Source organism: Brevibacillus halotolerans, assembly GCF_026891775.1.
Lineage (GTDB): Bacteria > Bacillota > Bacilli > Brevibacillales > Brevibacillaceae > Brevibacillus_B > Brevibacillus_B halotolerans.
The window spans coordinates 57,672-150,600 of sequence record NZ_JAPTNK010000013.1; the positions used below are offsets into that span (position 1 = coordinate 57,672).

Below are 92,929 nucleotides of genomic sequence, written 5' to 3' on the forward strand. Positions count from 1 at the left end.
TCTTCTAGTACCTTTACTGGAATCAATGAGGCCTGAAACACAGATGTATGTAAATAGGCTAGATTGTTTTCGATGAAAATCCCTCCATCTATCTTCCTTTTTATCCTAGCAGAGGGCCATTATTTCTACAAGCGAAGGAAAGAATGGATAAGAGATGAAAGGGGCATGTGCCGGCCCCTTCCCCTCTCCTATATTGGTGAGTGTACAAACCTGAGTAATGTTTTTTGGTTTTCTTATGGAGGTATGAAACATTGTAGAATCATGTAGAGGTGGGCGCAGATAAAAAAGAGCGTAATCGAATTCAGGTTTGCCGGTGAAAGAGCTTCTTATATTTTAGCAGCAGCCGCAAGAAATGATGACCAGTAGGATGAACAGCACTAAAATGAAGCTGAAATTATCACCGAAGAAATTTCCGCAGTAAGATGTACTCATGAAAGAATTCCTCCTTAAAGGTTATATGTTTGAAGGTGTCGCTACACGGTTGCTAGTTATCGCAGCAGCTGCAGCTTATGATTACCAGCAGAATGAACAACACTAGAATGAAGCTAAAACTTCCGCCTCCCCAGTTACCGCAAAACGATGTACTCATCTGGCAATTCCTCCTTCGCTTTGTTATTCTACAGTCTATACATATCTGTCTATCTGGTGTGGGCTTATGCCTAAGGGAAGCAAAATTTGGGCAGCAGACTACAAAAAAATAAAAGATTGGCAGATAATCCATTGACGCCAATAATATCTGAATGTTAAGATACCTGTATTCAAAAGACGAACAAAACGTCATATGGACATTTAACTAAATATGATTTCTCTTATCTAGAGAGGCGGAGGGACTGGCCCGAAGATGCCTCGGCAACCGATAGATCAGGTGCCAATTCCAGCAGGGCTGTTTGCCTTGAAAGATAAGAGGGGATAAGTTCCTACTTAACGAACATTAGTAATCCTCTTCTTGCTTTCAGGCAGGAAGGGGATTTTTTTATTTGCCAAGTCTAATGGAGATTACGGAGGGGTATGGGAGATGAACAAACCAACATTGCAAGAGCAGCTAGCACGAAAAATATTGATACTCGATGGTGCAATGGGAACGATGCTACAGCAGGCTAATCTCACAGCGGACGATTTTGGCGGTGAGGAATATGAAGGCTGCAACGAACTATTGAATGTAACAAGACCAGATGTCATCCGGCATATTCATGCTACCTATTTTGAAGCAGGTGCTGACATTGTGGAAACAAACACATTTGGAGCAACTGATGTTGTTTTGGCTGAGTATGACATAGCAGATCGAGATTATGAACTTAATCTGGCAGCTGCACGTATTGCTAAAGAAGTAGCAGATGAATTTAGCACGGAGTCGTGGCCACGTTATGTAGCAGGCTCTATGGGGCCCACTACGAAAACCCTTTCGTTAACAGGGGGCGTTACATTTGAGCAATTAATTCATGCGTACTATCGTCAGACTAAAGCATTGATGGAAGGTGGGGTAGATTTATTACTGGTGGAAACCTCACAGGACACATTGAACGTAAAAGCTGGGGGTATTGGCATACGTCAGGCATTTCAGGAGCTTGGCTATGAGCTGCCTATCATGATTTCTGGAACAATCGAACCGATGGGCACGACTCTGGCAGGCCAAAACATCGAGGCTTTTTATGTATCGATTGAACATCTCAAACCGATCACGATTGGTCTGAATTGCGCGACAGGTCCGGAGTTCATGCGTGACCATTTACGAACCTTATCTGATCTGGCCTTGTGTGGAATCAGTTGTTATCCTAATGCAGGTTTACCTGATGAGAATGGTCACTATCACGAGTCACCGCAGGGGTTAGCGATGAAAATGAAAGCATTTGCGGAAAAGGGATGGCTTAACGTAGCGGGTGGTTGTTGTGGTACCACACCCGAGCATATTCGAGCGCTACACGAAGCATTGCAAGGGATTACACCACGAGAAAATAAAAAGTCTCATGCAACTGCTGTATCAGGCATTGAGGTGCTCTATGTTGAGGACGACAATCGCCCCATTTTTGTAGGGGAACGTACCAACGTTATTGGATCTAAGAAGTTCCGTGACTTGATTGCTGCTGGTCAATTCGAGGAAGGATCAGACATAGCACGGGCACAGGTAAAACGAGGAGCCGCTGTTATAGATATTTGTTTAGCAGACCCTGACCGTGATGAGTACGAGGATATGGAGAAATTTCTTCCATACGTAAGCAGAAAGGTAAAAGCACCGTTGATGATCGATTCCACGGATAAAAAGGTAGTGGAGCTGGGCTTGAAATATTCTCAGGGGAAGGCAATCATTAATTCGATTAATCTAGAAGATGGACTAGATCGTTTTGAAGAGGTTGTACCACTGATTCATAAATATGGAGCGGCTGTGGTTGTCGGGACCATTGATGAAACGGGAATGGCAATCACTCGTGAACGCAAGCTGGAGGTAGCTAAACGTTCCTACGATTTGTTGGTAAATCAGTTTGGAATTAATCCGCAGGACATTATTTTTGATGCTCTTGTATTTCCGGTAGGAACAGGCGATGAGCAATACATTGGTTCAGCACAGGAAACGATAGAAGGTATCCGCCTTATTAAACAACATTTTCCATTATGTAAACAAATTCTGGGTGTGAGCAATGTTTCCTTTGGATTACCCCCGGCAGGTCGTGAGGTTTTAAATGCGGTCTTTTTATATCACACAACAGTAGCCGGGCTTGATTACGCGATTGTTAACACCGAAAAGATAGAACGTTATGCTTCGATTTCTGAAGAGGAACGCAAGCTGGCAGAGGACTTGTTATTTCATACAAACGATGAAACCTTAGCAACGTTTACTGATTTTTATCGGCAGAAAAAGAAAGAGGTTGTAAAAGAGGTATCCAATCTAACGTTAGAAGAACGTTTAGCTAATTATGTGGTGGAAGGCTCGAAGGACGGATTAATCCCAGATTTAACCCTCGCTTTGGAAAAATATGTTCCGCTTGATATTATTAATGGTCCCCTTATGAAAGGGATGGAAGAGGTTGGTCGCCTGTTTAACGGGAACCAATTGATTGTAGCAGAAGTGCTACAGAGTGCAGAGGTCATGAAGGCGTCAGTTGCCTTTTTGGAACCGCATATGGAAAAGTCTGAATCAACCGTAAAAGGAAAAATCTTGTTAGCTACGGTTAAAGGGGATGTCCACGATATCGGTAAAAACCTAGTGGAGATCATTTTATCCAATAATGGCTATGAGGTAATTAATTTAGGGATTAAAGTTGCACCAGAGCAGTTGATTGCTGCGTGTCATCAGGAAAAACCAGATGCCATTGGGCTTTCAGGTTTATTAGTAAAATCAGCGCAGCAGATGGTGATTACCGCTCAGGATTTGCGAAGCTCTGGCATTGATGTACCGCTGATGGTTGGAGGAGCGGCTCTCACGCGTAAATTTACGACAAATCGAATTGCTCCTGAATATGAAGGCATCGTTTTATTCGCAAAAGATGCGATGGATGGCCTGAACCTAGCTAATAAATTGCATGATCCGCAAGCTCGACTGAAGCTGGTAGAGGAATTACAAGCGCAAGCGACAGTCAACCAGGCTCAAATAGAAGAAAAAGCTAGCGAATCAGTTGTTATTCCACAGCCGGAAATGATTCGCTCTGCGACAAGCATTACAACACCGGTCTATGTTGCACCTGATTTGGAGCGCCATGTCTTGCGCAACTATCCGATTAACCATCTGCGTCCTTACGTTAATTTACGCATGCTGCTTGGAAAGCATCTTGGTATCAAGGGCAACGTCGATAAATTAATCGAATCAGGTGACAAGAAAGCGACCGAATTATATGAAATCGTAGATGATTTGCTAAATGAAGCGATCCGTAGTCAGATTTTGCAGGCGAATGGAATGTATCAATTCTTTCCGGCTCAATCTTTTGGCAATGACATCCTGATCTATGATCCAAACGATCATACAAAGCTGTTAGAACGTTTTACTTTCCCGCGTCAACCGCAAGCTCCTCATCTTTGTCTCGCTGATTTTTTACGGCCTGTGGAAACGAATGAGATGGATTACGTAGCTTTCTTGACTGTTACAGCCGGAAGGGGAGTGAGAGATTTAGCGCAGGAATGGAAAGAAAAAGGGGACTATTTACGTTCTCATGTCCTGCAAGCAGTCGCCCTAGAGCTAGCAGAAGCGTTTGCCGAACGAATTCATCATGTTATTCGCGATTCATGGGGCTTTCCAGACCCAGCAGATATGACTATGCTAGAGCGTTTTGGGGCGCGTTATCAGGGAATCCGCGTATCGTTTGGATATCCTGCTTGCCCGGATTTAGAAGATCAAGAAAAACTCTTTAAGCTGTTGTCGCCACAAGACATCGGAATTCAACTAACAGAAGGCTTCATGATGGACCCTGAAGCATCCGTGTCAGCCATGGTATTTGCTCATCCTGAAGCCCGTTATTTTAATGCGACTCCACCAGTTGGAGTGGAAGTGTGATCATAAACGACGAAAAGGGGGAGTCTCAATGGGAAAACGGGATTTGCGCGCTTATCTCACACAGCACGTACTAGTGGGTGACGGAGCGATGGCTACTCAGCTATACGAGCAGGGAGTTCCGATTGGCGTTAGTTACGAAGAGTTATGTTTAAGTAATCCACAGATAATCCGCAACGTACATACCGCTTATTATGAAGCGGGAGCACGGCTGATTGAGACGAATACATTTGGGGCTAATCGGGATAGCTTGTCCCGATATGGCCTAGAAAGTAAGGTTACGCGGATGAATCGAGCCGCGGTGACCCTTGCGAGGGAAGCGGTCGGAGATGATGCTTTCGTAGTTGGAGCGATGGGTTCAATTATTGCTGGACGTGTCCGCACTAAGCAAATTGACCAATTTAAAGACCAGTTCGAAGAGCAAGCTACTTCTCTTTTGCATGCAGGTGTAGACGGAATTTTGCTGGAAACGTTCTTGGATGTTGATGAATTATTGCTAGCGCTGGAGGTGATACGTCCTCTTACAGAGCTACCCATCATAGCCCAGCTTGCTACTTTGGAAGTAGGTACCACGCGTGATGGGCATTCGTTGACATATGCCTTCCAGCAGATTAAGGATGCAGGAGCGGACGTAATAGGACTCAATTGTCGCTTGGGACCGGCAGAGATCCTGCGTTCCTTCGAAGCTACAGTGTGTCCAGATGATGTTTTTCTCTCTGCATTCCCCAATGCAGGCCGTCTTGGCATGGCTGATGGAACCCTTTCTTACAAATCATCTCCAGACTACTTTGCGGAAAGTGCTTTGCGCTTACATGAACAGGGTGTAAGACTAATTGGGGGTTGTTGTGGTACAACGCCAGAACATACCAGAGCAATTGCAGAAAAATTGGCAGGGCGCAAACCGCTGCCACGGGTGAATCCACCCGCTCCTATTCACTCGGAGAGAATTGAGGTGCAGGCCGTCCAAAAACGTCTTCAGCCAAGTATTATCGAAGAAGTAAAGCACCATCCTACGATTATCGTTGAATTCGATCCGCCTAAGGATCTGCATACGGAAGATTTCTTACAGGGCTGTTGTGCTTTACATGATGCCGGTGCGAATGCAATAACGCTAGCAGATAACTCACTAGCAACAGTTCGTATGAGCAATATGGCTTTAGGAGCCATGATGAAGCGATTAGGAATCGAGCCGCTACTTCACATTGCCTGCCGCGACCGTAATCTGATTGGACAGCAATCACATTTAATGGGTCTTCACGCACTGGGTATTGACCAGGTACTAGTTATTACGGGCGATCCTTCACGCTTTGGAGATTTGCCGGGTGCTAGTTCTGTCTATGATGTGAGCTCATTTGATTTAATCCGTATGGTAAAACAGTTAAATCAAGGCTATGCGTTTTCGGGCAAACAATTGAAGCAGCATGCTCAGTTTATTGTCGGGGCAGCATTTAATCCACATGTGCGCCACTTGGATGCAGCTGTGGCTCGTTTAGAAAAGAAGGTTGAGGCTGGAGCCGATTACATTATGACGCAGCCTGTTTATGATGCCGAGACCATTGTACAAATATATGAAGCCACGAAGCATATTCGTGTACCTATCTTTATTGGCATCATGCCGTTAACGAGCTCGCGTAATGCAGAGTTTTTGCATAACGAGGTACCTGGTATCAAGCTGTCCCCATATGCATTAGAACAAATGAAGCTATTTACAGGTGAAGCCGCTCGTCAGGAAGGGAATCGTATGGCAAAGGAACTAATCGATGCAACGCTTCAATACTTTAATGGAATATACTTGATTACCCCGTTCAATTACTACCAGATGACCGTCGAGCTGACCCAATATATCAGGCAACAAGAGCAAGTAAAAGCAGGCCTTAAAGAAGTGTCCAGCTCATAAGGAGCAGAGAGTTAATCATACCGTTCAGATAAAGGAAGACCCTTACAAGAAAACGTAGGAGGTCTTCTTCGTTATGTACCTTTTTTACGGTTTTGGACAACGGAATAAATAAGGTGAACCATAACCAAAAAAATCAGAATGCCAAGCAAAATATTTGTGGTTTGTATTGCTTTACTTATCTTACTTAATTCAGAATGAATCCCGATTAGAGCATTCCCTGTCTTACTGCTAATATCACCAATACTGTGTGCAATATCGTTAAAATATTGACGTAACGAAGAAAAATCCATTGTTTCCCCTCCAACTCAAAAAAGTAGATATTAATTGGTTAGTATTCTATATTTGGGTAGATAATCACCAATTTTTCTTCCCAAATGTGACAAAACAGAAAAGAAAGTGAAAAATTTCTCATAAAGTGACAGATATAACTTTTGCATTGAAGCCGAACCCGTTATACTACGAATGTAGAATGAAATAGAGATTTTTTGTATGTCCAAAGGGAAGGAAGTGTTAGAAGCATGCTGCATCCTGTTGCTGAACAGTTAGTTTGTTTCTATGAAATAGGGAATATTGATGATTTTCCAAAGAAAGTAGGCCGAGTGGTTTGTGTAGAAGAAACAGAGGTTGCTCTGTTTCGTTTAGATGATGATCAATTCTATGCAGTGGCTAATCGCAATCCACATCCTAGGGGAGGCACATTAGTAGACGGAATCGTTTCTGATCTATTTTTGTATGACCCTTTGTACGACTGGAAAATTTCGCTGGTTGATGGAACCGTACAAGCTCCTGATCGAGGCCAAGTAGAAGTATACCCTGTAGTGGTCGAAGGAAAAACGGTGAAACTAGGCTTGCCTGCTTGCGATAACTTTTTATCTTAACATACACGTGCCTAACACCTAAGGAGTTGGAGACCTTGTATACTGATACTCTGGAAATAATGGCTAAGAACGCAGTAAAGAAAAAAGAGATGCTGGATAAAAGCATAGCCCGCTATTTACTACACGCAGCACTGGCAGGCTGTTATGTAGGGATTGGAATCGTATTAATCTTAACGGTAGGTGAGCCGTTGCTACAAGCGGGTTCCCCTCTTACGATGACATTGATGGGCGTGTCGTTTGGGATTGCTTTAACCTTGGTCATTTTTGCTGGTTCTGATTTGTTTACTGGTAATAATATGTATTTCACCATAGGTGCCTTAAGCGGGGCGACTAAATGGAAGGATGCAGGGAAGAACTGGGTATGGTGCTGGATTGGTAACCTACTCGGTGCAACTGTTTTCTGTCTGATTATTGTAGGTTCGGGTGTGTTTAGTCATGCTTCAAGCGACCATATGCTCTTTTATCTAGCAGCCAAAAAAATGAACTTACCAACTGTGCAATTATTTTTCAGAGGAATTCTTTGTAACTGGTTAGTCTGCTTGTCTATTTGGACAGCGACCCGGGCAAAGGAGGATACAGCGAAACTAATTTTGATTTTCTGGATGTTGTTTGCCTTTATTACCTCTGGCTATGAGCATAGTGTAGCCAACATGACAGTGCTAACGCTGGCGCTAATGCTTCCTCACCCAGAAACCATTACCATTGCGGGCTGGGTTCATAATCTGAGCATTGTTACACTAGGTAATATTGTCGGAGGAGCATTATTTGTAGGCACCATGTACTGGTTGGTATCGCCTATCAAAACCAAATATACAAAAGGCAAACAACAGGAAGAACGTAAAGAAATGAAGCAGGTAGCCTCAACAGATAGCGCTAACCTGCAAGCGAAATAATATATACTTCATTCGGGTAAGAAAGGTCTGTTCCTCGGCACGTGGGAGCGGGCCTTTTGTATGTTTAATAAGCATCCCGTCATAGTAAGAAGATATGTGAAGAGCTGACAGAATAATGAGATAACCGGCAGAACAATCTGAATTCAGCGAGTACACTTTTTTCTACTAAAAAAAACCAACCAAATGGTGTATTGTGGTACTATTACTGTTGATGGTAAAGACCATTTACATAAACAATAGAGAGAAAAAACGATTATTTTTATTAAAAAGTGGGAGAGATTTACTTGTCTAATAGCACGATAGCGTATATCAAAGTATCCATTGCCATGTCTATAATAGGGAGCTTTGTAGTAGTAAATAAATTTATTTTAGAGCAAATCCCTATTTTTTTAGCATCTGAATTAAGGCTATTGATTGCTAGCCTTATCTTACTGCCAATGTTTTACCGAAAGGAAAGAAGGCTTCCTACCTTATATAAAAAAGATGTTTTTGTTCTACTTATACAAAGCTTCGTAGGGATTTTTCTATTTAGCATCTGCTTGCTATATGGCTTGCAATATACGTCCGCTGTGGAGAGCGGGATTGTACTGAGTTGTACTCCAGCTGTAATGGGGGTCATTGCGTACGTTTTTCTTAAAGAGAAATTAGGCTTTGCCAAGATTTCAGGGATTTTGTTAACCATTTTAGGAACGGTTTCTATAAATGTATTCGGAATTATTGCTACGAATAGTATAAGCTTTAGCTCATTATTTGGGAACTTTCTCATTCTTTGTGCTGTTATAGGGGATGCTATCTTTTTTTCGTTTGGAAAACTATTATCGAAAGCTTGGTCTCCTTTAGCTATCTCAACGGCGTTAAGTATTGTAGGGGCGATTTTATTTTTACCACTAGCTATACATGATGCATTAAGCGTTGATCTTTCTGAAATATCCATAACGATTTGGCTGTTGGTTTTATACACAGCAATTGTCGTAACAATTTTGGCTGTCATTTTAATGAATCAAGGATTAAAAGTGATACCTGCTAGTGTAGCATCCGTGTTTACTGCGTTAACACCAATTACTACGATTTTATTATCGAGTTTAGTACTGAAGGAAGATATCTATTGGTATCATATTTTAGGAATGGGGTTTGTAGTATTGGGAATTATTGTCCTGACCCGAACAAAAGAAAAATCAGTAGGGATGAATGTAGTCAAAACAGACGAAGCTAAATGATAAATACGTCAATTGAGTGAATGTGTGATTTGTTCAATACCATTATAAATAGCCCCCTTATGCAGCATCTAAAACAGGATGAGCATGCAAGGAGGCTATTTTTTATATGTTTATAAGGAAATACCTTGTCTTATTTCTATAGCTGATATAAATCCTTATACTTTGTTTCTAGATAATGAACTAGATAGCTTGCATTTACTTTTTCCCCAGTAACGTGCTGCAAAAGCTCCTGAGGAGATTTCATTTTTCCGAATTGGTGGATATTCTCGCGTAACCATTGGTTAATCGGTGCAAAATCACCTGCACGTAAAAGATCGTCAAAATTAGGAAGCTGTTTTTTCATTGCATGCGTAAATTGAGCGGCATAAACATTTCCTAGGGAATATGTTGGGAAGTAGCCCATTAAGCCGCTTGACCAATGAACATCCTGTAGGACACCAAGATCATCGCTAGGTACATCGACGCCTAGGTATTCTTTCATTTTCTCGTTCCAAATTTGTGGTAGCTCTCCTACTTCAATGGTTTCATTGATTAAGCCCTTTTCGATTTCATAGCGGACCATGATATGCAAATTGTAGGTGAGTTCGTCTGATTCCGTACGGATAAAGGATGGTTCCACTAGGTTGGCTGCCCGATAGAAATCTTGTAAGGCTACATCGGCAAACTGCTCAGGGAAAGCTTGTTGCGCCGCTGGATAGAAATGCTGCCAGAAAGGTAAGCTTCGTCCTACCATGTTCTCCCAAAAACGAGACTGGGATTCATGAACGCCCATCGAAGTACCGTTACTTAGCAATAGACCATTGTAAGCCGCATTTACATTTTGCTCGTACATCCCATGACCTGCTTCATGTATACTGCTCCATAATGCATAACGGAAGTCCTGTTCGTCGTATCGGGTGGTTAGACGGACATCGGTGGAGCCGAAGTGAATGCAGAAAGGATGGGTACTCGTATCCAGGCGTCCAGCTTGGAAATCAAAGCCGATTTTTTGGAGCACGAGCTGATTAAATGCCGCTTGATCTGCTTTGGCAAAATGCTTTTCCATAAAGCTAATATTGGGGCGACGATTTGATTCATTGATGGCATGAACCAAAGGAACCGTTTTATCACGCAATAAGGTGAAAATTTGATCTAATTGTTTTACTGTCATACCAGGTTCATATTGATCCAACAGAGTATCATATTTATCTGGCTTTGCTCCCCAGTAATCAATGAATTCCAATTTCATTTTTACGATTTTTTCTAGGTAGGGACGGAATAGGGAAAAATCATTTTTTTCGCGAGCCTCTTCCCAAAGATTTTCAGCTTGGCTTGTAACAAGCACATATTCCTGATAACGGTCGGTAGGAATCTTTTTGTTTAAGTCAAAATCCTTTTTGGATTCTTCCACTAATTTTTGAGTGACCGCATCTAATTGCTTGTAGGCTTGCTCCTCAGTTAGACGTTGTAGGAAATCCTCCATTTGATCGGATGTGGAAAGCTTGAATGCTTCAGTGGATAAGGTCGAAATCACTTCAGAGCGAGCATCCATACCTTTTTTCGGTGCTTTTGTGCGAAGGTCCCAGTATAAGACGGCAGTTGCATTGTTGTACGCCTGAATTTTTTTAGAGAAAGTAATAAAATCGGCAGCTAATTGATTAATCGTACTCATAGACAGAACGCCTCCTAAAGAAAATTTTCTGATAAAAAATTTTTGTTTGAAAATTATGTATATATTGCGCGCCTACGATATCTTCGCTATACACGCTAACTGTCTCATTATTATAGCGGATTTTTGCTCTAAGTACATCTATCTTCAGCAAAAGAAAAGCAGTAATTTATTTGTTCGCTCTACATTTTGAATAACGGATGATGATATAGCCAATAAAGAAAATAGCAAGGATAGGCGCCATGATGATAGTCCAGTTCATCTCACTATTATGGCTATCTTTAGCTTGTGCGATCTCTAAAGAGCCAGCGACGACATACCTTTGTATTGGCATCCACCCACTGAGTCCTGTTATCATTTCCCCATTCTTCATCTCTGCAGCTAAATAGATTTCAGCATGGTTTGGAACAACTTTGTAACTGATAGCTTTAGGTGGTAGAGAACCGACTGAGAGCTTTTGGTCTTTGTCAGTAATCTCATTGATAAACTCAGGTTTTACTGTGATTTCATGTAAGACCAAATCTTCTTTCATTACATAAACCTTGTCTAAAGCGATCGGCTTACCAGTAGAGACAGTGTCAGCCGCAATAAATAGTTCAAAACCGTCATTACGCCAGTTTCATTTCTTCTTACTCTTGGTATGCTGGTTTAGAACAGCTTTGATCTGACAAAAGATGGACTCCAAATGGTAAAAGGCACCTTGGAAGCAGACGCACTTGTTAGTGATCAGCTACATCTAAAGCAATCCTATGTTATTCTTCAAAATAACAGGTAGTGATAGCAAGTGTGCTTCTAGTTTGGCTGATTGTTTGGAGTCAAGATATGCAGATATCAGTCCAATGCTCATTAAAGCAGCTATCAAAACAAGTCCGATCATCATTTTTATACGACCGATGATGCACACCCCCTTTGTTGTGAAAATATAGAAACCTTTTACATGAATGACGGATCATGTTGGATAAAGTTTCAGGAAAGATAGGACGTGGTTGAAGAGATTCGTGTTGATTGTAGACTTTTCTCTTTTATCGTGGCGAGTTTGTTTGTATAATCGTACTGGTAGAGAAGCGTAAGGAAGAATTTGATTGCTATAGGAGAATGAATAAATGACTCAATCACAAGTGAATTGGGAGAATGAAATTACGAGACGGCGTACATTCGCTATCATTTCCCACCCGGATGCCGGGAAAACGACAATGACTGAAAAATTATTGTATTATGGAGGCGCTATTCGAGAAGCCGGCGTGGTGAAAGGACGTAAAAATTCGAAGCATGCTACTTCCGACTGGATGGAGATTGAGAAAAAACGTGGTATCTCAGTAACCTCCTCTGCGATGGACTTTGAATATAAAGGACACCATATTAACATTTTGGATACACCTGGTCATGAAGACTTTAGTGAAGATACGTACCGTACATTGACTGCTGCTGATGCCGCGGTCATGATCATTGACGTAGCAAAAGGGGTAGAGGCGCAGACCATTAAGCTGTTTAAGGTTTGTCGGATGCGTGGGATTCCTATTTTTACCTTTATCAACAAATTGGATCGTCACGGAAAGGACCCGTTCTCTCTTTTAGAAGAACTAGAGAATGTTTTGGGAATCCGCTCTTATCCAATGAACTGGCCAATCGGTATGGGGAGCGATCTTTGCGGTGTATACGACCGAATGAAAAATCGCGTTGAGCTGTATCAGGATGGTAGCGATCACCAGGAGATATCCTCTGTTGAGGTAAGTGGACCTGATGATCCTAAAATTAAGAGCAGCGTAGGCGAGGTTTTGTACGATCAGCTTCAGGAAGAGGTTTCATTGTTAGATATCGCTGGCGATGAATACGATGAGTCGCTGATTGCGAAAGGGGAGCTAACTCCGGTATTTTTCGGTTCGGCGATCAATAACTTCGGCGTGCAAACTTTCCTAGAAAATTTCTTGCAGATGGCGCCATCACCTTCACCAAAGAAAAGTACGATCGGTGAGATTGATCCATTAAGTGGTAAATTCTCTGGTTTTATCTTTAAAATTCAGGCGAACATGAACCCAGCACATCGGGACCGTGTAGCATTTATGCGAATTTGCTCAGGTAAGTTCCAAAGAGGAATGAGTGTTCGTCACGTGCGGTTAGGCAAGGATATTAAATTGGCTCAACCCATGCAATTTATGGCGCAGGATCGCGAAATCGTTGATGAATCATTTGCTGGTGACGTGATTGGGTTATTTGACCCAGGAATTTTTCAAATTGGAGATACACTCTGTGTTGGGCCTGCATTTGAATATGAGGAAATGCCTCATTTCTCTCCAGAATTCTTTGCTAAGGTGACCGTTAAAGACGCGATGAAGCACAAGCAATTCCAAAAAGGCGTCATGCAACTGACAGAAGAAGGTACTGTGCAATTGTTTAAGACCCATCCATGGGATGAACTCATTCTTGGAGTGGTTGGTGTCTTGCAATTTGAAGTACTGGAGTATCGCTTGAAGGCAGAGTACGGCGTTGATATTGAATTACAACGCATGTCCTATCAGATTGCTCGCTGGATCGAAGGGGATAAAGAGGCGATGGATGCGGTTAAATCACGTAGCCAATCTGTTACAGATCGTTATGGTCGTCTAGTCATGCTATTTGATAGTGAATACCAATTGCGCATGGCACAGGAAAAATATCCGAAGCTTACTTTCCATGAGAGTTCACTAGGATTACAACGTGTAACGGACTAACATACAAAAGCAACTGCTAGAAGACGCAAGGGATGCAAAGACATCTTTTGCGTCTTTCTTTGTATAAAAAGGTTTTTTCATTCATGAAGCGGACAGCCACTCTCATATAGTGAAAAGAGCAGTAGCAAAGGAAGGAGTGGAAATTGTTTTGCGGAGAAAGTATGCCCTTTGGTTGCTGTTTGTCATTTTGTTTTTGGCCTCGTTCGACATGCATGCACAAATGCCCCTCTTGTCACCCTTTATTGAAGAATTAGGAGCGCCTGCGTTGCTAATTGGACTTTTGTTAAGCGCGTATTCCTTCACTAACCTGATTGGCAATTTGACAGCAGGACCTATCATTGATCGTTATAGCAAAAAAGGATTTATTAGCGCAGGCTTGATGATCTCAGGAATTCTATTAATGCTGCATGGGATTATTGATAGCTCTACGCAATTGCTCGGTATTCGTTTGACCTATGGGTATGTTATGGCTTTTGTTTCTCCAGCTTGCTTTGCAGTACTCGCCTCATCTGCGGATACGGTCGATGAGCAAAATAAAATATTTGTGCAAAAGGGGATTATTCTGACCTTTGCCTCTATTTTGTCACCAGCGGTCGGGGGATTTCTCGCAGGAAGGTTTGGATTTGCTAACTCCTTTGTCATTCTGGGGTGGGTAATGCTAATCACAGGGTTGATTGCATTGCTCTTTTTACCCAAGCATAGTGGTGATGCAAGGAGGGTGAATCCTGAGGAATATGTATTCAAGGAGGAGGTGCAGGAACAAAAGCAGGGCCACCAAAACAGCCTGAGTCAAAAGAAAACGGTAAAAGCAACGCTACAGGTGATATTCGGAAGCGTCGGGATGTATCCCGCTTTCTTTTCTGCCTTTGCTATCATGTATGCGCAAGGGACTATGATGTATGAAGTACCGCTATTAATTGCACGTCAGCATTTAGATCCTACTGTCACTGGAATGGTTTTTAGCATGATGGGAATAGGCTCATTGCTTACCTTGAGCATAGCGCAGATTCAACGTAAATCGCCTGTGGTTCGCTGCTTAATTGGCCTATCTATGTTGAGTGCCATGTTTTATGCGACAGCAATGAATTGGAATGTCTCGATTTACTGGATGATGTTTATAGTGGGGGGAGCCTTTGGTCTGTTATTTCCGGCAATGACAACCATTTTAACCTCTTATGCTCCTCGTCAGCTCTACGGAACCGCATTTAGTTTTTACTCTGCTATTATGTCTGCTGGAGCTATATTAAGTCCGATAGTGGCGGGAATATTTGATAATATCAGTCGCTCATTTTTTACTGGATTTCTCGTGCTGATGACGGCTAGTGTGTGTTGCATCCTGTTTCAGGATAAAAAGTGGCAAGCAGTCTCTCCGGTGCGGCGCTAATATGGCGCCATGACGGGGAGAATTTTCATTTTTTGAGGAGTGAATTGTCAGTACATGGTAAATCTAGTAGAGAACGAGGACAAATTAAAAACTTCTTGTGCAAATTGTTACGAAACTATTGCTAGTATGGCTTTTAGCCTCCATACTAAAACTAATTTTGTTAAGGAGGAATGTACATGTCTACAAAACGCAGCATGTGGTCATTATCAACTACTGCTCTCGTACTTATTCCAGTAGCAGTTGGTGTAAATTACATCGGTAAGCTGTTTGCTGGACTCTTAAAATTACCTCTATGGCTGGATGCTATTGGAACAGTGCTGGCTAGTTTGCTTGCGGGTCCTATTATCGGGGGATTGTCTGGACTTATTAACAACATTATTTATGGTTTAACAGTGGACCCGATTTCGTTTGTATATGCTATAACGAGTTTGTGCATGGGCTTGGTTGCAGGGGTAATGGCTTTTAAGGGCTGGATAAACAGTTGGGGTAAGGCGGCGGTTGTTGGATTAACTGTCGGGGTCACCGCTGTACTTATTTCTACACCGCTAAATGTATGGTTTTGGGGAGGACAGACAGGGAATTTATGGGGCGATATTGTGTTTGCATCTGTAATGAACAAGACACAATCCATCTGGCTTGCTTCTTTCTTAGATGAACTAGTGGTGGACGTTCCGGATAAACTTTTAACGGTTTTGGTTGCCTATGGTATATATCGGGTATTGCCAAAGAGTCTTATTCATATGTACAAAAACAAGTCAGATATTGAGTCACTGGATTAAGTTGGTAGATAAGAGGTGTAGAAACCATGAAAACATTAAGTTTATATGTTCAAAAGGATACGGTCATACACCAGATTGATCCGATTACCAAGCTGTTCTATATTGTTTTTGCTATATTGGTACCTATTATTTTACCGACTCTGTACACTGCCTTATTTGGGATGCTGGTGAGCTTCTTTATTTTATGGATTGGCAAAGTGTTCAAACGTGCTTTGGCAGTCATTAGCTTTGTTGGATTTGTGCTGATAACCATTGTGCTGATCCAAGGTTTTTTTCATGTGGAAAACCAAACAGTACTATTTCATATTGGTTCTTGGGCGTTTTATCAGGAAGGACTACTATATGCGCTGGGGATTTGTTTTCGCGCCCTAAATATTGTAGGAGCCTTTCTCATTCTTGTCCTGACGACGAAACCGTCTGATTTAATTGACTCGCTTGTCCGAAAAGGGTTGTCGCCTCGCTTCGGATATGTATTAAGCTCTGTATTTCAAATTATCCCACAAATGATGGCAACAATGGAAACGATTACAGATGCGCAGCGATCGCGAGGAATGGAGACACAAGGAGGCCTGCTGACCAGAATAAAAGCATTTGTTCCACTAATCGGTCCGGTTGTATTAAGCTCGCTCATTGATACGAAGGAACGAAGCCTAGCCATACAGGTTCGCGGATTTAATGTGGCCGGTCCTAAGACGTTCTTGCAGGAAGAAACACAATATGCACATGGAAAAATGTTACGAGTACTCATGGGAGTATGCATAGTGATTGCGATTGTTTGGAGGGTTATCGGATGAGTCACATTGAGATTAAACAGCTAAAATATCGGTACCCGATGAGCGAACAATTGGCGTTAGATGGTGTGAGCATGACAGTGCAACGTGGTGAGTTCCTTGGTGTGATTGGACAAAATCGAGCGGGTAAATCAACATTTTGCCAAGCATTAACCGGCCTAGTCCCTCATTTTTATAAAGGAGCCTACGGGGGCAGTGTGATGATTGATGGCACGGATGTGGGCAAAGCAGGAATTGACGAAACCATACGCAAGGTGGGCATTGTCTTTCAGAATCCTTTTACACAGGTGACAGGTGCTAAGCTAACGGTGTATGAAGAAATTGCGTTTGGCTTGGAACAATTGGGTGTGCCTCGTCAACAGATGATGGAGAGAATTGATCAAGTCCTCCATTTGTTAGATATCGAGGAATGCAAGGACCGAGCCCCATTTGACTTGTCAGGTGGCCAGATGCAACGCATGGCAATTGCTAGTGTTATTGCTATGCGTCCTCAGGTGATCGTGCTGGATGAACCTACGTCTCAGCTAGATCCCCAAGGCTCCGAGGAGGTTTTTCGTGCTATCCATAGCTTGAGTCAGGAAGGCATGACTGTCATATTGGCTGAACACAAAATGGAAAAGCTGGCCGAATACGCTGACCGTATTGCTTTATTTCATCAGGGAAAATTGATTGATGTGGATACACCGCCCCGCCTGTTTTCACGCGATGATTTGGCTCAGTACGATATTCAACCACCTGTCTATACCAGAGTATGTCGTGAATTAGGGCTAAAGGTACCTGGTGCCAATACATATCCTGTTACATTAGAGGAAGCACAGCGTTCGTATGAGGCATATCAGCAGCCAAATAGGCAAGGGATGGCTGAAGGACAACAAATATCAGATTCCTTGAAAACAACAATAAAGCCTATCGAGTACCATGGGCAACAAAGATCGCAGTCTAATGAGGGTGACCAGCATGATTAAACTAATGGATGTTCGGTTTGGTTATCAAAATGGCCAAGAAGTACTAAAAGGAATATCGCTTGCCTTTGACCAACGCACAACAGCTATTATTGGTCAAAATGGTGCGGGGAAAACAACGTTCGTCAAGCTGCTAAAAGGCTTATTGCAACCAACAGCGGGTGACATTCTCATTGGAGAGGTTGATACAAAAACAGCAACGGTAGCTCAGCTTGCTGGTTCAATTGGACTCGTCTTTCAAAATCCACATGATCAGATTTTTAAAAGAACGGTCGTAGACGAAGTGATGTTTGGCCCCCTACAGCTCAAGGTAGACGTGCAAACGGCAAAGCAGCGTGCCAAGGAAGCATTGCAGCTAGTAGGCTTGTGGGATCGTCATGCTGAGAATCCACATGATCTGGGACTATCGGAGAAAAAACTAATTACCATCGCATCTGTGGTTGCTATGAATACGGAGGTTGTCATTTTAGACGAGCCAACAATAGCACAGGACGATGCTGGAAAACGGCGGATTGCTGAAATTATTAGGCAGTTAAACCAGGAAGGCAAACTAGTGCTGGCTATTTTGCATGATATGGATTTTGTGGCTGCCCATTTTGAGCGAACCATTGTTTTGAACCAAGGGCAGGTACTCGTTGACGCTGACACTCGCGATGTCTTTTCCAATCGGGAGCTTTTGCAACGCGCAGGATTGGACACGCCCTATGTGACTCAACTAGGTGAAAAGTTAGGGGAAGCTGAAACCGTCCTGACAGCGGAGGAACTGATCAAAAGATGGTCAAGTAAGAGCAAGTAGTCCACGTTAGCCTATTTTGTACTGTTAACATTTATCGAAAAAGCCCATGGTTTCCATCGCTGAAGAGAAATCATGGGCTTTTCGTGTGTAAAGTCTAAAAATGAATCACAGGAAGGGATTTGAGAGAGGAACAATATAGGTTTATTCCTCAACTAAATGCCGATTTTCAAAAACCTTTATCTGACCGACGGATTGAAATCCAGATCTTTTATAGATATTGATTCCATCAGGAGAGGCTTGGAGAACACAGAGAGGAATTTTTTGTTTTTGGACCTCCATGACAAGAAAATTAAACATTGCCGATCCCAAGCCTCTTCCCCTGTATTCTGATCTTGTAGCAATATCGTAGATACCAACACTCTCTTTGGTGAAAACCAGGGAACCAATTGAAACAATCTCCTCTTTGTATGCACCAAGATAGAGCTTCATTTTTTCACTAAATAATTGTGGATAGGAGGAGAGTTGTTCATAATAAGAGCGTACCGAGGATGATTCCTGTGACGTAGGAAACAGAGAGGCAAGTACTTCGCCAAATACTCTGATATCTTCAGCAGTTGATACTTGCCTTATGACAAAGCCTTCGGGGGCCAACACAACAGGCTCTAATTGGTCTACATTTGCGAGCATGGCCACATTCATTTCGGCTTCTGCTAATCCAGTACCCTCCAGTATAGGACTCAAATCTTGGCCATCCTCCCAGTACCAAAAGGCCATGGGGAACTTTTTAGTTTGAAAGTGGCGTATATCTTTTTTTAATTCTTTTTCTTCCGATTGGTTTAGTCGATTATTCTGTAATACAATGATATTAAACGTATCTGCGGGAAGACCACAATCTACTTTGACGTAATTTTCTGCATTCTTTACCGCCATGCCAGCTACGTTATTTGCTAGAAATGAAACCTTGTCAATCAGATTAGTCAAAATTACACGCTGGTAATATGTTTGATTGATGTCCATTTTCATGTTCCTTTCATCATTAATAAGGTAAGAGCGCTCTTATATGTAAAAATGATACAATGACTGAGGAAAAATTGAAATTACTTTCACCATATCTACATCCTCCCATAATATTCTGATAATGATTTGCTTTTACAAACTACAGCGTAGGTGGAGAATCATAATTCGTTAGTGGGGGATTTTCCCCATCTTTCTGCTGCTGTTCCAGCGTTTATTTTATGCCTGACATTTATAGTAAGTTAGTCATTTCTTACCTTTTGGATAAAAAATAATCGTTATCTACAATTGTTTGTATAAGTAGACTGTGGTATCATGTTTTTTGTAAGCGATATCATTTTTGCGGCGTGTTACTAGTTAGACTAGGCATAAGCCAAATGAACGGAGCAATTCTTCCGTTTTTTTTGCCTTATGCCTTTTTTATTTTATTCGTTAATTTTTAATGCGCTTACATAACCTAGCTGTACCTATTTGACTCAATAGGTAACGTACATCGCTAAGAACTATTAGGAGGAACTACCATGATAAGACACAAAAACAAACTGATCCTTTCATTAGCGCTGGCACTCTCTGTCTCTCCTCTCACTAGCGCATTTGCTCAAGGAGAAACAACTCCTGTTGTAAAAAACGAAACAACAGCACAACGAATACAGCATCTGGTTGATTCCACAATTGACCTGTTTCGCAATAGCTCTCAAAAAGATAAATTTGCATTAATGGAAAAAAATCTGAAGGAAGCAAGCTCCTTAGACCCATTTAACATGGAGTTAAAATTCTATTTGGCCTCAACCTTGGTTTTTCAGAAGAAAGTAGAAGAGGCTGTAGGCATCTACAAGCAAATTGTTAATTTCCAGCCTAATCATTTTGAGGCAAATCTATTGTATGGTGTTTATTCGAAGGTAAATGGTGACGAGGCTACCTATCAAAAATCCATGGCTGCATTACAAAAGATTGATCCACAGCGAGCAGCAGCTTTCCAAGCGAAGCTACAAGCGGCAGATGGATATTTAAAAACGGAACTGAATACCACAGTGCCTCAAAATCTTCCTCAAAAAAATCATGCGATTATTATTTTAGGCTTTGCACTTGAAGATAATGGCTCTATGAAACAACCATTAATTGAACGTTTGCAAGCTGGATTAGCTATTGCAAAAAAATATCCTCATTCCAAAATTATCGTTACAGGTGGCTCGCCAAAAAATGGTATTACAGAAGCAGAAGCGATGAGCAAATGGTTGTTGGAAAAAGGAGTAGATCAGAATCGGATTGTATTAGAAAAGAGTGCATCTGATACAGTTGAAAACGCATTATGCACAACGGCTATTTTAGAGACCATGGAGATTACTGATGCAACCTTAGTAACAAATGCAACACATATGCGTCGAGCTCTATCTGGCTTCCAAGCATCTAGTGATCACTATGCGCGCCTAATGGGAAAAGAAAATAAACGTACCTTTACGAACATGGTATATATGGATTACGCATCTGCTGAAAAAGCAAAGCAAGTAACCAAGGATGAAAAGCTAGGGATTTACCGTGATTTATTACGCACTTCAGGAATCTGGGCATTCCCAGGCTATCAGCGTTAATAGAACAAATAAAGATGGAAAAGCCCCGTTGAATGGCGCTTTTCCTTTCTGTTTAGAAGGGGCAATATTAAGATAATAGTATTATCTATTACTTTAGAATTTATTGTAAAATTCCAGTTCTAACACATCTGGATTGTGGTATATTGTTACAACAAGAAGAGAGAGAATAGAAGAGAGGTGCAATATGGAAATTAAGGTGGATGAAAAAGGCAATTCAAAGGTTGCCATGATATCAAGCGACAGCGTCATCATTCAGAATGTAAACGATGCTTTGGATTTAATAGCAAACGTAGGATATAATGGATGCGAGAAAATGCTTTTGAGAAAAGAACACCTGACTGAGGAGTTCTTTGATTTAAAAACAGGTCTTGCAGGTGAAATTTTACAAAAGTATACAAATTATAAAATGAAGCTTGCACTGGTTGGAGAATTTGACTCCTATAACAGCAAGAGTTTGAAAGACTTTATGTACGAATGCAACAAAGGAAAACAGGTGTTTTTCAAACGAACAGAAGAGGAAGCGTTAGAAGCGTTACATGGTATAAATAAGTAAAAATAAGCGGTGTCAGATCAGTATTTTTCGTAGTCAATAATTCCATATAAATGCACAATCCAAATGTTAGCAAATCATTAGAAAAAGACCATCTAAACGTACTAGATGGTCTTTCTTTTCATTACTCATCTCCTGTCGCCACAGGGCTATCTGGATAGGAGGACCAATCGCTCCAGCTTCCTCCGTACAGCTTGGCATCGGGTCGACCGGCTCTCATAAGCGCTAGAAGATTAACGCATGCTGTTACACCCGATCCACAGTACACGATAATTTGTTCTTGCTGTAATAACTCACCGAAATGATTTTGCAGTTGTTCTTTCGTTTGTAATGTGCCGTCTGCTTGCAGGGTATATTTGTAAAAGAAACACTTAGCTCCAGGAATGTGTCCAGCCTTAGGGTCCAATGGTTCCATTTCCCCACGATAGCGCTCCGGGGCACGAGAATCCAGAAGAGGTGTAGAAGACTCTCGCTGGACCACTTCATTCTTGGTAAGAAGCATATCTGATTGGACATTAGCTGTGAAGGAACGTGGCTTTCTATGCAGGATTTCTATACTAGTCGGATAAGTAGCTCTGTTCCATGCGGCATAACCACCATCAAGTACATATACCCGCTCATGTCCAACGTAGCGTAACATCCACCACAAACGTGCTGCCATTGCCAAATCATCCCCGTCATAGGCGACAACGGTTGTATGTTGGTCAATACCAATTCGGGAAAATAAAGCTTCCATAGCGGCAATGTTCGGCAATGGATGGCGTCCACCATGCCCCTGCTCTGTTTTTTGGCCGGATAGGTCTGACTCCAAGCTGATGTAGACGGCCCCTGGAATATGCCCTGCATCGTATTCTGCACGCCCTAGATCTGGTTGTCCAAGTATAAAACGGCAGTCTAGTATTACAATTGAAGGATCATTCAGGTGTTCATAAAGCCAATCAGCTTGCACCATGGGATCTTGCAGCTTACTCTGTAACATTTCATCCCTTCCTTCCAAACAAGATCGAAATTATTGCCTTTTTTCTACTATAGCAGATTAAAAGTTGTTTCGTCTTTGAAAAGAATGATACATTGAGGATAGAGGAGCATACCTTTCCGTTTTCATGAAATACATATGATTTAAAGTAAGAAAACATTTTTGTTTTTTTAGAGATTGTCACATTCTTAGGTTAGATAGATTAACAGGTAGGAGGATACCATGATAAAAGCGCTAGTGTTTGATTTTGACGGAACCATCTTAGATACGGAATGGACATTATATCAATCATTTAAGGAAATCTATGATTCTTATGGTGTAATACTTCCTGTTGATCTATGGTCACAAGGGGTGGGGAGTGAGCTTGTATTTGACCCTTTTTCTCATTTAGAAGAGCTGATTCAAACTCCGATTGACCGAGTTGCAACAGAAGATAAATGGTTGAATCGTCACAGAGAATTGTTGCAGACAACAGATTTGCGGCCAGGTGTACGGGATTATTTAGAAGCAGCGCGTAATCTAGGGTTAAAAATTGGTCTGGCCTCTAGCTCTCCCCGTTCCTGGGTCGATCCTCATCTAAAGAAATATGGTATACGGGATTATTTTTCTTGTGTCTTAACCAAGGATGATGTGCTGCAGGTCAAACCTGACCCAGAGCTTTACACAAAAACGCTTGAGTGCCTAGGAGTAAGACCGTATGAAGCAATTGCCGTGGAGGATTCAGTCACTGGAGCGAAAGCTGCCAAAGCGGCTGGAATGTACTGTATGATTACACCACATGAGCTATCTCGTAAGCATATTTTTGCAGAGTATGATGTGCGGCTGGAATCTCTTGCGGAGAGACAGTTGGAGCAGGTGTTAGAAGATTTTAAATAACGTTCTTGTAAAGAATTGATTTTTCATATAACATACGCTATTAAAATTCCATACGAAAACCCTTCTGATCCCCAGCCATTTTTAAGACGGGATAAGCAGAAGGGTTTTAATTTGTTATCTATATCGGTGTTCATTCTGTTATTGACGTTTACCAAGGAAGACGACATCGTCATCATCTGAAATGGAATGTTCGCGAGGCTTGTTCTGAAAAGGCCCGTTTTTATGCGATACAGTACTGGAAAAAACATGAGAGCTATTGCCATTTTTCAGTCCTTGGATAAACCGACTAGCTTTCCCTGCTATAACAAGTGCCACTACGGCAATCAATACAATTGGAATCAAAGCTAACATCGCTAAAATGAGTAAAAATTTCATCTTGGTCTCCCCTTTAAGTCGGTTAGTAATATATACGAAATAGGAGCAGGGAAGTTTCAGGCTTGTAAATATTTTTGAAAAGGTGTAAAGTCAATTTCTTTTTCTTTTAAATGGGCAATCAAAAATTTATGATCACGTTTTGGCGTTGCGATGATATATCCGCGAATGATTAGCTCTGTTGTCATATGCTCAGCTTTTTCATCTAGTGCCAACTGTCCAATTTTAGCAGCAATGGTACGTCTCGCAACGGGACGGAACAACTCAGGCACAGGGCTAACCAGTTCGTTTAATAGCTGAAGGCTATTGTCATCCCACATATGACTAGTCTGATCAATAAAGTGATCTTGCCAATCTAATTCCGATTTACCATCCTGCTTAGGCATTGATTTTAGAAATTTTCGGAACATAAAATAGCCACCAATGGCAAACAGACCAACTAGCACAATAGTCCAACCGACAATAAACCAGGAAAACAATCCGTTCACAAGCTACACCTCGTTATCGTTATGCTTCTTACTATCCGTAATTTAACTATCGATCTAATATTTTCATTGTACAACAAATATTCCGTTTTTTTAAGAGGAGGAATAGGCCGAAGCTAGCCAAACTCACACCAATTACCTATACTGAATTGCCTAATCAAGGATTTTCTCTTTCCAATTCTACACGAAATGAGTAAGATAGATAGTACAATAGCTGTTGGAAAAGGGGGCTCGTGTCTATGTTTACACTTGGACAACGGGTAATTATCACAGCAGATTCCTTTGAACAATCGTTGCCAATCGGAGAACATGCCTATCTTATTGGCCGCGATCGCAACCCGGATTCGGCTTTTGACTGGTTGATTCGTGTCCCAAAATATGATCGGCATTTTCCTGTAACGGATAAAGATATTGCTTTAGAAGAGACCATTTGGGCGGAAGCAGCTGAGCGAGCGCAGCAAGAAGCTTTGCTTGACTTTGCCTTGGCTACCAAAAATGAAGCTTTGTTTCGAAAAGTGGTAGGTCTTGCTGACGAAGAGCCTGAACAAGGTGCGACAAAGGAATCACCTGAGGAATTTATTCGTAAGGTAAATATGAAAGCTTGGATATAGGTAACGATCAGAATGATTTCCTTGTAGGGCCTAATGAAAAGGCGGCTTGGGGAGATCATTTTGTATTTTCTCTGCCTTCATTGCAGGAATTGCAGGGTGATAACAAGAAATCTGTTAGAGAAGAGATCGATTTTTTAAAAACTAGGTGACGAAGCTCATATCGCCATGGAAAGAGAGGCCTTTTAGCCATGTCAGATTTTATCGAATTTCAAAATGAAGATGGACAGAGTATGCAGTTATCCCGTGAGGATTTTCAAAATACAATAATTCCGAAGTATATGGAGCTTTACTGGAATGAGAATGAAAAATTACGAGAGTTCGCGATGGAGCTGGTGCGTCAGGAATTTCCTGAGCAGGCTTCTAAAGCAGCGGATCGCTTATTGGAATTATACGGTCCCATTGAACCAGCAATGATATTCCGTTCCATTGTACATATGCAAATAGGGGAATTTCCACAGGCTCAGAAGCTATTGCACGAAACGATTGATCAATACCCAGAATCAGCTACCGCTCATCTTAATCTAGCTCGCCTGTATGCTCATGGAGGCGAGGAGCATACGGCAGGATTACTTTTGCAAAAGTCATTGCTTATTGATCCAAATCAGGACAATGCATTAGAATGGCTGACTACCTCCTTTATGGAAGCAGGTAAGAAAGAGGAGCTATATCAATATTTAACCGAGCTTGGTAATCGCGAAGGTGCATGGCGTCCGCATTATGTGTTAGCCCTAGTCGCTTTAAAGGAAGGCGACCTGTTGACGGCTATGAATATGTTTAAAGAAACGCTAGAGAAAGTAAACGGTCATGAAGAAATTGTCATGAACGTGACAGGGGAACTTGGACAGGCAGGGTACGTTTATCAGCTTATCCAGATTAGCGAGCAATATTGGAAACCAAGCTTTGAACGTCCATATGCAGGCTTTAACTATATCAATGCGCTGTTACAAACAGATGAGACAAAAAAAGCGATTGATGTCTTAAAAGAATTAGTAGAACATACGCGTGAAGAATTTAAGCCAGCGGTACAAGAATATGTGGACAAATTGCCACAGGAACTTCTGGAAGCACACCAAGCCGAAGAGAAAAATCCAGTAGCCACCAATGGAGAAACGAAGAAGTCTTGGTGGAAAATTTGGTAATTAGCAAAAGACACGTATAAAAAAGAGACAAGGCGCTATTTTCCTTTTCGGAAGATGGGGTCTTGTTTTTTGTTTGTAACGGTGTTTGAAGGATAAACAGTTTATTGACAATATCCTCTAGTAACTAGAACAAAAAGGTGATAAAATGCAAGTAAATATTTGATAATGATTATCATTTTTAATGATGGGCATATCTTTCGTGAAATGAATCTACGAATGTAGACATAAATGCTAACGAAAAGGCTACCTGTTACAACGTATACAGATATAAAACGGCACAATACCATCAGATCCAGATCAATAAACTATCGAGGAGGAACATACTCATGACAGAAGCAATGCAGACGTTGGCAACACTCATTACATCCAGAAGAACTGTACGCCAAACCGAAAACACTCCCATTCCGCTGGAGACGATCTATAAAATTTTAGAGCAGGCAGCATATGCTCCTTTTCATAGCGAAGTAGAGCCTTGGGCAGTCAAAATTGCTTCCACTGAGCAAGAAAAAAAGTTTTTTTTCCAATGTGTCTTTAATAGCTACGAACGAATTGGGATTTTTGAATCTCATACGGATGAGAAAAAGGAAAAGGTGAGAGAGTCATATCGAGAATACTTTGAAGGTACACCGATTTCCATGCTGATAGCAACAGATGTATTTGATCATGAGAAAAAGGATTTTGAAGCAGTTGGGGCTACGTGTGCCTTTATTCAAAACATCCAATTGCTATGCTGGGAGCAGAACATTGGGGCTGTATGGCGGACCAATCCTTATATTTTTGACGCAGAATTTACAAAGGAAATCGGTTTTCGTTCCAACCAAAAAATTGTAGGTTCTCTTCATTTAGGCTATCCACAGCAGGTACCGAAAGCTAAAGAACGCCGAGCATTAGATCAATGGGTATCGAGTATTCAAGTAGGGGCGAAATAAGAGGCCAGACGATAGCGATAGCAATCTCAACATTCCATGTACCACCAGCGTGTGGCGATGGAATGTTTTTTTGTAATTTGTAAAGGGAAGGTAAAAGTTTATAAGTAGATTTGCATAAGCTTGTGATTTGAAATAGGGCAGGATATACTTAATTTGTTTCCTAGGAAACAAAAAAGAAAGAGGAAGTGGATACATGATTACACAGCAAATTGTCGGGAAGCTGCAAAAGCTACTGCATCAACATGAAGAAAACCTGAAGCAAAGACGTACTGGCTTAATGAACTTGATTCGAGATTTAGACAGGCTGACAGGAGAGCTGACTTTATCTGAACTGCATGTAATCGCTTGTATAGGAAAACAGGGTCAAGTAAATGTAACAGCTATTTCACAAGAGATGGATATGACTCGTGGTGCGATTTCTAAGATTAGTACGAAGCTTTTGCAAAGAGGTTATCTAGTAAAAAAACAAAGAGCTGATAATCAAAAAGAGGTACATTTTCAGTTAACACCGATGGGTGATGAAATTTTTCGTTTACATGAGGAGCTACATGAACAGGCAGAGAGGCGAATCGAGAGGTTTTTACAAAAATACTCCAGCTCTGAACTTGCTTTTATTGATCGTTTGCTCAGCGATGCCATTGCTGAACATAAAAACAAGCAGACAGAATAGGAAATTGTGAATTGGTTAGGAGGAAAGAGAGAATGAAGACAAAAGTGATTTTGTATACATTAGCCATCAGCGCGTTAGTAGGATCGCTGTCTCAAAACATCTACACGCCGATCTTACAGCAAATGCAGGAGCAATTACATACATCACCGTACTTAATCAATCTAAGCATTTCTGTGTTCACTATCGCTCTAGCTGTCATGCAAATCGTGTATGGCCCCCTTATTGATAGTATCGGACGCAGGGCTGTGTTGCTTCCTAGCCTGCTTCTCTATGTGATAGCTTCTGTGGGATGCGCCTTTGCCGAAAGCATTTTTGGATTTTTATTCTATCGTGTATTACAAGGAATCGGAGTAGCAGGAATTCCAGTGATAGCAGCTACGGTCATTGGGGATATATTTGAAGGATCGCATAGAGCTCAAGCTATGAGCAGCTATCAGATGCTTCTGTCCCTAGCATCGGTAATCGGGCCATTATTGGGCGGGTTTATTGGAGGACAGAGTGGATTTGCGGGTATTTTCTCCTTTTTAGGTGTAACGGGTCTCGTTATGTTTCTCGCTAGCTTAGTCTTTGTACCAGAAACGAAGCCCACAAAGGGAATCGTACGAACATTTCAACTACAGGCTTATGGAAAAGTACTTGTTCACCCGATTGGGCGGCTAGTCCTGTTGCTTGGCTTTGCTCAGTTTTATTTGTTTTACAGTGTATTGGTGTTTTTACCACATGTGCTCCAGAACACATATGGGTTATCTGCTCAGCAAACAGGGCTTGCCTTTTTACCATTGTCCCTATGCTTGATGGCAGGGAGCTTTGTAAGTGGAAGATTGAAAAAGAAACAGCAGGAAAGAACTGAACAAAGATTGGTGTTCACTTGCTTTTTACATCTGATAGCGGTCGTCATTTTTACACTAACCGCAAATATTTCTATAGGATGGCTCTTGTTTAGCTTATCTTTATACGGTTTTAGTGGCGGTTATGCCATGCCAATCCAAAGTACGCTTCTAACGGAGCTCTTTGTAGCAGAGCGAGCAACAGCGATTGGCTTCTACAATTTTATTCGTTATGTCGGCATGGCGGCAGGGCCGATTATCGGTAGCTTCTTGTATCAAGGGGGACAATTTGTTTTGACATTTGGAGTAGGAGCTACGGGATTTGCGATTGTCATTTTATTTGCAAAACAGCTTTTGCAATAGCTGGTGCCGGTTAAAAGCTTTCTTACGTCAAAACAACATCATTACTTAGGAAGGGTCATCCAAGGGACGTGGGTGACTTTTTTTGTTATCTAATATCACTAAAAAACAAGAGACAGTAAGAAACAACCAATCTAGTATTACTACGAACGAACTCTGGATCGATAAGGAAACCGGTCTAAAGCTAAAGTCTATTACCAATGCAAATAACAAACAAATTTCCGAGTATATCGTAACTAAAGTTGATTTTCATCCAAAATTTCATGAAAAAGACTTTACTCTTGATTTACCTAAGAATGTCAAAATAATAGAAAACTAGGCCGAAAGAAGCCAGCGTTATATCTTCAAAGAAATACATGAAAACACATACCCATCTAATAAAAAATGACTCTGACGTTCATTCAGGGTTATTTTTTTTGCCCTAGCACTTGTAAACGTTACAGTTAGAGATGCAAAAGTAAACGATTTGATCCATTTTGATCATTGTCGTATATTGACGGAATTTGTATAATAAGCGTACCTTTTCAAACTTGGTAACTTTCAATCCAATGGTGGAAAGAGTAACGTTATCAATCTAATATTTGATTGATTAACCTGAAGATGAATTATAAATGATCAGAAAAAGCTCTTGCCAAAGCAAAAGAGCTTTTTACGCCTTGTTCGCCATAATGAGCCAAATGAAGAGCTTGTAGAAAAAGATTCATAGAGTGGGCAGGTTTGGTTAGGTTTGAGTACTGGGGATTCTATATAACTGGAAAAGGGGAGATGATCTATGTTTTTTAAGTCAGTACAAGCTAACGAGCTTACTGCATTCGTAGAGGAAAGCCGGAAATTACGCAAAATGGTTGAAATGAATGACTTTTCCACTGAGTTTCATCCGTCTACAGATAACCCAGAAGCAAAGGAATTTGCTGAAAATCTGAATGCGATTCTAAGAACGATGCAAAGCTTTAGAGAAAATGTAGCGGTTCGACTTGAATTAGTAACGGAAGCCATTGAAGTGGGCTTATGGGATATGAATGTGATAGCAGGTGATCCTGTAAATCCTCAGAATACGTTTACCTGGACGAATGAATTCCGCAAAATGCTGGGCTATCGGGATGAAACCGATTTTCCTAACGTGCTTCACAGCTGGGCATCAAAACTGCATCCAGATGATCATGACGAGGTTCTAGAAGCTTTTGAAAAGCATCTATTGGATCACTCAGGAAAGACTCCTTATGATGTGGAGTATCGTTTATTATTAAAAAACGGTGAATATCGTTGGTTCCGAGCTACTGGGGCAACGGTACGAGATGCTAATGGCGTTCCTTTACGGGTCGCAGGAGCCCTATTTGATATACACGATAAGAAAATGAAAGAACAAGAATTAGAATCCTTGGTAGAACGGTATGATCTTATCAATCGTGTTCTAGTGGAAGCTCCTTGGGATATGACCGTTGTTGAGGGCGATGTTATTAATCCCAATAATGAATTTTGGTGGTCGCCTCAATTCCGAAGAGCTCTTGGATTTAAAGATGAAACAGATTTCCCAAATGTGATGAGTAGCTGGAGTAGCAGACTTCACCCAGAGGATGAAAAACGAACATTAGAAGCCTTTGCTAATCACTTGAATGATTATAGCGGGAAAACTCCATTTGATATTGATTATCGACTACGCTTAAAAAATGGTGAATATCGTTGGTATCATGCTAGCGGTGAAACGATTCGAAGTCGCACTGGTATTCCATTGCGAGTAGCTGGGACCATACGGGATATTACCCTTGAGAAAAACAAAGAGCAGGTCGTACGTGAAATGACCTCTCAAATGAAGCATCTGTCAGACTCGATTAGCGATATGGTGAAAGGTGTTAATTCAATAACGAATCAAGCTCAGGAGCTTGCAGTTGCGCAGGATCAATCAACTGAAGCGGCCAATCAAGCGAAGGGCAGTGCAGATGAAACCAAAAATATTTCAAATTTTATTAAAGAAATTGCTGAGCAGACGAATTTGTTAGGCTTAAATGCAGCCATCGAAGCAGCACGTGCAGGTGAGCAGGGGCGAGGTTTTGGGATTGTCGCAGACGAGGTAAGAAAGCTAGCTGTACATAGTGCAAATGCTACTGTAAACATTGAAAGCAGTTTGAATGAAATGAAGGAACTCATTGAAACCATTCTATTGCATATTGGAAAAATGAGTACTCTTACACAGACACAGGCGGCCTTGACAGAGCAAGTAAACTCATCAATGGATGAGATTAATAAAATGTCACAGTCCCTAGTAGATTTTACGAAAACATTATAAGCTACTTATATCGTATTATGAAGCGTACTAGAATCTATACCGGCAAGCAGCCGGGCATCCATTAACACGGTTGTGCCCGGTTGCTTATTTTTATGCAGGTAGGATGTACGATGAACAAAGTTTTTTAATTCCGTTGCTTTAGGTATTCCTCAAGTTGAATAGATATGTACATCAACACTCCCACAAGTGCCCCAACCATCACACCGTCCAAGAAAAAGCCGATACTTCCCCCAACTAAAGCAAACGTCATTACCTTTGTACCCATCATAGTAGTATCTCCTTTTTTACTAGAGTTGAAGTTTTTATTATATCAATAGTTACAATGTTTTTTGTATACCAAAAAATCAGTTTTTCATTGGGTGAGGTGGGCTTGCCACATCTATTTCCTCTTTAGCAGAACTCAATATCTTTATTTTTATCATGATGAAGAAGAAAGCAAGCAAGGCAAATGTAATTCCGCTCCAAATGAGCTGATGTATGCCCAGTTGAGAGATAAACCAGCCACCAATAGAAGTTCCCAACGTAATTCCAAGATTGGAGAATGAGACAAATAAACTGTTGCCAAATTCAGGAGATTCCTTTGCCTCAGTCATGAGCCATGTTTGGCTGACTATTAGCCCTCCAGAATGTATGATTCCCCAAAAGAATACGACAGCCGCCATTGGAATGAAAGAAGAACCAAAATAGTAAGCAAGTACGTAAATTACTATATAGAGAAGAGGAAACGATATCACTGTCTTCCTCATGTTTTTTTGTAAGGAAGACCCGAATAAAAAATTGCCAAAAATCATAATGAGGCCAAACAGCATCAACATGAAACTAATCCATGAGCCGTTCATGTGTGTTACCTGCCCAAGATATTCAGCAAAATAGCTATATACAGTAAACATAGCTGCAAAGATGCATATCACTGTGGCGATAGTTACCCATAGTCCCGGTTTACGTAATATGCTAATCTGCTTTCCATAAGTCATCTTTTCTTTAACAGGCATGGAGGGGAGCCAAAATAAAATTCCTGCAAAAGCAATCGCGCTTACAATAGCCCCAAACAGAAAAGCGGCCTCTAACGAGAACTGCTCGGCGAGAAAAGAGGTTAAAGGTATACCAAAGGCAAATCCGACAGTTATCCCAGCAAAAACCTTTGTAATTGCATGCCCGCTTTTTTCTAAAGGGACAAGTTTGGCAGCAGTTACGAGAGCTACTGAAAAAAAGATGGGATGAAAAATAGCAGGCAGAATACGGAAAGCTAGCATCATCTCGAAGCTAGTTGTATAAGCGTAAACCATATTTGAAATCGTGAACATAAGGACTGCGGTTAACAGAATTACTTTTCGATTGATGCCAGAAGCAAGCAATGTCAGAAATGGACCTGAAATAGCAACGACTAAAGCAAAGATACTTACAAGTAGTCCAGCTTGTGAAGTTGTTATGTTAAATTTTTGTGTGATCTGAGGGAGAACCCCTACAATCCCCATTTCAGTGGTAATAATACCAAATACACCTAAAGCTAGCATCATGATAAGAAGAGGGTTAAGCTTTTTCATGTAAATAAATCTCCATTCTTATTTGTATCGGTCATTTCACATATAAAAAACTATATATCTATATATATAGATGTTAAAGGTAAAAAAGAAAAGCCTCCTTTCCTTTTATAGTTCTTGTTGGACATACTCGGCAAATTCCCGAATGGTCTTTTCGTTTCGTCGATAATACGTCCATTTTCCGATTCGTTCTGATTCCAACAACCCAGCTTTTTGCATGGTTAACAAGTAACTAGAAATGACTGATTGGGCTAAACCAGATTTTGTTTGGATATCGCCCACACATACACCAATTTGAAAACTCAGCCCTTGTTGTAAATAAGGTCTTTCATCAAAGAATTCCCCTGGATTTTTTAACCATAGTAAGATTTGTCGACGAGTCTCATTAGTCAGTGCTTTATAAATCAATGAAGGTTCCATAGAGATTATTATATCTATTTTTATAGATTTGTAAATATAAGAAGTGTGCATTGTAATTTTTTAAGATGGCTGAAAGGAAAAAGCCGCCCCGAATAGGAGCAACTTTTTGGCATTGCTATCTATTTAAACTGGCTGGTAAGCCTCTTCTCTAGGTAGCTGACACCTTGGTACATCAAAGCGGCGACGAGAGCAATGACGAAGAGAGACACCATGACCAGGGAAAAATTAAATACCTGAAAGCCATAAATAATGAGATAGCCTAAGCCTTTTTGAGCAACTAGAAATTCTCCAACAACAACACCTATCCAAGAAAGTCCGACATTTACCTTTAAGGATGAAATAATTGTTGGCATTGTGGCAGGAAATATCACCTTGGCAAACATCTGACTTTTTCTTGCACCAAAGGTCTGCATGACCTTTAGATAGTTAGGATTAACCTCGCGGAAGCCGGAATAGATCGTGATGGCGGTAATAATAATCGAAACAGAAAGGGTCGTGGCAATTATGGAGATGACTCCGGGACCTAAACCTACAATGAACAGAGGACCCAATGCTACTTTAGGCATGCTATTTGCGATAATTAAATAGGGTTCTAGCACGCGCGATAAAAATGGGGACCACCAAATCATAATAGCCAGTAAGGTACCGAGTAGAGTTCCGAGTAAGAAGCCAATGATCGTTTCAAGGACGGTTACGCTGGTATGCATCAACAAGCTCATATCAGCCATCTTTTCGATAAACAAACTCCAGATTCGGCTAGGTGAGCTAAACAATAGGACATCAATCCATTTGAAGAAAGCAGCCAATTCCCATGTGCCTAAAAAAACAAATAAGATGAGAAGCTGGGTGAGGAAAACTAACCATTTTGTACGTGTGACGCCATGTTTATACTGCTGATGAATATGATCAATGTTAATCTGCTCCATCAGAACTTCCCTCCATCTCTCTCCACACGTGGTTATACAGATCGGAGAAGCCAGTCAATTGTCGAGCTTGGAACGGCAACGCCTGACGGATTAACTCTGGTATCTTCATTTCTGAACGAATGCGTCCCGGATTTCGATCTAATATGTAGATTCGGTCTCCCATAGCTACAGCTTCTTGTAAATCATGGGTGACTAAAATAGCAGTTTTTTTGTGACGACGCAAGGTTTTGATAATAAGGTCTTCCAGCTTAAGCTTCGTCTGATGATCCAGAGCGGAGAAGGGTTCATCGAGAAGTAGGATTTCTGGTTGACAGGCAAGCGTTCGGACCAAGGCTACACGCTGTCTCATTCCGCCAGACAATTGCTGTGGAGAAGCTTTGCGAAAATGAATCAGCTCCATTTCTTCCAGTAAATGCAATGCGTATTCTTCATTTGCTTTGCTGCGGATTCCCTGCACTTCTAATCCGAGAAACACATTCTCTTCTATGGTGCGCCAGTTAAATAAATAATCCTGCTGAAGCATATAGCCAACCTTACGAGTCGTTCCTGTTAGCTGACTCCCGTCTACGTATATTTGACCTGCTGTAGGCTTTTCGAGTCCTGCTATGAGTGAAAGCAAGGTGGTTTTTCCGCAACCACTAGGGCCTACTAAACAGACGAACTCACCTTCCTCCACATGCAAGGAAATGTTGTTTACTGCCATAAATGCATTGTGTGGTGTTACGTATAGATGGGTGACATCATTTACCTCAATTTTTGCCTGGGGAGAAGGGGGCATAGGCTATTTACCTCCTATCGCCTGATTGGCAAATGTTTCATTCACTAGTTTTTCATAGGGGATTGACTGTTTCAGCTCTCCAGCAGTCTTCATAATTTCTAATAATAATTCCCAGTCAGCTTTTTTTAATAAGGGAGTGGCTGAATAGGAACCCTGCTCCTGATAACGCTGAATAGAACGAGTGAGAATATCTGCTTTTACATCAGAAAAATAGGGAGTAATTACTTTTGCCACTTCCTCGGCAGAATGAGAGTTTACCCATTGTTGCCCTTTATATATGGCGTTAGTGAATTTCTGAATATTCTTCTTGTTTTTCTGGATATAGCTTTGTTTCGTCATATAGCTGGTATAAGGAACAATACCACTTTCCTTACCAAAGGAGGCTACTACATGACCTATGCCTTCTTGTTCGAATTGAGATGCTGTTGGTTCAAAGAGTTGTACAAAATCTCCAGTACCTGAAGCGAAGGCGGAAGGGATATTTTTAAATTCAATGTTTTGAAGAACGGTAGCATGCGTTTGGGGCTCAATTTTATTTTTTTTAAGGACAAACTCGCCGACCATTTGAGGCATTCCACCCTTTCGTTGACCGAGGAATACCTTGTCTTTTACCTGATCCCACGAAAAGTGCTTTAATTTGGACCGGGCGACTAAGAATGTGCCGTCAGTTTGGGTAAGCTGGGGGAAATTACACATATAACAGGGCTAACGCATAGAATATTCAATGCGAATTTTCTTGTTTCTTCCGCGTTCTCGGTAAATAATAACTTTATCGAATAAACTATGAAGCAGCTCTTTTTTGCGAAATACGTCTGCTAAACGATACTGTTCTCTGATATTGGTCATTTTTTTAATTTTGCGATATTTTTCCTCTGGGGTTTCCTCTTCCACATCATAAGCATTGATGAGTTCTTGCAGTTCATTTTCCTTATGGTTCAAAGTGTTGATCTTTTCAAAAAGTGTTTCCTTTGGAATAGGGTTGCTGTCGTTCATGAACACATCGTACCACTTTTCTTTTTGTGTTTGGATTTTTGCTATCTCATTCCTGATTTTATCTAAATCTAATTCGACTTCCCTTTGATTTTCGACCTTCTCTACGAAATACTCTTTTGATGTAATCAATCTATCAATCTCGCCGAGGAGAGGGTCTAATATTCTCTGATCATGGGTCATGCGGTTACAGCCCAGACAACGATAATACGTCTTTTGATCGCGATGATCGTAGAACCCTTGCATATTGTGTTCTTCACAGTGCCCGCAACGTAGTATCCCTGTCAAAGGGAACTTTCCTTTCCTTGGCGATTGACCGGACTTTTTCTCCATTGTCTTTTTGGCCTTGGCGAACAATTGTTTTGAGATAATGGGAGGATGGTTATCCAGTACAATTTTATTACCCCATCGGTATACGCCTATGTACATGTCGTTCAACAGTATATCCCGAACGGAAATATGGTTCCAACGTTTTGCGATACGTGGACGAACATCCATTTCATTTAGGTGTTTAGCAATCGACCGATACCCAAAACCTTCCACGTACCATTGGTATATCTTTTCTACTGTCTTTGCTTCCTGCTCAATGATTGTACATGTAAAATCTTTATCGAAGTGATAACCAAATGGGGAGTGTCCTCCAGGTTTCTTGCCCTCATCAATCATCTGTTCAATGCCGAATTTCACACGCTCTGCTAAGTTCTCCCTTTCCCACTGTGCTAGAGCCGCAACAAGTGTAATGAATAGGCGCCCCATAGCTGTTGAGGTGTCATATACTTCAGTAGCTGATCTGAAAGCGACATCATGTTTTTCAAATAGCTGTAGTAGTAAGTAAAGATCGAGAACAGACCGAGTAAGTCGATCCAAACGGTACACTAGAACCATATCAAGGGTTCCTTTTTTGATATCCTTTAATAGACGTTGCATTTGTGGCCTTTGAATATCTTTTGCTGACCATCCTTCTTCGATATATTCCTCTACGATTTCCCAGCCTTGGCTTTTGCAAAATGCTCGGAGTCGTTCACGTTGAGCTGGGATGGAGAAGCCTTCTTTTGCTTGTTCATCTGTTGAAACACGTACATAAATCGCTACTCTTGTGATTATGACTTTTTTCATTAAACTCACTTTCTCTCCATTTTATATACTTACCCATCTCAGTTGGGTTACCGTTACGTAGACAAATCTCATCTGAGGATTCTTCGCATTGAATTTTGTCTTCGTGAATGGGTAAATTTACTGTAAATGCATTTGCCTGTTGTTCAAGTTTACCTGGATGGAAGAGGTGGTTTTGCTCAAGGAAATAATACTCTAAAACCTTTATGGAGACGATCATGACCAAGTTTATGTGCACACACGAAACGTTGCCACTCATTGTGTACGTCATCATGTATGACAATAAATCGTCGGCGTAATTTGGCTTTAATAAATCCCTCTTGTGTTTGCCCTAGGTCAGTAAAACGAATATGATTCCCAAGTACACGAGAGATTGTAAAAGGGCAATTAGTTTTGTAGCATTTGACCAAGTTGTTTCTTGTATCCTCTTTACTCTTTAATTGATATCGCTCTTGATGTCATGCTCCTAATTCTTTTAATGCTTATTCATTTTCTTTGCTTCCCAGAATAATCCTGTCAAAACATCCATGATACGCTGTCGAGCATTTTCATCTAATGGAATACCATCAAACATCAGATCACCATCTTCTTGAAGCATTTTTCTAAAATCGCGGTTATCTTTGGAAGTGGCCCAAAACGGAATTGATTCGCTCATTCCAGCATTGCCAAGCAAAAAGTCTACAGATTCATTGTGGATATCTGCTATTTTTTTATCATTTCAAGATCTGGTTGTAAGATGTCATTTTCCCAAGCGTTATATCTAGGACGTTTTACTCCTAACAAATCTGCCATTTGAGCTTGGGGTACATGTCGTTTGTTCCTTAGTTTTGTTAAGGTTTCTCCGATTTTCATAAGTGTTGTCCTCAACGAATCGTTGCATACATCTTCTACAAGGGAGATGGTGCTTATGGAAGGTGGAAGAACGAGACCGGAAATTTGGGCAATCGGTAGACGGGAACCATCAAAAGAGGCTCTTGACCGATTCATTGAGATTTACCTTGATATTCTTACAGAGAACGAGCGCAAAGGAAAAGAAGTGGCTATGAAAGCTGAGAAGGATAGTGAATCAAGCGACTCCTAAGGGGTCGTAAACATGGACAAGTTATGATAAGGAAGATAGCTGAAGACGATGATAAAAAAACGTACTCTTTGATGGCTGTAAACCCCGTATACGGAGAACGTCAATTACAGATCGCACAGGAACATTCTCGGCAGTCGATTTACACATTACGAAAGAACTCCGTAAAGAACGCGAGATGATCATAAAGCAGTTTGAAGGTTAGTCACCTACGAGTGGCTATTTTTATGTCAATAACGAATATTCTTATCATAAGTATATTGAAAAGGCAGAATTAACGGAGTATTATATATTCATAATCTTTTATGTAATTTTTTTACAATAAAGGTTAATTGTTGAAATTAGGAGGAGGATGGTCAAAATGAAAGTTGGACGTAAGTTTTTAATTTCATTAATGGGATTGTCTCTGATGTTATCAACAGGAGCGACAGGAGCATTAGCGAGTGAAAATGTAACCAACACCCCAAACCAATTTCCACCAAGTATTCATAAGTCTGAAAAAAGCGTTCTTCCAGTAGATGTTGCCCGTGAGAATTTTGTTAAAGACACACTTTACCATGCATTTTACCAAGTGGGTCAAGGAAAAAAGAATGTGGTGGTTTATAATTTAAATCAAAGATATTCTCATAATCTACAAGGCATTCAAACATCTTATACAGTGCGTTATGGTAACATTCTTTATGGAGTGTGGGTTTTCACAGATGGTGAATTCTGGAATAATGGGGATGGCGGATGGATTAACGGGGGGTATCAAGGTAGTTTTGACAGGTATGCAGGATATGTACGATTCCATAGAATAAGTTAAAATCCCGTTTGAGGAGATGGCTAGATCAAGGCAATCAGTTGACTTAATGTAAAAAGATTGAAAGCGAGCTGCTGCAAATCGGCATCATGATTAATCTTGATGTAGATGCACTGGCTCGCTTTTTATATGCTCGAAAGATGTATATAAAAGTTACAGATGCCTTGTTACAAACGAAATTGGCAGACGAGTTGAGGGTTGCTAGTGGTCAGAAAGCACAAAATAATGGTGTCTAGTGACATCAATATGGTCACTATTATGTAAGGTTATATTTGAAATTCCTTCGCATAATGATAATATAGCCATATAGCTATATGGTAATTATAAAGGAGGCATTTATTCACATGGATTTAATCCAACTTTCTTCGGCCTTAAAAGCATTAGGTGATCCAACCCGGCTTAAAATCATTGCCTTATTAAATCAAAGGGATTGTTGCGTATGTGAATTAGTCCCGATCTTCGGTATTTCTCAACCTTCGATATCTAGGCACATGAGTCGTCTAAAGAACGAGAATTTAGTAAATGAAACACGGAAAGGGCAATGGGTCTTTTACTCTTTGAATCGTTCAACTATGGAGGAGATTGGTTTGTCTCTTGCACAGCTACCAGATTGCACCTCAGATTTTGAGAAATTGAAAGAAGCTAACTTACAGATTACTTGCGATTAAACCCTCTACTAAAAAGAAAGGTAAGGGAGATGTAACAATGAGTAATATGGGGAAAAAACGTCTTTCGTTTTTAGATCGCTACCTAACACTTTGGATTTTTTTGGCTATGGGCATTGGAGTTGGTTTTGGGTTTATCTATCCACAGCTTGTAAATGAGTTAAATAGCTTACAGGTGGGAACCACATCCATTCCGCTTGCAATGGGTCTTATCTTAATGATGTACCCACCACTTGCAAAGGTACGTTATGAAGAAATGGGAAGAGTTTTTAAGGATGCTAAGGTTTTAATCCTTTCTCTTGTTCAAAACTGGATTATCGGCCCAATTTTAATGTTTGGTCTTGCCATCTTATTCCTATCAGATAAGCCAGAGTACATGGTCGGCTTAATTATGATTGGCTTGGCACGTTGTATTGCTATGGTAATTGTTTGGAATGATCTTGCCAAAGGAGATACAGAATACGCTGCTGGATTAGTGGCATTTAATTCAGTTTTTCAAATGCTTTTCTTTTCAGTGTATGCCTATTTATTTGTAACTGTCATTCCAGAATGGTTGGGGTTAGAAGGTGCAGTTGTTTCGGTCACTATGGTGGAAGTAGCGAAGACTGTCATGGTTTACCTAGGAGTTCCATTTCTTGCAGGGATGCTGACACGTTTTACTCTTGTAAAAGTAAAAGGGCGCCATTGGTATGAAAACGAGTTTATTCCTAAAATTAGTCCCATCACCCTAATTGCTTTACTCTTCACCATTATCGTGATGTTTTCCTTAAAAGGCGATGCCATTATCAGCTTACCACTCGATGTAGTTCGTATTGCAATCCCATTACTAATTTATTTTGTACTCATGTTTTTTCTTTCTTTCTTTATGGGAAAGAAAATGGGAGCAAGCTACCCAGTTACAACAACACTTGCTTTTACGGCAGGTAGTAATAACTTTGAACTTGCGATCGCTGTTGCAGTAGGAGTGTTTGGTATTCACTCCGGTGCTGCCTTTGCAGCAGTTATTGGCCCATTAGTAGAAGTACCAGTCATGATTGCACTAGTCAATGTGGCTTTCTGGTTTAAACGAATGTATTTTACTGAACAGAAAACGTAAATTATAGGAGCCTGTCGATTCGGGTAAGGATTGCAAGTGGACAGGAGCCGCAGAATAAAAAGTAAACAGTTACTAGAAACGAGAAAACGTCCGAATACAAGGGAGATTCGGACGTTTTACATAATGATTTTTTAGTTAAGATTAAAGGGACAGCTACTCTTCTTTATCCTTTTTTTTGTAAATCTTATCCAAAAGGATAGAAACAAACAAGGTTACTACGAAGCTAATTAAGTAACGAACAGGCTCTCTGATAAACCAATTATCAGCTATATTCATATCCTTTGTAATTTGCATAGTAGCATATACAGAAAAGATAATTAGAACCAACTTTAAAGTCTCTGTGTTCATTTTATCTCCTTTCTGTTTATTAAATGATAGCGTAAACGATACCTTCTACAATATAACCGCAAGTTTTTGCAACCCACCCCCAAACATATGGCTCCAGGGCTTTGGTTACAGTTTCACGTATTTCTTCTAATGGACCCAATAAAATTACGCCATTCCAAAGAGTAAGCCATTTCTCTTCAGAAAGTTTTTCTTTTAAAATATCAGGGAATTTAGAATACATCTTTTTCGGTAACTCCCTCTTCACATACCCTTTCCCAAAATATTTCATTAGCTTTGTTCCAAGAGAAACAAAACCCTGTGTTTCAAGTTGTGCAGGCTCTTTTACTACTACTCTTGGTGCAGTTTCTAAAATGTCCTTAGCAGTTTCTTGGATGATCTTATCCATTTCTTGTTGTGACATTGGAGTTTGGTAAGAAACTGATTGTGACACTTTTTCTTGAGCAAACGCGCTGGTCGCCGGAGCTATAGCAGTCCCTAGAAAACCAACCGTAGATAAAATTGCAATTCCTTTAATAAACTTTTTGTTCATCATAAAGTGTAAACTCTTTTCCTAATGTTTTCAATAAAGTGATATTTTTACATTAGCGATTTCATTTTCAAATAAAAGAAATGAATTGTCTCATATTAACATGTTGTAAACCTCCTAGAAGGTCTTTAGTGAATAGCTGAAAAGCGGCTTTTTAATTATGCCCCCTACTGGGTTTCGTAACGTTTTCCGTATAGCTTATTCATATCGACCAACTAGCGTCTAAGCTTCTGTAAATCATCTTTCGATTGGGTGTTTTCCATTTCACATTCCTTTATTTGAGTGATACAATTAATCCGAATAACAATTTTTGTTATTCACGACAGGGGCGTTCCAATTAGTTTGATGGCTAGGGGAACGTCCTTTTGAAGTGTAAACAAACCTAATTCTAATCCCTCCTTTCTTCCTCTTGTGCAATATTTTACCAACCGTATTGTTTTTTCTACAAAATAGAAAAAAGGCGAAACACTCAACAAAATTTGACAAACTATTACATAATTTGCACTTTGGTATAAATAAAAAGAACACCACTCTGTAAAAAGTGTGGTGTCCACTGGAAAAATTTCAAACGATTAATGTCCAGGGTCTTCATTATAACCTTTTGAAGCTGAATACGTTTCTGGATATGATTCCGTAAATTTATAGTACATACCGTTGGGAGAAATATGTGGCTGACATCGAGAGGAAAGTACTTAGAATTATAGGAACTATTCTGTGGGTAGACGTAGATTTCCCACTATTGATGAACTGTGCACAAAAACAGGAAGGTCACAAAGGGAATAGTAGAGGTACTAGAAGTTCTACATAAGGAAACATACATCGTATGGACAAAGGAAAAACCTGAAGAAATAGAACTTTTAGAAGCTTGGGAACGACAGGACTTATGGAAGAATAATAATTTATACAAGGACAACCAAATGACAGAAACTAGATTCGACATTCAATAGTTAAAAGAATGAAAAATACATCGTTAAGTCCCAGAGATTTATAAGGACTATACAAGGGAATTTGATCTTACCCTTTTATTACATGTTAATTTTGCGAAAAAGAGACAAGTCAGTACTATTGTGATTGAAAATAAAATAAAGAAAGATATAATGAAGACCGCCCAAATATCCTAGGACGGTCTTTTACTTATTACATACAGCAATCTATTCCTGTAAGTTCCTTGAAAACTAGTCCGCCTTCCCGCCAAACCCAAATTAACTATAATTCAAAGTGAAATGATGAGGTTCAGTTACCTGTTGTAAAGTTAACTTCAGATGAGCAAAATTAATGATCGGATCTTGCCCACCCTGTTGATCTACATAAATGCTGGTCTCGGACCCCACCAATGCGACATCAATGCCATTAGATAGCAGGGAGGTCATTGTTTTGTCGCCACCCCAAGTAGTTATGACTTCGACCTCCAAGCCCTCTTCTTTGAAAAATCCCTTTTCTAAAGCAACGTATTGTGGAGCGTAGAAAAGAGAGCGTGTAACCTCTCCTACTCGGAGCTTATTGGTATCGCTACTGGAACAGCCGGTCAAAAAGCTGAAAAGCCCTAGGCAAAGAATAATGCCTAGGATAAGGAATTGTTTCATGAGAAAACCTCCTAGGCGTTTCGTTTTACTCTAACCTATGCCAGATTGCGGTGAATGGTGAAAGTGTAAAAAATAGTAAGAGGTATGAATCATGATGCCTTTCGGAACTGTAATGGTAGAAGGTTAGATGAAATTTTGCTCCAAATATGATAAGATTGGTAAAATATGCACGTGGATTTTACATAAAGGATGGAGGTGGATAGGGCATGCAGATTGTTTTTCTTGGAACTAGCTCAGGCGCCCCTACCACTAAGCGGAATGTATCGGGTATCGGACTTCGTCTCATGGATCGAGGCGCGTGGTGGCTCATCGACTGTGGGGAAGGTACGCAACACCAAATCATGCGTTCTGTGCTGAATATTTCGCAGTTGGAAAAGATATTTATTACGCATTTGCATGGCGATCATTTATACGGATTAATTGGCATGCTTGCCAGTCGTTCTCTACGGGGGGCTGAAACAGGCGGAATTACGTTATATGGTCCAAAAGGCATTGATGAGTATGTACAAGCCATCATGCGCATTAGTCCCGTTCATTTACAGTATCCCCTAATCATTAAAGTGGTGGAGGAAGGAATTATTTACGAGGATGATACCATTGTCGTGGAAGCGGCAAAGGTGAAGCATCGCGTTCCAGCCTTTGCCTATTCGATGACAGAGAAGCCACGTCCTGGTGCGTTTAAGATTGAATTAGCAAAAGAGGCGGGTATTCCTAAAGGGCCCATGTATGCTCAGCTTAAAGCGGGGGGGACTGTTCAATTAGAGGATGGCAGGGTTTTTCATGGCAAAGACTTTGTTCACCCACCTCAGCCAGGCCTTAAGGTTGCATTTAGCGGCGATACAATACCTTGTCAGAATATGGTGCGTTTAGCCCAGGGAGCAGATATGCTCGTACACGAATCTACCTATGTTCATCAGCACCTGGAATTAGCTGAACGAAGTGGGCATTCCACAGCAAAACAAGCGGCAGAAATCGCTGTTGCAGCAGAAGCAAAAGGCTTATTGCTTACCCATTTGAGCCCACGTTATGATATTGAAGACGGACCGATTACTCTTGATGATATGCTACAGGAAGCGCAGGAGGTTTTTTTGAACACCCAGATCGCTCAGGATCTGTGTGTCTATGAGGTAAAAAGAACGCGTTTGCTGTAACGTAAATGCTTGATAAGAATTAGGTAAACCCTTGTCGCATAAATAATAGTGCTGCAAGGGTTTTTCATTTGCAAGAAGAAATAATTGAATTAAATAAATATTTTTAATTGGTAATGATTATCATTTCAGGTATAATTATCTTAGTTAAATCCTTTCAATGCATGCTGTAAAAGGAGGGAGTAAAGATGAATCTACCTATAGATTTCACGGTACAAACAAAAGCGCAGTTGCGAGAGGTAGTCGGCTCGCCGTCTGAGGCTTTACTAGAAAAAATATTACCTAGCTTAGAGGAACAAAGCCGCTACTTTATTCAGCATTCGTCCATTGTATGCGCTACAACTAAGCAAAGGAATCATTTCTTGCATGGGTCTATGTTTGGCGGGGAAAAGGGCTTTGTCCGTTTTATTGCTGAGAATAGTTTGCTTATCCCCATAAAAGAAGCTGGCGACTACATGCGTTTGATTGAAAATATCAATGCGAATCCATTCATCGGGCTGCTATTTTTTATCCAAGGAGTAAGCGAAACCCTACGAGTTAATGGCAGGGCCAGCATTGTTAAAGAGCAAGCACTTCTAACCGCCCATTTTCCAGCAGATCAGCAGCTCACAGCAGCGATCCGGGTAGATGTCGAGGAATGCTTTTTTCATTGTGCCAAAGCCTTTATTCGCTCCAAGCTGTGGGATTCTACAACCTATCTACCTAGCTATCATACAGAGATGTCTTCAGCAAGTGACTTCTTCTACCAGCACACGATTCTAAGCGAACAAATGCAATCCTTTATTACACACGCTCCTTTCATTTGTGTCGGCACCAGTCAAATGCAAGGAGGAGCTGATATATCGCCCAAGGGTGATCCGGCGGGCTTTGTACAAATACTAGATGAACGTACCATTTTGATTCCCGATCGTCCTGGTAACAAAATTTGCGATAATTTTGAGAATATACTTGTTAATCCATCTATATGTGTTCTCTTTTTTGTTCCAGGTGTAGATCATATCCTCCATGTTCAAGGCAAAGCTTCTATTGTAAAGGAAGCCAAAATATTAGAATCTCTCTCAATAGCAGGAAAACGCCCGGCGCTAGGAATATGGATAGAACTTCAACAAGTGACCTTAGCTTACTCGCAAGCAATGGTAGATGCAGGAATATGGAATCCGGCTAATCAAATAGATCGAAAGACGTTCCCAACGATGGGAGAGATGGTGATGAAACAACTAGCTCATTCAAAATTAACAAAGGGAATGAGCGCCAAGGCCTTTGATGACATGGTCAGCCAAGAGTACAAGCAGCATTTATATTAAGTGGGGATGAATCGGATAGGTGCTACTGACCGACTTTTACAATTAGGTAGCAGGAAACGAAAATTTTTAAAAGAGATGAGCTGCTACTGCCTCGGCATCATCAACTTCCAACACACGTAAGGACTTTGCAGGTGGGGCAGGGAGAGTTGAGGGTGGACGTTTTTTGCTAATCCCGAAAGGAGGAGCGATCCCTTCTAGGAGAAATCCTGATAGCATCCACTACTAATATGACAAGTCTAAAGACAGAAGATAGAGTTATCGTTGATGGCGGACAGGTGGGTGTTCGCCTTCTATATTTTAGGGCATTATAGCTTCGACGTTAAAAGTAAAATGTTTAATCCGGAGAAAAATTTATGAAATGTTACTAACACGTGCTAAAGCACGATCTATCCTAAACATTACAGAACGGATGCTACTGCTTTGAAGTAATACTAATGGTGTCATTGTTCGTTCCGGTTGGCGTTCGGCGTTGTAATCATATCGGTATGACGCGCATTCTGTAAATTTAGGATAGATACATACTTTATAAGCCAGGGGTAACATAGAGCTTACTTACATACCTCTCCCTTTATATGCTGGCTACTTTTTTGTAAAATAATGCTTTTTTCACTGATATACAATATATTTACTTTTTTAAAAATATTTAGTGAAACAGTACAGTAGAAAGAGCAAGCTAGCTTATCGATGCATCGCAAATTTTGACGTTTTGCCAATACGTTTCGGCTTAAAATTAACCAAAACGATGCTTCCAGTAATCAATAAAAGTCCAACAATCAGCTTATATGTCACCTGTTCATGTAAGAAAAGCACGCTGAACATGACGGAGATGAGTGGAATGAGAAAGGTAAAAGCGCCCACCTTACTGGCTTCGATTGTTGCGAGCAGTTGAAAATAAACTAGCCAGCCCAATGCAATGACGAAAATTGAGATAAAAAGAGTAACAATGATAAACGAGGTATTCCAAGCAATATCAGACCAGCTCTCAATGGCTGAACCTGAACCAAGCATGACGATGCCGCCAATTGTAATTTGTAGGGCCGTCATCCAAACAGAGTCGACCTGAGCTGCTGTTTTTTTCGTATAAACCGTCCCACAGGCCCAGCTAATGGCAGAGGCGATAGCGAATAGAATCCCCCATGCTGACATATTCCCAGTAAACCCATCGGTAGTTAGTGAGGCAACGCCGAAAAATCCGAGTAAAAGACCGAGAATTTTTAATCCGTACATGGATTCTCCAAGCCAAATCCAGGAAAAAACCCCGAGTAGCACAGGCTGAAGGAATACGATAGCCGAGAACAATCCGGCAGGCATGTACTGTAAGCCAATGGTTTGAAAGCCATAGTAGAGTATGATGTTCAAAGCTGAGGAAATGAGATAGATATGCCACGTTCCTTTTAAATGAAGCTGTTTTCGTTTCCATACAGCAAAGGAAATGAGAAGAAGGCCGCCGATAAATGTCCTCAAGCCAGCGAACAGCAGTGGCGGGGTATAGGTTAATGCGTATTTGGAAAGCGGCCAATTAACGCCCCACATAAGAACCAAAAATGCGAGATATAGACCTGCCTTTATACGAGATTGTTGAAGCATGTATATGTCACTCCTTGTCTTGGTGTCATTGTACATGATAAAATGATTTCTCATATAAATAAAATGAATGTTTTTTATGGGGGGCATATCATTTTTGTTATGACACATGCACAAATAGAGTTATTCGTCAAAATTGCGGATACTGGGAGCTTCACCAAAGCAGGTCTAGAACTAAATATGACGCAGCCTGCCGTCAGTCGTGCCATCTCTACACTTGAAGCGGAGCTGGATGTAACTCTTCTGATTCGGGATCGGAAAAACGGTATTATGCTTACCGATGTGGGAAAACGAATTTTAGTTTTATTTCGGGATATTTTACAGTCCTTCGAAAAAGTACACCAAGAAATTGCAAGTGAAAAAGGTCTTGAAATCGGCACGATACGTGTGGGTGCATTTCCAGTGGCGTCTGCTCACTTTTTACCCAAAATAATTAAGGTCATGGCTGAACAATATCCTCAGTTGGAGTTTGTGATCTATGAAGGAACCATCGATGAAATTAAAGAGTGGCTAGAAACCCGGGTAATCGATGTTGGTTTAATTATCCCACCGGACGATGAATTTGAAACGATACCGATATTTCGAGAGAGAATGTATGCGGTGATAAGAGATGACCATCCCCTGCAAAATCGCCCAGTTATCTCTGTCAAAGATTTGAGCAACGAGCCGTTGATTAGCTGTAAATCAGGTTACGAGCCGCCTATTGTTGACTTGTTTAATCGAGCACGAGTAGACCTGAGGATTCGATTTGTGGTCAGAAACGTCAACTCAGCGCTAAGTATGGTACAGGAGGGACTTGGAATTGCGGTGCTGTCGGAATTATCGCTTTGGGCGCTTCCGCCTAATGTTCTCAAAAAAGAACTGGAGCCAGAAGCATTTAGAGACATCCGTTTGGCAGTTCCTTCATTGAAGGAGTCTTCCAATGCCGTTCAAACGTTTATCCAAACGGCACGAAAGCTCTTTGCCTAAAGCTTTTAAAAGGGGGCTGATTGCTGTACAGATAAAGCAAAGGAGTGAGGAATACCAGCCTCACTCCTTTTATTATGCAAGATAGGGTTTAAATAAGGATTATCCATTAATGTTCAGTTTTTTTGTCGCAATAGAATCGGGTATCTTTCGCGAAAATAGTTCAAATTATAATGTTTTGAAAAATTTTTTGAAAATTTTAAGAGGGGTCTCCTTTATTTTTCGTTATATATAAATGAACAGACAAAAAGGTAAGAGCTGCGCAGCCCCTTTTTGGAATGGGAGGATAGTCAATGCAGGAAGATGAGGAGATTATAGAGCAAATCTTACAGGGCAACAAAGAAATCTATGCTCAAATTATTCATAAATATAAGGGTAAAGTGGCTTCCATCCTTACGAAAATGCTAGGTCATTCATCAAATATACAAGACATTGTTCAAGAGATTTTTATTAAGGCATACTACCATTTGCCAGAATATCAATCACAACAAAAATTTTCGGCATGGCTATATCGTATCTCCATTAATCGTGGACTAGATGAGGTACGCATGCGAAAAAGAACCCCGTTAGTTAGTGACCTAACCTTTGAAATAATGGATAGCTATACACCTGAAAAAGCCTATCTGGACAAGGAGCAAAAAGAGTTTTTGCAGCATCTTTTATTACGTGTTGACGACGAGTATCAAACCATTCTTGAGATGCACTATATTCAGGATTTAAGCTACAAAGAAATTAGTGAAAAATTATGTGTATCGATGAGTACGGTAAGAATGCGGCTTTCTTATGCTAGAAAAAAGGTAAAGGATGAATTTATTCGGATGAACAAAAGGGGGGAGTTTATTTATGAAGTGCCTGAGCCAAGAGCATCTGATAGCATACATGCACGATAAGCTTCCTGCAACGAAGAGAGAGCAACTAGAAAAACATCTGGATTATTGTAGCGATTGTCAAAAACAGCTAGAGCAATTTGTTAATGAATTGGATAGCATTGGTGATGACGGATGGATAGTCGATTCGTTTTCAGAAACGTTTGAACAAGACATCATAAATAAAATCCACCCTTATCCGGTAAGTGTGTTGAAACAATCAGTCCCACATAAGTTGTCTCCAAAAATGAATTGGAAAAAAAGGAGTATAGACATAATGAAAAAAATGACGATTACGGTAGCTGGATTGGCATTGGTTGTATCTTTAGGAACGCTTGTTTCTCCTACTTTTGCTACCTATGTAAGTGGATTGTATACCGGTCAGACAGATGCTGGTATACATGTTGTTTCGACGAAAAACAGCTTATTTTCTGACTACAAGAAAGCTGATAAAGGTCTTATACATGCTATACAAAAAGGATATTCAAAACCTTTGGATTTGTCTGTTACAGATCAAGGGCTTACTTTTGAAGTAAAAGAGGTTCTAGCCGATCCCTTGCGAATTGCCATGGTTATTGGTGTAAAGGATAGCAAGGGAAATCGTTTAGATGCAAGCGAGTTGTATGATGAAGAGGAAATTAGCTTGAAGGATAAAAAGGGAAATGTATTGAAGCCGAATCAGGAGCTTGCTAATGATCCTCTTTATAAGCAGGAATCAGATTTTTGGGCTTACAATATACATGGTGATTATATCGTGCTAGAGCGGACACTATTCGATTTTTATGGGAAAGAAAATGCTTTACCAGATGAAATGAACGTTGAACTTACTGTGAAAAAATTAGGTGAAACGAATGGGAATTGGAAAATACAGGTTCCGATTGAGATTGAAAAGGCCAAAGAGGCAACAAAAATGAAAAAGATTAACCAGGAATATACCAGTCCTCAGGGATTAAAGATTAGTTTGAAAGAGGTCGTTTTTGCTCCAAGTGGTACTCAGCTTATTATGGAGACAACAGCTAAGGGGGCAGATAAAGAGTTTACCTATGAGCTTGTTGATGAACAAGGAAAGAATATGGCTGTATGGGAAAGTCCTTACTTAAGAGGAACGCCTCCTGTTGATGAGCCTCTTTCTGAAAAGAATGGAAGCAGTAATAAAAATGTATTAGATTCTCTCACAGAGCGTATTAAATTAGCAGAAGGATCAGATAGATGGTTCCATACGTTTACCCCTACTTCAGAGAAAATGTCCTTTAGGCTTACCTCACTCTTTCTACGTGAGACAGCCAATTTTCAGGCGAAATTGAACATAGAGAAGCTACAAAAAGAACCTATAAAAGTTGAGGGGCAAGGGAATCTCTTCCGTTTTACAAAGTATAATCAAGACGAAAAAGCAGTGAAGGGGGGAAGTAGTATTGATTTTGAAGCGGTTTTCCCAAAAGATTTCATAAACGTGAGTGGATGGAAAATCAAGGATGAAACTGGGGAACGAATAAATAAGGTTTTCCACTCTGAGAAGACAACGATCACCCCAAATGGAAATGTCCAATTACAAGGGAAGCTGATATTTGATAATAAAGGCAAGCTTCCAAAAGAGCTTACCATTTCCTATGATAAAGTGTTAAAACAAAACCACAATGTACAGTGGGAAGTGCCTTTTCATCTAGAGAAATAATGCTAATCGCTACAATAAGTCATATTACCGTTATGTCAAGCTGTCCAATTTGGACGGCTTTTTTTCTTGAAGAAGCAATCTTTAGTAACCGGGTAACATTTTTTCTAAGTTCCCACTTTCGTACACTAGGCATATGGTATAGGCAAAAGCAACAAAACAAGAAGCAGGTGACCAAAAATGTACGAAGGTCTAAGAGAAAACCCGTTTTATCCTGAAGGCGATCTTGGAAAAATGTCATGGCAGCCGTATCCTCACCAGCATTTCAATTATCCTTATCCAGATAATTATCCTGACTCTTCTCCTATTACCTTTGTTTTAGTTCACGGTTCTTGGGGGGATTGCAGCTATTGGCATAATACAGTCGAGGAACTGTATCAGATGGGTAACTCAGTTTATACTCCAAATTTACCGGGACATGGTAGCGATACAAATAAAGCGGTAACTCACGAAGATTATGTTAGGTCCGTCGTTGATTTTATAGAGAAGAGAAATTTATGTAATATTGTTCTTGTCGGGCATAGCTTCGGGGGAACGGTTATTTCTAAAGTGGCAGAACAGATTCCCAAGCGGATTAGACGGTTGGTGTTTATGGACGCGTTCGTTGTACGGAATGGCTATAGTGTCGCGGACGAGATACCACCCGAGGGAAAGGCTCTCTGGGAGGAGCTTGCTCAAAAATCACCTGACAATACAATTATGCTACCTTTTCTAAATTGGCGGGAAACGTTTATGAATACAGCCGATCTTGAACTGGCTACAGAGATTTATCAAACCGTCACACCAGAACCAGCGGGGCCATTATTTCAAAAGCTGGATCTGTCGGTATTCGATAGCTTGGATATTCCCAAAAGCTACTACTACCTCACAGAGGATATAGCGGTTCCACAAGGGGAGCAGTATGGATGGCATCCACACATGTCCAACCGACTTGGATTGTTTCGGTTAATTAAATCAAAAGGGGATCATATGACATCCTTTTATACCATGCCGTCCATGATTGCAAAAAATCTGGTCAGAGCAGGTAGAGATTAATGAAAATGTAAGGTATTTTTGCTCATTACTTGATCTATTTTGCTTGGCTTATTCCAAATTGTTTTGGAGTAAGTCTTTTTTGTAAAAAAAATTTATTTTCCCTATAAGATTTTTACTTCATTTTGAATAGCAAGGATAGAAGGATTTTACGTAAAGATTTTCTCTTTACCAACGCTCCATTTAATGCCATAATGTCGCCATACAGTGTCAATAATAGACAGGAGTGAAATGAAAGAATGAAACGCATTACTTTTCAAACCCCGAATGAGCTTGCCGATTATGGACGTGAGCGCGATGTAGCAATTACTGTGGAATATCGCGATGAAAATGGAAAGCAACGTCAAGTGATCCTATCTGATGAACGTTTAGCCGAAATTGGAGAGTATTTGGCAAAACCAAATGCTATGGCGTATTTTAAAGAGGAGAAAATCTTCTATGAAGTAAATGCTGCATGGCTTCGAGCCTGATAAAAGTAGCACGTTGTATCTGAATACATACTCGATATGGCGTTTTTGTGGGTTTATAGCGCTGTTTATTTGGTTGGATGTACGTCCAACCTCAGCTTTATATTGACTGAATATTCTGTTGATAATAGAAGGCTGGGATTTAGCATTACAAGTCTTGAACACATGAAGCGGAAACCCTTTGAAAGCGAACAGAAAAAAATTAGTTTGAAAATCGGAGCGATTCTTCTCTTGCTTTCGTGAAAAAGTAGTCATAAAACCCATTTTCCCTTTGATAGAAAGGTTCAATGGGTATTTTTGTTTTTATTAGGTATTAGTGATCATGTCGTATAAAAAACGTACGAAACACATAGCTTGATACATATTTTCATACACAAAAAGCCGATCTGCTTAGCCTAAGTATAGAAATATCACCCGTGTATTTCAGTCGGTTCAAAATCCTGCTGAATACGAAACCAAATGTTTAGATCATTGATTGCACTCGCTAACTCAGCTATTTCAGAATTAAGCTCACACGAACGTTCAAAATCCTCTTCCAGATAGAGCTCCGCTTGTTTTTGGTTAATAACAGCTTCAAGAGCGATCACGCGATCTGGTATTCTAGAACGAATTTCTTCCCATTTCAACAAGATATCGGCCCTCTCAGCAGGATCGTATTCTTCCCATTCCAAATAGAAAAAGGGAATGAGAATGCCAAGCCGCTCCTCATGTTTGAATTCATAACGTACCACGTATCTGACTCCCTTCAGCAAAGCATGCTATAATTATCGTATACGAAAAAGAGCAAATAATATAGAGCTATGCTACATAAAACTGCATATATAGAAAAGCTGATGTATGCAGGACACAGTTATATGAAAGGAATATAATATGAATCAAAAATCTAGAGTCTTAATAGATGCAGATGCTTGTCCCAAAAAGGCTCTCCAGATAGCAGTCGAGCTATGTCAACTATACGGCTATGAGCTGATCACCTTCGCTAGCTATAACCATCAATTTCAGCATGATAATCATGTGGTTGTAGATGCAGGCTCACAAGCAGTGGATATTCGTTTAACGAATGAAGCGAAAGCAGGCGATATCGTGGTGACACAGGATATTGGTTTGGGCGCTATGGTAATGGGGAAGGGGGCCAGAGCCCTGACACCACATGGTAAAATTTTCACTTCAGATAACATTACATTTGATTTAGAAGTACGTAATGAAAAGGCGAGATTCCGACGTGGCGGTGGACGAACAAAAGGACCGCACGCTAGAACTCCAATGGACGACCAACATTTCCGGGAAGCACTGACGCACCTGATACAGGGGGGAGGCGAGTAGTGATGAAAAAAGACAGGATGCAAGACGCCTCACCCTTTCATAGCAGGTTTTCTCTATTGATAGCAGCTATTTTATTTATCGCTTTCTTTTGGATAACCTATCTGGTCATTGGGCTCGGTTCTCATGTGATGGATGAATGGGGCATCATGATGAGTAAGGAAGTACGCAAGCCCTACTTAACGATTATTATGCATGCTATTACCCAATTGGGAGATGTGTACATTTTAGTGATTGTGGTAGTCCTGTTTGTCACAGGCTGGTGGAAAAAGCATCGGATAGAGTCCTGGTTTTTTCTAGGAACGCTTGCTTTTGGGTTTTTAGGAAAAGAAATTCTAAAAAGAACGATTATGCGCGAGCGGCCTTTTGATGTAAATTTGATTGATCTTCCTTCCTCATGGTCCTTCCCTAGTGGGCATACGACCTTTAGTACCTTATTTTTTGGAATGGGAGCCTATTTGCTATGGAAGCATCAGCGTGGGCGTACAAACGCATGGATTTGGCCGATGATAGGCATTGCCATTCCTTTATTGGTTGGATGCAGCCGAATTTATTTAGGAGTGCATTTCTTCAGTGATGTTGTGGCAGCTTGGTTATATTCTGCGGGATGTATCATTGTATCAGCCTATTTGTATGAAAGAAGACAGGTACGAGCTCTAAATTAGGTAAGGATGAAAAAAAGAAGTGGCCAAACGAACTCTGTTGACATATAAATGGGAAGTATGGTAGGGTAAATATTAATTGTTGCATTTATCTGACTATTACTCAGTAGCTCAATGGTGGAGCAACCGGCTGTTAACCAGTAGGCTGGCGGTTCGAGTCCTGCTGAGGAGCCATGCTCCTGTAGCTCAGTCGGTAGAGCGTTTCCATAGTAAGGAAGAGGTCGCAGGTTCGATTCCTGTCGGGTGCATTCCTTTCTCCGTTATAGATTGATGAGGCGTGACCTAGCAGGGTAGCGTCTCTTTTTATTGAGAAAATTATTTTTTACAGTTTCACCGTTGCTTTTTTCTGGAAAAAAGCGAAATCTGTGTTACAATGATATGCATAAACACTTATATTGTGTTGGTATGCATCAGCCCGCAAAAGAGTTGTTACTTTTGAGAACGATACACGGCTGGAAGAGTCATTCTTCTTTAAAAAACTTCTTATATGGTGAAACCTTTTACCTGTCTGATCGTATACCTTACTTGTCAGTCGAAAAGAGAGGGGAATACATTTTATTATGAAAAGAAACAAGCTATTGATGGTCTTCATGGCATTAGCATTAATGTTTACGACCGTTGGAATAAACGCTCATGAAGTAGACGCAAAGCGCGGTGGTGGATACAAGTCTGGTTCGAAATCATTCCAACCTACACAAAGTACAACTACTCCGAAATCTAATGCAAAGCAAGATCAAAACGTAAACAGCAAAACAAACACTACTGCACCAGCAGCAAATACTGCTAGCAAAAGCGGCGGTTTCATGAAAGGCTTATTGTTTGGTGGATTGGCAGGTATGTTGTTTGGTGGTCTGTTAGGTCACCTAGGTGGTTTTGGAGCGTTTGCGGCTGCATTATTGAATATCCTGATGCTAGTAGGGATTGTCTTGCTGGTGGTTCGTCTCTTCCAGATGGTGCGAAATAATAAAAACAATAATAAATATAAGGAACAGGAAAACCGATGGAAACAATAAGACTATTAGAACAGGACCTTATTAATGCAATTTGTCTTTACATTGCTGAGAAAAGAGAGATCGAACCTAATCAGGTAAATGTCGAACTGATGTGGGATGAGGAATATGGTTATTCTGCCGAAGTGAATGCGAACGGGCGAGAGCAGGTTTTAATTGAGGCCAATATGCTAGAGGCCCTGCGCAAGTACTTGCGTGATCAGATGGAACTAGATCCATTTTCAGCTCGCATTCAGCTAGATATTGATGATGAAGAGGGCATGATCGCTCTTGTATCCTACAACGAATGATAAAAAGCCACGTGGAGCTTCTACACTCTGCGTGGCTTTTTGCGTGTGTAACTACATTTTTAGGTAGCCTATTACGACTTTTTGGCTTCTCTTGTATCATTCATAAATAAACGCCAGAAGTATAGAAAGCCCGGAGTAAGAATAGCAAATCCTACGATGTAGACAACAAACATAGCTCGAAAATTATTCGGATGTGTGAAGCCTGATTCGATCGTAACATTTGGATAAACTAAATAAGGAAGATGAGCTACACCATAGGCATAGCTGGCTAACAGGTACTGAATGATAGCAGCAATGGTAGCGAAGCGTGGGAAGCTAAGCCAGCCTTTTCGTCTAGATGTAGCATATAACGATGCGTAAGAGAGTAGGAAAAAGCCAGCAGAAGCGACGAGCCAGCCAGTCTGAGAACGCAAATTGGCATAAATCCAAGAGGCCTCGCTGGACATGGTAATTACGACCGCAATGGCCAGCACAATTGTGATAGGGCCTACAATCCGAGCATCTCTGCGATAAATTTGAAATGCTTCCCGTTCGCCAAGAACATTGGAAAAATCGGCTAGCAAAAGTGAGGAAAGAAAAAGAGTACTAGTAATCGCCAGCCCAATATACATATATTCATGTGGACTAGAAAACAGTCTGAGTAGCTGAAGCTGTTCGTAGCCGTTTTCAAGTGTAATAAAGCCGCCCTGTGTGATTGGCAATACACTGATTAATAGGGCAGGAATCAAGATACCCGTAATGCCTGAGATGATCGACATCATTTTACGATAATCCTCTACTACATGAGAAAAAACCAAGAAGGCACTTCGCAACAACAGCAAGAGCAATATTAAACTGCCAGGTATAATCAATACAGTGCCTAACGTATAGGTAGCTCCTGGGAAAAAGGTAACAAGTGCTATGACGATCAGTACGATAAAGACATTCGTTACTTCCCAAGAGGGAGAAAGATAACGATTAGCGATTTGGGTTGCTTTGGTCTGATCGCGATCCCGATAAATCATAGACCAAAAGCCCGCACCAAAGTCGATGGAAGCAGCGACCGAATAGATAAAGACGAACCCCCACAGCATGGTAACTGCAATAATGGTATCACTCATGCTTCTCCCTCCAAGCTGATGGGATGTCGGCGGAAATAATAACGGAAGACTAGGATTGTTGCGATAGCCATGAACAGATAGATTCCTAAGAATAACAGAAATAGCGCACCTAAGCCCTGTGACTGGGTAGTAGCATCTGCTGTTTTCATCACACGATATAAAATCCATGGCTGACGTCCGGTACATGCGAAAATCCAGCCAGCCTCAATACCTAGCATAGATAAAGGTCCACTTAGGACAAAAATCCACAATACCCATCGAGGATAATGAGAATGCTTGAGCCATTTTTTCCAAACAAAACCGATAAAACCAACAAAAATGAGTGCGCCACCAACCAACACCATAAAATTAAAGAGGGTATGGACAAAGAGTGGAGGCCATTCGTCCCGCGGGAAATCATTTAGCCCTACGACCACCTCATTTGGTGTATTTCCCGCTAGCACACTTAGCACCCAAGGAATTTCAAGTCCATATTTTACTTGCTGTGTCGCCTCATCCGTGATTCCTCCGATAACAAGAGGAGCATGGGACTGTGTCTCAAATAAACCCTCTGCCGCGGCCAATTTTTCTGGTTGATATTGATGCAAATGCTGAGCAGAATCATGTCCATTGATCCCTGTCAGTAAGGAAAATGTACCACCGATGACCAGCCCCATTAATAAGGCTTTTTGATGAAAGGCATATTCACGAGACGTTTTATTGACCTTCAGCATTTTATAGGCCGCGATCGATGCAATGACAAACGCACCTGTCATATAGGCGGAAACAACGACATGCCCGGCTGTAACAAAAAAGCTAGGGTTAAAAAATGCTTTCCAAGGGTCGACGTCAACCACTTCTCCATTGACCAAATGAAAGCCGGTCGGAGTCCCTTCAAAGGCGTGAACATTGGTAATGAGCACAGCGGAAGCAGTGGCCCCAATTAAAACAAGTAGTACACTTACAATTCGCATTTTGGGAGAGAGACGGTGTGCTGCATATACATAAATAGATAAAAATAAGGCTTCTAAAAAAAAGGCAAAGATTTCAATTTGAAAGGGGAGAGAGATAACCTTGCCGACGACTTCCATAAAACCGGGCCATAGTAAGGATAATTGCACACCTGAGATCGTTCCAGAGGGAATAGCGATCCCAAGTAAAATGGCCTGACCCTTGGTCCAGCGCTTTGCCATTAGGGAATAGTCGGCGTCCTTTGTGCGCTGATACAACAGCTCTGCGATTAAAATCATTAACGGCAAGCCAACGCCAAGCGAAGCAAAAATAATATGAAAGCCCATCGTCATACCAAAGGTGCTTCTGGCGATCAGAATTTGATCCATATCCCAACAACCTTTCTCCGTAACAAGTTCCTCCTTACCTTTGCATTTTTTTCCTGTTATTATGCATGAAGGTTGGAAAAAGGCTCCATTTGGCTTTCAATATTAATCCCACCATCGCTATATCTAGCGTTCTAAAATATCAAACATTCAATGTTGTAATTACTTATTAGTCCCCAATTTGCTCTTACTAGGTATAGTTATGAAAAAAGTAGGTAACAGATAAAAATAAAAAAGACCTTGTTAACAAGGTCTTTTACGATGGTTATATTGTATGGAGCGGGTGATGGGAATCGAACCCACGCGACCAGCTTGGAAGGCTGGAGTTCTACCATTGAACTACACCCGCATATATGATTGGTGCGGACAAGAGGACTTGAACCTCCACGGTGTTGCCACCACTAGAACCTGAATCTAGCGCGTCTGCCAATTCCGCCATGACCGCAAAATTAGTGCGTTTTCTAGCGTTGTGACCGCGTTTTTTTTCGACGTCCTGTAATAGATCGTTCTGGCAACCGTTAGGCTATAACGCTGGACTATCGCACTATTACGGAATAGACTCTACAAAAGCACGCCTCGCAACTGACAAAATCTATTTTAAACCAAACGGACTACACCTGTCAATATCCGAATTATTCCGAAATATCAACGCATTTTTCTAACGTGAAGGTGAGGTCAGTTGAGGACAGCTAAATGATTAAGGTCTAATCTCGTTCTTCGTGGCTGGCGTTCTTTTTTGTTCAGAAACTTTCGAATTGTACTTAATACGCTGTCACTGTAAACTATAGGAAGAGGTTTGACTATAACCATGATTTTTCAAGGCGCTATTAATTAGCGTCTTTTTTTGTGAAAATTTTGTAATTTATTGTCGGAATTTGAAGAACGTTTCATTTTTTTTATTCCACATCAAATATCGAAACGGCATGGTAAAATAATCCACAGGAGGAAGAAAGGAGGGTTGGAATTGTTTTTCTTATAACTCAAAGGGACGTTCCCTAGTCGCCATACTAACTGGAACGCCCCACCATCATGAATAACAAAAATTGTTATTCGAATTAATTGTATCACTCAAATAAAGGAATGTGAAATGGAAAATACCCAATCGAAAGATGATCTACAGAAGCTTATAGAAATCCTCCGCCAAGAACTAGAACAGTTATACTTCAAAAAAGGCTCATTTCTACACCCAACCGTACTACAACTGAGCCAACAACTAGATGAGTACATCGTAATCTTACAGAAGCATAGACGCTAGTTGGTCGATATGAATAAGCTGTACGGGAAACTTTACAAAGCCCAGTAGGGGGAATAATTATAAAGCCGTGGTTCAGCTATTCATTGAAGACCTCTTAGGAGGTTAGTATGGGGTGACTCCCATCGAGACAGTGATCATGCAAGAAGAATCAGAAAACAAAAACTAAGACAAAGTGGTTAGCACATCGTCTAGGACTGAAAAGTAAGCCAGAGATGTAGACGTTTTTCTCGAAACAAGAAATAGTAAACCTAAAAAGTCCATAAAACGAACCAAATTCCAGAAAATATGTTAATATTTTAATATTAGCTTATTAGTATCGTTGGGGAGGATAGTATGAAAAAAAAGACTCTTGCTTCATTAGCAACACTTTTTGTATTATCTGTAACAGTCTTTTCGGGGTTAGGGTTATCAGGTGTAAGTGCGAAAAAACATGAAACACCAAATGAAGATTTTGTCTACCTGAATGAGCAACCAGTTAAGACTAATGAGGTTATCTATGCAACTCCTGAAAACCAGGAAGAATTAGTAAAAAAATACGGTTTGGAAAAACCTTCTCAAACAGCTAAGTTACGATCAATACGAGTAATTGATACGCCTGCAGAAATGGAACAAAAACACGGAAATGAACACAAAAATAAAACATTAGCTCTTGGGGGATATCGTTTTGAAAAAGAGAAAACCAAAAATGTAGATGGATCAGACGAAATTGCCCGGGGTAAATATTTTTGTAACAAAAAGTCAGGTTCTTGCAAGGCAGAAATCGCTTTATCAGCAAATGAAGATGTAAGTGTAGAACTTAATGCAACATTCGGAGCAAGCTATAATGATGTAGTATCTTCAGAGTTCGGGTATTCGGTAGGAAGTACTGTAGGTGTTTCAACAACAGTAAATGTACAAAATGAATCAATACCTGCTAAAAAGACTTGGATTGTTGTGGGATACCCAGTATATAAATCTACTTTCTTCAAGCTTTACGATGACTCTATTTTTGGCTCAAGATATATTGGAAGCGGAACATTTATGGTTCCTAAAAGATCAAGTTTAGCTGTTACAGATTGGATTCAAGGTTAAACCCTAGGTTTGATTCTGAATATAAGCATTACGTAAAAAGACGTCCGAACCTAAATTCGGACGTTTGTTCTTTTATTATCATTATTTATTCCTTTTCATGAAACAAAAATTACTTATTCTGCGGCTCCTGTCCACTAGCAATCCTTACCCAATCAGAGCCCGTTCCCCAAGATATTGAGTCAGATTCTTCATTCCCATTGCATCACTAACTTTCCATTGTGTTTTGAATAACCCGCAAAGTAGCAACTTATTGATAACCACGTTATATTCGTATTGAGCGTCAGTAATTGCAAGTGTCGAATATACTTCGAGTGATTTTCGGCTTTCGTGGCCATCTGACAGATCCCCCCTATCCTCTAGCGCTTTTCGTACCATAGAGCGTGTTACTAGCAATTAACCTACTCCTTCTTATACGAAATCGAGGGCGAGATGAGTCCTATCTACTTGCAGACGTGGGATATAGCTAGGTGTCTAGCAATCGGGCTACTTGTATGCTGGCATATGTATCGAATGGAGAAAAGAATGGCAATACAAACAAAGAGAGTAGCTATCTAATGCTTGCTGATTTTTTTCCGCTGATGTCGATTTAACTCAGAAATTCGGGGTAAAAAGAGATAGAAGAGTAAACAAAAATTGAAACGAAATGGTCTCCTCATACGTATGGATATATATAATACTACCGGAGTAGGAATTCTGGTTGAAAGCGAGGGACATAAGGTGGAAGATAAAAAGAAAATTCGCCACATGTTATTCTTCACTGGTTCATTCGGGTTTGCTGTCTTCGCTATGGTTGTTGTCACCGAGATTATTCGTGTCTCCATGCACTAGTCTCATACTCAAAAAGCGAATATCGAACGTAAAAGTGACTCGGATAGAAAGAGAGGCGGCCATTTCGGCCGTCTTTTTTTTATATGAAATCTATATTTTTCGACAATATGTAATTATTTGTGGATAATTCAAAAAAGAAATCCACAAGAGTATATATACATTTATACATCTTTTGCACAATTACCCCACAGGCTATCAACAGGATTTCCACAGCACTTGTGGATATCGGAACGATTGTTCGTTTTTTTAATAGCTGATACAATACGGTATAGAATAAAAGGGAGGTGACAAGCGTGAGATACTTAAGTGATACGATGTTGATAGAAGTATATCAACGTGCAGTCGCCCTTCATCTCGATGCCGATTTTATTTTCTTGGTAGAAGCTGAAATGGCGCGTAGGAAACTCTCTTTTCAAAGTGCTTAAGTCATGTAGGTATTAGACTTACAAACATAAACTAGAAAACGGGCAAATCGAGATAGCCACCCTATGGAAGGGTGGCACTTATTTTTTGCTTATAGCAGGACTTCAAACATTGTAATGTTATGTAGGGGTTGCTTGTTTTCTTGTAGATCTTCTGGGAAATATAAAAAGACCGGTCCTTTGTCTCGAATTGGTTTACCGTCTTTTGAGAATTGAAGAATGATTTGCTTGGATTTTTCCAGAGAAACATCTACATAATCTTGTTGCTCACGGTGAATACGTAGAGTCGTGGCGTTCGGATGAGGCTTGGCATTTTCCAAAAAAGGTGCAAATTTGATTGCATAATCGCCCTCAAGCACTTTTCGTTCTTCAACCAAGCTTTTGCGTTGACTAGGAGGAGTGGCGCCTTCCTTCATTTCTTTTTCCCAATGCAGGGATGCACTACGGATATATCTATTTGTCTCTTGTAATTCTAGATGCTCCTGCTCCTTATAAGAAGACAGTTCGAATTTTCGGTCATCAAACACCCACACGCTTGGATCAATGGTGATAGGGAATTCTACAGCTCCCTTTACTACAATCACGTCTGCCATTTTGGTCTTCCTCTCTGTTAGCCTTTTCCTACTTCATTATTGTATCGCAGGATGTAGAGTGCCGCAATGAATGTGTTGGTTAGAAAAGTTTATTGGCAGCGTTTTCACAGCCGTTTAACATATTATGCACTATGAATAAAAGGTTATCCCCTTTTCAAATGACTCGTTATGACGTACTATGTATGTATGGTAAGGACGTGTCCAAACGGAGGGATAGGTTTTGACAGACGTAAAAATTCATAACGATATGGCCAATAAAGCTTTAGCGTTATTAAGAGCAGATGCGGATAAAATATATAAATTAATTGATGTTCAGATGGAGAACTTGAACATGCCACAGTGTCCTTTATACGAAGAGGTGCTTGATACACAGATGTTCGGTTTGTCGCGTGAAATCGAGTTCGCTGTTCGCCTAGGTGTAGTAGAGGAAGATGAAGGCAGGTCTATTCTAGAAAATCTTGAACACAAATTAGCCGATTTACACGAGCTCTTTAACGAAAAAAAATAAAAACTCGCTAGGAAAGCTTTCTTTCCTTAGCGAGTTTTTGTTACGTGTGGACGATCTAATCGAAGAAGAAGGCTGTACCAAGAATCAGATACACAATTAACAGCAATACTCCTTCGAACCAATTAGTTTTACCGTCTCGACAGATCGAAATCGTGATAATGGTTGATACGGCAATTGCTGTGAGCTCTGGTACAGTAAAAACGATGTTCATAGGAGACCCGAATAAGAGACTGATTAAGACCAGTGTGGGAGCTACGAACAAAGCTACTTGTAAACTAGAACCCACAGCAATTTCCACAGCTGCGCCGATACGCCCTTTTAAAGCTAGTAGGACTGCGGCACTGTGCTCCGCGGCATTTCCAATAATAGCAATGACAAAAGCACCCACAAACAGCTCTGACCAGCCAAAGGTATGTGAGACTGCTTCCACACTATGTACTAACCACTCGGATACCACAGCGACAAAGAATGTTGATAGTACCAGCATGACGATGGACACTGGCTTTGACCAAATAGCCTCGCTCTCATATTGTTCCACATCAGTGAGAAACGATTTATGTGTGACCATCGAGAAGATCAGCCACAGTACATACGCAATAATTAATAAGATCGCAATCACGATCGACAGAGTGTTAATCTTATCAAGGGATAGCTCAGACATAAAGACAGCAGGAATAAATAACGAAACCAAAGCCAACGTCATCATGGAAGCATTGTGCCCGGCTAGTTGGCTATTAAAGATTTGTTCTTTAAATTTTAAACCACCAAGCAATACGCTTAAGCCTAAAACCAATAAAAGATTTCCGATAACAGAGCCTGTGATAGACGCTTTTACCATCTCAAACAAACCTTCTCTAACTAAAAAGAACGCAATAATTAATTCCGCGGCATTGCCAAAGGTTGCGTTTAAGAATCCACCAATGCGATCCCCTGCATAATGAGCGACATTCTCCGTAGCTTTTCCTAACCAGGATGCGAGAAAGATAATGGCTAAGGAAGCTGTGATAAACCGTAATACTTCATTTTCTGTGAAATAGTGAAACCCAGCCGCCAGCGCGAAGCTTCCCCCTACCAGCAAATAAAATAGCCGCATGCTTTTCATACCATATAACCCCTCATTTCTTACCGGTTTATTTCCCACTGTTTGTTGCAGAGATGATCGAGATTCATGAGTGCATATTCCCTTTACGTTAAAGGAAAACTAAGGAAAACGTAAGGAGGTGCTTTATGTCTGCTCCCTATTGCTGTCCGGTATGCCGCACTAATCGTATGAGATTTACCATCATACGTCAACAACCCCAATATGTTCGCTTACATCCGCAAACCGGTGAGACCGTAGAAGAATTGACGCAAACGGAATTAGATGCTTTTCATCAGCCGTATAAAGGGGATGACTATCTTGTTCAATGTGGCATCTGTGGTACCATTGAAAGCGAAGAAAGGTTTGTAAAAATGGCGCAACACTCATTTGGACCAAAATGAGCACGCTGAAACATTATTATGTCTATTAAAAAGAGAGAAACCTGGTAATGATTTATACCAGGTTTTACATCTTTATACGGTTAAATCTCATGATTATCTACAAAAGATGTGTTTACCTATCCTTTTAATTTGCGGGCGACTCCAGATCCAAGCAGAGGTTGCTGTATCTGGATTAAAATAATAGGTAGCTCCTTCACTAGGGTCCCACCCCTTTAGAGCATCTTGAACTGCCTTTCGCGCTGTTTCATCTGGTGATAGATAAATTTGACCGTCAGCTACAGCTGTAAATGCACGTGGTTCAAACACAACAGCAGCCGGTGAATTAGGGAAGGATGGGCTTTTGGTACGATTTAAAATAACGGCCGCGACTGCAACCTGTCCGGTATACGGTTCACCGCGTGCTTCTCCATATACAGCTTGGGCCATAATTTGCAGATCATTAGTCGAAAAGCCATTAGAAGCCGTAATTACTTGATTTCCTTTTTCTTTTGGTTTAAAAGTCCCCATCACATAATTTTTTGTTGCATTGTACAGTCGGACTTTTGTTTTATCGTCTAGCTCCCCGGTAATAGTCATGCCAAATTCATATTGAAAAAGACGCAGAGCATTTCTTGTGCGAGGACCGAAAATAGAATCGATATCTCCTGTGTAAAAACCAATATGTTTAAGCCTCTCCTGTAGTTCTCTTACATTGGTACCTGTGCTTCCTTCCTTATAGGTAGGACCCATGGTAAATGCTTGTGTGATACTTGGAATACTACTAACCAGAAATGCAGTACACAAGATTACTCCGAAACACCAATACATAACTTTTTGCACTGTATGTATGCCTCCCTTTTGTAAAAAAGCTACGTTAGTAAACGGTAGTTCGTTTTGTAAGTGTAGTTTGTCCGATTTTCTATTGGTTTAAAAGCTGGTAAAATTTTCGAGAATAGTGCTTCAAGCCTTTGCCGAAACCCGTTATAATAAAAGAAAAACATTTTTGAAGCAGCACATGATTAGTTGGGTAAACTATGTACAACAGGCAAGTAGCGCTACATAAGGGCGGTTCACATAAGGAGGCGGTAGGGATGGATTCCGTGAAAGACCAAATCAGAGTGGCAGATCAAGTAGTTGCAGTTATTGCAGGAGTAGCGGCTCAAGAGATTGAAGAGGTAGCTGTAGGTGGTTCTACTACATTTTATGATGAGTGGACGAAGCGATTAGGTGCGAAGAATAACGCAAAAGGAATCATGGTCGAAATAGGAGACATGGGTGCTTCTATTACATTATGGGTTTCTGTTCGATACGGAACTATCATTAGCAAGACCTGCCAGCATCTACAAGAGAAAGTAAAAGAAACAGTGGAGTTTTTAACAGGATTAACGGTTTATGAAGTAAACGTACGCGTCGAGGGCCTCACGATTGAATAACGAGAACCAAGTATAGGTATAAACAGAAATAGAAAAAATCCAACGACGAATTTGTTGCTGTCGTTGGATTTTTTTATGTTTGTGAAGGGGAAAAACCTATCCTTGCATCGAGGAGCTCTGGGCATTTTTTTGTCTATTAACATCACGAGATACGCTTAGTAGGATTCCCATGCTCGTCATACAAATCAACAGGGATGATCCACCATAACTGATAAATGGCAAGGGTACACCTGTCAAAGGTATAGCACCTGTTACACCACCGATATTAATCATTGCCTGAATGCTAATCATGGTAACAATTCCTGTTCCAGCCAGCGTAGCAAAGGTATCAGTTGATCGTAAGCTGATCTGCAGTCCTCGAATGATTAACAGCAGATATAAGAGCAGGAAGATAGAGGTACCGATTAGCCCCATCTCTTCAGCAATAACGGAAAAGATAAAATCGGTATATGCCTCAGGTAGATACAGATACTTCTGCAAGCTTTTCCCGAACCCTGTACCGAAGATTCCACCTCGTGCAATAGCATAGAGGGATTGAACCATATGAAATCCTTTATCTAATGGATCATTCCAAGGATTAGTAAAAGAGGTTAATCGTGCCCAAGCATGTTGTTTTACCATGATATAAGTAGTAATAAACAGAGTAGATGGAGGGACCGTAAGCAAAAAGATATGCTTAATATTAGCTCCACCTGCTATTAAGATAACCCCAGCCGTTCCTAAAATAATGGCTGCAGTTCCTAAATCCGGCTGGGCCATAATCATCAAAAAGAAAATACCCGTAACTGTCAAAGGTGGTATTAAACCTGTTTTGAAGCTTCGGAAGGCGTCTCCCTTTTTGGCGATGAGGGCTGACAGATACAGAATTAATCCCAGCTTGGCAACCTCTGAGGTTTGTAAATTCATAAAGCCTAATTTAATCCATGATTGCGCACCGTTAGCTTTGTTCCCAAATCCAGGAATATAAACAAGTAGAAGTAAGAAAAAGCTACCGACGGCAATCAACAGGAAGTTTTTCTTATAAAAGGAGAAGGGGATGTTCATAACAAAGAACATAAGAAACAAACCCAAGATGGCAAAGATGATTTGTCTTTTTGCGAAGTACAAACCGTCACCTAGACATTGATCACAACCTTTGGATGTCAATATTCCGGTTTGAGCATAGATGTAGCTGGAGCTCATTACCATCGTAATGCCAAAGCCTACAAGTAGCACTGTTAAAAAAAGTAGGAGAAAATCTGGTACGCCCCGAGTTTTCATTGAAAAAGAAATCACCCCTAGAAATGAAACAGAGAGGTGGGTATGTCCTCTCTGCTTGTGTAAAGTATTTGAACAAACTGAACCTTCATACTGTTATGCTAATTTGTCTTTTAATCCTTGTAAAATCTGTTTTGCATTGTTGAGTACGCCATCTGGCATAGGACAGTCATAATCAATTCCATGCGGGAACAGATGCTTGCCAATGAATGGCTCGTCCAATTTTAATACAGTGTCTGGATCTTCCATTTTGCCTTCTACACAATGTGCTTGAATGCGAAGATAGTAGGTGGTGTCTCTATCCTTTAGCTTGTAATCGTAGGTTGCATGGGTATAATCCCAAGCAAAACGCGTGAAACCTAAGCTATCCATAGCAATGTCCAAGTCGGCTAGAGTTCCTTGTTGGCCGCCGATTCCCGTTTCTTTGAGAAGCATTCTGCCTTCCTCCTTCGTGATATTCACTCCCTTATGATAGTAGGTTTTTCCTGATTGTGCAATGATTATGAGACGTAAAAAATAGCTCGATTGCATGAAAGAATACCGGAGGGGGGAAACTAACCTTTGTTTAAGTACGGAAGGAGGAAGAAAAATGGCAAAAAGAACATTACGTGAAATCATGACCGAGAATCTTGCTACCGTTACATTATTAGATAATGTATATGAAGTAGCGGTGAAAATGAGAGATTGGAACGTTGGCGTTATCCCAGTTGTGAATGAGCAAAAAGATGTTATCGGAGTAATTACAGACCGTGATATCGTCATTCGTGGTCTTGCTGAAAAGCATCAAGGCTCTAGTAAGGTCGAAGAGGTTATGAGTAGAGACATCGTGCTTGGTACCCCAGAAATGACCGTGGATGCAGCAGCTAAGCTGATGGCCAAGCATCAAATTCGTCGTCTGCCAGTAGTTGATAACGGAAAATTAGTTGGCATTGTGGCGATTGGAGACATGGCAATCCGCAACATTTTACAAGATGAGGCTGGAGAAGCGTTAGCAGAGATTTCAGAAACAGCTTCACGCCATTAAAATTTAAAATGAAGAGAGCATTTGTGGGCACTCGAAAAACGAGTGTCTTTTTCTATTTTATTTTTTTGTGTCACTCCATAATATTTGGGCTTGTTTTTTTTGGACCCAATTTATCCCTTTTCGCATAGGCTGTAACGAAGAGGAAAGGAGGGTCCACATGGGTTTTTTCGATTTTGACTTCTTAAATGGAGATAACGAGGAACTGATATGGATCATCATAATCGTCGTGGTTTTATTTGTACTACTCGTTGATTGGGACTGGGAATAATGACCGGATAAAAAGGCGGCCTACCAAGATGTTGTGGGTCGTTTTTTGCTTTATAAGAATAGAAAAACTGTAGACAAGCACGTATGTTTGGTATGATGGGAAAGGTAGAAATAAACAAAAAGCATGGAGGATTTGTACATGAGAACAATGTTTGCCAAAACGAAGCATTTATTAGCCATTCTTTCCCTTGGTGTTGCCTTAGCAGTAAGTGGATGCGCCACTGACAAAGACAGCCAAGAAAACAACGAGCCTACTCCCAATGGAAAAATGAAAGTTAAAATAGAGAGAGTGGTCGATGGGGATACCTTTAAAACAACAAGAGGCGATAAGGTAAGGCTAATCGGAGTGGATACACCAGAGACGGTAAAGCCCAATACTCCTGTACAGCCATATGGAAAAGAAGCGAGTAACTATTCGAAAAGTATGTTAGAAGGCAAGGAGGTCACTCTTCAATTCGATGTTCAGCCTTTCGATAAATATCAAAGATTATTAGCTTATGTTTATTTAGAAGATGGCACATTCTATAATGAGCATCTTGTACATGAAGGATACGCTCGCATCATGACAGTTCCACCTAATGTAGCCCAAGCAGAAGTGTTCTTAAAGGCAGAACAGGATGCTAGAGAAAATAATCGAGGGCTCTGGGCATTAGATGTTTATCAGAAAGCGGACCAGGATAAGCAAATGAATACATCCTCGAAGAAGCAAAAGAATCAATCTGATAAAAAGGAAAGTAGCTCGGAAAAAGACAGCAGCAAGCAGCAAATCAAAGGAAATATTAATTCAAAGGGTGAAAAAATTTATCATGTGCCTGGTGGACGTTATTATGAGCAAACAAAACCAGAGGAGTGGTTTGATACTGAAGAAGCTGCAATAAAAGCAGGATTTAGAAAATCAAAGGAATAACATTTAGATGATTGTTTGAATATTATAATGTTATCTGATACACTACGATGTAGAGAGATCGGAAAATGAGGTGCTGCGGGATGAGGAAAAATCTGAATCATAAGCATAATGGACAAGAAAAAAACTCCAATTATTCTCACGTAGAACATCAAGATAACGAAATTGTAACGAAAACTTGCTGTGGTGAACAGGGGCAGCATTCCCATGCAGATCACCATCAGCACGAGCATTGTCAAGATGCAGGTCACTCGCATCAAGAGCATCATCACAAAAATCATAGTCACGATCACGAACATCAGAAACACACTCATCACGGCCATAATCATGCTGAACATTCACACGCTACAGGATGCTGTTCAGCCCAACATGAAATGGCGACGAATGAATTAACCAATAAACCCGCTGCACAGGTATATCATATTGAGGGCATGGATTGCGGCTCCTGCGCATTGACGTTACAGAAGCATGTGCAGAAAAGCCTGAACATGTCTGAAGTAGAAGTAAACTTTAGCACAGCTAAAATGCGCTTAGGTAAAAAAGCTAATGTTGAACAAGTTCTCCAAGCTATTACGGAAGCTGGTTACAAAGGTACATATCAAGACGGAAATGATCGCTTGGCTAGTGTTGAACCGGAAGCTTGGTGGCGAAATGAGGCGGTTTGGCGTACGGGAACAGCAGGTTTTTTTATTCTGGCAGGGCTTATACTGCATGCGTTCCAGTTAGAACTGCTGGGGAATAGTGCTTATGCTATAGCTATGGTGATTGCTGGATTAAAGCCATTAAAAGCCGCCTGGTATGCTCTAAAAAGCAAATCGGCCGATATGAATCTGCTGATGAGCTTAGCGGCAATAGGTGCAGCTTTTATTGGGGAATGGTTAGAAGGGGCAACGGTTGTTTTCTTATTTGGACTTGGGAACGCTTTGCAAACCCTATCTATCAATAAAACGCGTCAATCTATCCGCTCCTTGCTACGTTTAGCACCAAAGGAAGCGATTGTCTATAGAGGAGCCGAATGGGTTAGTATCCCAGTAAAAGATGTACTAGTTGGAGAGCGCTTGTTAATCAAAGCAGGTGAAGGAATTCCTCTTGATGGGTTTATTGTTAAAGGGATTTCAACGTTTAATCAGGCGCCGATCACTGGGGAATCCATGCCAGTTGACAAAGGCGTAGGTGACACTCTTTTTGCTGGTAGTATAAACGAAACTGACGTAGTTGAGATGGAAGTCACGAAGATCGGCTCCGATTCGACGTTAGCTCGCATCATTCATTTAGTGGAGGAAGCACAGGAGAAGAAGGCACCGACGGAGCAGTTCGTAGAGAAATTTGCTAGAATTTATACGCCCATTGTCATTGTAGTGGCCCTAGCTGTTATTATTTTGCCTCCTTTATTTACAGGAGAGTGGCAACATTGGTTTTACCGTGGCTTGGAGCTATTGGTAATCGCTTGCCCTTGCGCCTTAGTGATTTCGACTCCAGTTGCAGTAGTGTCAGCTATTGGCAGTGCGGCACGTCATGGTGTGCTGATTAAGGGTGGAGCCGCCTTGGAGATGATTGGTCATTTAAAGCAAGTGGCGTTTGATAAGACGGGTACGATCACAACTGGAAAATTACAGGTTGAAAAAATTCTTACTCTTCAGGAACGTTCAGAGACAGAAATTCTTGAAAAGGCGGCCATGATCGAGCAATCCTCACATCATCCCATTGCTACAGCTATCCTGTTGCAGGCAAGGGAAAGTGGGATTCTCCCGCAGAATTCGGATCATCATCAAACCATTGTTGGTAAGGGTGCTAGTGCTACCCTGTCAGGAATCACGTATTTGGCTGGGAATGAAAAGCTGTTTATCGAATATAATGTTGAGCTTGGCCTTTTACAAGAACAGATTAAAGAAGAGCAACAAGCTGGCAAAACGATTGTATTAGTGGGAACAACGAAAGAAATTTGGGGTGCCCTCATCATATCTGATACCATTCGCCCAACTAGCCAACAGGTGATGCAGCAATTACAAGGCATTGGCGTAAAAACCTTGTTGCTGACGGGAGATAATGCCGGAGCGGCACAGCATATGGCTCAAAAAGTGGGGATCGGACACGTACAAGCAGGATTGTTGCCAGAGGATAAGCTGGAGGCAATAAAGGTAGCGAAAAAGCGAGAAGGTGGCACGATCGCAATGGTGGGTGACGGTATTAATGATGCCCCAGCTTTAGCTACTGCTGATGTAGGTATTGCGATGGGAGGAGCAGGGACAGATACTGCGATGGAAACAGCAGGAATTGTATTGATGGCTGATGACCTAGAAAAATTACCATATGTAATTAGACTTAGCCAACAAGCGTTAGCGATTATCAAGCAAAACATATATTTCTCTCTGTTGATCAAAGCCATTGCACTACTTTTGATCATCCCAAATTGGCTCACACTGTGGATGGCCGTCATTAGCGATACAGGAGCAGCCATGATTGTTATTCTTAATAGCATGAGGCTATTGAGAAAGTAATTTTACAAGAGAATAAAATTCGCTTAACGAACTGATCAATGAAGTAGACGATTGTAGCATAAACAGGGAAAAACAGGGCACTCTAGGGCTATATTCACCAAAAAGTAAGGAGTGTCCTGTATGATCCAAAAATTGCGTGGACGTCGTTTTTACTTATTTATTTTGTTTGTAGCTATTTTAGAGCTATCCATGATGGGATTGCATTCATTGGAAGGAAAAAAGGCAACTCACAGCAATCAGACACATGTACTTGCTGAAGAAGTGAAGAAGCCCTCTCTTGTCGTGGAACACCAAGTAAAAGGCAATGATCTGGAATTAAAAATGATTGTTCAAGATTTCCGGTTCTCATTGGAAAACATGGGAAAAGAAAATAAAGACGGTGAAGGCCATGTCCATTTGTATGTAGATGGGAAGAAAATAGCCAAGATTTTTGGCCCGCAATTTACCTTAGCGGATGTGGCTCCCGGAAAACACAAAATAGAAGTGGAATTAGCCCATAACAACCATGAATCCTATGGTGTCAAACAGACCTTTGAAATCGTAATCAACTAAGCAAATGAAAAAGAGAGTCTTATGAGGCTTTCACCTACATAGGAAAAAGCTGTGGAGTCCATGAACACCATCCACAGCTTTTTCCTTTTCGCTCTGTCGTTCGTTATTATAGGTAGTTTATGGTTACGTGTTGTGCATCTTGAGGTAAGGTAATTACCGTAGTTGGGTAGGTAATTACTTGAAGCAGCATTGATTTTTGAGGTCGCTCTTCTACGACATGGATGACATAAGTTCCGTCAGTCTCTTGCTGGACCTTGTCAACCTTGATAGAATAGCCACTGGTAGGGCGCTCACCAAGCGCAATGGCTACATAGGTGAGATCATTTTCATGAATCAGTCGATAGCCACCCTGTTCTTGTATATCGGCAAGCGCCAGATCTACAGAAGTGGGGTAGGAAGTAGGAGCAGTGCTAAAATCATTCATAGATACAACTCCTTTTTGGTTAGACTGTTGAATATTGTGAGGCAAAGAGATATCCTGAGCTGTTGCAGTTGGGGTCGTGTTGATGTAGGAGATCAGGATTCCTCCCATTAGCAATAGGCCTGCTAATACATGTTTCATTCTCTATCCCTCCTATGATTTCCTCCATCTACCGTTACGAATAGAGGTGAGCTTCGTGAATTTATATAAATGTCTGGATATGTTGTCAGAACGTACAACGGAAGAGATTATCCAGGAACAGAACCGGCGATTAAATTTCAAATGCGACAAATCTTTAATGAACCGACTACAGGATGCAAGCTTCTGTCAATCATTATGGGAAGCACTCACAGAGCACGAGCGTCAAGCAGTGTCTCTTTTTTATACAAATGCGCAACAGGGATTTATACGTAAGCGTGAATTTGAGACAATTACTCAGCAAGATATTCTGTTAACAGCAGGTCTTACAAAGCTACGTCGACTAGGTATTATTTATACGGTTCGAAAAATGTGGAGCGAGATAGGCTATATGATGCCGTTCGAATTACGTAAAAATATATACGCCTTTAGTAGCCTTACACACAAAAAAGGGATAGAACCATCAGTAAAAGAGGAAGCCATCCCGCATGTATTTTCCTATTCACTTCCAGCAGGGCGCGGTATCCATATGGATATGCTTGCCTTTCTGCTGTTTTTAAGAGAACAATCGGTTTCTCTTACACAAAAAAACGGAATACCCCGGCGAATGCTCCTCAAATGGATGGATCGCATTTCTTTGAGAGATGAACATATGCGGGGGTGGTTTTCTAGTCTTTTGCCGTCTGAAGTAAAGGTAGATGATCAAACGCCCGTTTCTTTTCTCTTTGATCTATCCTTACGAATGCGGCTTGTCTATTTACAAGATAAAAGAATTTGCCTGCATCCCGCAATATTAAATGATTGGTTACGAAAGAAAAATGTGGAACAGCTTGAGGATATCAAAACAAACCTATTACGATACTATGCGCCAAAGGAGTCGTGGCAAGAAGGATTTCTATTTGAATTGCAATTGCTCGATAAAGAATGGTACAGGATAGATGAGATTCTTTCTAAGCTAACGAAGATAGGTTATAGGCTACCAGAACAGGCCCAGGAGCAATTGAAAAAGACCTGGTTACATCCTTTGCTTGGTTTTGGACTCATTCAATTAGGCGAAGATAATGAACAAAACCTGTGGATTCGCCATAATCCGTATCATCAGGATCAGGGGGATCATCAGCCTAAATGGTATTTGGATTCGACTGGTGAAGTCATGGTTCCTCCGGGTATGATGTTAGCTCAACTTTGGGAGCTAAGCCGTTTGGGAGAAATGAATGTAGCTGGGGATTTTATTACCTGCAATGTAACCTCCCAACGTGTGCAGACCTACTTATCAACAGGAGGAAGTGTTGACCAAATCCTTCAATTTTTCCACGAGCATACAGCCCATCCAGTGCCGGACTCTGTTGCTCAACTCCTCATAAAATGGTCAGAGGACGCGAAACAGCTCTCCTATGAGCAGGTGATTCGGTTTAAAACAACCAGCCCTGCATTGTTAGCTGAATTACGTGATATAGGAATTCTTGCCCCGTTTATATCGGAAGTCATTTCGCCTGTAGCTTTTTTACTTCCTGAAAGTAAATTGGGGGAATTTATCTCCTTGCTTAGGGAATGTGGGTATGAGCCGCAGTCAGGGGAAATCCGTCGTTTCCAGGCTTTAGGCTCCCATTTCGATGAGGCTCACTCGGATAACAATCTCATTCCATCAGAGATAAACCTAGATAGTGAAGGCTTTTTCCCCTTGGTAACAGCCTTTCTTGATTTCAAGGTTGAAAATGTTTTTCCTGATGTCGGTGAAGCCATCCCGGGTCTATCAGCCTTACCAAAAATGTGGACGGAACATTATCAAGGCTATCATCCAAATACGATGCGCCTGATGCTAAAACGAGCACAGGAGCTTCGATTAGAGGTACAATGCCAAACCCATCGACAAGATGAATGGACGGGCAGAGTACAGGAAGTGGAATTGGAACATGGGTACTGGCAAGTACGTATGATGTCAAAAGATAAATTTTGGAAAGAAAAAGTGGATGAGATATCACGGCTACGTATCCTGATTCCAGCATATTTATAGGAAAGCCAAGTAAAAAATGTGTGATGTTTAAATCTTTCCTGTGCCTCCATGAGGGGTTTCGTGCTAAAATAATAGTAGGTTTGCCTGTAAAGGAGGTAAAACATGATAGATATACCAAGTGAATTAGATATGGCTAGCTTGTTGTATGAGGCTGATCATTTAGCCATTATGATAAATGAATCACAAGAAGTGAATGATTATTTACAAACGAAGCAAGCTATGGAAAATGACGAGAAAGTCTTACTATATATCCAGCGCTTTGAGCGTAAAAAGCTAGACTATGAAGAAGTTCAACGTTTTGGTAAGTATCACCCAGATTTCCACAAGGTAATGGCTGAGATAAGAGAATTAAAGCAGTCTTATGAAGCGTTGCCAACTGTTCGTGAATTTAAGAAAGCAGAAGCAAGCTTAGATCAGCTATTGTATCAAGTAGGTCGTGTTATAGCTGATTCTGTATCAGAGAGCGTTAAAGTTCCTAGCAATAACCCAATTATGGAGGCAATGGCCAGCGGTTGCGGTACTGGTGGCAGCTGTGGTTGCGGTAATAAAGAAAAGAAACACGCTTAATGAAAAATACGACAGCGCTCATAAAACTACGTTTTTTGCTAAAAGACGTAGTTTGAGCCTGATTACATAGGATTGTCAGTAGAGGAAGGAGTTTTCAGGGCACGATGAGACTGAAAAGATTGGGAGTAGCTGTTTGGATTAAAAATCCTCGTGTTGCGAAGAATTTACGAAAATTCGGCACCATTCATTATGTATCCAAAAGACTCAATTACGTTGCCATGTATGTGGACGCTGAAGAAATTGAGCAAGTGATATCACAATTAGAACGGCTTCACTTTGTACTAAAGGTAGAACGTTCACATCGCCATGAAATCCCAACTGAGTATAACAATGCGAAGCCGGATAAAGCGAAGGAATTTGACTATCAATTAGAGAAAAATCAACTGATGGCTTTGGCTGAATCATTAATCAGCGATAATACATCTATCGCCAAATCGGAGCATCCGGCAGCAAAGCCTATCCCGGTTCAAAGCTAGCTAGCAGAGCTTTTGATTGTAAAACATAAAGGGGCTTTTCTCATCCAATCAGTTCGTTGTGATGGGAAAAGTCTTTTTTATTCTTCTTCATGTTGTCCTGGTGAAGGCGCGAGTAAATAAAAAAGTGAACTTTGTTTCACTTTTTTGTAATTGGGCCACGTGGTATGATAAGGAAATAAGGTTTAAGGTAAGGTAAAATATTACAGCTTTGTTTGAATGCGCTTACAATTATATGGACAAAGAGAGAGCGAGGGGACAAAGACAGGATGAAACTAGATATTAACTGCGATATGGGAGAGATGTTTGGGCGTCATCGACTTGATGAAGATATGGGAATTTTACGCTGGATTACATCGGTAAATATTGCTTGTGGCTTTCACTCTGGGGACCCGCATGTGATATGCCGTACGGTTGAAGCAGCACTGAAGCAGGGTGTAAAAATAGGAGCACATCCCGGTTACCCTGACGTTCATGGGTTTGGTCGTCGTTCCATGAATTTGTCCATGCGCGAAGTATATGAGCTGGTGTTATATCAGGTGTCTGCTTTGGAAGGAATTACAAGAGCACTGGGAGGCACATTGCATCATGTGAAGCTGCATGGAGCTCTGTACAATGAAGCAGCGGAGCGGCCAGAATTAGCAGAAGCAGTTGTTCGCGCTATTACGGATATTCGAGAGGATTTAATCTTGTACGCATTATCAGGAAGCTCGTTGGTTCAGGTCGGTCTAGAGCATGGGCTGTATGTGGCGGAGGAAGTATTTGCAGATCGAGCATACCTGCCGAATGGGCGATTAGCCCCCCGTGAATTGGAAGGAAGCATTTTAATTAGCAAGGAGGAGCAATTGCAACAGGCAAGTCAGCTCGTAAAAGAACAACGGGTACGAACGGTAGATGGCAGTGTCATTGAATTAGCCGCAGATACGCTTTGCATTCATAGAGAAAGTCCTGATTGCATACATGTTCTAAAGGAATTGCATCGTTGGGCGCAGCAAAACGAGGTTTGTCTAGAGGCGGTTGCTGTGTGTTAATTTAGAAAAGGGCGACTTAGGTCGCCTTTCTAGCCACGGGGTGATATTTCTGAAAAATAAGTTAATTCATTCTTTACGGCATACATTATTGAAAACGATGGCTCCTTTTATAGGAGGTGGAAGTAGCCCTTCGTCCCTTTTTATTCCAGATGCCCGCAATGTTACAGTGAAAACCTTTGATGGCAAAGCAGGGAATTGGCTTACTACCAAAAATCCTGTTCAATACCAAGCAGCTATTGTGCAAGGAAATGATAGCTTAGTTCCCTTAGCGTGGGGGGACCCGATGCAGGGGACGGGCTGGTATCACATGTATAAGCCGGGAGAGATTACAGGAAAGCAGATCAATGGCATGCTAGACGATGCCAAATTTCTGATCCGTATCCCAGATGATTGGAATGGAAAATTAGTGGTGGCTGGAGTACCGGCGACACGTAATGAAACATCAACCGATTTATTATTCAGTGATTATGTTCTAGGACAAGGCTACGCTTTTGCGGCTATTGATAAAGGAACTCAGGGGAAGTGTGATCCAAATGATCCGTTAGCAAAAGTGAAGAATGCACTGATAGCAAAGGACGACAGCATAGCGAAATGGCATAGGTGCTTTCGACAGGTAACAAAAGTAGCTCAGGATTACTTAACCACTCATCATCAAGAGCAGTTGATTTCCAGCAAGGACGACCGCAATCCGGCTCATGGTTTACTGACTGAACATCATCGGGTTCCTACCTATGCTATGGGGATTTCTAACGGTGGCTATGTAGTGAGGTATGCACTGGAACATGATGATCCCCAATTAACGGGAGAGCCAGCTCTATTTGATGGAGGACTAGAGCTGGAAGGGGTGATGTGGCAAGCAGAGGCTCCGAATTTGATTAGCTCGCTCACCACCGTTGTACAACATGCCTATGCTGCCATATATGGCACAGGGGACGGACAAAAGCAGGCACGCACATGCATCTATGAGGCTGGAATGCCAGTAGGCTCTGAAAAATTATGGGCATATTATGATCAGCTCTATTGGTTTGTTAGCCTAAATATTTATCGAGATAAGTTTGATCCCACCGCTCCTAATCGCTTGGCTTGGCAGGATTATCTCTACTATGATCAAACCGGCCTGCGTGACCGAAGCTATGACCATATTTTTGCTTCTTATGATTATAAAAAAAGACCTACATCGGTCAAACAAGCAGTTCAGCCAATTGCAAATACAGGCCGGATACACACGCCGCTTATTTCAGTTGCTGGAACGTGGGACGCTTTGATTTTTCCCGATCTGCATGCAAAGGCTTATGCAAAATTAATCCAGCAGGCAGGGCAAGCGAGTAAGCATCGGTTGTACATGATTGAACAAGCGAATCATGTGGACGGTCTGGTTTGGAGCAAGGTTGATCCTGAGCATGAATTACAGCCAATGCTACCTTATGCACACCAATGTTTTGATTTATTGGTCGAATGGGTGGAAAAAGGAATAAGTCCTCCAGCTAGTAAAAGCATATCAACCCCACTTTATCCAGCGCATGTAATTGATGTAGTGACTGGAGAAGAAAGGGAACCATAGGGGTGAGATGAAAAATATCAGTAACAAAGAAACGCAGCGTATTTCCTGTCCGTATGCAGGTTTATTCTGCGTTTCTTCTTATTTTTTAGAAATGATGCCACACAGTAGAAATCGACTATGTTACAATCTGTAAAGAAGTTTCTTGCATTAGCCGATTGTACCAGTAGAGGAATTATTATTCAGCTTTGGCTTGGGAAGTAGTGGGGAGAGTTCTACATGAAAGCAATACATAAGAAAAGTTTAGCAGTATGTGTAGGTTTATTGATGTGCTTTGCAGCGATGGGAGCCTACATGAAATTACCTGAGATTAAGGAGTTTTTATCCTCTTTACAATCTGATTCTTTATTTTATAACAGTACAACCTCAGTAGATCCGTTTCGTAAAGAAGAGTTGTTACCGCCAGTAGTCAAAGAACTTAATCCTTCTTATACAATTAAGGCATCTTTATTGCCTGATCAAGCAACAATAGCAGGAACGGTTACTATGACTTTTGATAATCCACAGACGGAGAAGCTCTATCTGTATTATTACGGTTATAAATGGAGCAGCAACAAAATTTCCGCCATTCGCTGGAAAGGAAAAAGTATGTCCTATAACCGGCGCGATCCTGTCCTTGTGTTGGATAACCCAGCTAAAAACGAAACACGAACACAGCTAGAAGTGGTTTTTGAAACAAAGGTTCCACGTGGGCCAACTCGCTTTGGTGTTCATCAAGGAATTTGGACCTTAACACATTGGTACCCGATGCTTGGAGCTATGGATCAGCAGAAGCGCTGGTATGAGCCTCCACAGGTCATCGGATATGGTGACCCTTACATTTATCATTATGCCGATTATGAAGTCGATATGGTCGCTCCCTCTTCATTTAATTGGGTAACTTCATGGGGAAGAGGAAAGAAATCCAGTAATGAAGGTGGCCGATCTACTTATCATTTTACAGGGAAAAAGCTACTTAATTTTACAATGGTAGGCAGTCCATTATACAAAGTTGAAACGGTCAAAATCTCCCCAAATCTAACAGTGGATATTGGGTCGACAGATGTAACTCATTTGGCAAAATTAAAGGAGATTGCTACTCAGGTTCTGCCGATTTACAGCAAATTAATGGGCGAGCTTCCTTATCCTCGAATTGGTATAGCAGAGACAGGAGATGACACAGTCTATGCTATGGAATACGCGAATATGGCTATTATCGCCAAGCATAAGGTTAACAGCAATCAGGTAGAGCATTGGTTACCGCATGAGTTAGCTCATTTGTGGTGGTACAATTCTGTTGAAAATATTGAGCCATATACAGGATGGATGGACGAAGGATTAGTGGAGGCGAGTGTTACCTTTTATTATCGGGAACGCTATGGAGAAAAAGCCGCGGCCAAAATATTAGCGGAGTATCAGGCGGAGGCGAATAGGCTGGCAAAAGCTTATCCATATGGGAAACTTTCGAATCACCTGACACAGTTTAAGGATTACTATGAATTTGATTGGACTTGGTATTCCAATGCGGCCTTACTGTTCGATAATTTACGAAAACAACTGGGGGACCAATTATTCTTTGACTTTTTAAAACGGGTGCAAAGCAATTACCAGCATAAAGTCATTGGTCCAGAGCATTTGGATCAGGCGTTAGGTCAAATCTTAGGAGCTGAGGCCCAGTATTTTGTTCCAAATGTCCACAAACAAAATCAAAAGAGCTTTATCCCAATTGCTGCGGAGTATTATGTGAATATCATTATAGGTCAAACTCATTTTTATCCAGCTACAAGGGGACGCATCCGTAATCATGTAGTTTATTTGCCCCTCCGCGAAACCTTGGAGCAGTTAGGTTTTAAGGTAACGTCGGATCAGGCCAACCGTACAATACGAGCAGAGTCAAAGCGTAACGTCATTGTTTTCCATGAAAAATCAGATCGTTATGTTTTAAATGGAATTGAACAGAAAATGCCGGTTCCTTTGTTAGAGTGGCACGCACGCAGCTTATTCCCACTTGCTTTGCTAAACGAGGGCTTAGGGTACCGAGTAACTTATCAGAAGGAAAAGCGGACGGTCACCATTCAATAATAGTGACGAGGGGAAAAACACCATGCAATCAACCAATATTATTCTCATTGGATTTATGGGAACAGGTAAATCAACAGTAGGTGAACAACTCGCACAGCGGCTACATTATGAGCGATGTGATCTAGATGAAGAAATCGCCAAAGCAACGGGGAAAACAATCCCCCAAATTTTTGCCGAGGATGGCGAAGAGATATTTAGACAGCTTGAGACGAATGTGTTACGTCAATTGGTTGACGGAAATCGTCGCGTGATAATCACGGGTGGCGGAGCGGTGTTGCGACCTGAGAACGTTCAGGTAATGCTTCAGCATGGACGAGTAGTAGCCCTTACTGCTTGCGAGCAGGAGATTATTCGCCGTGTTGAACGAGATCAGAATCGGCCACTTCTTCAAGGAAATGTGAAGGAAAAAGTACGAGAACTGCTACAAGCACGCGCAGGGGCATACGATTTTGCTCCTATTCAAATCGATACAACTGGGAAAACGATAGAAGAAATTGTCGATGAAATAACCACCGCATAACGATTTAAATTGCTCTTCTTAGGCAACACTAATGCCAAGGGAGGGATGCGCGATGTCATCGCAAGAATACGTAAAGTATATGACCAAGCGCTTTGTGCAATATTTGGAGACTCCTAAGGAAGAGCGTCGGCGACAACGTGAAGTGCCGCGCGAACCCTGGTCCTCTAAATGGTTTGGCGCAATCCCGATGTCCATCAAGCTATTATTCAAAAAATAACATCTGGGGGTTCTTATGCCAAAAGTAGCCGTAGAAAAAACATTATCCCATGTAAACTCGATGCTACGCAGTAATGGTTTTGATGTGGTTGAATTGGGAAATTGGCAACAGATGGTAGATGCTGTAGTCATTACAGGTATGGATGAAAACTTGATTGGAGATCAGTCCAAGAGTATTGCAGGAGCGCCTGTTATCAATGCAGAGGGCATGACACTGGATGAAATTTTTCATCAGGTAAATGAGCGCTGTTCTCCTGTTGATGATGGTTTTCGCTGAATAAAGGTCAAAACGGTGGTATTCTCTCACATGAAAGGAGAGAAACCACCGTTTTGCTATTTTACATGGTTTGATGAAGTGTGTACGATACTTCCCACTTGTTCAATATAAGAGTAAGGTAAGAAACGCAACCCCGAGTCCCAGACACCTATGTACGTTTCGTTATCCCAGAGGTGAACGGTTCCGATAGTAAAAGGAGCCATCACTTCTTTTTCGAACAAATCGGCAGTAATAACAATCGGTTCATTTGGTTTTTGAGTGAGCAAGTAGGTTAGCTCTTGTTTTGGCGTAGTGGGACGATTCACTCTTGCGGTTAACCAGTCAATACGGGAAAAAGGGTCCGTTTCCGTAGATAGCAACGTCCGGCTCAAAGTTAGTTGAGCCTCTTTATCTACTAATTTTTGACGAGCGATACGATGCATAACGGATGGATCAGGCTTGAGTCGAGACGGAAACTTTTCGCCGGATTTCGCATCGATATATTCATGTGTATCTGCTATCGGTATGCGCCAATACGATGTGAAGCCATCATAATATAATTCTGCTTTCTCATCTTTTGGTGCTAGCTTTTGATCAAACAATGTATATTCACCCAGTCCGTATTCCATCAAAACAAATTCAGGAGTTACTTGGTTTGCTGTCTCCTGTGACTCGGTGACAATCATATAGCCAAGGGGTTTGTCTTTTTCCTTTATCGTGACCAGCCATTCATGCGAACCAGGACCTAATGCTTGGATTTCAATGCTAGCTTGTTTCCAGGCTTTGAACTGACTATCCTTTTCTTCTAATTTTTTCATCCAAGTCTGAATGTGTTGGGTAAAAGCTGCGGTCCATGGACCTTCTTGTGCAGCATGCGCTTGAGAAGAGGGAAGCGAGAATAAGAGGAGTAGCAACAAGAATCGGCTCGCTAGTGAACGTAGTTTCATACACTGAGACACCATCCCTTCGTAGGTTACGTTACCTATTGTAACCAAATGCCATCAAAAGATTTGTTGGTTGCTGTCAGCTCTCCTCTATATTTCTTCGCTGTTGTTTTACAAATTTCTGGGCTATGTAGAATCAGGTCTAACTAAGCAACGCACCGATTAGATTGGTGGCAAATTAAATAAATAAAACAAGCCACCATTAATAAGCTTTACGTCGACACGCGGTTCATATTGCCAGCGTAATTCGCTGATACGTCGCTCTTTTTCCTCCTCGATACTACTTGCTTTCCATTCCTCTTGTTCGACTTGCTCCTTTGGTGTTTCTTGTATGCCATTTATTCGTAGAAAATCAAGAATACGTCCACCCTTTTGTAAATGATCCTGCATCGTTGCAGGGGATTGCGAGAGTGTGACAGGGATCGATTCGTCAGCGATAGGTGTCGGACGCTTCACCGAGAGCAAATGCCCCAATGGAGAAGGGGAATCCGTGTGAAGAACCGGAGTTTCGCTTGTTTCACCTTGTATATTCTTATCGATTTGACTCTTTGCCTGTGGAGTAGGGGTTATAACGGAAGGATTTGAGGCCTCTTCTAAATCGGCTTCTCCAGTAGCTTCTTCTTTAGAAGGTGTTTTTGAAGCCTTAGCCTCCTCCCGCTCTTGCTCTAGTGCCGCATGCTTGTAATATTCCTCTAAGATATCTAACTCCTCCTGAAGACGAAGGCGAGCTTGGTCAGCCCAGGAATGATCTTGATTATCTAAAAAATGGTACACTTCACTTTTAGCCATCTCAATAGCTTGGGGAATGTCCAGACGGCGATCCAATGTATAAAAATAATCAGGTATAGCAGGAGTAAGCTGTAACCGCTTGAGAAACGGGTAAAAATCCTGAACCACTCGCGCTTGATGTAGATTTATCCCGAGAGAAAGAAGGAAATCGCGTTTTTTGTCACAGATAAAAGAAACTTTTATATTTAAATGGAGCCAAGGAGTTAACGCTGTCGATCTTCGTGTCGACATACTTGCTTTTTGCAAGATACCCTTTGGAGTTTCGTACATACAAACAAAGCGTCCGTGCTTGTAGGTAGATTCAAAGATTTGCTGAAGCCGTTTTGAACCAAAATGAATATGCTCAGCCCGAAGCTCCTTTGGAATCTCCGTCTGAGGAAAATATAGGGTGAGGTGGAGTGGCTGAGGAGCGATATTCATTTTCTCCACCCAAGACCAGTAAAATGGGCGATTCCCGATATCCTTATCTACATCCTCTGGTAATTTTACAGTGACATAGTCTGGATGGTTCTCAACTACGTGTGACTGAAAGGCTGCAAAATACTTTTCTACGAATTCCCGTACTTCCGTCTGTTGCATGAGGGGGAACTTCCTTTCTCGATAAGTGATGAAGGTGTGAGAATTTCCTGTACCACCGGTTGCAAAGGTGCTTATGATTGCGGAAGGGATTGTGGGTGTTTATGCAGCTCTTTGTTTTGGCGTAGAGAGCGAAGCACACTGCCCATATTATCCATTTTTAATGCCATTTCTTTATTGGAGCGGGAATCCATAATGATTTCTACAAGACTTTGCTCCAAGGATTTTGTTAAAGCAAGACGTTCTACTATATCATCTAGCTCGCCAATAACCATTTCAAATAGATCAATTTTTTCATATAGCAGGCGAAGAATATGTTCTTCGATCGTATCGGTGGTGGATAAGTTATAGATAAAAACATCCTTTTTTTGACCGAGTCGATGAACACGTCCGATTCTTTGTTCGATGCGCATTGGATTCCAGGGCATGTCATAATTGATAACGTGATTGCAAAATTGCAGGTTAATTCCTTCCCCGCCAGCTTCAGTAGCAATGAGTACCTGTGCTCGGTTTTGAAACAAGTCCGTCATCCAATCCTTTTTACTACGCTTAAAGCCTCCCCTGAAAGGCACCGATGTAATACCGTTTTCGCTTAAATATTTTTGTAAATAGTTTTGCGTAGCACGATATTCGGTAAAGATGATCACCTTGTCATTGATTTGTTTTAATAGCTCTACGGTTTTTGTCGCTTTGGAATGCGTCTTAATTTGCTTGATCATATCGACTAAACGCATGATTTCCGCCCGTTTCGGAGAGGCCTCGGGAGCTTTTTGATGCATATGATATAACGTCATGAAGGCAGCTTCACGACTTGAGCATACCTCTCGTTGCAAGGTTAATAAAGCTAGAGCATTGACTTTTCCCGTCTCCTGCTGATATCTTTCCTTGACGAATTGAGTAACGCCATCATAAAGCGCACGCTCCTCAACAGATAACTCAATCGGGATAGATTGAACACGGCGCGGAGTAAAATGAACTCCTCCGTCACTGCGGCGATTGCGGATCATGATTTTTTTGATTTCCGTTTGCAATTTACCACTGTTCTTAGCTTGGCGTTTGCCATCTACATAGGTGGATGAGAAGGACTGCGTATGCCCTAAATGCCCAGGACGAAGTAAATTGATCAGATTATAGAGTTCATCCATCTCGTTTTGAATAGGAGTGGCAGTCAGCAGCAGACAATATTTTTTCTTAATTTCTTTCACGAACTGATAATTTTTCGTCCGTTTATTTTTTAGCTTATGTGCCTCATCAATGATTAACATATCATAATCAATATCAAGCACATGCCGACGGTGAGGGTCCCGTTTAGCAGTATCAATGGAGGCCACAACCACATCATATTGGCGCCACATGTACTCCTTCTTTTGTGGCATGGCTGGGATGCCGAATTTTTGATTAAGCTCCTTGGTCCATTGTATGACAAGGGAAGCGGGTACAAGGATCAGAATTTTTTTGGCTAATCCGCGTACCATATACTCTTTCATTATGAGTCCTGCTTCAATTGTTTTACCTAGCCCTACTTCATCGGCCAAAATAGCCCGACCCCTCATCTGATTTAGAACGCGATTAGCGGTTTCGATTTGATGAGGGAAGGGTTCTACATAAGGGAGGTATTTTAAACATTGAAGCTGATCAAAATCAGTTACTGCCAATGCCTCCTCTGCCTGTAATGCGAGCTGAAACAACTCCCATTTATTCCAAGGCCCATCCTGCTGAATTAATTCTTCCAAAGGGGCAACCCAGCTCGTATCGAAAGAAAGTGAGAAATTCGTCATACATGGTATCTCCCTTCTTACTATCTTAAAATCCCAAGGTAAATCTATTTAAAAAACGAACATTTTTATGATGTAAGCGTTTTAATGTTAATAAATAATTGCTGTTTTGCAAATTTCTGTTTTCTTCTTTCCAAAGTCATGTTAGGATAAAGGAGACAGACAGGAAGACACGTTATAGTATGCGTTTCTTCCATAGATTTTATGTACAATAACCCTTCTTTTGCGAATGAAGGTAGTAGGGAGAGACTGCGAGTATCATCTGTGCAGCGCCGAAGGAGCAAACCAGGAATGGTGAATCTCTCAGGCAAAAGAACCTCTACTGGACGCACCTCTGGAGAGAGCTTTTTTCATAGAAGCCACCAAAGGGGAAACCTACTTACCAGTAGGGTAACTCTCAGGTACCGGGACAGAGAGCTTGGAGAGCGGGCGCTTATTTGCGTTGGCTGTTACAGGTTCGCTGTCTTTTTTTGTGCTATCAAAAATGATCATGATGCAAAAAAAGATAGGAAAAGAGCAACAAGACTCTGCCGGCGCCAAGTTTCGTTTAGGTGAAAAACAAAGAGATGAAGAAAGCGAGTGGTTACATGTCAAAGCTGAAGCAAACGCCATTGTATCCGATCTATGCTACACACGGGGCCAAAACCATTGATTTTGGCGGCTGGGACCTTCCTGTTCAATTTAGTAGCATCACGCAAGAACACGAAGCGGTTCGTACAAAAGCAGGCCTATTTGATGTATCCCACATGGGTGAAGTGGAAGTAAAAGGGGAAGGTGCCCTGTATTATTTACAACGCTTGACTACGAACGATGTATCTAAACTAGAGGACGGTCAGGCTCAATATGCAGCGATGTGTTATCCAGATGGTGGTACTGTTGATGACTTAATCATTTATAAAAAACGAGATCATGATTACTTGCTAGTAATTAACGCTGGCAATATTGATAAGGATTTTGTTTGGATGCAGGAAAATCTAACAGAAAATGTCACTGTTACAAATATTTCATCCCAAATAGCACAGCTTGCGATTCAAGGTCCGCTTGCTGAAACGATTCTACAGAAAATGACGGATGTGAACCTCAAGGAGATCGGGTTCTTCCAATTTAAAGAAAACGTTTCCATTGATGGGATTACTGCGCTAGTATCGCGTAGTGGTTATACGGGAGAGGATGGCTTTGAACTGTACGTGGATCAAGCTGATGCCATTGAGCTATGGGGAAAATTATTGGTAAATGGCAAAGAGGATGGCTTGGTTCCATGCGGATTAGGTGCACGTGATACCTTACGCTTTGAAGCTAAGCTACCATTATACGGTCAAGAGCTATCCCAGAACATTACGCCAATCGAAGCGGGTATTGGTTTTGCAGTTAAAGTAGATAAAGATGTGCCAAGCATTGGACATGACGTGTTGCTGGAGCAAAAAACGAACGGGGCTTTACGCAAGCTAGTTGGATTAGAAATGATTGATCGTGGTATTCCTCGCACACATTATCCAGTATTTGTTGGTGATGAACAGATTGGAGAGGTTACTACTGGGACACAATCGCCTACTTTGAAAAAGAATGTAGGTCTGGCGTTGATTCAAACTGCTCATGCTACTATCGACAATGAGGTAGAAGTAGAGATACGTGGAAAACGCCTGCGTGCTAAAATTATCGCCACTCCATTTTATAAACGACCTAAAAAGTAAGGAATTCGAGAAGTTAAATCAGAGGGGGAACCATCCGTGACATATCGTTATCTACCAACTACGGAGCAAGATAAGAAAGAGATGCTGGAATTTCTGGGTGTTTCCAGCGTGGATGAATTGTTTTCCGATATACCTGAAGAAGTACGTTTTCCAAGAGAATTAGCAATAGACGAAGCGCTATCTGAGCCAGATCTAGTAAAATTCATGGGCGGATTAGCTTCGAAAAATGCTAACTTTACAACTCATGTAAACTTTTTAGGAGCTGGGGTGTACCAGCATTATACGCCAAGCACCGTTAACCATATGTTATTGCGTGGTGAGTTTTTTACTGCTTATACTCCGTACCAACCCGAAATCAGCCAAGGGGAGCTACAGGCAATCTTTGAGTTTCAAACAATGGTTTGTGAACTCACAGGCATGGAGGTAGCCAATTCCTCAATGTATGACGGGTATACTTCGATGGCGGAAGCAGCAATGATGGCGGCTGGTCATAAAGGGAAGCCACGTGTTATTGTCTCCAAGACAGTCCATCCAGAAACACGCGCGGTCCTTGCAACCTATGCATATGGTCAACAAGTAGAGGTAGTTGAAGTAGACTTCACCGAGGAGGGTGTCACTAATTTATCGCAGCTACAGGCTGCTTTAGAGGTGGAAACAGCCGCCGTATTGGTTCAATACCCTAACTTTTTTGGTAGCGTAGAGGATTTACGGGCAATTGAACAGCTTACTCATGAAAAAGGGGCTCTTCTTATTGTCTCCTCCAATCCAGTTGCACTTGGCTTATTAGAAGCACCAGGAAAATTAGGAGCAGACATCGTGGTCGGCGATATGCAACCGTTCGGAATTCCAGTGTCCTTTGGAGGTCCGCACTGCGGATATTTTGCTACAACTTCCAAATTAATGCGGAAAATGCCAGGCCGTATTGTGGGTCAGACCAAGGATGAGGATGGCAAACGTGGTTTTGTACTCACCCTTCAAGCACGTGAGCAGCATATTCGTCGCGAAAAAGCGACTTCTAATATTTGTTCCAATCAAGCCTTGCTAGCGCTGGCTTCTTCGATCGCGTTAACTGCACTTGGTAAACAGGGGGTGCAGGAAATGTCACAAATGAACCTGCATAAAGCCCATTATGCGAAACAGGTGCTGGACCAGCTAGACGGTGTAGAAAATGTATTTACAGCTCCATTTTTTAATGAATTTGTTATCAAGTTGCCAATAGCTGTAGCTGATGTGAATCGTAGCTTGCTACAAAAAGGCATCATTGGCGGTTATGATCTGGGTCTCGCTTATCCGGAGCTTGCCAACCATATGCTGATCGCCGTGACAGAGCTAAGAACCAAAGCAGAAATTGATCAGTTGGCAAAAGAATTGGAGGCGATCCTACATGCGTAACGATAAACAAAAAGAGATCATTTTTGAAATGAGCAAGCCAGGACGTGTAGCTTATAGCTTACCAAAAAATGATGTTCCTGAAGCTGAGATCTCCTCTTATTTTCCAGAGCATTTGATCAGAAAAACGCCAGCAGAATTGCCAGAAGTCTCCGAGTTACAATTAGTGCGCCATTATACCGAACTATCGCGTCGGAATCATGGTATTGACAATGGATTCTATCCGTTAGGCTCTTGCACGATGAAGTACAATCCAAAAATTAATGAAGATATTGCTCGTTTTGCAGGATTTGCTCAGGTACATCCTTATCAACCGGAGGAATCGGTGCAAGGTTCACTAGAATTATTATATAATCTACAAAATGAGCTGGCTGAAATCACAGGCATGGACGCTGTGACCTTACAACCTGCGGCAGGTGCAGCAGGAGAATGGACAGGGTTGCTATTGATTCGGGCTTATCATGAAAGCCGGGGAGAAAAGCGTACAAAGGTCATCGTGCCAAACTCTGCCCATGGTACAAATCCCGCCTCTGCAACGATCGCGGGATTGGAAACAATCACAATTCCATCCGATGAACGTGGACTTGTTGATATTGAAGCTTTGCGTCAGGTAGTAGGACCAGATACGGCAGCCTTGATGCTCACGAATCCAAATACATTAGGTCTATTCGAAGAAAATATTGTGGAAATGGCTCAGATCGTACATGAAGCGGGTGGAAAACTATACTATGACGGAGCGAATGCAAACGCCATTTTAGGAATTGCTCGCCCGGGCGATATGGGCTTTGATGTTGTGCATTTGAATTTGCATAAAACCTTCACAGGTCCTCACGGTGGCGGTGGTCCAGGAGCAGGTCCGGTTGGCGTAAAAGAAGATTTGATTCCATTCCTGCCAAAACCAATGGTGAAGAAGACGGATGAAGGCACTTTTACACTCGATTACAATATCCCAGCTTCCATTGGCCGAGTAAAAGGTTTTTATGGCAACTTTGGCATATTGGTTCGCGCTTACAGCTATATACGCACGATGGGACCAGATGGATTGCTACAGGTGTCTCAAAACGCTGTGTTAAACGCTAACTATATGATGCGTAAGTTAGCTCCTGCATTTGAGTTACCTTTTGATCGAGTGTGTAAGCATGAATTTGTTCTCTCTGGCGTTCGTCAGAAGAAATTAGGAGTACGTACGCTTGATATGGCTAAGCGTTTACTAGATTTCGGCTATCATCCACCTACAATCTACTTCCCATTGATTGTGGATGAATGCTTAATGATTGAACCAACTGAGACAGAAAGCAAGGAAACTCTTGATGAATTCATCGAGGTGCTCCTGCAGATTGCCAAAGAATGCGAAGAAAATCCAGAATTGGTTCAAGAAGCACCTCATACAACGGTAGTAAAACGACTTGACGAAGCAACAGCAGCAAGAAAACCAATCTTGCGCTACCAGCCTGAAGCTTAAAGATTTATATGTTGGATCAAACATCCCGTGTCCTCTACAGGTTACACGGGATGTTTTTGTATAAGCTCCTCATTAACGAGTAGGAGCTTTTTGTTATTTCCAAAAAGGGATATGCTGGTTTACGGGTAAAGAAAAGCGACATTTTTAAAAGTAATATGTTTGATACTAAAGTGCTGATTCTCCCCATTTGCTGTGGGAAAATCGGTTGTTTTTGGTGTCGAGATATCCGGTAGTTCAATAATAGTTCTTAAATTTGTAACATATTTATCATTTATTTTAATACTTTCGTCCGATATAAAAGTGTAAAGGAATGACTGGAGGGAATCATACCGAATGAAAGTATTTAATATTTGTAAGAAAATTAGCCTAGTGACCAATATTCGTATCCTTGTTGCGATTGGTTTATTGTTCAGCTTGATTATGAGTGGGCTAGGAATGTATTTTATGAAAGATATTAATGATTCATCTACGTTAATTAATCGAAATGTCGTAGATCCATTAGTGAAAGCCAATAATTTACGCTCAGACTTTTATAAGCTAAGATTTGCTGTTCTGCAAACCATAAGTGAGTATGATGCAAAAAATTATGACGAGATTGATAAGCTGTACAATACTGTTTTAGCTTCGGAAGCGGATTACTTTACGAATCGGGAAGAAAATGAGTTTGACCGAGAAAAGAAGATGCAGATTGATCAATTATTACGTAGCTATTTTGAAAATTGGGTGACGATTCGCGATACGTATTTAAAGGCAAACAACCCAGTTCTGCAAGATGTTAAGCAGACCTTTGCCGAGTATGCGATTAAGTTGGATAATAATATAAATGATCTCATTCTTTACTTAACAACAAATGGAGACAAGCTAGACTCAGATGCAACAGAAAAATATGAGAACGCATGGAGCTACTATGCTATTTTAATGGGATCTGTTATTTTTATTGTCGTTTTGGTATCATATATACTTTCTACTTCCATTAATAATTCAGCTAAAGAAATGATTCAGTACTGTGAAGAATTTGGAAAAGGGAATCTTACCATTAAGATTGAGGAAGCTGACAATACGGAGTTTGGTAGAATGAGAGGGGCATTGGCGAATGCCGTTGTAAATACCTCAGCAATGATTGATACTGTACAACGAAAATCAGATGACTTAACAAAGGCTTCACATAATTTAAGTGCTATATCGGAGCAGCTAAGTGCGGCGTTTGAAATCGTCTCACAATCTGTCCATGAAACCTCTACTGGGGTGGGAGAACAAACCAGAGACCTAGTAGCGATCGCAGAAACTATGGCTGAATTTGGCGAACAGCTAACGGAAATTGTCCAATCTATTCAAGTAGTCGATGGATTAACTCGCGATATTCAAGACGTAGCACGCGAAAGCGACATACATATGAATAAAGCTGCTCAATCTGTGGAGCATACCAATGAAGTCTTCTTAGGACTAATTAGAAATATCACGAAAGTAAATGAGAATGTAAACAAGATTGATGAATTTACAGGTTTAATTAATACAATAGCGGATCAGACTAATTTATTAGCCTTAAATGCAGCAATTGAATCGGCGCGTGCTGGTGAACATGGAAAGGGCTTTGCTGTAGTAGCAAATGAGGTGAGAAAGCTAGCAGAACAATCCCGCATTTTCTCCCAACGCATTAGTGACCAGATTGGAACGATTTCTAAGGATTCCGAGCATATGCTACAAACAGCAGATGAGATGCAGATGGAAATGTATACGCAGAAGAACGATATTGCTAATGCATTGCATTCCTTTGCCAACATTACAAAAGCTGTAGAAGATATCGGACCGAAAATTCATCATCTAAGTCAAAGCGCCGGCCATATCCTTCAAGAAAAAGAAACTATTTCTGCAAGAGTAGAAAATAGTACGGCCGTTGCGGAAGAAATATTTGCGAAAACAGAAGAGATTGCCAGCACTTCTGAACAAACAACAGCTTCCTCACAGGAAGTGGCTACGACAGCAGAGGTTATGTCAGAAATGACCAATGATATGCAGGCGGTAATGAACAAATTTAAAGTATAAATGTAATCAGGAAATATAGATAGAGACAGGCGCTCGACAGTTGGCGCTTGTCTCTTACTCTATAGAAGCCTTACAATGAGGAGTGTACTATGTCTAAGCAGCGTTGTTTGCGACAGATATAGAGTGCGAGCAGTCCTCATTAACAAGATTGCTCCCAGCCGCTTGATTGGACGTAGATATATGGGAGGTATTTAGCATGGAAATGGAAAAATGGCGTTATGTGGTGACTCCGCCTATGTCACCTGAAATGAATATGGCAATTGACGAAGCCATTTTAACTTTGCACAGCCAAGGAAAAGTACCGCCTACCGTTCGTTTTTATACATGGAACCCGGCGACTCTCTCTATCGGTTATTTTCAAAAAATGGAAAAAGAGATCAATATTGATGAAGTGAAGCGCCTTGGACTTGGATTGGTTCGACGCCCGACAGGAGGACGAGCAGTCCTTCATGATGCTGAGCTTACCTATAGTGTGATAGTATCCGAAGACCATCCGCAGATGCCAAAAAGCGTCACAGAAGCTTATAAGGTAATTTCCATGGGCTTATTACATGGATTTCAGAAGCTAGGGTTAAAAGCAGAGATGGTGTCGCTTGCTACAGAGGAGGAGAAGGCAAAATATAATTCTCCAGGCTCGTCTGCATGCTTTGATTCCCCTTCCTGGTATGAATTAGTGGTAGAAGGAAAAAAAGTAGCAGGGAGCGCACAAACACGTCAGAAGGGTGTTATCCTACAGCATGGCTCCATCTTGTTGGATATGGATGTTGATTTGCTATTTTCTCTGTTAACCTTCCCGAGTGAACGTGTCAAGGAACGGATGATGAATAGCTTTAAACAAAAAGCCGTTACGATAAACGAAGTAAGCTCAAAACCTATTTCTTTAGAAGAAGCGATTGAAGCCTTTTATCAAGGGTTTGCCGAGGGTCTGGGCATTGAGCTTATCCCGATGGATTTGACAGCTGAAGAGCAGCAATTGGCGAAAGAATTAGCGGAAAATCGTTATCGTACGGATGAATGGAATTTCCGCCGATAGAAGCACCTGAAGCCACTTTTCTTGATCTATGGTCAAACACAATGAAGCTTTTGGAGAAAATAAACATAAGCGGAAGCAAAAAAATACTGTAGGCGTAAGAAAAAGCCGTTCCCTCAAACATGGGACTGACCCCATAACGTGAGACAAATCAAAACACCTTCAAGAGAATGCAACCATGTCGTAAGATATGGAAGTAACCTGGAGGTGTTTTTTCTTTGGCAACGAGAGTGAGTTACCCTATGGAAAT

General features: G+C 41.1%; 95 protein-coding genes, 3 tRNA genes, 4 pseudogenes and 3 riboswitches (1 of these 105 running past the window's edge). Of the genes and pseudogenes, 63 read left to right on the top strand and 39 right to left on the bottom strand.

What is annotated here, in order from left to right:
* The 3 genes from O0550_RS16335 to O0550_RS24560 form a co-directional block, all read right to left on the bottom strand.
* Positions 1–26, bottom strand: the beginning of a protein-coding gene (locus tag O0550_RS16335; protein WP_258426835.1) for a hypothetical protein. 232 nt of this gene lie to the left of the window's left edge; only the first 26 of its 258 coding nucleotides appear in the window; the start codon lies at positions 24–26; its stop codon lies beyond the left edge, outside the window.
* A 307-nt stretch (positions 27–333) separates the two neighbouring features.
* The gene (locus tag O0550_RS16340) at positions 334–432 is read right to left on the bottom strand and encodes a YjcZ family sporulation protein (protein ID WP_081476738.1); all 99 of its coding nucleotides are present in this window, start codon (positions 430–432) and stop codon (positions 334–336) included.
* A gap of 52 nt (positions 433–484) precedes the next feature.
* On the bottom strand, positions 485–781 hold the full coding sequence (locus tag O0550_RS24560; RefSeq protein WP_081476739.1) for a YjcZ family sporulation protein: 297 nt from the start codon (positions 779–781) through the stop codon (positions 485–487).
* A 25-nt stretch (positions 782–806) separates the two neighbouring features.
* A riboswitch (SAM riboswitch) is annotated at positions 807–906 on the top strand.
* A gap of 109 nt (positions 907–1,015) precedes the next feature.
* Here O0550_RS24560 and metH point away from each other — a divergent pair.
* Together metH and O0550_RS16355 are read left to right on the top strand one after the other, a co-directional pair.
* On the top strand, positions 1,016–4,480 hold the full coding sequence (gene metH, locus O0550_RS16350) for a methionine synthase (protein WP_258426836.1): 3,465 nt from the start codon (positions 1,016–1,018) through the stop codon (positions 4,478–4,480).
* A 28-nt stretch (positions 4,481–4,508) separates the two neighbouring features.
* A complete protein-coding gene (locus O0550_RS16355) occupies positions 4,509–6,374 on the top strand; it encodes a bifunctional homocysteine S-methyltransferase/methylenetetrahydrofolate reductase (RefSeq protein WP_003338099.1) in 1,866 nt (621 codons plus the stop codon).
* 71 nt (positions 6,375–6,445) lie between these two features.
* Here the strand turns inward: O0550_RS16355 and O0550_RS16360 are convergent, their stop codons facing one another.
* On the bottom strand, positions 6,446–6,664 hold the full coding sequence (locus O0550_RS16360) for a hypothetical protein (protein ID WP_003338098.1): 219 nt from the start codon (positions 6,662–6,664) through the stop codon (positions 6,446–6,448).
* A 228-nt stretch (positions 6,665–6,892) separates the two neighbouring features.
* Here O0550_RS16360 and nirD point away from each other — a divergent pair, with 228 nt between their 5' ends.
* The 3 genes from nirD to O0550_RS16375 all read left to right on the top strand — a co-directional run bounded on the left by nirD (position 6,893) and on the right by O0550_RS16375 (position 9,362).
* Positions 6,893–7,252, top strand: coding sequence for a nitrite reductase small subunit NirD (gene nirD, locus O0550_RS16365; RefSeq protein WP_003338097.1), 360 nt, complete (start codon positions 6,893–6,895; stop codon positions 7,250–7,252).
* Positions 7,253–7,287: 35 nt separating this feature from the next.
* The gene (locus O0550_RS16370; RefSeq protein ID WP_258426837.1) at positions 7,288–8,145 is read left to right on the top strand and encodes a formate/nitrite transporter family protein; all 858 of its coding nucleotides are present in this window, start codon (positions 7,288–7,290) and stop codon (positions 8,143–8,145) included.
* A gap of 284 nt (positions 8,146–8,429) precedes the next feature.
* Complete coding sequence (locus tag O0550_RS16375; protein ID WP_258426838.1) at positions 8,430–9,362, top strand: DMT family transporter; 933 nt, start codon at positions 8,430–8,432, stop codon at positions 9,360–9,362.
* Between the two features lie 136 nt (positions 9,363–9,498).
* On the opposite strand, the gene O0550_RS16380 is transcribed toward O0550_RS16375, so the two are convergent.
* The gene (locus O0550_RS16380; protein WP_276565032.1) at positions 9,499–11,013 is read right to left on the bottom strand and encodes a carboxypeptidase M32; all 1,515 of its coding nucleotides are present in this window, start codon (positions 11,011–11,013) and stop codon (positions 9,499–9,501) included.
* A gap of 166 nt (positions 11,014–11,179) precedes the next feature.
* On the bottom strand, positions 11,180–11,542 hold the full coding sequence (locus O0550_RS16385; protein WP_258426839.1) for a hypothetical protein: 363 nt from the start codon (positions 11,540–11,542) through the stop codon (positions 11,180–11,182).
* A 571-nt stretch (positions 11,543–12,113) separates the two neighbouring features.
* Here O0550_RS16385 and O0550_RS16390 point away from each other — a divergent pair.
* The 6 genes from O0550_RS16390 to O0550_RS16415 all read left to right on the top strand — a co-directional run bounded on the left by O0550_RS16390 (position 12,114) and on the right by O0550_RS16415 (position 18,430).
* A complete protein-coding gene (locus O0550_RS16390) occupies positions 12,114–13,718 on the top strand; it encodes a peptide chain release factor 3 (protein ID WP_258426840.1) in 1,605 nt (534 codons plus the stop codon).
* Between the two features lie 148 nt (positions 13,719–13,866).
* Positions 13,867–15,102: an MFS transporter gene (locus O0550_RS16395; RefSeq protein ID WP_121473761.1), complete on the top strand. Its 1,236-nt coding sequence runs from the start codon at positions 13,867–13,869 to the stop codon at positions 15,100–15,102.
* Between the two features lie 176 nt (positions 15,103–15,278).
* Positions 15,279–15,881 carry a hypothetical protein gene (locus tag O0550_RS16400; RefSeq protein ID WP_003338089.1) on the top strand — a complete coding sequence of 201 codons (603 nt, stop codon included), beginning with the start codon at positions 15,279–15,281 and terminating at the stop codon, positions 15,879–15,881.
* A 26-nt stretch (positions 15,882–15,907) separates the two neighbouring features.
* Positions 15,908–16,675, top strand: a complete 768-nt coding sequence (locus tag O0550_RS16405) for an energy-coupling factor transporter transmembrane component T family protein (RefSeq protein WP_258426841.1) — start codon at positions 15,908–15,910, stop codon at positions 16,673–16,675.
* Positions 16,672–17,637 (top strand): energy-coupling factor ABC transporter ATP-binding protein, encoded by a 966-nt coding sequence (locus O0550_RS16410; RefSeq protein WP_258426842.1) that lies wholly within the window; start codon positions 16,672–16,674, stop codon positions 17,635–17,637. The genes O0550_RS16405 and O0550_RS16410 overlap by 4 nt, the downstream gene beginning before the upstream one ends.
* Positions 17,630–18,430, top strand: coding sequence for an energy-coupling factor ABC transporter ATP-binding protein (locus O0550_RS16415; RefSeq protein ID WP_003343827.1), 801 nt, complete (start codon positions 17,630–17,632; stop codon positions 18,428–18,430). Before O0550_RS16410 ends, O0550_RS16415 begins: the two co-directional genes overlap by 8 nt.
* Before the next feature lie 141 nt (positions 18,431–18,571).
* Here the strand turns inward: O0550_RS16415 and O0550_RS16420 are convergent, their stop codons facing one another.
* Positions 18,572–19,387, bottom strand: coding sequence for a GNAT family N-acetyltransferase (locus tag O0550_RS16420; RefSeq protein ID WP_258426873.1), 816 nt, complete (start codon positions 19,385–19,387; stop codon positions 18,572–18,574).
* Between the two features lie 518 nt (positions 19,388–19,905).
* On the opposite strand from O0550_RS16420, the gene O0550_RS16425 reads away from it, so the two are divergent.
* Positions 19,906–20,973 carry a YdcF family protein gene (locus tag O0550_RS16425; RefSeq protein ID WP_003343832.1) on the top strand — a complete coding sequence of 356 codons (1,068 nt, stop codon included), beginning with the start codon at positions 19,906–19,908 and terminating at the stop codon, positions 20,971–20,973.
* 184 nt (positions 20,974–21,157) lie between these two features.
* Entirely contained in the window at positions 21,158–21,526 is a 369-nt protein-coding gene (locus O0550_RS16430; RefSeq protein ID WP_258426843.1) for a DUF4180 domain-containing protein, read from the top strand.
* A gap of 121 nt (positions 21,527–21,647) precedes the next feature.
* On the opposite strand, the gene O0550_RS16435 is transcribed toward O0550_RS16430, so the two are convergent.
* Positions 21,648–22,502, bottom strand: a complete 855-nt coding sequence (locus tag O0550_RS16435) for a sulfurtransferase (RefSeq protein ID WP_258426844.1) — start codon at positions 22,500–22,502, stop codon at positions 21,648–21,650.
* A gap of 219 nt (positions 22,503–22,721) precedes the next feature.
* On the opposite strand from O0550_RS16435, the gene O0550_RS16440 reads away from it, so the two are divergent.
* Positions 22,722–23,375, top strand: coding sequence for an HAD family hydrolase (locus O0550_RS16440; RefSeq protein ID WP_101667855.1), 654 nt, complete (start codon positions 22,722–22,724; stop codon positions 23,373–23,375).
* A 138-nt stretch (positions 23,376–23,513) separates the two neighbouring features.
* Here the strand turns inward: O0550_RS16440 and O0550_RS16445 are convergent, their stop codons facing one another.
* Positions 23,514–23,750 carry a hypothetical protein gene (locus O0550_RS16445; RefSeq protein ID WP_022584980.1) on the bottom strand — a complete coding sequence of 79 codons (237 nt, stop codon included), beginning with the start codon at positions 23,748–23,750 and terminating at the stop codon, positions 23,514–23,516.
* 56 nt (positions 23,751–23,806) lie between these two features.
* Positions 23,807–24,235 (bottom strand): DUF2621 domain-containing protein, encoded by a 429-nt coding sequence (locus O0550_RS16450; RefSeq protein WP_258426845.1) that lies wholly within the window; start codon positions 24,233–24,235, stop codon positions 23,807–23,809.
* A gap of 236 nt (positions 24,236–24,471) precedes the next feature.
* Here O0550_RS16450 and O0550_RS16455 point away from each other — a divergent pair, with 236 nt between their 5' ends.
* From O0550_RS16455 to O0550_RS24430, 6 genes are all read left to right on the top strand, one after another.
* Positions 24,472–24,843 (top strand): hypothetical protein, encoded by a 372-nt coding sequence (locus tag O0550_RS16455; RefSeq protein WP_003338077.1) that lies wholly within the window; start codon positions 24,472–24,474, stop codon positions 24,841–24,843.
* 188 nt (positions 24,844–25,031) lie between these two features.
* Positions 25,032–25,982 carry a tetratricopeptide repeat protein gene (locus O0550_RS16460; RefSeq protein ID WP_003338072.1) on the top strand — a complete coding sequence of 317 codons (951 nt, stop codon included), beginning with the start codon at positions 25,032–25,034 and terminating at the stop codon, positions 25,980–25,982.
* A 326-nt stretch (positions 25,983–26,308) separates the two neighbouring features.
* Positions 26,309–26,911, top strand: coding sequence for a nitroreductase family protein (locus O0550_RS16465; protein WP_003338071.1), 603 nt, complete (start codon positions 26,309–26,311; stop codon positions 26,909–26,911).
* 193 nt (positions 26,912–27,104) lie between these two features.
* A complete protein-coding gene (locus O0550_RS16470) occupies positions 27,105–27,581 on the top strand; it encodes a MarR family transcriptional regulator (protein WP_258426846.1) in 477 nt (158 codons plus the stop codon).
* 32 nt (positions 27,582–27,613) lie between these two features.
* Positions 27,614–28,771: an MFS transporter gene (locus O0550_RS16475; RefSeq protein ID WP_258426847.1), complete on the top strand. Its 1,158-nt coding sequence runs from the start codon at positions 27,614–27,616 to the stop codon at positions 28,769–28,771.
* Between the two features lie 769 nt (positions 28,772–29,540).
* Positions 29,541–31,052 carry a methyl-accepting chemotaxis protein gene (locus tag O0550_RS24430; protein WP_003343850.1) on the top strand — a complete coding sequence of 504 codons (1,512 nt, stop codon included), beginning with the start codon at positions 29,541–29,543 and terminating at the stop codon, positions 31,050–31,052.
* Between the two features lie 124 nt (positions 31,053–31,176).
* Here O0550_RS24430 and O0550_RS16490 read toward each other — a convergent pair whose 3' ends face one another.
* The 10 genes and pseudogenes from O0550_RS16490 to O0550_RS16535 all read right to left on the bottom strand — a co-directional run bounded on the left by O0550_RS16490 (position 31,177) and on the right by O0550_RS16535 (position 37,672).
* The gene (locus O0550_RS16490) at positions 31,177–31,320 is read right to left on the bottom strand and encodes a hypothetical protein (RefSeq protein ID WP_003338065.1); all 144 of its coding nucleotides are present in this window, start codon (positions 31,318–31,320) and stop codon (positions 31,177–31,179) included.
* Positions 31,321–31,396: 76 nt separating this feature from the next.
* Positions 31,397–32,596, bottom strand: a complete 1,200-nt coding sequence (locus O0550_RS16495; RefSeq protein ID WP_258426848.1) for an MFS transporter — start codon at positions 32,594–32,596, stop codon at positions 31,397–31,399.
* Positions 32,597–32,701: 105 nt separating this feature from the next.
* Complete coding sequence (locus tag O0550_RS16500) at positions 32,702–33,013, bottom strand: ArsR/SmtB family transcription factor (RefSeq protein WP_003343852.1); 312 nt, start codon at positions 33,011–33,013, stop codon at positions 32,702–32,704.
* Between the two features lie 119 nt (positions 33,014–33,132).
* Positions 33,133–33,939: an ABC transporter permease gene (locus tag O0550_RS16505; RefSeq protein ID WP_163244211.1), complete on the bottom strand. Its 807-nt coding sequence runs from the start codon at positions 33,937–33,939 to the stop codon at positions 33,133–33,135.
* The gene (locus O0550_RS16510) at positions 33,926–34,717 is read right to left on the bottom strand and encodes an ABC transporter ATP-binding protein (RefSeq protein ID WP_258426849.1); all 792 of its coding nucleotides are present in this window, start codon (positions 34,715–34,717) and stop codon (positions 33,926–33,928) included. The genes O0550_RS16505 and O0550_RS16510 overlap by 14 nt, the downstream gene beginning before the upstream one ends.
* A gap of 3 nt (positions 34,718–34,720) precedes the next feature.
* Positions 34,721–35,407: pseudogene (locus O0550_RS16515) on the bottom strand (ABC transporter substrate-binding protein); the annotation flags it as partial.
* A 15-nt stretch (positions 35,408–35,422) separates the two neighbouring features.
* On the bottom strand, positions 35,423–36,823 hold the full coding sequence (locus O0550_RS16520) for a recombinase family protein (RefSeq protein ID WP_258426850.1): 1,401 nt from the start codon (positions 36,821–36,823) through the stop codon (positions 35,423–35,425).
* 176 nt (positions 36,824–36,999) lie between these two features.
* Positions 37,000–37,230, bottom strand: a complete 231-nt coding sequence (locus tag O0550_RS16525; protein WP_258426851.1) for an ImmA/IrrE family metallo-endopeptidase — start codon at positions 37,228–37,230, stop codon at positions 37,000–37,002.
* Between the two features lie 65 nt (positions 37,231–37,295).
* A pseudogene (locus O0550_RS16530) lies at positions 37,296–37,466 on the bottom strand (transcriptional regulator); the annotation flags it as partial.
* Between the two features lie 56 nt (positions 37,467–37,522).
* Positions 37,523–37,672 carry a helix-turn-helix transcriptional regulator gene (locus O0550_RS16535; protein WP_258426852.1) on the bottom strand — a complete coding sequence of 50 codons (150 nt, stop codon included), beginning with the start codon at positions 37,670–37,672 and terminating at the stop codon, positions 37,523–37,525.
* 55 nt (positions 37,673–37,727) lie between these two features.
* On the opposite strand from O0550_RS16535, the gene O0550_RS16540 reads away from it, so the two are divergent.
* The 5 genes and pseudogenes from O0550_RS16540 to arsB all read left to right on the top strand — a co-directional run bounded on the left by O0550_RS16540 (position 37,728) and on the right by arsB (position 40,461).
* On the top strand, positions 37,728–37,901 hold the full coding sequence (locus O0550_RS16540; RefSeq protein WP_233882704.1) for a hypothetical protein: 174 nt from the start codon (positions 37,728–37,730) through the stop codon (positions 37,899–37,901).
* Positions 37,902–38,259: 358 nt separating this feature from the next.
* Complete coding sequence (locus O0550_RS16545; protein ID WP_003338054.1) at positions 38,260–38,703, top strand: hypothetical protein; 444 nt, start codon at positions 38,260–38,262, stop codon at positions 38,701–38,703.
* A gap of 50 nt (positions 38,704–38,753) precedes the next feature.
* Positions 38,754–38,873: pseudogene (locus O0550_RS24565) on the top strand (phage terminase small subunit P27 family); the annotation flags it as partial.
* Between the two features lie 171 nt (positions 38,874–39,044).
* Positions 39,045–39,368: an ArsR/SmtB family transcription factor gene (locus O0550_RS16550; protein WP_003346313.1), complete on the top strand. Its 324-nt coding sequence runs from the start codon at positions 39,045–39,047 to the stop codon at positions 39,366–39,368.
* A gap of 37 nt (positions 39,369–39,405) precedes the next feature.
* Complete coding sequence (arsB, locus tag O0550_RS16555; RefSeq protein ID WP_258426853.1) at positions 39,406–40,461, top strand: ACR3 family arsenite efflux transporter; 1,056 nt, start codon at positions 39,406–39,408, stop codon at positions 40,459–40,461.
* Between the two features lie 153 nt (positions 40,462–40,614).
* On the opposite strand, the gene O0550_RS16560 is transcribed toward arsB, so the two are convergent.
* The 3 genes and pseudogenes from O0550_RS16560 to O0550_RS16570 form a co-directional block, all read right to left on the bottom strand.
* On the bottom strand, positions 40,615–40,809 hold the full coding sequence (locus O0550_RS16560) for a hypothetical protein (protein ID WP_101667863.1): 195 nt from the start codon (positions 40,807–40,809) through the stop codon (positions 40,615–40,617).
* Between the two features lie 19 nt (positions 40,810–40,828).
* The gene (locus O0550_RS16565; protein ID WP_258426854.1) at positions 40,829–41,341 is read right to left on the bottom strand and encodes a hypothetical protein; all 513 of its coding nucleotides are present in this window, start codon (positions 41,339–41,341) and stop codon (positions 40,829–40,831) included.
* A gap of 1,211 nt (positions 41,342–42,552) precedes the next feature.
* Positions 42,553–42,918, bottom strand: a pseudogene (locus O0550_RS16570) (ABC transporter substrate-binding protein); the annotation flags it as partial.
* A gap of 206 nt (positions 42,919–43,124) precedes the next feature.
* Here O0550_RS16570 and rnz point away from each other — a divergent pair.
* Both rnz and O0550_RS16580 read left to right on the top strand, forming a co-directional pair.
* On the top strand, positions 43,125–44,069 hold the full coding sequence (gene rnz / locus O0550_RS16575; RefSeq protein ID WP_003344288.1) for a ribonuclease Z: 945 nt from the start codon (positions 43,125–43,127) through the stop codon (positions 44,067–44,069).
* A gap of 185 nt (positions 44,070–44,254) precedes the next feature.
* Positions 44,255–45,370 carry an MSMEG_1061 family FMN-dependent PPOX-type flavoprotein gene (locus tag O0550_RS16580; protein WP_258426855.1) on the top strand — a complete coding sequence of 372 codons (1,116 nt, stop codon included), beginning with the start codon at positions 44,255–44,257 and terminating at the stop codon, positions 45,368–45,370.
* 678 nt (positions 45,371–46,048) lie between these two features.
* Here O0550_RS16580 and O0550_RS16585 read toward each other — a convergent pair.
* Complete coding sequence (locus O0550_RS16585) at positions 46,049–46,957, bottom strand: DMT family transporter (RefSeq protein WP_181748853.1); 909 nt, start codon at positions 46,955–46,957, stop codon at positions 46,049–46,051.
* Between the two features lie 99 nt (positions 46,958–47,056).
* Between O0550_RS16585 and O0550_RS16590 the strand changes: the two genes are divergently transcribed.
* The 5 genes from O0550_RS16590 to O0550_RS16610 all read left to right on the top strand — a co-directional run bounded on the left by O0550_RS16590 (position 47,057) and on the right by O0550_RS16610 (position 51,957).
* A complete protein-coding gene (locus tag O0550_RS16590; protein WP_258426856.1) occupies positions 47,057–47,923 on the top strand; it encodes a LysR family transcriptional regulator in 867 nt (288 codons plus the stop codon).
* Between the two features lie 290 nt (positions 47,924–48,213).
* The gene (locus O0550_RS16595; protein WP_003344276.1) at positions 48,214–48,810 is read left to right on the top strand and encodes an RNA polymerase sigma factor; all 597 of its coding nucleotides are present in this window, start codon (positions 48,214–48,216) and stop codon (positions 48,808–48,810) included.
* Positions 48,764–50,458 (top strand): DUF4179 domain-containing protein, encoded by a 1,695-nt coding sequence (locus O0550_RS16600; protein WP_258426857.1) that lies wholly within the window; start codon positions 48,764–48,766, stop codon positions 50,456–50,458. The genes O0550_RS16595 and O0550_RS16600 overlap by 47 nt, the downstream gene beginning before the upstream one ends.
* 177 nt (positions 50,459–50,635) lie before the next feature.
* Positions 50,636–51,490, top strand: coding sequence for an alpha/beta hydrolase (locus O0550_RS16605; RefSeq protein WP_258426858.1), 855 nt, complete (start codon positions 50,636–50,638; stop codon positions 51,488–51,490).
* Positions 51,491–51,726: 236 nt separating this feature from the next.
* On the top strand, positions 51,727–51,957 hold the full coding sequence (locus O0550_RS16610; protein WP_003338034.1) for a hypothetical protein: 231 nt from the start codon (positions 51,727–51,729) through the stop codon (positions 51,955–51,957).
* Between the two features lie 407 nt (positions 51,958–52,364).
* Here O0550_RS16610 and O0550_RS16615 read toward each other — a convergent pair whose 3' ends face one another.
* Positions 52,365–52,685: a hypothetical protein gene (locus tag O0550_RS16615; protein ID WP_258426859.1), complete on the bottom strand. Its 321-nt coding sequence runs from the start codon at positions 52,683–52,685 to the stop codon at positions 52,365–52,367.
* Positions 52,686–52,824: 139 nt separating this feature from the next.
* On the opposite strand from O0550_RS16615, the gene O0550_RS16620 reads away from it, so the two are divergent.
* The 5 genes from O0550_RS16620 to O0550_RS16640 all read left to right on the top strand — a co-directional run bounded on the left by O0550_RS16620 (position 52,825) and on the right by O0550_RS16640 (position 55,236).
* Positions 52,825–53,277, top strand: coding sequence for a YaiI/YqxD family protein (locus O0550_RS16620; protein WP_003338030.1), 453 nt, complete (start codon positions 52,825–52,827; stop codon positions 53,275–53,277).
* A gap of 2 nt (positions 53,278–53,279) precedes the next feature.
* Entirely contained in the window at positions 53,280–53,939 is a 660-nt protein-coding gene (locus tag O0550_RS16625; protein WP_258426860.1) for a phosphatase PAP2 family protein, read from the top strand.
* Positions 53,940–54,111: 172 nt separating this feature from the next.
* Positions 54,112–54,184 (top strand) — tRNA-Thr (locus O0550_RS16630).
* A 312-nt stretch (positions 54,185–54,496) separates the two neighbouring features.
* Complete coding sequence (locus tag O0550_RS16635; protein ID WP_003338027.1) at positions 54,497–54,949, top strand: hypothetical protein; 453 nt, start codon at positions 54,497–54,499, stop codon at positions 54,947–54,949.
* Entirely contained in the window at positions 54,937–55,236 is a 300-nt protein-coding gene (locus O0550_RS16640; RefSeq protein WP_003344259.1) for a YxcD family protein, read from the top strand. Before O0550_RS16635 ends, O0550_RS16640 begins: the two co-directional genes overlap by 13 nt.
* Positions 55,237–55,307: 71 nt before the next feature.
* Here the strand turns inward: O0550_RS16640 and O0550_RS16645 are convergent, their stop codons facing one another.
* The 4 genes from O0550_RS16645 to O0550_RS16660 all read right to left on the bottom strand — a co-directional run bounded on the left by O0550_RS16645 (position 55,308) and on the right by O0550_RS16660 (position 58,097).
* Complete coding sequence (locus O0550_RS16645) at positions 55,308–56,336, bottom strand: cytochrome d ubiquinol oxidase subunit II (RefSeq protein WP_003344257.1); 1,029 nt, start codon at positions 56,334–56,336, stop codon at positions 55,308–55,310.
* The gene (locus O0550_RS16650) at positions 56,333–57,655 is read right to left on the bottom strand and encodes a cytochrome ubiquinol oxidase subunit I (protein WP_003344256.1); all 1,323 of its coding nucleotides are present in this window, start codon (positions 57,653–57,655) and stop codon (positions 56,333–56,335) included. The genes O0550_RS16645 and O0550_RS16650 overlap by 4 nt, the downstream gene beginning before the upstream one ends.
* A 272-nt stretch (positions 57,656–57,927) precedes the next feature.
* Positions 57,928–58,001: transfer RNA gene (locus O0550_RS16655), tRNA-Gly, on the bottom strand.
* A 9-nt stretch (positions 58,002–58,010) separates the two neighbouring features.
* Positions 58,011–58,097: transfer RNA gene (locus O0550_RS16660), tRNA-Leu, on the bottom strand.
* A 642-nt stretch (positions 58,098–58,739) separates the two neighbouring features.
* On the opposite strand from O0550_RS16660, the gene O0550_RS16665 reads away from it, so the two are divergent.
* Positions 58,740–58,907 (top strand): aspartyl-phosphate phosphatase Spo0E family protein, encoded by a 168-nt coding sequence (locus O0550_RS16665; RefSeq protein WP_003344253.1) that lies wholly within the window; start codon positions 58,740–58,742, stop codon positions 58,905–58,907.
* A gap of 333 nt (positions 58,908–59,240) precedes the next feature.
* On the top strand, positions 59,241–59,978 hold the full coding sequence (locus O0550_RS16670; RefSeq protein WP_003344251.1) for a hypothetical protein: 738 nt from the start codon (positions 59,241–59,243) through the stop codon (positions 59,976–59,978).
* A 144-nt stretch (positions 59,979–60,122) separates the two neighbouring features.
* On the opposite strand, the gene O0550_RS16675 is transcribed toward O0550_RS16670, so the two are convergent.
* The gene (locus O0550_RS16675; protein WP_258426861.1) at positions 60,123–60,371 is read right to left on the bottom strand and encodes a hypothetical protein; all 249 of its coding nucleotides are present in this window, start codon (positions 60,369–60,371) and stop codon (positions 60,123–60,125) included.
* 74 nt (positions 60,372–60,445) lie between these two features.
* On the opposite strand from O0550_RS16675, the gene O0550_RS16680 reads away from it, so the two are divergent.
* The 3 genes from O0550_RS16680 to sda all read left to right on the top strand — a co-directional run bounded on the left by O0550_RS16680 (position 60,446) and on the right by sda (position 61,231).
* Entirely contained in the window at positions 60,446–60,568 is a 123-nt protein-coding gene (locus O0550_RS16680) for a hypothetical protein (RefSeq protein ID WP_258426862.1), read from the top strand.
* Between the two features lie 43 nt (positions 60,569–60,611).
* Positions 60,612–60,806: a hypothetical protein gene (locus O0550_RS16685; protein WP_035293006.1), complete on the top strand. Its 195-nt coding sequence runs from the start codon at positions 60,612–60,614 to the stop codon at positions 60,804–60,806.
* A gap of 293 nt (positions 60,807–61,099) precedes the next feature.
* A complete protein-coding gene (sda, locus tag O0550_RS16690) occupies positions 61,100–61,231 on the top strand; it encodes a sporulation histidine kinase inhibitor Sda (RefSeq protein ID WP_003344248.1) in 132 nt (43 codons plus the stop codon).
* 89 nt (positions 61,232–61,320) lie between these two features.
* Here sda and O0550_RS16695 read toward each other — a convergent pair whose 3' ends face one another.
* Positions 61,321–61,821 carry a hypothetical protein gene (locus O0550_RS16695; RefSeq protein WP_003344247.1) on the bottom strand — a complete coding sequence of 167 codons (501 nt, stop codon included), beginning with the start codon at positions 61,819–61,821 and terminating at the stop codon, positions 61,321–61,323.
* A 247-nt stretch (positions 61,822–62,068) separates the two neighbouring features.
* Here O0550_RS16695 and O0550_RS16700 point away from each other — a divergent pair, with 247 nt between their 5' ends.
* On the top strand, positions 62,069–62,329 hold the full coding sequence (locus O0550_RS16700) for an Fpa/YlaN family protein (RefSeq protein WP_031309229.1): 261 nt from the start codon (positions 62,069–62,071) through the stop codon (positions 62,327–62,329).
* 55 nt (positions 62,330–62,384) lie between these two features.
* Here O0550_RS16700 and cax read toward each other — a convergent pair whose 3' ends face one another.
* Entirely contained in the window at positions 62,385–63,431 is a 1,047-nt protein-coding gene (gene cax, locus O0550_RS16705; RefSeq protein ID WP_003344246.1) for a calcium/proton exchanger, read from the bottom strand.
* A gap of 125 nt (positions 63,432–63,556) precedes the next feature.
* On the opposite strand from cax, the gene O0550_RS16710 reads away from it, so the two are divergent.
* On the top strand, positions 63,557–63,811 hold the full coding sequence (locus tag O0550_RS16710; RefSeq protein ID WP_003344245.1) for a hypothetical protein: 255 nt from the start codon (positions 63,557–63,559) through the stop codon (positions 63,809–63,811).
* A 93-nt stretch (positions 63,812–63,904) separates the two neighbouring features.
* Here O0550_RS16710 and sleB read toward each other — a convergent pair whose 3' ends face one another.
* Entirely contained in the window at positions 63,905–64,630 is a 726-nt protein-coding gene (gene sleB / locus O0550_RS16715; RefSeq protein ID WP_003338010.1) for a spore cortex-lytic enzyme, read from the bottom strand.
* Positions 64,631–64,881: 251 nt separating this feature from the next.
* Between sleB and O0550_RS16720 the strand changes: the two genes are divergently transcribed.
* Positions 64,882–65,223, top strand: coding sequence for an Asp23/Gls24 family envelope stress response protein (locus tag O0550_RS16720; RefSeq protein WP_003344243.1), 342 nt, complete (start codon positions 64,882–64,884; stop codon positions 65,221–65,223).
* A gap of 96 nt (positions 65,224–65,319) precedes the next feature.
* Here the strand turns inward: O0550_RS16720 and ftsW are convergent, their stop codons facing one another.
* Positions 65,320–66,483, bottom strand: a complete 1,164-nt coding sequence (gene ftsW / locus O0550_RS16725) for a putative lipid II flippase FtsW (protein ID WP_003344242.1) — start codon at positions 66,481–66,483, stop codon at positions 65,320–65,322.
* Positions 66,484–66,576: 93 nt separating this feature from the next.
* Positions 66,577–66,915: a YugN family protein gene (locus O0550_RS16730; protein WP_003338007.1), complete on the bottom strand. Its 339-nt coding sequence runs from the start codon at positions 66,913–66,915 to the stop codon at positions 66,577–66,579.
* A 154-nt stretch (positions 66,916–67,069) separates the two neighbouring features.
* On the opposite strand from O0550_RS16730, the gene O0550_RS16735 reads away from it, so the two are divergent.
* The 4 genes from O0550_RS16735 (at position 67,070) to O0550_RS16750 (ending at position 71,725) form a co-directional block, all read left to right on the top strand.
* Positions 67,070–67,504 carry a CBS domain-containing protein gene (locus tag O0550_RS16735; RefSeq protein WP_003338006.1) on the top strand — a complete coding sequence of 145 codons (435 nt, stop codon included), beginning with the start codon at positions 67,070–67,072 and terminating at the stop codon, positions 67,502–67,504.
* 406 nt (positions 67,505–67,910) lie between these two features.
* The gene (locus O0550_RS16740; RefSeq protein WP_258426863.1) at positions 67,911–68,678 is read left to right on the top strand and encodes a thermonuclease family protein; all 768 of its coding nucleotides are present in this window, start codon (positions 67,911–67,913) and stop codon (positions 68,676–68,678) included.
* Positions 68,679–68,758: 80 nt separating this feature from the next.
* Positions 68,759–71,173 (top strand): heavy metal translocating P-type ATPase, encoded by a 2,415-nt coding sequence (locus O0550_RS16745; RefSeq protein WP_258426864.1) that lies wholly within the window; start codon positions 68,759–68,761, stop codon positions 71,171–71,173.
* Between the two features lie 120 nt (positions 71,174–71,293).
* The gene (locus O0550_RS16750) at positions 71,294–71,725 is read left to right on the top strand and encodes a hypothetical protein (protein WP_068792928.1); all 432 of its coding nucleotides are present in this window, start codon (positions 71,294–71,296) and stop codon (positions 71,723–71,725) included.
* A gap of 106 nt (positions 71,726–71,831) precedes the next feature.
* On the opposite strand, the gene O0550_RS16755 is transcribed toward O0550_RS16750, so the two are convergent.
* Entirely contained in the window at positions 71,832–72,287 is a 456-nt protein-coding gene (locus O0550_RS16755) for a protease complex subunit PrcB family protein (RefSeq protein WP_003338000.1), read from the bottom strand.
* 55 nt (positions 72,288–72,342) lie between these two features.
* Here O0550_RS16755 and O0550_RS16760 point away from each other — a divergent pair, with 55 nt between their 5' ends.
* The 9 genes from O0550_RS16760 to O0550_RS16800 all read left to right on the top strand — a co-directional run bounded on the left by O0550_RS16760 (position 72,343) and on the right by O0550_RS16800 (position 81,001).
* The gene (locus O0550_RS16760; RefSeq protein WP_258426865.1) at positions 72,343–74,298 is read left to right on the top strand and encodes a hypothetical protein; all 1,956 of its coding nucleotides are present in this window, start codon (positions 72,343–72,345) and stop codon (positions 74,296–74,298) included.
* A gap of 102 nt (positions 74,299–74,400) precedes the next feature.
* Positions 74,401–74,865: a YlbF/YmcA family competence regulator gene (locus O0550_RS16765; RefSeq protein WP_003337998.1), complete on the top strand. Its 465-nt coding sequence runs from the start codon at positions 74,401–74,403 to the stop codon at positions 74,863–74,865.
* Between the two features lie 104 nt (positions 74,866–74,969).
* Positions 74,970–75,341, top strand: coding sequence for a YlbG family protein (locus O0550_RS16770; protein ID WP_003337997.1), 372 nt, complete (start codon positions 74,970–74,972; stop codon positions 75,339–75,341).
* Positions 75,342–75,607: 266 nt separating this feature from the next.
* On the top strand, positions 75,608–76,369 hold the full coding sequence (locus tag O0550_RS16775; protein WP_003337996.1) for a 5-oxoprolinase subunit PxpA: 762 nt from the start codon (positions 75,608–75,610) through the stop codon (positions 76,367–76,369).
* Between the two features lie 97 nt (positions 76,370–76,466).
* Complete coding sequence (locus O0550_RS16780; protein ID WP_258426874.1) at positions 76,467–77,930, top strand: alpha/beta hydrolase domain-containing protein; 1,464 nt, start codon at positions 76,467–76,469, stop codon at positions 77,928–77,930.
* 216 nt (positions 77,931–78,146) lie between these two features.
* Positions 78,147–79,988, top strand: coding sequence for a stalk domain-containing protein (locus O0550_RS16785; protein WP_258426866.1), 1,842 nt, complete (start codon positions 78,147–78,149; stop codon positions 79,986–79,988).
* Positions 79,989–80,010: 22 nt separating this feature from the next.
* Positions 80,011–80,508 (top strand): shikimate kinase, encoded by a 498-nt coding sequence (locus O0550_RS16790; RefSeq protein WP_258426867.1) that lies wholly within the window; start codon positions 80,011–80,013, stop codon positions 80,506–80,508.
* Positions 80,509–80,560: 52 nt separating this feature from the next.
* On the top strand, positions 80,561–80,725 hold the full coding sequence (locus O0550_RS16795; RefSeq protein WP_022585028.1) for a YqzE family protein: 165 nt from the start codon (positions 80,561–80,563) through the stop codon (positions 80,723–80,725).
* A gap of 15 nt (positions 80,726–80,740) precedes the next feature.
* Entirely contained in the window at positions 80,741–81,001 is a 261-nt protein-coding gene (locus O0550_RS16800; protein WP_258426868.1) for a YkuS family protein, read from the top strand.
* 56 nt (positions 81,002–81,057) lie between these two features.
* Here the strand turns inward: O0550_RS16800 and O0550_RS16805 are convergent, their stop codons facing one another.
* The 3 genes from O0550_RS16805 to O0550_RS16815 all read right to left on the bottom strand — a co-directional run bounded on the left by O0550_RS16805 (position 81,058) and on the right by O0550_RS16815 (position 85,067).
* On the bottom strand, positions 81,058–81,927 hold the full coding sequence (locus tag O0550_RS16805; RefSeq protein ID WP_258426869.1) for a hypothetical protein: 870 nt from the start codon (positions 81,925–81,927) through the stop codon (positions 81,058–81,060).
* Positions 81,928–82,086: 159 nt separating this feature from the next.
* Complete coding sequence (locus O0550_RS16810; protein ID WP_258426870.1) at positions 82,087–83,292, bottom strand: YqhG family protein; 1,206 nt, start codon at positions 83,290–83,292, stop codon at positions 82,087–82,089.
* A 71-nt stretch (positions 83,293–83,363) separates the two neighbouring features.
* Complete coding sequence (locus O0550_RS16815; protein ID WP_163244239.1) at positions 83,364–85,067, bottom strand: DEAD/DEAH box helicase; 1,704 nt, start codon at positions 85,065–85,067, stop codon at positions 83,364–83,366.
* Between the two features lie 227 nt (positions 85,068–85,294).
* A riboswitch (glycine riboswitch) is annotated at positions 85,295–85,392 on the top strand.
* Between the two features lie 4 nt (positions 85,393–85,396).
* Positions 85,397–85,479: riboswitch (glycine riboswitch) on the top strand.
* A gap of 172 nt (positions 85,480–85,651) precedes the next feature.
* On the opposite strand from O0550_RS16815, the gene gcvT reads away from it, so the two are divergent.
* The 5 genes from gcvT (at position 85,652) to O0550_RS16840 (ending at position 92,682) form a co-directional block, all read left to right on the top strand.
* Positions 85,652–86,755 (top strand): glycine cleavage system aminomethyltransferase GcvT, encoded by a 1,104-nt coding sequence (gene gcvT, locus O0550_RS16820; RefSeq protein ID WP_258426875.1) that lies wholly within the window; start codon positions 85,652–85,654, stop codon positions 86,753–86,755.
* A 36-nt stretch (positions 86,756–86,791) separates the two neighbouring features.
* A complete protein-coding gene (gene gcvPA, locus O0550_RS16825) occupies positions 86,792–88,147 on the top strand; it encodes an aminomethyl-transferring glycine dehydrogenase subunit GcvPA (protein WP_258426871.1) in 1,356 nt (451 codons plus the stop codon).
* A complete protein-coding gene (gene gcvPB, locus O0550_RS16830; RefSeq protein ID WP_181748871.1) occupies positions 88,140–89,606 on the top strand; it encodes an aminomethyl-transferring glycine dehydrogenase subunit GcvPB in 1,467 nt (488 codons plus the stop codon). The genes gcvPA and gcvPB overlap by 8 nt, the downstream gene beginning before the upstream one ends.
* 333 nt (positions 89,607–89,939) lie before the next feature.
* The gene (locus tag O0550_RS16835) at positions 89,940–91,649 is read left to right on the top strand and encodes a methyl-accepting chemotaxis protein (RefSeq protein WP_003344209.1); all 1,710 of its coding nucleotides are present in this window, start codon (positions 89,940–89,942) and stop codon (positions 91,647–91,649) included.
* Positions 91,650–91,851: 202 nt separating this feature from the next.
* Positions 91,852–92,682 (top strand): lipoate--protein ligase family protein, encoded by an 831-nt coding sequence (locus tag O0550_RS16840; RefSeq protein WP_173645590.1) that lies wholly within the window; start codon positions 91,852–91,854, stop codon positions 92,680–92,682.
* Positions 92,683–92,929: the final 247 nt, after the last annotated feature.

Coding starts and splice junctions, on each gene's coding strand:
- O0550_RS16545 (WP_003338054.1), top strand. CDS start 38,260: ATGAAAGTTGGACGTAAGTTTTTAATTTCATTAATGGGATTGTCTCTG.
- O0550_RS16670 (WP_003344251.1), top strand. CDS start 59,241: ATGAAAAAAAAGACTCTTGCTTCATTAGCAACACTTTTTGTATTATCT.
- O0550_RS16535 (WP_258426852.1), bottom strand. CDS start 37,672: ATGAAAATCGGAGAAACCTTAACAAAACTAAGGAACAAACGACATGTA.
- O0550_RS16600 (WP_258426857.1), top strand. CDS start 48,764: ATGAAGTGCCTGAGCCAAGAGCATCTGATAGCATACATGCACGATAAG.
- O0550_RS16775 (WP_003337996.1), top strand. CDS start 75,608: ATGAAACTAGATATTAACTGCGATATGGGAGAGATGTTTGGGCGTCAT.
- O0550_RS16385 (WP_258426839.1), bottom strand. CDS start 11,542: ATGAAAGAAGATTTGGTCTTACATGAAATCACAGTAAAACCTGAGTTT.
- O0550_RS16560 (WP_101667863.1), bottom strand. CDS start 40,809: ATGAACACAGAGACTTTAAAGTTGGTTCTAATTATCTTTTCTGTATAT.
- O0550_RS16590 (WP_258426856.1), top strand. CDS start 47,057: ATGACACATGCACAAATAGAGTTATTCGTCAAAATTGCGGATACTGGG.
- O0550_RS16640 (WP_003344259.1), top strand. CDS start 54,937: ATGGAAACAATAAGACTATTAGAACAGGACCTTATTAATGCAATTTGT.
- O0550_RS16565 (WP_258426854.1), bottom strand. CDS start 41,341: ATGATGAACAAAAAGTTTATTAAAGGAATTGCAATTTTATCTACGGTT.
- O0550_RS24430 (WP_003343850.1), top strand. CDS start 29,541: ATGTTTTTTAAGTCAGTACAAGCTAACGAGCTTACTGCATTCGTAGAG.
- O0550_RS16755 (WP_003338000.1), bottom strand. CDS start 72,287: ATGAAACATGTATTAGCAGGCCTATTGCTAATGGGAGGAATCCTGATC.
- O0550_RS16620 (WP_003338030.1), top strand. CDS start 52,825: ATGAATCAAAAATCTAGAGTCTTAATAGATGCAGATGCTTGTCCCAAA.
- O0550_RS16765 (WP_003337998.1), top strand. CDS start 74,401: ATGATAGATATACCAAGTGAATTAGATATGGCTAGCTTGTTGTATGAG.
- O0550_RS16815 (WP_163244239.1), bottom strand. CDS start 85,067: ATGACGAATTTCTCACTTTCTTTCGATACGAGCTGGGTTGCCCCTTTG.
- O0550_RS16455 (WP_003338077.1), top strand. CDS start 24,472: ATGTTTACACTTGGACAACGGGTAATTATCACAGCAGATTCCTTTGAA.
- O0550_RS16540 (WP_233882704.1), top strand. CDS start 37,728: ATGGAAGGTGGAAGAACGAGACCGGAAATTTGGGCAATCGGTAGACGG.
- O0550_RS16470 (WP_258426846.1), top strand. CDS start 27,105: ATGATTACACAGCAAATTGTCGGGAAGCTGCAAAAGCTACTGCATCAA.
- O0550_RS16405 (WP_258426841.1), top strand. CDS start 15,908: ATGAAAACATTAAGTTTATATGTTCAAAAGGATACGGTCATACACCAG.
- O0550_RS16500 (WP_003343852.1), bottom strand. CDS start 33,013: ATGGAACCTTCATTGATTTATAAAGCACTGACTAATGAGACTCGTCGA.
- O0550_RS16415 (WP_003343827.1), top strand. CDS start 17,630: ATGATTAAACTAATGGATGTTCGGTTTGGTTATCAAAATGGCCAAGAA.
- O0550_RS16735 (WP_003338006.1), top strand. CDS start 67,070: ATGGCAAAAAGAACATTACGTGAAATCATGACCGAGAATCTTGCTACC.
- O0550_RS16505 (WP_163244211.1), bottom strand. CDS start 33,939: ATGGAGCAGATTAACATTGATCATATTCATCAGCAGTATAAACATGGC.
- O0550_RS16720 (WP_003344243.1), top strand. CDS start 64,882: ATGGATTCCGTGAAAGACCAAATCAGAGTGGCAGATCAAGTAGTTGCA.
- O0550_RS16800 (WP_258426868.1), top strand. CDS start 80,741: ATGCCAAAAGTAGCCGTAGAAAAAACATTATCCCATGTAAACTCGATG.
- O0550_RS16400 (WP_003338089.1), top strand. CDS start 15,279: ATGTCTACAAAACGCAGCATGTGGTCATTATCAACTACTGCTCTCGTA.
- O0550_RS16390 (WP_258426840.1), top strand. CDS start 12,114: ATGACTCAATCACAAGTGAATTGGGAGAATGAAATTACGAGACGGCGT.
- O0550_RS16605 (WP_258426858.1), top strand. CDS start 50,636: ATGTACGAAGGTCTAAGAGAAAACCCGTTTTATCCTGAAGGCGATCTT.
- O0550_RS16380 (WP_276565032.1), bottom strand. CDS start 11,013: ATGAGTACGATTAATCAATTAGCTGCCGATTTTATTACTTTCTCTAAA.
- arsB (WP_258426853.1), top strand. CDS start 39,406: ATGAGTAATATGGGGAAAAAACGTCTTTCGTTTTTAGATCGCTACCTA.
- O0550_RS16520 (WP_258426850.1), bottom strand. CDS start 36,823: ATGAAAAAAGTCATAATCACAAGAGTAGCGATTTATGTACGTGTTTCA.
- O0550_RS16745 (WP_258426864.1), top strand. CDS start 68,759: ATGAGGAAAAATCTGAATCATAAGCATAATGGACAAGAAAAAAACTCC.
- O0550_RS16490 (WP_003338065.1), bottom strand. CDS start 31,320: ATGATGGGTACAAAGGTAATGACGTTTGCTTTAGTTGGGGGAAGTATC.
- O0550_RS16710 (WP_003344245.1), top strand. CDS start 63,557: ATGTCTGCTCCCTATTGCTGTCCGGTATGCCGCACTAATCGTATGAGA.
- O0550_RS16475 (WP_258426847.1), top strand. CDS start 27,614: ATGAAGACAAAAGTGATTTTGTATACATTAGCCATCAGCGCGTTAGTA.
- gcvPB (WP_181748871.1), top strand. CDS start 88,140: ATGCGTAACGATAAACAAAAAGAGATCATTTTTGAAATGAGCAAGCCA.
- O0550_RS16790 (WP_258426867.1), top strand. CDS start 80,011: ATGCAATCAACCAATATTATTCTCATTGGATTTATGGGAACAGGTAAA.
- O0550_RS16730 (WP_003338007.1), bottom strand. CDS start 66,915: ATGCTTCTCAAAGAAACGGGAATCGGCGGCCAACAAGGAACTCTAGCC.
- rnz (WP_003344288.1), top strand. CDS start 43,125: ATGCAGATTGTTTTTCTTGGAACTAGCTCAGGCGCCCCTACCACTAAG.
- O0550_RS16770 (WP_003337997.1), top strand. CDS start 74,970: ATGAGACTGAAAAGATTGGGAGTAGCTGTTTGGATTAAAAATCCTCGT.
- O0550_RS16650 (WP_003344256.1), bottom strand. CDS start 57,655: ATGGATCAAATTCTGATCGCCAGAAGCACCTTTGGTATGACGATGGGC.
- O0550_RS24560 (WP_081476739.1), bottom strand. CDS start 781: ATGACGTTTTGTTCGTCTTTTGAATACAGGTATCTTAACATTCAGATA.
- O0550_RS16780 (WP_258426874.1), top strand. CDS start 76,467: ATGGCTCCTTTTATAGGAGGTGGAAGTAGCCCTTCGTCCCTTTTTATT.
- O0550_RS16355 (WP_003338099.1), top strand. CDS start 4,509: ATGGGAAAACGGGATTTGCGCGCTTATCTCACACAGCACGTACTAGTG.
- O0550_RS16610 (WP_003338034.1), top strand. CDS start 51,727: ATGAAACGCATTACTTTTCAAACCCCGAATGAGCTTGCCGATTATGGA.
- O0550_RS16580 (WP_258426855.1), top strand. CDS start 44,255: ATGAATCTACCTATAGATTTCACGGTACAAACAAAAGCGCAGTTGCGA.
- O0550_RS16810 (WP_258426870.1), bottom strand. CDS start 83,292: ATGCAACAGACGGAAGTACGGGAATTCGTAGAAAAGTATTTTGCAGCC.
- O0550_RS16595 (WP_003344276.1), top strand. CDS start 48,214: ATGCAGGAAGATGAGGAGATTATAGAGCAAATCTTACAGGGCAACAAA.
- O0550_RS16785 (WP_258426866.1), top strand. CDS start 78,147: ATGAAAGCAATACATAAGAAAAGTTTAGCAGTATGTGTAGGTTTATTG.
- O0550_RS16835 (WP_003344209.1), top strand. CDS start 89,940: ATGAAAGTATTTAATATTTGTAAGAAAATTAGCCTAGTGACCAATATT.
- O0550_RS16440 (WP_101667855.1), top strand. CDS start 22,722: ATGATAAAAGCGCTAGTGTTTGATTTTGACGGAACCATCTTAGATACG.
- O0550_RS16840 (WP_173645590.1), top strand. CDS start 91,852: ATGGAAAAATGGCGTTATGTGGTGACTCCGCCTATGTCACCTGAAATG.
- O0550_RS16420 (WP_258426873.1), bottom strand. CDS start 19,387: ATGGACATCAATCAAACATATTACCAGCGTGTAATTTTGACTAATCTG.
- O0550_RS16645 (WP_003344257.1), bottom strand. CDS start 56,336: ATGAGTGATACCATTATTGCAGTTACCATGCTGTGGGGGTTCGTCTTT.
- nirD (WP_003338097.1), top strand. CDS start 6,893: ATGCTGCATCCTGTTGCTGAACAGTTAGTTTGTTTCTATGAAATAGGG.
- O0550_RS16740 (WP_258426863.1), top strand. CDS start 67,911: ATGAGAACAATGTTTGCCAAAACGAAGCATTTATTAGCCATTCTTTCC.
- O0550_RS16695 (WP_003344247.1), bottom strand. CDS start 61,821: ATGGCAGACGTGATTGTAGTAAAGGGAGCTGTAGAATTCCCTATCACC.
- O0550_RS16750 (WP_068792928.1), top strand. CDS start 71,294: ATGATCCAAAAATTGCGTGGACGTCGTTTTTACTTATTTATTTTGTTT.
- O0550_RS16410 (WP_258426842.1), top strand. CDS start 16,672: ATGAGTCACATTGAGATTAAACAGCTAAAATATCGGTACCCGATGAGC.
- O0550_RS16550 (WP_003346313.1), top strand. CDS start 39,045: ATGGATTTAATCCAACTTTCTTCGGCCTTAAAAGCATTAGGTGATCCA.
- O0550_RS16425 (WP_003343832.1), top strand. CDS start 19,906: ATGATAAGACACAAAAACAAACTGATCCTTTCATTAGCGCTGGCACTC.
- O0550_RS16435 (WP_258426844.1), bottom strand. CDS start 22,502: ATGTTACAGAGTAAGCTGCAAGATCCCATGGTGCAAGCTGATTGGCTT.
- O0550_RS16445 (WP_022584980.1), bottom strand. CDS start 23,750: ATGAAATTTTTACTCATTTTAGCGATGTTAGCTTTGATTCCAATTGTA.
- O0550_RS16665 (WP_003344253.1), top strand. CDS start 58,740: ATGGAAAATACCCAATCGAAAGATGATCTACAGAAGCTTATAGAAATC.
- ftsW (WP_003344242.1), bottom strand. CDS start 66,483: ATGAAAACTCGGGGCGTACCAGATTTTCTCCTACTTTTTTTAACAGTG.
- gcvT (WP_258426875.1), top strand. CDS start 85,652: ATGTCAAAGCTGAAGCAAACGCCATTGTATCCGATCTATGCTACACAC.
- O0550_RS16805 (WP_258426869.1), bottom strand. CDS start 81,927: ATGAAACTACGTTCACTAGCGAGCCGATTCTTGTTGCTACTCCTCTTA.
- O0550_RS16465 (WP_003338071.1), top strand. CDS start 26,309: ATGACAGAAGCAATGCAGACGTTGGCAACACTCATTACATCCAGAAGA.
- O0550_RS16625 (WP_258426860.1), top strand. CDS start 53,280: ATGAAAAAAGACAGGATGCAAGACGCCTCACCCTTTCATAGCAGGTTT.
- O0550_RS16700 (WP_031309229.1), top strand. CDS start 62,069: ATGGCCAATAAAGCTTTAGCGTTATTAAGAGCAGATGCGGATAAAATA.
- O0550_RS16340 (WP_081476738.1), bottom strand. CDS start 432: ATGAGTACATCTTACTGCGGAAATTTCTTCGGTGATAATTTCAGCTTC.
- O0550_RS16510 (WP_258426849.1), bottom strand. CDS start 34,717: ATGCCCCCTTCTCCCCAGGCAAAAATTGAGGTAAATGATGTCACCCAT.
- O0550_RS16360 (WP_003338098.1), bottom strand. CDS start 6,664: ATGGATTTTTCTTCGTTACGTCAATATTTTAACGATATTGCACACAGT.
- O0550_RS16585 (WP_181748853.1), bottom strand. CDS start 46,957: ATGCTTCAACAATCTCGTATAAAGGCAGGTCTATATCTCGCATTTTTG.
- O0550_RS16495 (WP_258426848.1), bottom strand. CDS start 32,596: ATGAAAAAGCTTAACCCTCTTCTTATCATGATGCTAGCTTTAGGTGTA.
- O0550_RS16430 (WP_258426843.1), top strand. CDS start 21,158: ATGGAAATTAAGGTGGATGAAAAAGGCAATTCAAAGGTTGCCATGATA.
- metH (WP_258426836.1), top strand. CDS start 1,016: ATGAACAAACCAACATTGCAAGAGCAGCTAGCACGAAAAATATTGATA.
- O0550_RS16795 (WP_022585028.1), top strand. CDS start 80,561: ATGTCATCGCAAGAATACGTAAAGTATATGACCAAGCGCTTTGTGCAA.
- cax (WP_003344246.1), bottom strand. CDS start 63,431: ATGAAAAGCATGCGGCTATTTTATTTGCTGGTAGGGGGAAGCTTCGCG.
- O0550_RS16460 (WP_003338072.1), top strand. CDS start 25,032: ATGTCAGATTTTATCGAATTTCAAAATGAAGATGGACAGAGTATGCAG.
- O0550_RS16635 (WP_003338027.1), top strand. CDS start 54,497: ATGAAAAGAAACAAGCTATTGATGGTCTTCATGGCATTAGCATTAATG.